General features: G+C 71.8%; 107 protein-coding genes, 1 tRNA gene and 1 pseudogene (1 of these 109 only partly in view). 67 read left to right on the forward strand and 42 right to left on the reverse strand.

All coding sequences use genetic code 11. The annotated features are described in order from the left end of the window. Positions 1–86: 86 nt before the first annotated feature. Together J7F03_RS08480 and J7F03_RS08485 are read left to right on the forward strand one after the other, a co-directional pair. Positions 87–392 carry a YiaA/YiaB family inner membrane protein gene (locus J7F03_RS08480; RefSeq protein WP_214948034.1) on the forward strand — a complete coding sequence of 102 codons (306 nt, stop codon included), beginning with the start codon at positions 87–89 and terminating at the stop codon, positions 390–392. A 118-nt stretch (positions 393–510) separates the two neighbouring features. Next, a complete protein-coding gene (locus tag J7F03_RS08485) occupies positions 511–1170 on the forward strand; it encodes a TetR/AcrR family transcriptional regulator (RefSeq protein WP_214948035.1) in 660 nt (219 codons plus the stop codon). Here J7F03_RS08485 and J7F03_RS08490 read toward each other — a convergent pair. Continuing rightward, on the reverse strand, positions 1161–1622 hold the full coding sequence (locus J7F03_RS08490) for a MaoC family dehydratase (RefSeq protein ID WP_214948036.1): 462 nt from the start codon (positions 1620–1622) through the stop codon (positions 1161–1163). The genes J7F03_RS08485 and J7F03_RS08490 overlap by 10 nt on opposite strands. A 192-nt stretch (positions 1623–1814) precedes the next feature. Here J7F03_RS08490 and soxR point away from each other — a divergent pair, with 192 nt between their 5' ends. Beyond that, positions 1815–2258, forward strand: a complete 444-nt coding sequence (gene soxR / locus J7F03_RS08495; RefSeq protein ID WP_308379240.1) for a redox-sensitive transcriptional activator SoxR — start codon at positions 1815–1817, stop codon at positions 2256–2258. Here the strand turns inward: soxR and J7F03_RS08500 are convergent. From J7F03_RS08500 to J7F03_RS08515, 4 genes are all read right to left on the reverse strand, one after another. Beyond that, positions 2239–3114: a 3-keto-5-aminohexanoate cleavage protein gene (locus J7F03_RS08500; protein ID WP_214948038.1), complete on the reverse strand. Its 876-nt coding sequence runs from the start codon at positions 3112–3114 to the stop codon at positions 2239–2241. The two genes, soxR and J7F03_RS08500, sit on opposite strands and share 20 nt — an antisense overlap. Then, a complete protein-coding gene (locus tag J7F03_RS08505; protein ID WP_214948328.1) occupies positions 3111–3698 on the reverse strand; it encodes a hypothetical protein in 588 nt (195 codons plus the stop codon). The genes J7F03_RS08500 and J7F03_RS08505 overlap by 4 nt, the downstream gene beginning before the upstream one ends. Before the next feature lie 136 nt (positions 3699–3834). Beyond that, positions 3835–5220, reverse strand: a complete 1386-nt coding sequence (locus J7F03_RS08510) for a serine-threonine protein kinase (protein WP_214948039.1) — start codon at positions 5218–5220, stop codon at positions 3835–3837. An 80-nt stretch (positions 5221–5300) separates the two neighbouring features. Beyond that, positions 5301–6683 (reverse strand): exo-beta-N-acetylmuramidase NamZ domain-containing protein, encoded by a 1383-nt coding sequence (locus J7F03_RS08515; RefSeq protein ID WP_214948040.1) that lies wholly within the window; start codon positions 6681–6683, stop codon positions 5301–5303. A gap of 118 nt (positions 6684–6801) precedes the next feature. Here J7F03_RS08515 and J7F03_RS08520 point away from each other — a divergent pair, with 118 nt between their 5' ends. The 3 genes from J7F03_RS08520 (at position 6802) to J7F03_RS08530 (ending at position 9952) form a co-directional block, all read left to right on the forward strand. Next, positions 6802–7566, forward strand: a complete 765-nt coding sequence (locus J7F03_RS08520; protein ID WP_214948041.1) for an SDR family oxidoreductase — start codon at positions 6802–6804, stop codon at positions 7564–7566. After that, on the forward strand, positions 7563–9239 hold the full coding sequence (locus J7F03_RS08525) for a class I adenylate-forming enzyme family protein (protein ID WP_214948042.1): 1677 nt from the start codon (positions 7563–7565) through the stop codon (positions 9237–9239). The genes J7F03_RS08520 and J7F03_RS08525 overlap by 4 nt, the downstream gene beginning before the upstream one ends. A gap of 104 nt (positions 9240–9343) precedes the next feature. Next, positions 9344–9952, forward strand: a complete 609-nt coding sequence (locus J7F03_RS08530; RefSeq protein WP_214948043.1) for a TetR/AcrR family transcriptional regulator — start codon at positions 9344–9346, stop codon at positions 9950–9952. Between the two features lie 8 nt (positions 9953–9960). Here J7F03_RS08530 and J7F03_RS08535 read toward each other — a convergent pair whose 3' ends face one another. After that, the gene (locus J7F03_RS08535) at positions 9961–11070 is read right to left on the reverse strand and encodes an alkene reductase (RefSeq protein ID WP_214948044.1); all 1110 of its coding nucleotides are present in this window, start codon (positions 11068–11070) and stop codon (positions 9961–9963) included. A gap of 61 nt (positions 11071–11131) precedes the next feature. On the opposite strand from J7F03_RS08535, the gene J7F03_RS08540 reads away from it, so the two are divergent. Continuing rightward, the gene (locus J7F03_RS08540) at positions 11132–11524 is read left to right on the forward strand and encodes a MerR family transcriptional regulator (RefSeq protein ID WP_214948045.1); all 393 of its coding nucleotides are present in this window, start codon (positions 11132–11134) and stop codon (positions 11522–11524) included. Here J7F03_RS08540 and J7F03_RS08545 read toward each other — a convergent pair. The 8 genes from J7F03_RS08545 to J7F03_RS08580 all read right to left on the reverse strand — a co-directional run bounded on the left by J7F03_RS08545 (position 11521) and on the right by J7F03_RS08580 (position 17114). After that, positions 11521–11916 (reverse strand): acetate uptake transporter, encoded by a 396-nt coding sequence (locus tag J7F03_RS08545; RefSeq protein WP_308379241.1) that lies wholly within the window; start codon positions 11914–11916, stop codon positions 11521–11523. The two genes, J7F03_RS08540 and J7F03_RS08545, sit on opposite strands and share 4 nt — an antisense overlap. A gap of 43 nt (positions 11917–11959) precedes the next feature. Next, positions 11960–13201 (reverse strand): acyl-CoA dehydrogenase family protein, encoded by a 1242-nt coding sequence (locus tag J7F03_RS08550; protein ID WP_214948046.1) that lies wholly within the window; start codon positions 13199–13201, stop codon positions 11960–11962. Positions 13202–13210: 9 nt separating this feature from the next. Further along, positions 13211–14254, reverse strand: a complete 1044-nt coding sequence (locus J7F03_RS08555; RefSeq protein WP_214948047.1) for a phosphotransferase family protein — start codon at positions 14252–14254, stop codon at positions 13211–13213. A gap of 159 nt (positions 14255–14413) precedes the next feature. Continuing rightward, a complete protein-coding gene (locus tag J7F03_RS08560; protein WP_214948048.1) occupies positions 14414–15325 on the reverse strand; it encodes an MBL fold metallo-hydrolase in 912 nt (303 codons plus the stop codon). 88 nt (positions 15326–15413) lie between these two features. Next, positions 15414–15716: a hypothetical protein gene (locus J7F03_RS08565; RefSeq protein WP_214948049.1), complete on the reverse strand. Its 303-nt coding sequence runs from the start codon at positions 15714–15716 to the stop codon at positions 15414–15416. Between the two features lie 92 nt (positions 15717–15808). Continuing rightward, positions 15809–16093 carry a DUF202 domain-containing protein gene (locus tag J7F03_RS08570; RefSeq protein WP_251071635.1) on the reverse strand — a complete coding sequence of 95 codons (285 nt, stop codon included), beginning with the start codon at positions 16091–16093 and terminating at the stop codon, positions 15809–15811. Positions 16094–16167: 74 nt separating this feature from the next. Further along, entirely contained in the window at positions 16168–16566 is a 399-nt protein-coding gene (locus J7F03_RS08575) for a DUF202 domain-containing protein (protein ID WP_214948051.1), read from the reverse strand. Next, on the reverse strand, positions 16563–17114 hold the full coding sequence (locus J7F03_RS08580) for an NUDIX hydrolase (protein WP_214948052.1): 552 nt from the start codon (positions 17112–17114) through the stop codon (positions 16563–16565). The genes J7F03_RS08575 and J7F03_RS08580 overlap by 4 nt, the downstream gene beginning before the upstream one ends. 82 nt (positions 17115–17196) lie before the next feature. On the opposite strand from J7F03_RS08580, the gene J7F03_RS08585 reads away from it, so the two are divergent. The 3 genes from J7F03_RS08585 to J7F03_RS08595 all read left to right on the forward strand — a co-directional run bounded on the left by J7F03_RS08585 (position 17197) and on the right by J7F03_RS08595 (position 21960). Continuing rightward, positions 17197–18852 carry an FAD-binding dehydrogenase gene (locus tag J7F03_RS08585; RefSeq protein ID WP_214948053.1) on the forward strand — a complete coding sequence of 552 codons (1656 nt, stop codon included), beginning with the start codon at positions 17197–17199 and terminating at the stop codon, positions 18850–18852. Positions 18853–19366: 514 nt separating this feature from the next. Continuing rightward, positions 19367–20314, forward strand: a complete 948-nt coding sequence (locus J7F03_RS08590; protein WP_214948054.1) for a hypothetical protein — start codon at positions 19367–19369, stop codon at positions 20312–20314. Positions 20315–20403: 89 nt separating this feature from the next. Beyond that, on the forward strand, positions 20404–21960 hold the full coding sequence (locus J7F03_RS08595; RefSeq protein WP_214948055.1) for an APC family permease: 1557 nt from the start codon (positions 20404–20406) through the stop codon (positions 21958–21960). Positions 21961–22026: 66 nt separating this feature from the next. Here J7F03_RS08595 and J7F03_RS08600 read toward each other — a convergent pair whose 3' ends face one another. Both J7F03_RS08600 and J7F03_RS08605 read right to left on the reverse strand, forming a co-directional pair. Beyond that, a complete protein-coding gene (locus tag J7F03_RS08600) occupies positions 22027–22386 on the reverse strand; it encodes a zinc ribbon domain-containing protein YjdM (RefSeq protein ID WP_214948056.1) in 360 nt (119 codons plus the stop codon). Between the two features lie 88 nt (positions 22387–22474). Further along, a tRNA-Leu gene (locus J7F03_RS08605) sits at positions 22475–22562 on the reverse strand. A gap of 168 nt (positions 22563–22730) precedes the next feature. Between J7F03_RS08605 and J7F03_RS08610 the strand changes: the two genes are divergently transcribed. The 3 genes from J7F03_RS08610 to J7F03_RS08620 all read left to right on the forward strand — a co-directional run bounded on the left by J7F03_RS08610 (position 22731) and on the right by J7F03_RS08620 (position 25365). Beyond that, on the forward strand, positions 22731–24056 hold the full coding sequence (locus J7F03_RS08610) for a M20/M25/M40 family metallo-hydrolase (protein WP_214948057.1): 1326 nt from the start codon (positions 22731–22733) through the stop codon (positions 24054–24056). 169 nt (positions 24057–24225) lie between these two features. After that, positions 24226–24459: a chaplin ChpH gene (gene chpH / locus J7F03_RS08615; RefSeq protein ID WP_030963738.1), complete on the forward strand. Its 234-nt coding sequence runs from the start codon at positions 24226–24228 to the stop codon at positions 24457–24459. Positions 24460–24627: 168 nt separating this feature from the next. Continuing rightward, positions 24628–25365 (forward strand): chaplin, encoded by a 738-nt coding sequence (locus tag J7F03_RS08620; protein ID WP_251071600.1) that lies wholly within the window; start codon positions 24628–24630, stop codon positions 25363–25365. Between the two features lie 54 nt (positions 25366–25419). On the opposite strand, the gene J7F03_RS08625 is transcribed toward J7F03_RS08620, so the two are convergent. After that, entirely contained in the window at positions 25420–25608 is a 189-nt protein-coding gene (locus J7F03_RS08625; protein ID WP_190185296.1) for a DUF5703 family protein, read from the reverse strand. A gap of 47 nt (positions 25609–25655) precedes the next feature. Between J7F03_RS08625 and J7F03_RS08630 the strand changes: the two genes are divergently transcribed. After that, positions 25656–26309, forward strand: a complete 654-nt coding sequence (locus J7F03_RS08630) for a hypothetical protein (RefSeq protein WP_214948058.1) — start codon at positions 25656–25658, stop codon at positions 26307–26309. Positions 26310–26398: 89 nt separating this feature from the next. On the opposite strand, the gene J7F03_RS08635 is transcribed toward J7F03_RS08630, so the two are convergent. Together J7F03_RS08635 and J7F03_RS08640 are read right to left on the reverse strand one after the other, a co-directional pair. Next, positions 26399–28816: an ATP-dependent RecD-like DNA helicase gene (locus tag J7F03_RS08635; protein ID WP_251071637.1), complete on the reverse strand. Its 2418-nt coding sequence runs from the start codon at positions 28814–28816 to the stop codon at positions 26399–26401. Continuing rightward, on the reverse strand, positions 28801–29790 hold the full coding sequence (locus J7F03_RS08640; RefSeq protein WP_214948060.1) for an aldo/keto reductase: 990 nt from the start codon (positions 29788–29790) through the stop codon (positions 28801–28803). Before J7F03_RS08640 ends, J7F03_RS08635 begins: the two co-directional genes overlap by 16 nt. 100 nt (positions 29791–29890) lie before the next feature. Here J7F03_RS08640 and J7F03_RS08645 point away from each other — a divergent pair, with 100 nt between their 5' ends. After that, positions 29891–30940 (forward strand): LLM class F420-dependent oxidoreductase, encoded by a 1050-nt coding sequence (locus tag J7F03_RS08645; RefSeq protein ID WP_214948061.1) that lies wholly within the window; start codon positions 29891–29893, stop codon positions 30938–30940. A 221-nt stretch (positions 30941–31161) separates the two neighbouring features. Further along, a complete protein-coding gene (locus tag J7F03_RS08650) occupies positions 31162–31950 on the forward strand; it encodes a ferritin-like domain-containing protein (protein WP_214948062.1) in 789 nt (262 codons plus the stop codon). 75 nt (positions 31951–32025) lie between these two features. Here J7F03_RS08650 and corA read toward each other — a convergent pair whose 3' ends face one another. After that, positions 32026–32991 (reverse strand): magnesium/cobalt transporter CorA, encoded by a 966-nt coding sequence (corA, locus tag J7F03_RS08655; RefSeq protein WP_251071601.1) that lies wholly within the window; start codon positions 32989–32991, stop codon positions 32026–32028. 80 nt (positions 32992–33071) lie between these two features. Between corA and J7F03_RS08660 the strand changes: the two genes are divergently transcribed. From J7F03_RS08660 to mshC, 4 genes are all read left to right on the forward strand, one after another. Continuing rightward, complete coding sequence (locus J7F03_RS08660; protein ID WP_214948064.1) at positions 33072–33779, forward strand: histidine phosphatase family protein; 708 nt, start codon at positions 33072–33074, stop codon at positions 33777–33779. A gap of 77 nt (positions 33780–33856) precedes the next feature. Further along, complete coding sequence (locus J7F03_RS08665) at positions 33857–34447, forward strand: DUF3090 domain-containing protein (protein WP_214948065.1); 591 nt, start codon at positions 33857–33859, stop codon at positions 34445–34447. Next, positions 34411–35247, forward strand: coding sequence for an SCO1664 family protein (locus tag J7F03_RS08670; protein WP_214948331.1), 837 nt, complete (start codon positions 34411–34413; stop codon positions 35245–35247). The genes J7F03_RS08665 and J7F03_RS08670 overlap by 37 nt, the downstream gene beginning before the upstream one ends. A 110-nt stretch (positions 35248–35357) precedes the next feature. Then, positions 35358–36587, forward strand: a complete 1230-nt coding sequence (mshC, locus tag J7F03_RS08675) for a cysteine--1-D-myo-inosityl 2-amino-2-deoxy-alpha-D-glucopyranoside ligase (protein ID WP_214948066.1) — start codon at positions 35358–35360, stop codon at positions 36585–36587. A gap of 107 nt (positions 36588–36694) precedes the next feature. Here mshC and J7F03_RS08680 read toward each other — a convergent pair whose 3' ends face one another. The 5 genes from J7F03_RS08680 to J7F03_RS08700 all read right to left on the reverse strand — a co-directional run bounded on the left by J7F03_RS08680 (position 36695) and on the right by J7F03_RS08700 (position 42949). Further along, on the reverse strand, positions 36695–37687 hold the full coding sequence (locus tag J7F03_RS08680) for a PAC2 family protein (RefSeq protein WP_214948067.1): 993 nt from the start codon (positions 37685–37687) through the stop codon (positions 36695–36697). A gap of 127 nt (positions 37688–37814) precedes the next feature. Beyond that, complete coding sequence (locus tag J7F03_RS08685; protein WP_214948068.1) at positions 37815–39422, reverse strand: glycerol-3-phosphate dehydrogenase/oxidase; 1608 nt, start codon at positions 39420–39422, stop codon at positions 37815–37817. A 44-nt stretch (positions 39423–39466) separates the two neighbouring features. Further along, a complete protein-coding gene (glpK, locus tag J7F03_RS08690; RefSeq protein ID WP_214948069.1) occupies positions 39467–40993 on the reverse strand; it encodes a glycerol kinase GlpK in 1527 nt (508 codons plus the stop codon). A 77-nt stretch (positions 40994–41070) separates the two neighbouring features. Further along, the gene (locus J7F03_RS08695) at positions 41071–41853 is read right to left on the reverse strand and encodes an MIP/aquaporin family protein (RefSeq protein ID WP_214948070.1); all 783 of its coding nucleotides are present in this window, start codon (positions 41851–41853) and stop codon (positions 41071–41073) included. A gap of 328 nt (positions 41854–42181) precedes the next feature. Further along, complete coding sequence (locus J7F03_RS08700) at positions 42182–42949, reverse strand: IclR family transcriptional regulator (RefSeq protein WP_214948071.1); 768 nt, start codon at positions 42947–42949, stop codon at positions 42182–42184. A 261-nt stretch (positions 42950–43210) separates the two neighbouring features. Between J7F03_RS08700 and metH the strand changes: the two genes are divergently transcribed. The 4 genes from metH (at position 43211) to J7F03_RS08720 (ending at position 51297) form a co-directional block, all read left to right on the forward strand. Next, on the forward strand, positions 43211–46720 hold the full coding sequence (gene metH, locus J7F03_RS08705) for a methionine synthase (RefSeq protein ID WP_214948072.1): 3510 nt from the start codon (positions 43211–43213) through the stop codon (positions 46718–46720). 122 nt (positions 46721–46842) lie between these two features. Then, positions 46843–47544, forward strand: coding sequence for an HAD family phosphatase (locus J7F03_RS08710; protein ID WP_214948073.1), 702 nt, complete (start codon positions 46843–46845; stop codon positions 47542–47544). Between the two features lie 482 nt (positions 47545–48026). Beyond that, the gene (locus J7F03_RS08715; protein WP_214948074.1) at positions 48027–49631 is read left to right on the forward strand and encodes an ABC transporter substrate-binding protein; all 1605 of its coding nucleotides are present in this window, start codon (positions 48027–48029) and stop codon (positions 49629–49631) included. A gap of 88 nt (positions 49632–49719) precedes the next feature. Beyond that, positions 49720–51297, forward strand: coding sequence for an ABC transporter substrate-binding protein (locus J7F03_RS08720; RefSeq protein ID WP_214948075.1), 1578 nt, complete (start codon positions 49720–49722; stop codon positions 51295–51297). Positions 51298–51376: 79 nt separating this feature from the next. Here the strand turns inward: J7F03_RS08720 and J7F03_RS08725 are convergent, their stop codons facing one another. Together J7F03_RS08725 and J7F03_RS08730 are read right to left on the reverse strand one after the other, a co-directional pair. Next, positions 51377–52051 carry a response regulator transcription factor gene (locus tag J7F03_RS08725; protein ID WP_214948076.1) on the reverse strand — a complete coding sequence of 225 codons (675 nt, stop codon included), beginning with the start codon at positions 52049–52051 and terminating at the stop codon, positions 51377–51379. An 88-nt stretch (positions 52052–52139) separates the two neighbouring features. Continuing rightward, positions 52140–53045 (reverse strand): RecB family exonuclease, encoded by a 906-nt coding sequence (locus J7F03_RS08730; protein ID WP_214948077.1) that lies wholly within the window; start codon positions 53043–53045, stop codon positions 52140–52142. Between the two features lie 243 nt (positions 53046–53288). Between J7F03_RS08730 and J7F03_RS08735 the strand changes: the two genes are divergently transcribed. The 3 genes from J7F03_RS08735 to J7F03_RS08745 all read left to right on the forward strand — a co-directional run bounded on the left by J7F03_RS08735 (position 53289) and on the right by J7F03_RS08745 (position 56180). After that, positions 53289–54422, forward strand: coding sequence for a site-2 protease family protein (locus tag J7F03_RS08735; RefSeq protein ID WP_214948332.1), 1134 nt, complete (start codon positions 53289–53291; stop codon positions 54420–54422). 18 nt (positions 54423–54440) lie between these two features. Further along, positions 54441–55352, forward strand: coding sequence for a tRNA (adenine-N1)-methyltransferase (locus J7F03_RS08740; RefSeq protein WP_214948078.1), 912 nt, complete (start codon positions 54441–54443; stop codon positions 55350–55352). Positions 55353–55544: 192 nt separating this feature from the next. Then, positions 55545–56180, forward strand: a complete 636-nt coding sequence (locus J7F03_RS08745) for a hypothetical protein (RefSeq protein ID WP_214948079.1) — start codon at positions 55545–55547, stop codon at positions 56178–56180. A gap of 4 nt (positions 56181–56184) precedes the next feature. On the opposite strand, the gene J7F03_RS08750 is transcribed toward J7F03_RS08745, so the two are convergent. Further along, positions 56185–56505 (reverse strand): ferredoxin, encoded by a 321-nt coding sequence (locus J7F03_RS08750; RefSeq protein WP_214948080.1) that lies wholly within the window; start codon positions 56503–56505, stop codon positions 56185–56187. A 264-nt stretch (positions 56506–56769) separates the two neighbouring features. Here J7F03_RS08750 and arc point away from each other — a divergent pair, with 264 nt between their 5' ends. The 6 genes from arc to prcA all read left to right on the forward strand — a co-directional run bounded on the left by arc (position 56770) and on the right by prcA (position 62931). Continuing rightward, positions 56770–58536 (forward strand): proteasome ATPase, encoded by a 1767-nt coding sequence (gene arc, locus J7F03_RS08755; protein ID WP_214948081.1) that lies wholly within the window; start codon positions 56770–56772, stop codon positions 58534–58536. Positions 58537–58786: 250 nt separating this feature from the next. After that, the gene (gene dop / locus J7F03_RS08760) at positions 58787–60298 is read left to right on the forward strand and encodes a depupylase/deamidase Dop (protein WP_214948082.1); all 1512 of its coding nucleotides are present in this window, start codon (positions 58787–58789) and stop codon (positions 60296–60298) included. A 188-nt stretch (positions 60299–60486) separates the two neighbouring features. Then, a complete protein-coding gene (locus J7F03_RS08765; protein ID WP_030294332.1) occupies positions 60487–60699 on the forward strand; it encodes a ubiquitin-like protein Pup in 213 nt (70 codons plus the stop codon). A gap of 117 nt (positions 60700–60816) precedes the next feature. Beyond that, positions 60817–61329, forward strand: a complete 513-nt coding sequence (locus J7F03_RS08770; RefSeq protein WP_214948083.1) for an endonuclease VII domain-containing protein — start codon at positions 60817–60819, stop codon at positions 61327–61329. Next, entirely contained in the window at positions 61281–62120 is an 840-nt protein-coding gene (gene prcB / locus J7F03_RS08775; RefSeq protein WP_214948084.1) for a proteasome subunit beta, read from the forward strand. Before J7F03_RS08770 ends, prcB begins: the two co-directional genes overlap by 49 nt. A 46-nt stretch (positions 62121–62166) precedes the next feature. After that, entirely contained in the window at positions 62167–62931 is a 765-nt protein-coding gene (prcA, locus tag J7F03_RS08780) for a proteasome subunit alpha (RefSeq protein WP_214948085.1), read from the forward strand. A 68-nt stretch (positions 62932–62999) separates the two neighbouring features. On the opposite strand, the gene J7F03_RS08785 is transcribed toward prcA, so the two are convergent. After that, entirely contained in the window at positions 63000–63995 is a 996-nt protein-coding gene (locus J7F03_RS08785) for a LacI family DNA-binding transcriptional regulator (protein WP_308379248.1), read from the reverse strand. A 145-nt stretch (positions 63996–64140) separates the two neighbouring features. On the opposite strand from J7F03_RS08785, the gene J7F03_RS08790 reads away from it, so the two are divergent. From J7F03_RS08790 to J7F03_RS08850, 13 genes and pseudogenes are all read left to right on the forward strand, one after another. Beyond that, entirely contained in the window at positions 64141–65439 is a 1299-nt protein-coding gene (locus tag J7F03_RS08790; RefSeq protein ID WP_214948087.1) for an MFS transporter, read from the forward strand. Between the two features lie 9 nt (positions 65440–65448). Beyond that, the gene (pafA, locus tag J7F03_RS08795; RefSeq protein ID WP_214948088.1) at positions 65449–66810 is read left to right on the forward strand and encodes a Pup--protein ligase; all 1362 of its coding nucleotides are present in this window, start codon (positions 65449–65451) and stop codon (positions 66808–66810) included. Between the two features lie 126 nt (positions 66811–66936). Then, positions 66937–67875, forward strand: a complete 939-nt coding sequence (locus J7F03_RS08800; RefSeq protein WP_214948089.1) for an FKBP-type peptidyl-prolyl cis-trans isomerase — start codon at positions 66937–66939, stop codon at positions 67873–67875. 51 nt (positions 67876–67926) lie between these two features. After that, complete coding sequence (locus J7F03_RS08805) at positions 67927–68304, forward strand: FKBP-type peptidyl-prolyl cis-trans isomerase (protein WP_214948090.1); 378 nt, start codon at positions 67927–67929, stop codon at positions 68302–68304. Positions 68305–68447: 143 nt separating this feature from the next. After that, a complete protein-coding gene (locus J7F03_RS08810) occupies positions 68448–69410 on the forward strand; it encodes a YafY family protein (RefSeq protein WP_214948091.1) in 963 nt (320 codons plus the stop codon). Between the two features lie 117 nt (positions 69411–69527). Beyond that, on the forward strand, positions 69528–70511 hold the full coding sequence (locus J7F03_RS08815; protein ID WP_214948092.1) for a YafY family protein: 984 nt from the start codon (positions 69528–69530) through the stop codon (positions 70509–70511). A gap of 14 nt (positions 70512–70525) precedes the next feature. Continuing rightward, positions 70526–70789 carry a CpXC domain-containing protein gene (locus J7F03_RS08820; RefSeq protein ID WP_214948093.1) on the forward strand — a complete coding sequence of 88 codons (264 nt, stop codon included), beginning with the start codon at positions 70526–70528 and terminating at the stop codon, positions 70787–70789. A gap of 26 nt (positions 70790–70815) precedes the next feature. Further along, complete coding sequence (locus J7F03_RS08825; protein ID WP_214948094.1) at positions 70816–71016, forward strand: hypothetical protein; 201 nt, start codon at positions 70816–70818, stop codon at positions 71014–71016. A 195-nt stretch (positions 71017–71211) separates the two neighbouring features. Next, positions 71212–71514, forward strand: coding sequence for a Sec-independent protein translocase subunit TatA (tatA, locus tag J7F03_RS08830; protein ID WP_214948095.1), 303 nt, complete (start codon positions 71212–71214; stop codon positions 71512–71514). A gap of 53 nt (positions 71515–71567) precedes the next feature. Further along, positions 71568–72533, forward strand: coding sequence for a twin-arginine translocase subunit TatC (gene tatC / locus J7F03_RS08835; RefSeq protein WP_214948096.1), 966 nt, complete (start codon positions 71568–71570; stop codon positions 72531–72533). Positions 72534–72556: 23 nt separating this feature from the next. Continuing rightward, positions 72557–73446 (forward strand): annotated as a pseudogene (locus tag J7F03_RS08840) (diacylglycerol kinase). 122 nt (positions 73447–73568) lie between these two features. Then, positions 73569–76421 carry an RNA helicase gene (locus J7F03_RS08845; RefSeq protein WP_214948097.1) on the forward strand — a complete coding sequence of 951 codons (2853 nt, stop codon included), beginning with the start codon at positions 73569–73571 and terminating at the stop codon, positions 76419–76421. Positions 76422–76511: 90 nt separating this feature from the next. Continuing rightward, positions 76512–77171, forward strand: coding sequence for a TetR/AcrR family transcriptional regulator (locus tag J7F03_RS08850; protein ID WP_214948098.1), 660 nt, complete (start codon positions 76512–76514; stop codon positions 77169–77171). Here the strand turns inward: J7F03_RS08850 and J7F03_RS08855 are convergent. The 4 genes from J7F03_RS08855 to J7F03_RS08870 all read right to left on the reverse strand — a co-directional run bounded on the left by J7F03_RS08855 (position 77168) and on the right by J7F03_RS08870 (position 81712). Next, positions 77168–78166, reverse strand: coding sequence for an RluA family pseudouridine synthase (locus J7F03_RS08855; RefSeq protein WP_214948099.1), 999 nt, complete (start codon positions 78164–78166; stop codon positions 77168–77170). The two genes, J7F03_RS08850 and J7F03_RS08855, sit on opposite strands and share 4 nt — an antisense overlap. A gap of 30 nt (positions 78167–78196) precedes the next feature. Further along, a complete protein-coding gene (locus J7F03_RS08860; protein WP_214948100.1) occupies positions 78197–79735 on the reverse strand; it encodes a serine hydrolase in 1539 nt (512 codons plus the stop codon). A gap of 166 nt (positions 79736–79901) precedes the next feature. Then, positions 79902–80744 (reverse strand): siderophore-interacting protein, encoded by an 843-nt coding sequence (locus tag J7F03_RS08865; protein ID WP_214948101.1) that lies wholly within the window; start codon positions 80742–80744, stop codon positions 79902–79904. Between the two features lie 62 nt (positions 80745–80806). After that, entirely contained in the window at positions 80807–81712 is a 906-nt protein-coding gene (locus J7F03_RS08870) for a 5'-3' exonuclease (RefSeq protein WP_214948333.1), read from the reverse strand. A gap of 347 nt (positions 81713–82059) precedes the next feature. On the opposite strand from J7F03_RS08870, the gene J7F03_RS08875 reads away from it, so the two are divergent. Both J7F03_RS08875 and J7F03_RS08880 read left to right on the forward strand, forming a co-directional pair. Continuing rightward, positions 82060–82608 (forward strand): helix-turn-helix domain-containing protein, encoded by a 549-nt coding sequence (locus tag J7F03_RS08875; protein WP_214948334.1) that lies wholly within the window; start codon positions 82060–82062, stop codon positions 82606–82608. A 16-nt stretch (positions 82609–82624) separates the two neighbouring features. Beyond that, positions 82625–83353: a helical backbone metal receptor gene (locus tag J7F03_RS08880; protein WP_214948102.1), complete on the forward strand. Its 729-nt coding sequence runs from the start codon at positions 82625–82627 to the stop codon at positions 83351–83353. Between the two features lie 34 nt (positions 83354–83387). Here J7F03_RS08880 and J7F03_RS08885 read toward each other — a convergent pair whose 3' ends face one another. After that, positions 83388–84512 carry a TDT family transporter gene (locus J7F03_RS08885; protein WP_214948103.1) on the reverse strand — a complete coding sequence of 375 codons (1125 nt, stop codon included), beginning with the start codon at positions 84510–84512 and terminating at the stop codon, positions 83388–83390. Positions 84513–84582: 70 nt separating this feature from the next. Here J7F03_RS08885 and J7F03_RS08890 point away from each other — a divergent pair, with 70 nt between their 5' ends. Next, positions 84583–85524, forward strand: a complete 942-nt coding sequence (locus J7F03_RS08890; protein ID WP_214948104.1) for a LysR family transcriptional regulator — start codon at positions 84583–84585, stop codon at positions 85522–85524. 111 nt (positions 85525–85635) lie between these two features. On the opposite strand, the gene J7F03_RS08895 is transcribed toward J7F03_RS08890, so the two are convergent. The 3 genes from J7F03_RS08895 to J7F03_RS08905 form a co-directional block, all read right to left on the reverse strand. Continuing rightward, positions 85636–86322, reverse strand: coding sequence for a gamma-glutamyl-gamma-aminobutyrate hydrolase family protein (locus J7F03_RS08895; RefSeq protein WP_214948105.1), 687 nt, complete (start codon positions 86320–86322; stop codon positions 85636–85638). Between the two features lie 39 nt (positions 86323–86361). Then, a complete protein-coding gene (gene eat / locus J7F03_RS08900; RefSeq protein ID WP_251071605.1) occupies positions 86362–87834 on the reverse strand; it encodes an ethanolamine permease in 1473 nt (490 codons plus the stop codon). Positions 87835–88012: 178 nt separating this feature from the next. Continuing rightward, a complete protein-coding gene (locus J7F03_RS08905) occupies positions 88013–88759 on the reverse strand; it encodes a FadR/GntR family transcriptional regulator (protein WP_214948106.1) in 747 nt (248 codons plus the stop codon). A gap of 77 nt (positions 88760–88836) precedes the next feature. Here J7F03_RS08905 and J7F03_RS08910 point away from each other — a divergent pair, with 77 nt between their 5' ends. From J7F03_RS08910 to J7F03_RS08925, 4 genes are all read left to right on the forward strand, one after another. Next, on the forward strand, positions 88837–90216 hold the full coding sequence (locus tag J7F03_RS08910; protein ID WP_214948107.1) for a glutamine synthetase family protein: 1380 nt from the start codon (positions 88837–88839) through the stop codon (positions 90214–90216). 76 nt (positions 90217–90292) lie between these two features. After that, on the forward strand, positions 90293–91672 hold the full coding sequence (locus J7F03_RS08915; RefSeq protein ID WP_214948108.1) for an aldehyde dehydrogenase: 1380 nt from the start codon (positions 90293–90295) through the stop codon (positions 91670–91672). 4 nt (positions 91673–91676) lie between these two features. Beyond that, on the forward strand, positions 91677–92462 hold the full coding sequence (locus J7F03_RS08920) for a 3-oxoacyl-ACP reductase (RefSeq protein ID WP_214948109.1): 786 nt from the start codon (positions 91677–91679) through the stop codon (positions 92460–92462). Between the two features lie 79 nt (positions 92463–92541). Then, positions 92542–93819, forward strand: coding sequence for a haloacid dehalogenase-like hydrolase (locus tag J7F03_RS08925; RefSeq protein WP_214948110.1), 1278 nt, complete (start codon positions 92542–92544; stop codon positions 93817–93819). Positions 93820–93822: 3 nt separating this feature from the next. Here the strand turns inward: J7F03_RS08925 and J7F03_RS08930 are convergent, their stop codons facing one another. Further along, positions 93823–95025, reverse strand: a complete 1203-nt coding sequence (locus J7F03_RS08930; RefSeq protein ID WP_214948111.1) for an amino acid deaminase/aldolase — start codon at positions 95023–95025, stop codon at positions 93823–93825. Positions 95026–95170: 145 nt separating this feature from the next. Here J7F03_RS08930 and J7F03_RS08935 point away from each other — a divergent pair, with 145 nt between their 5' ends. Genes J7F03_RS08935 through J7F03_RS08945 form a run of 3 tightly spaced genes read left to right on the forward strand, consistent with a single transcriptional unit; the run spans position 95171 to position 97862 of the window. After that, positions 95171–95944: a hypothetical protein gene (locus tag J7F03_RS08935; RefSeq protein WP_214948112.1), complete on the forward strand. Its 774-nt coding sequence runs from the start codon at positions 95171–95173 to the stop codon at positions 95942–95944. Beyond that, the gene (mycP, locus tag J7F03_RS08940) at positions 95941–97119 is read left to right on the forward strand and encodes a type VII secretion-associated serine protease mycosin (RefSeq protein WP_214948113.1); all 1179 of its coding nucleotides are present in this window, start codon (positions 95941–95943) and stop codon (positions 97117–97119) included. Before J7F03_RS08935 ends, mycP begins: the two co-directional genes overlap by 4 nt. A gap of 2 nt (positions 97120–97121) precedes the next feature. Continuing rightward, on the forward strand, positions 97122–97862 hold the full coding sequence (locus J7F03_RS08945; RefSeq protein WP_214948114.1) for an SseB family protein: 741 nt from the start codon (positions 97122–97124) through the stop codon (positions 97860–97862). A gap of 87 nt (positions 97863–97949) precedes the next feature. Here J7F03_RS08945 and J7F03_RS08950 read toward each other — a convergent pair whose 3' ends face one another. Continuing rightward, the gene (locus J7F03_RS08950; protein WP_214948115.1) at positions 97950–98321 is read right to left on the reverse strand and encodes a DUF1844 domain-containing protein; all 372 of its coding nucleotides are present in this window, start codon (positions 98319–98321) and stop codon (positions 97950–97952) included. A gap of 323 nt (positions 98322–98644) precedes the next feature. Here J7F03_RS08950 and infC point away from each other — a divergent pair, with 323 nt between their 5' ends. From infC to J7F03_RS08995, 9 genes are all read left to right on the forward strand, one after another. Continuing rightward, positions 98645–99412, forward strand: a complete 768-nt coding sequence (gene infC, locus J7F03_RS08955) for a translation initiation factor IF-3 (protein ID WP_214948336.1) — start codon at positions 98645–98647, stop codon at positions 99410–99412. 104 nt (positions 99413–99516) lie between these two features. Further along, positions 99517–99711, forward strand: a complete 195-nt coding sequence (gene rpmI, locus J7F03_RS08960; RefSeq protein WP_030157249.1) for a 50S ribosomal protein L35 — start codon at positions 99517–99519, stop codon at positions 99709–99711. 100 nt (positions 99712–99811) lie between these two features. Further along, positions 99812–100198 (forward strand): 50S ribosomal protein L20, encoded by a 387-nt coding sequence (gene rplT / locus J7F03_RS08965; protein ID WP_214948116.1) that lies wholly within the window; start codon positions 99812–99814, stop codon positions 100196–100198. 117 nt (positions 100199–100315) lie between these two features. Next, positions 100316–101176, forward strand: a complete 861-nt coding sequence (locus tag J7F03_RS08970; RefSeq protein ID WP_214948117.1) for an RNA methyltransferase — start codon at positions 100316–100318, stop codon at positions 101174–101176. A 55-nt stretch (positions 101177–101231) separates the two neighbouring features. Next, entirely contained in the window at positions 101232–102509 is a 1278-nt protein-coding gene (locus J7F03_RS08975) for an ATP-binding protein (protein ID WP_214948118.1), read from the forward strand. A gap of 152 nt (positions 102510–102661) precedes the next feature. Beyond that, entirely contained in the window at positions 102662–103789 is a 1128-nt protein-coding gene (pheS, locus tag J7F03_RS08980; RefSeq protein WP_214948119.1) for a phenylalanine--tRNA ligase subunit alpha, read from the forward strand. Continuing rightward, positions 103789–106317, forward strand: coding sequence for a phenylalanine--tRNA ligase subunit beta (gene pheT / locus J7F03_RS08985; protein ID WP_214948120.1), 2529 nt, complete (start codon positions 103789–103791; stop codon positions 106315–106317). The genes pheS and pheT overlap by 1 nt, the downstream gene beginning before the upstream one ends. 524 nt (positions 106318–106841) lie before the next feature. Next, positions 106842–108179, forward strand: a complete 1338-nt coding sequence (locus tag J7F03_RS08990; RefSeq protein ID WP_214948121.1) for a transcriptional regulator — start codon at positions 106842–106844, stop codon at positions 108177–108179. Positions 108180–108232: 53 nt separating this feature from the next. After that, entirely contained in the window at positions 108233–108769 is a 537-nt protein-coding gene (locus J7F03_RS08995) for an NUDIX hydrolase (protein ID WP_214948122.1), read from the forward strand. Positions 108770–108822: 53 nt separating this feature from the next. On the opposite strand, the gene J7F03_RS09000 is transcribed toward J7F03_RS08995, so the two are convergent. Further along, complete coding sequence (locus J7F03_RS09000) at positions 108823–109716, reverse strand: 3-hydroxybutyryl-CoA dehydrogenase (protein WP_214948123.1); 894 nt, start codon at positions 109714–109716, stop codon at positions 108823–108825. Positions 109717–109871: 155 nt separating this feature from the next. On the opposite strand from J7F03_RS09000, the gene J7F03_RS09005 reads away from it, so the two are divergent. After that, positions 109872–111101, forward strand: coding sequence for a glycoside hydrolase family 10 protein (locus J7F03_RS09005; protein ID WP_214948124.1), 1230 nt, complete (start codon positions 109872–109874; stop codon positions 111099–111101). A gap of 22 nt (positions 111102–111123) precedes the next feature. On the opposite strand, the gene J7F03_RS09010 is transcribed toward J7F03_RS09005, so the two are convergent. After that, positions 111124–111321: a DUF1918 domain-containing protein gene (locus J7F03_RS09010; RefSeq protein ID WP_214948125.1), complete on the reverse strand. Its 198-nt coding sequence runs from the start codon at positions 111319–111321 to the stop codon at positions 111124–111126. 57 nt (positions 111322–111378) lie between these two features. Then, a complete protein-coding gene (locus J7F03_RS09015; RefSeq protein ID WP_374104288.1) occupies positions 111379–112293 on the reverse strand; it encodes a DMT family transporter in 915 nt (304 codons plus the stop codon). Here J7F03_RS09015 and J7F03_RS09020 point away from each other — a divergent pair. After that, positions 112217–112485, forward strand: the 5' portion of a protein-coding gene (locus tag J7F03_RS09020; protein WP_374104289.1) for a PLP-dependent aminotransferase family protein. The gene runs 1327 nt beyond the window's last position; 269 of the gene's 1596 nt are visible here — the first part of the coding sequence; its start codon is at positions 112217–112219; its stop codon lies beyond the right edge, outside the window. The two genes, J7F03_RS09015 and J7F03_RS09020, sit on opposite strands and share 77 nt — an antisense overlap.

Below are 112485 nucleotides of genomic sequence, written 5' to 3' on the forward strand. Positions count from 1 at the left end.
GCCGCACCCGCCCGCGTGCGCGCCTGAGTACGTGCGTGAGTACGAGCGCGGATGTGCCGCGGCCCGTCCCGTCCGAAGCTGGACCCATGAACGAGACACCGGTCAAGCAGCAGAACACGGGGGCGTACTACGGCCAGGCCGTCGCCTCCTTCGGCATCGCCATGGCCGCCGTGGCCCTGGGGATCTACAACCTGGACGCCAACGGCTGGGTGCGCGCCTTCCTCGGCATCGCGGTCCTGTACCTGACCACGTCGGCCTTCACTCTCGCCAAGGTGATCCGCGACCGGCAGGAGGTCACGCAGATCGTCACCCGCGTCGACCAGGCCCGCATGGAGAAGATGATGGTGGACTACGACCCCTTCGCGCCGAAGCAGCACGTACAGGGCAGCTGAGCGCCTGGGTCTCGGCGCTGACGGCTGGGCCATCACAGCTAAGCGCTTGCTCACCCTCCGGTAAGCTGTTCCTTCCCACCAGGGCACGACAGGGCAGCGCGAAGAAGGTGAGCCGGCGATGGAGAGCGCGCAGGAGGCGGTCGGCGGTTACCGGCCGTGGTCGGAAGTCACTCCCGACGCGGCGCGGCGGCTGCTCGTCGCCGCCGTCGAGGCCTTCGCGGAGCGCGGGTACCACGCCACCACCACGCGTGACATCGCGGGCCGGGCCGGGATGAGCCCGGCCGCGCTCTACATCCACTACAAGACCAAGGAAGAGCTGCTCCACCGGATCAGCCGGATCGGCCACGACAAGGCCCTCGAAATCCTGGACACGGCCGCCTCCGGTCCCGGTACCGCCGCCGAGCGGCTCGACGAGGCCGTACGGTCCTTCGTGCGCTGGCACGCGGCACACCACACCACCGCGCGCGTGGTGCAGTACGAGCTCGATGCTCTCGCTTCGGAGCACCGCTCCGAAATCGTGGCACTGCGCCGGCAGAGCGACGCCGCCATCCGCCGCATCCTCGCCGAGGGCGTCGCGGCGGGCGAGTTCCACGTCCCGGACGTGCCCGGCACCACCCTCGCGGTCCTGTCGCTCTGCATCGACGTCGCCCGCTGGTTCAGCACGGACGGCCGCCGCACGCCGGACGAGGTCGGCGCGCTCTACGCCGACCTCGTGCTCCGGATGGTGGGGGCCCGCCCCGAGGGCGCCGCCGCGGCCGCAACCGCCGCTCAGAAGTAGTAGCGGGACACCGACTCCGCGACACACACCGGCTTCTCGCCGCCCTCGCGCTCGACCGTGACGGTCGCCGAGACCTGTACGCCGCCGCCCGCTTCCACGACCTCCGTGATCAGCGCGGTCGCGCGCAGTCGCGAGCCGACCGGCACCGGCGCCGGAAAACGCACCTTGTTCACGCCGTAGTTGATGCCCATCTTCATGCCCTCGACCCGCATGATCTGCGGCACCAGGCTCGGCAGCAGGGACAGCGTGAGGTATCCGTGCGCGATGGTCGAGCCGAAGGGTCCGCCGGCCGCACGCTCCGGGTCCACGTGGATCCACTGGTGGTCGCCGGTGGCGTCGGCGAAGAGATCGATCCGCTTCTGGTCCACCTCCAGCCAGTCGCTGGGGCCGAGCGGCTCGCCGACCCCGGCGGTCAGCTCCTCGGCGGACGTGAAGATCCTCGGCTCGGCCATCCTCGTACCCTTGCCTCTCCCTGGCGAATAAGCGCTTGCTCAGCATGCTGGGGCCGTATGTATCTGTCAACGACAGGCCGATCAACGGATGCCGGCCGGACCCGACATCGACGGATGCCGCGGACCCGGCATCGACGGATGCCGCGGGACCGACACCAACGGATGTCGGTCCGGCCGACTACCCTCGGCGGTGTGCCGCAGATTCCCGAGAAAGTCCACGAGCTCACCGTCGGCCAGCTGTCCGCCCGCAGCGGCGCGGCCGTCTCCGCGCTGCACTTCTACGAGACCAAGGGCCTGATCACCAGCCGCCGCACCTCGGGCAACCAGCGCCGCTACACCCGTGACGCGCTGCGCCGCGTGGCCTTCGTGCGCGCCGCCCAGCGCGTCGGGATTCCGCTCGCCAGCATCCGCGACGCACTCGCCCAGCTCCCCGAAGGCCGTACCCCCAACCGCGCGGACTGGGCCCGGCTCTCCGAGAGCTGGCGGGCCGAGCTCGACCACCGCATCGCCCAACTCGGCCGCCTGCGCGACCATTTGACCGACTGCATCGGCTGCGGCTGCCTCTCGCTGGAGAACTGTGCGCTGTCCAACCCGGACGACGTCTTCGGCGAACGCCTCACCGGCTCCCGGCTGTAGCCCCCGGGGCCTCCCGGAAGCGGGCCGCCGCCGCGACCAGGTCGGCGTTCGAACGCGCCGGCCGCCCGTCCGGTAGGCGCAGCACGTCCCCGAGGCCGATCCGCGTGCCCGCACCGCACCGCGCGGCCAGCCGCAGCACCGGCCAGGCGGCAGCGTCCCGCCCGAACAGCAGCACCGGTACGGAGGGCAGCCCGCGCAGCGTCCGCGTCACCAACGCAGGGTCCGCGCGCGGCAGTTCGGCTTCGAGCCGGACCCGCGCGGGGACCCGTACCGGCCAGGCCAGGAACCGTGCCAGCGGCTCGGGCGGCCCGTCCACCGGTACCTCCGCGTCCACCGCGACCCCGCGCTCCAGCAGCGCCTCGGCGAGCTCCCGGGCCCCCGGCTCCGCGAACCGCACCACCGCCCGGTCCGGCAGCACCGTCCAGGCCCGCACCCGTGCGAGCCGCCCGGCCGGATCGGGTTCGGCGCCGACGCTCGCGAGCACGGACAGCGGTACGCCGCCGCCGGCGGCCCCGCCTCGGGCCCCGGCCCCGGCTCCGGCCCCGGCTCCGGCCCCGGCTCCGGCCCCGGCTCCGGCCCCGGCTCCGGTCCCGGTCCCGGCCCCGGATCCAGCGCCACCCCCGAGGCCCGCCTCCCGCAAGGCCTCCAGCAGCGGCCCCACCACCCGGGGCGAGAGGCTCTCGCGCCCGCACGGGGTGCGCGGATGTACCAGCACCTCCCCGGCCCCGGCGGCCACGGCCGCCAGCGCCGACTCCACCAGGTCCCCGGGAGACAGCGGAACGGCCGCCCCGTCGGCGGCGCCCCGCGAGCCGTTGAGCGACACCAGCAGCGGAGGCACCGTTGGCGCGGTTCTCACGCCGCCCCCGCCAGGCCGCCCCCGGCCAGTGCCGAATCCGCGAGCGCCGGTCTGGGCACCACGATCCCGCAGCCCGCGCACACCGGCCCGTCCCACGCCCACACGGCGCCCGCGGACGCCGCCGCCGGCCAGTGCAGCTCCCGCGCCCCGCACACCGGACACACCGTCCCCGGCTGCGACTCCAGCGCCGCCACCAGCCGCCGCAGCACCTCGCCCAGCGCCCCCTGCGGCCGCACCCCCGGATCGGCGCACCGCACCACCGCGTCCCCGCTGCCGCCCCAGGCCCACTCCGGCCGCCGCAGCCCGTCGTGCTTCTCGCGCCGGCGCCGGGCCGCGAACTGCCGCTCGTACTCCAGCCAGACGGCCCGCGCGTCCTCCAGCTCCTCCAGCGCGGCCACCAGCCGCAAGGGGTCGGCCGCCCGGTCCTCGGGGCCGATCCCGTGCCGGTCGCACAGGTGCCACCACGTCGCGCGGTGCCCGTACGGGGCGAACCGCTCCAGGCAGCGGCGCAGCGAATGACGCCGCAGGGCTCGGTCGTTGCGCGCGTCGCGCACCTGGTAGGCCAGACTCCGGAATCCCGCCATCATGCCTTCACCTCCGTCGAGCGCCCAGCGCCGAGCGCCGCGCCCGCCGCGCACCGCGCTGTGAGCCCAACATGCCCTGCCCGGTGTGGGTGCATGCGGGGGCGGTCGAGGCGTGCGGGTGGCACATGGCCGGAACTCAGCGCCCCATGCGCCCCGCCACGACCACCAGCCGGGCCAGCTCCTCGTGGCAGATGTCGCTGTGCGCCCCCGAGGGGGCCCCGCCGCGCCGGACCACGGAACCGGCGTCCACGCTGACGCAGCCCGTCGCCGGCAGGCCGTCGCGCAGGGCCGCGTCGAGGGTCAGCCGGGGCGTCCCCGGCACCGCCCGCACCCCGTCGTGCCCGATCGCGCCCCACCGTTCGTCCAAACCCAGCAGACCGGCCGAATCGCCCGCCATCCGGGAGGCCAGCGGATAGAAGACCTTGAGGGAGGAGTCGTAGGGGGAATGGCAGGCCGTCACCGGTCCGTCGACGCGGCTCTGCAGCCCGCGCAGGGCGCCGCCGCGGCCCGGATCGTGCGGCAGGCTCTCGGCGAACGCGTAGTGGGAGAAGGCGCCTTGGAGGAGGGTCAGGGATTTCACGTTCCGCGCCCCGGTCGGCAGCGCACGCAGGGTGAAGGACACCACCCGGCCGCCGAAGCTGTGGCCGATGAGGTGGACCCGCAGGGCCGGCCGCCGGTAGGCCAGTTCCGCCAGCACCGGTCCGAGACCGTACTGGCCGACCACTCCGGCCCGTGCCTTCATCTGGTAGTACGTGGCCTGCCGCAGCACCTCCTTGGCGCCGTTCCACAGCGTCCGCATCCCCCCGCCGACGGAGAAGCCGGGACCGGGGGAGCCGGGACCCGGGGAGCCGGGGCCGGGGGAGTCCTCGGGGAGAGCGGCGCCCACCTCGGCCAGTGCCTCGGTGAACTCCCGGCACACCCGCAGGACGTCCTCGGTGAGGAAGGCCGGGACCTCGCGCGTGGTGAAGGCCGCCGCCAGATCGTCGCCCGCGCCCACCCCGTCCACCCCGGCGAGCTCCCGCACCAGGGCGCCGAACTCGGTGAAGGCGCCCTCCCGCGCCGGCCGTTCCTCCAGCAGTTCGGCGATCCGGTCCAGCTCCGCCGCCCGGCCCGGCCAGAACGCGCCGAGCGCCTGCCGGGTGTCGGGTGCCAGGGCCGTCCCGTAGCCCGGATCGGCGAGCCCGCCGCCGGCCCCCGCCCCGCCCCGCGCGCCGTGGGCGTCGAAGTCGGGTATCGGCTCGTCCGAGAACCGGATCGAGGGCCACACGACCCCCACGTACCCCAGCCGCACCCCGGTCCCCACCAGATCCGCGAAGGGCGCGTAGAACCGGTCGAAGAGCCGGGTCGCTGTCGACCGGTCGGAGTTCCACCCGTGGGCGAAGACCAGCAGGTCGGTGGCCTCGATTCCGAAGACCGCCTCCCGCGCGCCGGGGGCCGCGTCGCCCTCGGCGTCGAATGTCAGCTCCACGTACGGCCCGGCCCCGATCCCCGCAGCAGCCGCCGTCGTACCGATGTGCACCATGACGTCCCCCTCCACGCCGTGTCCCTGGCGACAGCATCCTGCGGGCATCCCCACCCGACCAGCCTTCGCGCAGCACGGGCTCACGGATAGAGCAGGTACGCCTCCCGCACCGCGGCGAACCGCGCCAGCCCCGCCGCCCAGTCGCCCGCGATCTCCTCCACGCCCGCACCCGCGTCGACCATCAGCCGGACCCGGTCGGAGCCCGTCAGCCGGTCGATCCAGTGGTCCGCGCGCCACGCGAACCCGCTCCACGTCCGTCGCGCGGTGACCAGCAGCCCGATCCCGGCCCGTACCGGATCGAAGGCCTCCCGGTCGTGCACGATCAGCCGGACCCCGCCGCAGAGCTTCCCGGAGTGTTTGGAGAAGGAAGGCGTGAAATACGCCTCCCGGAACCACACCCCGGGCAGCTCCAGCGCGTTCGCCGCCTCCGCCCACCGCCGGTCGGCGCCCTCCGCCCCGACCAGCTCGAAGGGAGTGGTCGTACCGCGCCCCTCGGACAGGTTCGTCCCCTCGAAAAGGCAGGTGCCGGCGTACGCGAGGGCCGTGCCCGGTGTCGGCATGTTCGGGCTCGGCGGCACCCAGGGCAGGCCCGTCGCGTCGAAGAAGGACTCCCGCCGCCACCCGTCCATCCGCACCACCCGCAGCCGGACGCCCTGCGGGGCGGGGCCGCTCCCCTGAAGGAACTCGCCCGCGAAGAGCCCGGCCAGCTCGCCGGCCGTCATGCCGTGCGCGAGCGCGATCGGCTCCCGGCCCACGAAGCTCGCGTACGGGCGCTGCAGGACGGGCCCGGCGGCCCGCCGGCCGCCGACCGGGTTGGGCCGGTCCAGCACCACCACCGCCTTGCCGGCGAGCGAGGCCGCGCGCATGCAGTCGTAGAGGGTCCAGATGTAGGTGTAGAAGCGGGCGCCGACGTCCTGGATGTCGAAGACGACGGTGTCGACGCCGGCCGCCGTGAAGACGTCCGCGAGGCGCTGCCCGCTCTTGTCGTACGTGTCGTACACGGGCAGGCCGGTCGCCGGATCCCGCCCGGCCCCCTCCGAACCGCCCGCCTGGGCCGTGCCCCGGAAGCCGTGCTCGGGGCCGAACACCGCGACCAGGTCGACGCGTTCGTCGGCGTGCAGTACGTCGACCAGGTGGCGGGCGTCCGCGGTGATCCCGGTGGGGTTGGTCACCACCCCGACGCGCTGCCCGGCCAGTACGGCGTACCCGTCCGCGGCGAGCCGCTCGAACCCGGTCCGCACCCGGTCGGCGGCGGCCGGGGCGAGGCCGGGGGCGAGGCCGGGGGCGAGGCCCGGACCGGCCCCCCGGGCCGCGAGCGGGCCCACGACCGGGGCAGCGCCCGGGACGGCACCCGGAGCAGGCGCGGCGACGGCCTGCGCCGCCGCCCGGCCCCCCGCCCCCCAGCTCCCCGCGGCCCCCGCCGCCCCGGCCAGACCCAGCAACCCGCGTCGCGACAGCGTCATCGCGCCAAAGTAGGGCGCCGCACCCTTCCGCACGGACATACCGACTGGTTAGTCTGCCGTGGAAGCAGTCGGAAGCCGAGCATCCGGCACCAGGCAGCAGGCCACGAAGGGTGGACCCGTGAACGCGTTCCAGGACCAGCGAGTCGTCGTCACAGGCGCGGGCGGCGGCATCGGCGCGGCCCTCGCCCACCGCTTCGCCGCCGAAGGGGCCACGGTCGTGGTCAACGACCTCGACCCCGCCAAGGCCGCCTCCGTCGCGGGCGCGATCGGCGCTAGCGCCATCGCCGTGCCCGGCGACGCCTCATCCGTCGTCGAGGAGGCCCGCGAGGCCCTCGGCGGCACGGTCGACGTCTACTGCGCCAACGCCGGACTCGCCTCCGGCGGCGACGCCTTCGCGCAGGAGGCCGTCTGGGAGGCCGCCTGGGACACCAACGTCATGGCCCACGTCCGGGCGGCCAGGCTGCTGCTGCCCGACTGGCTGGAGCGCGAGAGCGGCCGCTTCGTGTCCACCGTCTCGGCCGCCGGGCTGCTCACCATGATCGGGGCGGCCCCGTACAGTGTCACCAAGCACGGCGCGCTCGCCTTCGCGGAATGGCTCTCGCTGACCTACCGCCACCGCGGGCTCCAGGTCCACGCCATCTGCCCGCAGGGGGTCCGGACCGACATGCTCACCGCCGCCGGGTCGGCGGGCGAGCTGGTCCTCGCGCCGACCGCGATCGAGCCGGAAGCGGTCGTGGACGCCACGTTCGACGGCATGGAGAAGGGCCGGTTCTTGATCCTCCCGCACCCCGAGGTCGCGGACTTCTACGCGGCCCGCGCCACCGAACCGGACCGCTGGCTCAGCGGCATGAACCGGCTCCAGCGCACCTGGGAGGCCCGATGACCGCGTCCACCGGCGACGCCCCCGCCTCCCCCTACGGGACGAAGCCCTGGCTCGCCCGGCTCAGCCCCGCGCAGCGGGCGCCCGTCACGCCCCCGCCCAGTGTGCTGCACGCCTTCCGGGCCGCGGTCGCCCGCGCCCCCGAGCGCACCGCGCTCGCCTACTTCGACGGCCGCGTCGGCTACGCCGAGGCCGACGCGCTCTCCGACTCCCTCGCCGGCCACCTCGCGGAGCAGGGCGTAGGCCGCGGGGACCGGGTCGCCGTCATGCTCCAGAACACCCCGCACTTCGTGCTCGCCGTCCTGGCCGCCTGGAAGGCCGGGGCGGTCGTGGTCCCGCTCAACCCGATGTACAAGTCCGCCGAGGCCGCCCACATCCTGCGCGACTCCGGGGCCGCGGCCCTCGTATGCGACGCCCGCGCCTGGCCGGCGTACCTGCGCGAAGCCGTGGACGGGACCGGCGTACGGACCGTCCTGACGGCGTCCGACCTGGACTTCCAGACCCGCGACGACGTACGGGTCCTCGGGCCGGGCCGTCCCGAGCAGGCGGCCGGCACCGCCGACCTCGCCACCGTGGCCCGCCACGGCCGCCCCGCCCCGCCCGACCCGTGCCTGACGGCCGCCGACACCGCGCTCATCAGCTACACCTCCGGCACCAGCGGCACCCCCAAGGGCGCCATGAACCTCCACGGCGCGCTCACCCACAACGCCGTGCGCCAGGTCATCGGCCACCCCCTCGCCGAGGGCGCCGCCTACTTCGCCCTCGCCCCGCTCTTCCACATCACCGGCATGGTCTGCGAGCTCGCCGCCTGCTTCACCAACGCGGGCACCCTCGTCCTCGCGAACCGCTTCGACGCCGGCGTGGTCCTCGACGCCTTCCTCGAGCACCGCCCCGCCTACACCGTCGGCCCGGCCACCGCCTTCATGGCCCTCGCCGCCCACCCCGGCGTCACCCCCGACCACTTCGCCTCGTTCCAGGTGGTCTCCTCCGGCGGCGCCCCGCTCCCGCCCGCCCTCGTCGAACGCCTCCGCGCCGCCTTCGGCTTCTACCTGCGCAACGGCTACGGCCTCACCGAGTGCACCGCCCCCTGCGCCTCGGTCCCCGCGCACCTCGAAGCCCCCGTCGACCCCGCCTCCGGCACCCTCTCGGTGGGCGTGCCCGGAGCCGACACCCTCGTGCGGATCCTCGACGAGAGCGGAGCCGAGGTGCCCTTCGGCGAGACCGGCGAGATAGCCGTGCGCGGCCCGCAGGTGGTCCCCGGCTACTGGGGCCTGCCGGCCGACACCGCCAAGGCCTTCCCGGACGGCGAACTGCGCACCGGGGACGTCGGGTTCATGGACGCGGACGGCTGGCTCTACGTCGTCGACCGCAAGAAGGACATGATCTGCGCGTCCGGCTTCAAGGTCTGGCCGCGCGAGGTCGAGGACGTGCTCTACACCCACCCCGCCGTGCGCGAGGCAGCCGTCGTCGGCATCCCCGACCCCTACCGGGGGGAGAGCGTGAAGGCCTACGTCAGCCTGCGCCCCGGGGCCGCGGCCGACCCCGGGGAACTGTCCGCGTACTGCGCCGCGCGCATCGCCGCGTACAAATACCCGCGCCAGGTGGAGATCCTGCCTGTCCTTCCGAAGACGACCAGTGGCAAGATCCTGCGACGGGAACTGCGCGACCGCGGCTGAAAACGGCCGGAGGGCCGGAGGGCCGGACAGCAGGACGGCAGGACGGCCGCGCGGAGCCCCACAGGCGAGGACCGGTCGAGGATCAGGAAAGGAAGGCGAGCGCCATGGCCGCCAAGACCACGACGGAGCCCGTCGCTACGCACGAGGCCCCGGTACCGCAGCGGCTGCTGGCCGTCGCGACCAGGCTGTTCGCCGAGCGCGGCTACGACCGGACATCGGTCCAGGAGATCGTCGAGGCGGCCGGGGTGACCAAGGGCGCGCTCTACCACTACTTCGGCTCCAAGGACGATCTGCTGCACGAGGTGTACGCGCGCATGCTGCGCCTCCAGCAGCAGAGGCTCGACGCGGTGGCCGATTCCGACGCGCCCGTCGAGGAGCGGCTGCGCGCCGCCGCCGCCGACGTGGTGGTCACCACCATCGAGAACCTCGACGACGCGGCGATCTTCTTCCGGTCGATGCACCAGCTGAGCCCGGAGAAGTTCAAGCAGGTCCGGGCGGAGCGCCGGCGCTACCACGAGCGGTTCCGGGCGCTGGTCGAGGAGGGCCAGCGCTCCGGGGTCTTCTCCACCGCGACCCCGGCCGACCTGGTGGTGGACTACCACTTCGGCTCCGTCCACCACCTGTCGACCTGGTACCGCGAGGACGGCCCGCTCACCCCCCAGCAAGTGGCCGACCACCTCGCGGACCTGCTGCTGCGCGCGCTGCGCCCGTAGCGGGCCGGTCACACCGCGGCCAGCGCCGGGTAGTCCGTGTACCCCTCCGCCCCCTGTACGTGCATCAGGAACTCGGGGCGGAGCTCGTTGAGGGGTGCGTCCGCGCGCAGCCGCGCCACGAGGTCGGGGTTGGCGAGGAAGCCCCGGCCCAGGGAGACCAGGTCGGCGCCCCCGGCCAGCAGCCGTTCGGCGGCGCCCTTGCCGGCGTCGGCCGCGAACTGCTCGCGGGAGAGCTTCGGGTTGGCGATCAGCGTGCCGGGCCAGGCCTTGCGGAGCTCCTGGAAGAGGGGCTGGTCCGGGTCCGCGTACACAACGTGGACATAGACCGGGTCGATGTCCGCCAGGGCCGCCAGCAGCGCCGGGTAGATGTCCTCGGTGTCGCCCTCCTCGACGCCGTTCACGGCGACTCCGGGCGAGAGGCGTACGCCGACCCGCTCCGGACCGATGGCCTCGGCGACGGCCTGGACCACCTCGACGGTCAACCGGATCCGGTTCGCCACCGAGCCGCCCCACTCGTCGGTCCGGAGGTTGGTGCCCTTCGCCAGGAACTGGTGGAGCAGGTAGCCGTTGGCGGAGTGGACCTCCACACCCGCGAACCCGGCCTCGACGGCATTGCGGGCGGCGGCGGCGAAATCGGCGATGGCGGACCGGATGTCCTCGGCCGTCATCGCGCGGGGCGTGACGGCGTCGCGCGGTCCTCCCGGAGTGTGCAGCTGCTCGGGGAAGCGTACGGCGGACGGCGCGAGCGGAACGTGCCCGCTGGTGTCGGGGTGGCCGACCCGGCCGCCGTGCTGGAGCTGGACGAACATCCGGCCGCCGGCGGCGCGCACCGCGTCGGTGACCCCGCGCCAGCCTGCGATCTGGGCCGCGGTGTGCAGGGCGGGGATGTTCGGGTAGGTCCGGCCCACGGCGTTCGGAGTGGTGGCCTCGGCGATGATCAGACCGGCGGAGGCCCGCTGGGCGTAGTAGGTGGCCATGAGCTGCCCCGGGACCCCGTCGGCGTCCGCCCGGTTGCGCGTCAGCGGCGCCATGACCAGGCGGTTGGGGAGTTCCAGGCCGCCGAGGCCGGCGGGCTCGAAGAGGCGGGAAGTACCGGGTACCTGCGATGAGTTCGTCATGTAAGTAACCTAAAACCTGACACCAATGTCAGATGCAAGTCCTGAAGTGACGGGGTGGGGCATGAGAATCGGTGAACTGGCGGCGCGCACCGGAGTCGGCGAGCGTTCGCTCCGGTACTACGAAGAGCAGGGACTGCTGGTCTGCGACCGGACTCCCGGCGGCCACCGCGACTACACGGAGCGTGCGGTGGACCGGGTCATCCGGATCCAGGAGCTCTACGCGGCGGGCCTGCACAGCGCGAAGATCCGCCGGATCCTTCCCTGCATGCGCGATGCGGACGGCGGGCCGAACGTACGAGCCACCCCCGCGCTCGTCGCCGAGCTGAAGACGGAACGGGACCGGATCGACCGGCTGATCGCCGACCTGCTCCGGTCCCGGGAGGTGCTGGACGAGGTCATCGACACGGCGGCGGGTCGCACCACCGCCGGACCGACGGCCGTCGCCGCGTCCTAGCCGAGCGGGGCCACTTCGCGGCCCCAGGTCTCCTTGGCCACCACGGCGAAGGAGATGTACCAGGCGACGCCCGCGGTGAAGAGGCCGAGGAAGCCGCCGGTGTGGCCGAGCGCCGTGCTCCGCGCCAGGTCGCCGAGCGCCAGGAAGAGGAAGGTCAGCGCCAGCGAGACGAAGAGCACCCGGTGCGCGACGTCCAGTTTCATGGCGGCGATCGACATGTACGCGGTGAAGATGAACCAGGCCACGAGGAACCAGCCGGTCGCCACGTGGGCCTGGTCGGCCGGCAGCGTCGGGGCGACGAACTTCACGTACGCCGCGAAGGACATCCAGAACGCGCCGTACGAGACGAACGCCGTGGTCCCGAAGGTGTTGCCGCGGCGGAACTCCAGCACGCCCGCGACGAACTGCGCGAGGCCGCCGTAGAACAGCGCCAGGCTAGCCGCGGTACTTCTTGAGTTCCCGGTGTGCCAGCGAGCGCTGGTGCACCTCGTCCGGCCCGTCCGCCAGCCGCAGCGTCCGCGCCGCCGCCCACAGCTCGGCGAGGGGGAAGTCCTGGCTCACCCCGCCCGCGCCGTGCAGCTGCACCGCGTCGTCCAGGATCCGCAGGACCGCCCGCGGGGTCGCGATCTTGATGGCCTGGATCTCGGTGTGCGCACCCCGGTTGCCGACCGTGTCCATCAGCCAGGCCGTCTTCAGCACCAGCAGCCGCAGCTGCTCCACCGTGACCCGGGCGTCCGCGATCCAGTTCTGCACGACGCCCTGCGCGGCCAGCTCCTTGCCGAAGGCGGTACGTCCCACCGCGCGCCGGCACATCAGCTCGATGGCCCGCTCCGCCATGCCGATGAGCCGCATGCAGTGGTGGATCCGGCCCGGCCCGAGGCGGGCCTGGGCGATGGCGAAGCCGCCGCCCTCCTCGCCGATCAGGTTCGCCGCAGGGACCCGGGCCCCGTCGAAGACGACCTCCGCGTGGCCGCCGTGGTCGTGGTCCTCGTACCCGTACACCGTCATCGCGCGCCGGATCTCGACGCCCGGGGTGTCCCGGGGGACCAGGATCATGGACTGCTGGCGCCGAGGGTCGGCCCCGTCGGGGTCGGTCTTGCCCATGACGATGAAGATCTTGCAGTCCGGGTTCATGGCGCCGGAGATGAACCACTTGCGGCCCGTCACGACGAACTCGTCGCCGCCGGCCGAGCGCTCGATCCGTGTCTCGATGTTCGTCGCGTCCGAGGAGGCGACGTCGGGCTCGGTCATCGCGAAGGCCGACCGGATCTCACCGGCCAGCAGCGGCTCCAGCCACTGCTTCTTCTGCTCCTCGTCGCCGAACTGCGCGAGCAGCTCCATGTTCCCGGTGTCAGGGGCCGCGCAGTTCGTCGCCATCGGAGCCAGGTGCGGGCTGCGGCCGGTGATCTCGGCGAGCGGGGCGTACTGGAGGTTGGTCAGCCCGGCGCCGTGCCCGCCGCCGGGCGCGCCGTGCCCGTCGACGAAGAAGAGGTTCCACAGGCCCTGACGGCGCGCCTCGGCCTTCAGTTCACCGAAGACGGCCGGAGTGTCCCAGGGCGAGGCCAGCCGCGCGCGCTGCCCGGCGGCGACGGGTTCCGCCGGGTAGACGTACTCCTCCATGAACGCGAGCAGCCGCCCGCGCAGTTCCTCGGTCCGGGCGTCGAATGCGAAATCCATCGTGGCTCCTCAGCCTTCCTGGAGGGTGGTCAGACCGTGCTCGATGAAGACCGGGACCAGCTCGCCGATCCGGTCGAAGCCCGCGCCGACGGTCTGCCCGAGCGTGAAGCGGTAGTGGATGCCTTCGAGGATCACCGCGAGCTTGAACCAGGCGAAGGCCGTGTACCAGGCGACCTGTGAGGTGTCCCGGCCCGAGCGGGCCGCGTACCGCTCGATCAGCTCGGCGGGCGACGGATGGCCGGGGGCGCTGCTGGTCGTGCTCACCGGGGAGTCCGTCAGGCCCAGGTCGGAGCTGTACATCACGAGCAGCCCGAGGTCGGTCAGCGGATCGCCGAGCGTGGACATCTCCCAGTCCAGCACCGCCCGGATCGTGTCGTCGGGGCCGCCGATCAGCACGTTGTCCAGCCGGAAGTCCCCGTGCACCACGGTGGGCGCCGGGGAGTCGGGCAGTGCCCGGCCCAGCGCGCCGTGCAGTTCGTCGATCCCGGCGAGCTCCCGCCCCCGGGAGGCCGCGAGCTGCTTGCCCCACCGGCGCAGCTGCCGGTCCAGGAAGCCCTCGGGCCGGCCGAAGTCGCCCAGGCCCACCGCGTCCGGGTTCACCGCGTGCAGTTCGACCAGGGTGTCCACGAGGCCCAGTACCGCCCGCCGGGTCCGCTCGGGGCCGAGCGCGGCCAGCTGGCCCGCCGTGCGGAACGGCACCCCGTCCACGAACTCCATCACGTAGAACGGCGCGCCCAGCACCGCCTCGTCCTCGCACAGCAGCAACGGCTCGGGCACCGGCACCGCCGTGCCGTGCAGCGCGGCGATGACCCGGTACTCGCGCCGCATGTCGTGCGCGGTGGCCAGTACGTGCCCCAGCGGCGGCCGGCGCACCACCCAGCGGGAGTGCCCGTCGCTCACCTCGTACGTGAGGTTCGAGCGGCCGCCTTCGATCAGCCGGCCGGTCAGCGGCCCGGCCACGAGTCCCGGCCGCGCCCGGTCGAGATGACCGCGCAGCCGCTCCGGATCGAGTCCTCGCGGGCCGGCCGGGGCCGGGCCTTGGGCTGAGGTCATGGTGCGCGCCTCCGTACGGAGTTGACGACGACGAAACGAACGCCCCCCATCATGCCGACCAGTCGGTATGTCGTCCAGTAGGCGGGAGGAACGGAAGGGAAAAGAGACGGCGGGGGAGGAGGAGCGCGGGCCGGGGGGCCCCCCTCCGGCCCGCCGGCATCAGGCGTGGCAGAGGATCGGCGTCCCGCCGTTCATCACCGTCATGTCCCGCAGCACCGCCAGGATGTCCAGCGGGACGCCCTCGGGCTCCCCGGCCAGCTCCGCGTACGCCCGGTGCAGGTTCGCCACCAGCCGCTCGCTCTCCCGCCAGGCGGCGAACTCGCCGAGATCGGCCTGCCGGGCCGCCTCCAGCGGGGTCAGCCCCTTCTCCCTGCCCTCCCGGGCGAGCTCCGCGACGTACCGCAGATAGCGCTCGGTGGCCCCGTACGCCTCGGGGCCGGTCAGCGGCCCGTGTCCCGGTACGACCGTCTCCGCGCCCAGCGAACGCAGCAGCTCCAGGGCCCGCAGCGACCCGGCCAGGGAGCCCATCGCCAGGAACGGCGTGCCCTCCGCGAAGACCAGGTCCCCGGTGAACACGATCCGCTGCCGGGGCAGCCACACGATCGAGTCGCCCGTGGTGTGCGCGGCACCGGGGTGGATGACCTGCACCTCGCTCTCCCCGACGTGCAGCGTCATCCGGTCGCTGTACGTCAGGTCGGGCGCGGTGATGTCTATCGCGCCGAAGTCGGTCGCCGGCCAGATCGTCTCCAGCTGGTGCCCGGCGGCGAGCTGCTCGGACCGCGCGTTGTCGTGCCCCAGGATCAGCGCCTCGGGGGCGAACACGCCGTTGCCGTAGGTGTGGTCCCCGTGGTGGTGGGTGTTGACCACGGTGCGGGGGAGCGGCGCCCCGGCGGCCAGCACGGCCGCGCGCAGGGCCAGCGCCCGCCGCTCGGTGGCGGCCGTGTCGACGAGCAGGGTCCGGCCGCCGCCGGTGACGAAGCCGGCGTTGTTCAGGCACCAGCCGCCGTCGGGCTGCACGTAGGCGTACACCCCGTCGGCGGGCTGGACGAGATACGGCTCTTCTACGGGCATCTGCGCGCTCCCCGGGTCGCTGTGACGGGCTGTCGGCATCCTGCCAGTCGTGGCGGCCCGGGGGGAGGGGGGTTGTCCGTGCGGCCGGTCAGTGGTCGTCGTAGTGCCCGTCGTGCGCGGCGTGCCGGTGTCCGTCGTGCAAGTAGTCGAGGTGGTCGCCGTGCCGGACGGAGCCGTGCCCGCAGTCCGCTCCGTGCGCGTGCTCGTGGGCCCCGTGCGCGGTGTGCGTCGCGGGCTCGCATTCGTCCCAGTGCCCGGAGTGCTCGCGGTGCAGATGGCCGTCGTGCGCGTAGTCGAGGTGGTCGCCGTGATCGACCGCCGTGTGCCCGCAGTCGGGGCCGTGGGCGTGCGCGTGCTCGTGCGCGGGGTGCTCTTGGTGCAGGGTCGTCATGCCGCCGAGGCTAGTGCGGATCGACCCGGATGACCCGTTGTGTCCCGGTGCGCGCCGGGGTGGCGCGTAAGGCGGACCATCGTCTCGTCGGATCAGACGATGACCGCCATCGCGAAGACGGCCAGGGCCACCGTGCACGCCGTCACCGCCAGCGCCGCACGCGGTGCCAGCCCGGCCGGCCGGGCCGCCGCCAGCTCCCCCATCCGCCGGTGCGAGACCCACAGGAACGCCGACCAGACCAGCGCGATCACCGCGATCCCGGTGACCTCCACCAGGGAGCCCGACCCGTGCAGCGCCTGGCGCAGCGCCAGTACCGCCGTCACCGCGCACGACAGCGTCGTACGCCGCCACGCGAGCCGGGTCCGCTCCGGCTGCAGCCCCGCGTCGCGGAGGTCGTCACGGTCACCGCCACCGCCGAGGCCACCGGCGTCGGCGCCCGCTCCCGGGGTGCTCACCGTCCCTTCGTCCAGCCCAGCAGCACGACCACGAGCATCGCCACCGCGACCAGCCCCACCCCCAGGCTCAGCACCACCGGGAACCGGGACAGCGGCAGGTCCTCGCCGCGTCGCATCGCCCGCTCGCACCGCACCCAGTGGTTCACCGCCCGCAACGCGCAGGCCGCGCCCACCGCGAGCAGCGCGAAGGCCATCCCGACCCGCACCGCCCACCGCAGGTCGGGCAGGAACTGGTCCACGGCGAAACCGCCGCCGACCAGGGCCAGCGCGGTCCGGATCCAGGCCAGGAAGGTCCGTTCGTTGGCCAGCGAGAAGCGGTAGTCGGGGGTCTCGCCCTCGTCCCGCACCCGCGCCGGTGCGAACCACAGCCGTACGTCCTTGACGAAGTCGATCACCCGCCCAATCTACTGGCGGCCCGGCCTACCGGCCCCCCCGGCCGGAACTCCCGCAGCCTCCGGTAGGCCTCCAGGCCGTCCGGCACCCAGGGCCAGGAGCCGTCCGCGACCCGCCGCGCCACCTCCTCCTCCGGGAGCCACGCGTGCCAGGCCACCTCCGAGGCCTGCGGCCGGACCGGAAGTTCGCAGCGGACCTCGTGCACGAAGGACCACCATGCCCCGCCCGGACCCTCGTACAGGAACTTGAACAGAGGCTCGGGCGCCGCCAGTCCGGCCACCCCCAGCTCCTCTTCCGCTTCCCGCAGGGCGGCCTGCGCGTAGCTCTCGCCGGCGCTGACCACCCCGCCCACGAACATGTCGTAGTACGAGGGGAAGACCAGCTTCGACGCGGTCCGCCGGTGCGTGAAGATCCGCCCCCGCGCGTCCCTGGCCAGTACGAACACGCACCGGTGGACGAGCCCGGCCGCGTACACGTCCCCGCGCCGCGCCCGCCCCGTCACCCGGTCGTCCCGGTCCACCACGTCCAGTACCTCGTCGGCCGCGCTCATGCCTTGGTCCCTCCGCTCCTGTTGACTGGTTACCGCTCCGTAGCAAAGGATCGCCTCCACCACCGACGGAGGACGGGTTCGCATGACGTACGACGCAGACGTGATCGTGATCGGGGCGGGGCTCGCGGGCCTCGTGGCCACCGCGGAGCTCGTCGACGCCGGCCGCAAGGTCATCCTGCTCGACCAGGAGCCCGAACAGTCCATCGGAGGCCAGGCCCACTGGTCCTTCGGCGGCCTGTTCTTCGTCGACTCGCCCGAGCAGCGCCGCATGCGGATCAAGGACACCCGCGAGCTGGCCCTCCAGGACTGGTTCGGCACGGCGGGCTTCGACCGCGAGGAGGACGCCTGGCCGCGCCGCTGGGCCGAGGCCTACGTGGACTTCGCGGCCGGCGAGAAGCGCCCCTGGCTGCACGCCCAGGGCGTCCGCTTCTTCCCCGTCGTCGGCTGGGCGGAGCGCGGCGGCTACGACGCGAACGGCCACGGCAACTCCGTTCCCCGCTTCCACATCACCTGGGGCACCGGCCCCGGCCTGGTGGAGCCCTTCGAGCGCCGCGTACGGGCCGGAGTGGCCCGGGGGCTGGTCCAGCTGAAGTTCCGCCACCGGGTCACCGGGCTGACCCGCACGGCGGGCACGCTCGACACCGTCACCGGCGAGGTGCTGGCCCCCTCCGACGCCGTACGCGGCACGGCGAGCGGCCGCGAGGCCGCAGGGGAGTTCTCCCTGCGGGCCCAGGCCGTGATCGTGACCAGCGGCGGCATCGGCGGCAACCACGACCTCGTGCGCGCGCAGTGGCCGGCCCGCCTCGGCACCCCGCCGGAGCGGATGCTCTCCGGGGTCCCGGCGCACGTGGACGGCCTGATGCTCGGCATCGCGGAGCAGGCGGGCGCGAGCCACATCAACAAGGACCGGATGTGGCACTACACCGAGGGCATCGAGAACTGGAACCCGATCTGGGCCAGGCACGGCATCCGCATCCTCCCGGGCCCCTCCTCGCTCTGGCTGGACGCGACCGGCAAGCGGCTGCCCGTACCGCTCTTCCCGGGCTTCGACACCCTCGGCACGCTCGACCACATCATGAAGACCGGCCACGACCACACGTGGTTCGTCCTCAACCAGCGCATCATCGGCAAGGAGTTCGGGCTCTCGGGCTCCGAGCAGAACCCGGACCTGACGGGCAAGTCGGTCCGGGGCGTCATCGACCGGGCGCGGCAGGCCGTCCCCGGCCCCGTGCGGGCCTTCATGGACAAGGGTGTCGACTTCGTCGTCGAGAAGGACCTGTCCTCGCTCGTGCGCGGCATGAACGCGATCACGAAGGAAGGACTGCTGGACGAGGAGACGGTCCGCCGCGAGGTCGTCGCCAGGGACCGCGAGATGGCCAACCCCTTCACCAAGGACCTCCAGGTCATGTCGATCCACGGGGCGCGCAAGTACCTCGGCGACAAGCTGATCCGCACCGCCGCCCCGCACCGGATCCTGGATCCCGCGGCGGGCCCGCTGGTGGCCGTCCGGCTCTCGATCCTGACCCGCAAGTCCCTCGGCGGACTGGAGACCGACCTCTCCTCCCGCGTGCTCACCGCCGCGGGCGAACCCCTGCCGGGCCTCTACGCGGCGGGCGAGGCGGCCGGCTTCGGCGGCGGCGGCGTCCACGGCTACCGGGCCCTGGAGGGCACCTTCCTCGGCGGCTGCGTCTTCTCGGGCCGCGCGGCGGGCCGCGCCGCGGCCGCGGCCGTCGGCTAGGCCTTCCCCAGCCGGGGGCGGGGGCGGGGCGCCGACAGGGCCTCGGCCGGGCCGTCGGCCAGGAACTCCTGCCGATCCTGCCGATCCTGCCGAGGGGCCCGATTCCGACCCCGGCGGAAGGCGGGGCGGGCAGGGGCGAGATCCGGCCAGTGGGCGCACGGGCCTCGTCTCCGCCCGGCCTTCCCGTACGGGCGGCGCCCACCGGCGGGGACGCCCGTACGGCCGGGCGCGGGCCCGCCCGGGACCACGGCTCGGCGCGGCCGCTCAGTGGTGCCCCGTCCGCGGGCGCCCGGTGGACGTTGGCCGGTGCACGCCCCCGGGCGCTCTCTCGGGGGCGCCGCCGCGGGCCCCGCCGCGAAGCGGAATTACCACCTCAACTCGGCAATTTTCCACACCAGTTGAAACACGCCACCCAGTGGACTGGACCTTGACGCGGAGCTGTGCGTACCGCTTTGCTGTGCGTGATCATCCGGCAACACAGCCCGACCGCCCGCGTCTTGGAGGGAAACCGCGGATGTCTCCGCCTCCGCCGCCCCTCGGCCGCGCCCGCAAGCGGGACGCCCAACTCTTCGACTCCGCACTCTGCGACCTGGAACTCGTCGACGTACGCGCCCAGTTCACCCAGGGCCGCTGGGCCAAGGCGCGCTCCCTCCTGGTCGCCACCGGCGACGACTGGGACCGCCGCGGCCACCGCCTCGTCGTCCTCGCCGAAACCCCCGCCGCCACCGCCTGGGCCCGCGAATGGCTCCTCGCCGAACCGGAGAGCGCCGACGCCGTCACCCTCCTCGCCTGCGCGGCCGTCTTCACCGCCCTGCGCCGCAAGGGCACCCCCGAGGCCGCCGAGGAAGCCTGCCGGCGGGCCGCCGCCCTCTTCCCGGCCGACCCCACCCCCTGGCTCGGCCTGCTGCTCCTGACCCGCGCCTTCGGCACCGAGGAGCAGTTCAGCCGCCACTTCGACCAGGTCCGGGCCCGCCACCGGGAACACCACCACGCCCACCACCTGATGGTCTCCCGGCTGGCCGAGCGCGCCCCCGCTTCCGGCCACGACCCGCTCCACGAGGTCTACGACTTCGCCGCCTGGGCCGCCGAGGAGTCCCCGGCCGACTCCCCGCTCGCCGTGCTCCCCGTCATCGCCCACGCCGAGCGCTACCGCGTACTCGCCGCCGCGCACGGCCACAGCCGCCAGGCCATGGCCGAGCACTGGTCCGGCCGCCGCGCCCGCCAGGTGCTGCGCTCCGCCTTCGACTGGTGGCTGGAGTGGGAGCGCGAGGACCACCCCCGCAACCGCGTGGACCTCAACTTCCTGGCCCACGCCAAACTCTGGGAAGGCCGCCCCGCCGAGGCCGCCGCCCTCTTCCACCGGATCGGAAGCCACGCCACCCGCGCCCCGTGGTCCTACCCGGACCTCGACCCGCACAAGGCCTTCCTCGCCGCGCGCAGCGCCGCGCTCGGCACGGCCTGACCTCCGCACGGCCCGACCTCCGCACCGCCTGACCAGTACCGCCCCCGCTCAGTCCCCGCTCAGTCCCCGCCCCGAAAGGACACCTCGCCATGCCGACGGGCAGATCCAACACGCTCACCGAGCCGGCCGGACCGGCCGAGATCCGTACCTACAAGGGCCAGGACCGCGCCCTGCGCGCCGACCGCCTCGGCACCGCCGGCCTGCTGCTCTCCGTACTCGCCGCGAGCGCCCCCCTGATGGTCGTCGCCGGCGTCATGCCCACCACCTTCGGGGTCATGGGCATCGTCGGCCAGCCGCTGCTGTTCGTCATCCTCGGCGCCGTCCTCGCGCTCTTCAGCATCGGCTACGCCGAGATGAGCCGGCACGTCCACAACGCCGGAGCCTTCTACGCCTACATCGCGCGCGGACTCGGCCCGACCGCCGGCGCCGGCGCCTCGCTCGTCGCCCTCGTCGCGTACAGCGCCATGCAGGTCGGCGTCTACGGCATCCTCGGCTTCGAGATCTCCGGCCTCTTCGCCACCTACCTCGACACCGAACTCGCCTGGTGGATACCGGCCCTGGCCGCCATCGCCCTCACCGGCGCGCTCGGCTGGCTGAAGATCGACCTCAACGCCAAGGTCCTCGGCGTCCTGCTGATCATCGAGGTCGTCCTCGTCGTCGTCTTCGACCTCGCCGCCCTCGGCGAGCCCGGCCCCGAAGGCCTCTCGCTGCACGCCTTCAACCCCGAGACCCTCACCGGCGCGGGCCTCGGCACCGCCCTGTGCTTCTGCATCGCCGCCTTCGTCGGCTTCGAGCAGTCCCCGGTGTACGCCGAGGAGACCAGCAAGCCGCACATCGTCGTCTCCCGGGTGATGTTCCTCGCCGTCGGCTTCGTCGCGCTCTTCTTCGCCTTCAGCGCCTGGGCCCTCACCGTCGCCACCGGCCCCGGCGAAGTGGTCAAGGCCTCCGCCGAGGCCGGCCCCGGACTGCTCTTCCAGCTCACCGAGAGCCGCCTGGGCACCACCTTCACCGACGCCCTGCACGTCCTGTTCGTGTCCGGCATGTTCGCGGCGATGCTCAGCTTCCACAACGTCGTCGCCCGCTACGCCTTCGCGATGGGCCGCGAGGGCCTGCTCCCCGCCGCCTTCGGCCGCACCAACGCCGGCACCGGCGCCCCCGCCACCGGCTCGCTCCTGCAGACCGTCGTCTCCGTCGTCGTCGTCCTGGCCTTCGCCTTCACCGACGACATGCCGACCGGCGACCCGACCGCGCCCGTCCTGCACCTGTTCACCTGGATGGGCAGCGTCGGCGCCCTGGGCGTCACCCTCCTCATGGCCGCCGCGTCCTTCGCGGTCATCGCCTTCTTCGTGCGCCGCGGCACCGCCGGCGCCCAGGTCTGGCGCCTCGTAGCGGCCGGCCTCGCCGGCGTCGCGCTGCTCGCCATCGCCGTCTACACCGTCAGGGACTTCGGCGTCCTGGTCGGCGCCGAGGAGGGCTCCGCGCTCAGCTGGGCCCTGCCCGGCATCATCGCCGCCGCCGTGGTCGTCGGCCTGGTGTACGGACTGGTCCTGCGCTCCACCCGTCCCGAGGTCCACGCCCGCATCGGCCTCGGCAATGAGGCCTTCCGCCTCGACCAGGCAGCGGCCGAGGCCACCCCGCACGACTGACCGGGAGCGGATACGACGAGAGGGACCCCGCCACGGCGGGGTCCCTCTTCGCGTCGGGTCGGCCGGTCAGGCCTTCTTGACCACGCTGGACTTCAGCTGCATGGCGCCGAAGCCGTCGATCTTGCAGTCGATGTCGTGCCCGTCGACGCCGTCGATGAGCCGGATGTTGCGCACCTTGGTACCGGCCTTGATCCCCGAGGGGCTGCCCTTGACCTTGAGCGCCTTGGTGACGGTCACGGTGTCGCCGTCGGTCAGTACGTTGCCCACGGCGTCCTTGACGACCCGTTCCCCGGTGCTCTGCTCGTCCTGCGCGCCGCCCTCGGCGGGCACCCACTCGTGCCCGCACTCGGGGCACACCACGAGCGCGTTCATCGCGTAGGTGTACTCGCAGGAGCATTTGGGACAGGGGGGAAGGTTCTCGTTCACCGCCCCAGAATATCCCGGCCGGGTCCGCGCGGTCCGCCGCGGCCCGGCCCTCAAACGCAGAAAACCCCACGTGAAGTGGGGTTCTCGCTGGTGTCCGAGGGGGGACTTGAACCCCCACGCCCGATAAAGGGCACTAGCACCTCAAGCTAGCGCGTCTGCCATTCCGCCACCCGGACAAGGTGTCTGTCTCGCGTCCCTCGCGGGCCGTTCCGACGTGGAAAACATTACCAAACATTCCGGGGTCCTCGATCACACCCCCCGACGGCCGGGGATCGCCCTTGGGGAGAGCGGCCCGGAGCGGGAGGATGGAGGCAGTTCGGTACTGATCAGTGGGAGGAAGCAGCGTGAGCGAATCGGGCGCGGGCAGGACCGTCTCCGGCGAGGACGAGGTCGTCGACCTCTGCCGGGACCTCATCCGGATCGACACCAGCAACTACGGGGACCACTCGGGGCCGGGCGAGCGCAAGGCGGCCGAGTGGGTCGCCGAGCAGCTCGCCGAGGTCGGGCTGGAGCCGCAGATCTTCGAATCGCACAAGGGGCGCGCCTCGACCGTCGCGCGGATCGAGGGCGAGGACCCCTCGCGGCCCGCGCTGCTGATCCACGGGCACACCGACGTGGTCCCGGCCAACGCCGCCGACTGGACGTACGACCCCTTCGCCGGTGAGATCGCCGACGGCTGCGTGTGGGGCCGCGGCGCGGTCGACATGAAGGACATGGACGCGATGACGCTGGCCGTCGTACGCGACCGCATGCGCAGCGGCCGCAAGCCCCCGCGCGACATCGTGCTCGCCTTCCTCGCCGACGAGGAGGCCGGCGGCATCTACGGCGCCCGCCACCTCGTCGACAAGCACCCCGGGCTCTTCGAGGGCGTCACCGAGGCGATCGGCGAGGTCGGCGGCTTCTCCTTCACCGTCAACGAGAACCTGCGGCTGTACCTGGTGGAGACCGCGCAGAAGGGCATGCACTGGATGCGGCTCACGGTCGAGGGCACCGCCGGCCACGGGTCCATGACCAACAACGACAACGCCATCACGGAGCTGTGCGAAGCCGTGGGGCGCCTGGGCCGCCACAAGTGGCCGGTACGGGTCACCAAGACCGTGCGGAGCTTCCTGGACGAGCTCTCGGACGCGCTGGGCACCCCGCTCGACCCGGACGACATGGAGGCCACGCTCGCCAAGCTCGGCGGCATCGCCAAGATGGTCGGGGCGACACTGCGCAACTCCGCCGCCCCGACCATGCTCGGCGCCGGCTACAAGGTCAACGTCATTCCCGGCCAGGCCACCGCCCACGTGGACGGCCGCTTCCTGCCGGGCTACGAGGACGAGTTCTTCGCCGACCTCGACCGCATTCTCGGCCCGCGCGTGAAGCGGGAGGACGTCCACGCGGACAAGGCGCTGGAGACGGACTTCGACGGGAAGCTCGTGGACGCCATGCAGACCGCCCTCAAGGCCCACGACCCGATCGCGCACGCGGTCCCGTACATGCTCTCCGGCGGCACGGACGCCAAGTCCTTCGACGACCTCGGCATCCGCTGCTTCGGCTTCGCGCCGCTGCAGCTGCCGCCGGAGCTGGACTTCGCCGGGATGTTCCACGGAGTGGACGAGCGGGTGCCGGTGGAGGGTCTGAAGTTCGGCGTGCGGGTGCTCGACCGGTTCATCGACGAGTCCTGAGGCGAGCCGTGGGAAGAGCGGGGCGAAGCTAACGCCAGGGAATCGGGAAGGTGTGCGGATTCCACTGAGAAGAGTGAATGCGCTCATACGCTCGTAGCCCCGGTGATCCCTCCTCGTTACAGGTGGTGCGGTCCGCGGCTGGGACCGCACTTGCCTACTAGGAGGAACAATGCTCAAGAAGGTTGTCGCCGCTGCGGCTGCCACCGGTGGTCTGGTTCTCGCGGGAGCGGGCCTGGCTGTCGCCGACGCGGGTGCACAGGGTGCGGCCATCGGCTCGCCCGGTGTCCTGTCCGGCAATGTCGTCCAGGTTCCCGTTCACATCCCCGTGAACGTCTGCGGCAACACGGTCTCCGTGATCGGCCTGCTGAACCCGGCTTTCGGCAACACCTGCGTCAACGCCTGACGCTTCTGAAGTTCTGGGGCCCCGGAGCGCATTCCAGCGCTCCGGGGCCGCTGGGCTTTACGGCCCGACGTTGATCTTTTCGGCGTACCAGGCGGGGGAGCCCCGTGCGGCCGGTACGCCGACCGAGCGTGCACGTGCACCGAGCACACACCAGGGGACGAAGTACAGATGCGACGACAGGTACAGGTCACCGGCAGGAAGACCTTGATCACCATGGCGGCCGCGGGGGGTCTGCTCGCGGTCGGAGGGGGTTACGCACACGCGGACTCCGGCGCCTCAGGCCATGCCGCGCACTCACCGGGCCTGCTGTCCGGAAACGCCCTCCAGGCACCCGTGGACGCACCGGTGAACGCCTGCGGGAACACGGTGACGGTGGTGGGGGCCCTCAACCCGGCCTTCGGCAACCGCTGCGCCAACCTCTCGGCCCGACCGGGACACCAGCAGCACCCGGGGCATCCCGAGCACCCGGGCAACCCCGAGCACCCGGGCAACCCCGAGCACCCGGGCAACCCCGAGCACCCGGGCAACCCCGAGCACCCGGGCAACCCCGAGCACCCGGGCAACCCCGGCCACCCGGACGAGCCGTGCGACGACGATGACGGGCCGAACCACCCCGGCCACCCGGAACACCCGGGCGGGCCAGGGGACCACGGGAACCCCGGTACGCCCGGCACCGGGAACCCCGGAACGCCCACCGGTCCCGGCACGGGCCCCGGCGCCGGATCGGTGACCCCGGTGACGCACCCCGCGCAGGGGACCGGTACGGGTACCGGTTCGACCCCCGGCCCGGGGCCGGTCCTCGCCTCCACCGGCGGCGGCAACACCCTCACCGCCGGGGTACCCCTGGCCGCGGGCATGTTGCTGGCCGGATCCGTGCTCTACCGCCGGGCGCGCAACGCCGCCTGACGGACCTTCACGCGCACGTCCCGCGTGACGCGGCCCCCGCTCCGGGGAGCCGCGTCACCAGGTCGCGCGGACCTGGCGGATGATCCGGCGGCGCAGTCGCACGCGGCGGCTGCCGTCCCGAAGCAGCGTCAGCCGGTCGAGCTCCCAATGCCCGTACTCGGCGTGATCGGTCAACATGCGGGTCGTTTCCTGGCGTGGAACCCCGCGAGGCACGTACAAGTCGACGAATTCGTATTCCGGCATCGCATCTATTGTGCGGGCAGAGGCCTGCTACGGATAGCGTCTGCACTATGTCTGATGCCGCTCTGCCCACTGTTGCCGAGGTACGCGCCGCCGCCGAGGCGGTCAAGGCCGCGCTCGACCGTCACCTCGCCGCGGTCGAGAGCAGGATCGGGGACGATGACCCGGACGTCTACGCGGCGTTCAACGAACTCGCCGCCGCCGCCGAGGTCTACGACGAGTTCCTGTACGACCGCTACGACGAGGTCACCCCCTTCGAGATCCCCACTCCCGAGGACGGGCTCCCGTACACCGGGCCCGCCGAGCCCGCCGCGTTCAGCGTGCTCATCCGCCGCGACTACGCGGTCGTCGAGCCGGCCCGCCTGATCGCCCAGGCCGAGCGCGTCGTCGCGCACGACCGCGAAGCCGAACTCGGCCACGACGGGGGCACCGCCGACGCGCTCGGCGTGCTCTTCGGCGAGTACGAGCCGGACGAGATCGCCTCCCGCGCCAAGGACTTCGGTCTGGAGGAGGGCGACTCCACGCTCTGGATCGCGGCCTCGGAGGACGTCGCGGAACCGGGGGAGTGGCTGGGTTCGCCCTTCGCCCACATCGATCCGCAGGACGTGATGCACCGGTTCGACGTCAGCTCGGTCTTCGACGAGGACCTGGACGAGGACTCCGACGAGGAAGAGGCGGCGGAGCCGGGTCTGACCCCGGCCTGACCACCGGGCCGGCCCCGCCGGCCCTGTCCCCCCGCGTGAAGTGCCGCGGCCCCCGTCCCACCCGGGACGGGGGCCGCGGCGCGTACGGCTCAGGCCTGCTCCGGCCCCCGCGCCGACGCCACGAGCGTCCGCAGCAGGCCCGCCAGCCGGGTCGTACGGGGCTTCGCGGGCACCTCCGCGACCGCGCGCGGCAGCGCCTGGTCCACCCCGTGCACCACCGAGAGGTGCCGCTCGGCCCGCCCGAAGGCGGTGTACACCCAGTCCCGCGACAGGGCCTGCGCCGCGTCCCCGGGCAGGACGACGACCACCGCGGGCCAGCGCGCCCCGACGGCCTGGTGCGCCGTCACGGCCCAGCCGTGCCGCACCTGAGACTCCACCCGCTCCTTGGGTACGACGATCCGCGCGCCCGCCGCTCCGGCCAGGTGCAGCCCCTGCGCGTCGGCCGACACCACCCGGGCCGGCAGGGCCCGCCCGGGGAAGGGCACGTGGACCACGCGGTCACCGGGGTCGAAGCCGCCGAAACGGCCCGGGCCCGGGTTCAGCCGCTCCTTGAGGGCCGCGTTGAGCGCGCGGGTGCCCGCCGAGCCGCCGTGGCCCGGGGTGATCACCTGGACCGCGTCCGCCGGGATACCGAAAGCGCGGGGCACGGACTCGGCCACCAGTTGCACGGTGCGGTGCACGGCCTCCCCGGCGTCGCGGACCGGGACGATGACGACCTCCTTGCCGGGGGCGTCGACCTGGTTCAACTCCCCGACGCCGACTCCGGAGACCAGCTCGCCGATCGGGCCGGGGTCCGGGACGCGGGAGACGAGCTGGGGGCAGGCACGGGCCGAGAGCACGTCGGCGAAGACCCGGCCGGGGCCGGCGGAACCGAGCACGGCCGGGTCGCCGGACAGCACCAGGCGGGCTCCGTCGGGGACGGACTCCACGAGGGCGGCGGCCGTCTCCACGTCCAGCTGCGGGGCGTCGAGGACGATGAGCAGGTCGAGCGCGAACTGCCCGTCCGCGTCCCGGCCCGGGCCCTCGGTGCCGCCGAGCAGCCCGGCCACGGTGACGGCGTCGTCGGCCGGCGCGTGCGCGGCCAGGCAGGCCCGCAGGCCGAACTCCCGGGCGGCCGCGAGGAGCGCGCGGGGTTCGGCGCGGGCGGACTCGCCGCCGGTGTGGGTGACCAGGCCGTGCCCGGCGACGGCGCGGATCAGCTCGGCGCCGGGGCCGGCGGTTGCCTTGTCCCAGTCGGCGGGGTCCGTGAAGGTGCCGGCGAGGCGGGCCAGGCCCTCGGCGAGGCTCTCCTCGGCCATGGCGGAGCCCTCCAGGCCCACGAGGACGCGTACGGGCTGCTCCTCGTCCTCGCCGACGGGCGGACCGACCGGTTCCTCGAAGGCCAGCGCGGCTCCGTCGCCGACGGCCGCCTCCAGTGCCTCGGCGGGGTCCGGTACGCCGTACTGGGCGAGGGCGGACTCCAGGGTCGGGGCTTCGAGCACGGTGTGCCCCTTGGCGGCGGCCTGGGCCAGCAGCCAGCCCACCAGGGCGGCGGCCCGCCGCTCGTCCCCGGGTCCGGTCGCCCCGGCGCCGAGCAGGGCGCGGGCGAAACCGTCGGCCTGGGCCGGGCGGACCCCGGCGACGGCCAGCAGCCGCCAGGGGGAGCGCGCCAGCTCCTCGGCGGCGTCGTCGCCGAGGGCGGCGGCGGCCTGCGGAGCGAGGGTCTCGGGGGCACCGCCCCGGGCGAGGACCTCGCGGACGGCCTGGACGGCGTCGGCGGACGGTGCGGCCGGAGTCGCGGTCATGGGCGCGGCCGCAGGTGCGACCGAGGGCGCCGACGGGGCGGGTGCGGACGCGGTCTCCGGGGTGACCCCGGGGGTGCGCTCCGGCGCGGGCGCCGGGACGGTCCTGCGCGGCGCCGGGGGTGCGTCGAACTCGGCGGGCGGCGTGCCCCCGCTCTCGACGGCCCGTACGGCGGCCAGCAGATCGGCGGCCTTCCCGCTGAGCTTGGCCCCGGCCTCGACGGGTCCTTCGCGCTCGGCCTTGCGGCGCGCGATGCGCTCCCGCTCGATCTTCTGCGCGGCCAGCTCCGCGGCGGCCTCGCTGAGCGCGGGCTTGGCCTCGGCGGCCCCTTCCGCGCCCGCGTCCCCGGCGTCGCCGTCGGCCGGTGCCGGGGCGGCCTCTGCGTCCGTGCCGTCGGTCTCGCCGTCGGTGGTGGGCCCTGCGGGGCTTTCCCCCACCCCGCCCGTTCCCGAAACCGGGGGCTCCGCCTCCGGACCCCCGTCACCGGCTTCGCCGGACGGTGCGGCATCCGCCTCCGGACCCCCGACCCCGGTCCCGGCTTCGGCTTCGTCGTTCCCCGCTTCGCGGGAGGGGGCCGCCACGGCTTCGCCGGAAGCGTCCCCGTCGGCCGGGGCCGCGTCCGGGCCGGTGGGGTCCGGTGCCGTCCCGGCTTCCCCGGCGGGGGCGGCCGGGTCCTCCGCGGCAGTGGCGTCGGCGGCAGCGGTGTCGCTCACAGCGTGCTCCAGTCCTGATCGGGATAGCGGTGGACGGGCGCCGAAACGTCGTCCAGCGCCCGGCGGATCTCCTCCGGAAGACTAAGCGTCTCCACCGACAGAGCCGCCCCGAGCTGCGCCGACGTGCGCGCGCCGAGGATCGGGGCGGCCACTCCCGGGCGGTCGCGGACCCAGGCCAGGGCCACCTGGAGCGGGGTCACGGCCAGGCCGTGGGCGGCCGTCGCCACCGCGTCCACGATCCGGCTCGCCGCCTCGTCCAGGTACGGGTCCACGAAGGCGGCCAGGGTCTGCGAGGCGCCCCGGGAGTCCGCCGGGGTACCGGAACGGTACTTGCCCGTCAGGACGCCCCGGCCCAGGGGGGAGGAGGGCAGCAGGGCCACCCCGAGGTCCAGCGCGGCCGGCAGGACCTCCCGCTCCACGCCCCGCTGGAGCAGGGAGTACTCCATCTGCGTCGATGCCAGCCGGGTCCGTACCCCCGGCGCCGCGAGCTGCCAGGTCGCCGCCTTCGCCAGCTGCCAGCCGCTGAAGTTCGACACGCCGGCGTACCGCGCCCGCCCGCTGCTCACCGCGATGTCCAGCGCCTGGAGGGTCTCCTCCATCGGGGTCCGGGGATCGAAGGCGTGGACCTGCCAGAGGTCGACGTAATCCGTGTCCAGGCGGGCCAGCGAGTCGTCGAGGGCGGCCAGCAGGTGGCCGCGCGAACCGTCGAAGCGGCGGTCCGGGTCCGCGACCCCGCCGGCTTTGGTGGCGATCACCAGATCCCGCCGCGGTACGGATCCGATCAACTGTCCGAGGAGGTACTCCGCCTCACCGCCGCCGTACACGTCGGCGGTGTCGACGAGCGTGCCGCCCGCGTTCCAGAACGTCTTCAACTGCGCGGCCGCTTCCGCCTCGTCCGGTCCGTCCGCCGACCGGCCCCAGGTCAGTGTGCCGAGACCGATCCGGGAGACGCGCAGTCCGGTGCGGCCGAGATGCCTCTGCTCCATGAGGGCTGAGACTACTGCGGCACTGACGCGGGGCACCCGGGCGCGCTACAGTCCCCGCAGACCTACGTTACTGATCGGTAAACCGGTAAGGGGACGACACATGCGGCTCGGCATCAATCTCGGCTACTGGGGCGCTGGCATGGACGCCGACAACCTCGCCGTCGCGCAGGAGGCCGACCGTCTCGGCTACGACGTCTGCTGGGCCGCGGAGGCCTACGGCTCGGACGCCCCGACCGTCCTGGCCTGGGTCGCCGCCCAGACCGAGCGGATCGACGTCGGCTCGGCGATCCTCCAGATCCCGGCCCGCCAGCCGGCGATGACGGCCATGACGGCCGCCACCCTCGACTCCCTGACCAAGGGCCGCTTCCGGCTCGGCCTCGGCGTCTCCGGACCGCAGGTCTCCGAGGGCTGGTACGGCGTCAAGTTCGACAAGCCGCTGGCCCGGACCCGCGAGTACGTGGAGATCGTCCGCAAGGCCATGACCCGCGAGCGGCTGTCCTACCAGGGCGAGCACTGGACCCTGCCGCTGCCCGACGGCCCGGGCAAGCCGCTGAAGCTGACCGTGCATCCCGAGCGCGAGCACATCCCGCTCTACATCGCCGCCATCGGGCCCAAGAACCTTGAGCAGACCGGCGAGATCGCCGACGGCGCGCTGCTGATCTTCCCGGCCGCCGAGCACCTGGAGGCCACCGCGCTCACGCACATCCGGGCGGGCCGCGAGAAGGCCGGGCTGACCATGGACGGCTTCGACGTCTGCCCGACCGTGCCGCTGGCCCTCGGCGACGACGTGAGCGCGCTCGCGGACATGTTCCGTCCGTACACCGCCCTGTACGTGGGCGGCATGGGCAGCCGGAAGCAGAACTTCTACAACCAGCTCGCCCGGCGCATGGGCTACGAGAAGGAAGCCGTCGAGGTCCAGGACAAGTACCTGGCGGGCGACAAGCAGGGCGCGGCCGCCGCGGTCCCGCACTCGCTGATCGACTCCACCACCCTGCTGGGACCGGTCGAGCGCATCGCGGACGGGATGCGGGCCTACGCCGAGGCCGGGGTCACCACCCTGACGCTCGCCCCCGCCGGCTTCACCCTCGACGAGCGGATCGCCGCCCTGCGGGCCGGCACCGAGGCCATGGAGCTCGCGGGTCTCGCCTGACCGGCCCAGCGGCGCACGCTCGGGGGCGCACCCTCGCAGGTACACGCTCTGCGGCCGTGGTGGGGGCTCGGGGGGTCTTCCCCGCCACGGCCGACACAGCCAACAACGCGCGCGGTGCCCGCGGGGTTACGCCCCCGGGTCCACCGGTCGCGGTCGTTCATTCGGCCGAGTCACGGACCCACCCGGTTGCCCGGCCCGCCGATCGGCTTTTGACTCGACGCATGCTCTCTGCACACAGCCTGTTCCGGGAGATCGTCGACCACGACGACTCCTTCCAGCTGTTCTGCTCCATCGCCGCCGGCGGCGAGGCCCAGGGCGGCTGGGAGAACGCCCGCATCGCGGCCCTCGTCCCCGACTCCATGCGCGACCTGGCGCCCAAGATCACCAGGCACGGCGCCGACGAGGACAAACACGGCCGGATCTTCAACGCGCTGCTGCGCAAGCGCGGCCTGGCCCCCGTCCCCGTACCGCCCGAGACCGACTACACGATGCTGCTGGAGCGGCGCGGCATCGGTCTGAGCCACGAGAAGCTGCGCGGCGAGCGGTCTCTGACCGAGGAGGACATCGTCGTCTACCTCGCGCACAGCCGGGTCACCGAACAGCGCGCCGCCGACCAGATGGACATGCTGGTCCGGCACTTCGGCGACCATCCCGAGCTCGGCAATGCCATCCGCATGATCGGCGCGGACGAGGACAACCACCTGGCCTACTGCCACGAGGAACTGCTCCGCCTCGCCCGCGCCGGCCACGGCCGCACCATCCACCGGGTGCTGCGCGAGTGCGCGCTCGCCGAGATCGCCGTCTACCGGGACGTGAGCCTCGCCGTCATGGGCCACATGGGACGGCTGCTGCACTGGCCCGCGCCGAAGGCGGCAGCGCTCGCCGCAGGGATCCGCGGGATGTACGCGTACGAGCGGTTCAGCGGCTGGCACCGGATGGTGGACCTGCGCCGGCCCGAGCGGAGCGACCCGCTGGGCGGCGCGGCGACGACGGCGCCGGAGTTCGCCTGAGCCGGAGTTCGCCCGAGCCGGAGTTCGCCTGAGCCGGAGTTCGCCCGAGCCGGCCGTCCCGGGCCGCCGCCCGGATCAGAGCCAGCCGCGCCGCTTGAACATCCGGTACAGCCCCAGGCACAGGGCCGCCATCACCACGACCACCGCTGGATAGCCCCAGCGGTGGGTGAGCTCCGGCATGTGCTTGAAGTTCATGCCGTAGATCCCCGCCACCATGGTCGGGACCGCCGCCATGGCCGCCCAGGCCGAGATCTTGCGCATGTCGTCGTTCTGCCGGACGCCCATCTGCGCCAGGTGCGCGGCCAGGGCGTCCGAGAGCAGCCGGTCCAGGCCCTCGATGTACTCGTTCGCCTTGGTCAGGTGGTCGGCGACGTCGCGGAAGAACGGCTGGGAGTGCTCGTGCACGAAGGGCACGTTCCCGAAGGCGAGCCGGTCCATCGGCTGCAGCAGCGGGCTCGTGGCCCGGCGGAACTCCAGGACCTGCCGCTTGAAGGCGTAGATCCGGGCGGCGGTGTTCTTGGTGTCCGCGGAATTCGGCGCGAAGACCTCCGCCTCCAGCTCCTCCAGGTCGCCCTGGAGCTCGGCGGCCACCTCGATGTAGTGGTCCACCACCGCGTCCGAGACCGCGTACAGCACCGCGGTCGGACCGTGCCGGAGCACCTCGGGATCCTGCTCCAGCCGGTGCCGTACGGCGGCCAGCGCGGCCCCCTCGCCGTGCCGGACCGTGACCACGAAGGAGTCGCCGATGAACACCATCAGCTCGCCCGTGGTCACCCGGTCCGCGTCGTCGTCGTACATCACCGGCTTGAGGACCACGAACAGCGAATCGTCGTAGACCTCCAGCTTGGGCCGCTGGTGTGCGGTCAGCGCGTCCTCCACCGCCAGCGGGTGCAGCCCGAACTCCTGGCTGACGTGCTCGAATTCCTTCTCCGTCGGCTCGTGCATGCCGACCCAGAGGAACGCGTCGCCGGTGGCCCGCGCCTCGTCGAGGGCGTCCGAGAGGTCCTCGGGCGCCCGGGAGCGGAGGCCGTTGCGGTACATCGCGCAGTCCACTATCACCCGGGCATTGTTCCCTGCCCACGCCCCGCCCGCACACCGGCACGACCGCATAGGCTGACCGCATGGCCACGCTGATCCTCGTACGACACGGGCGGTCCACCGCCAACACCGCAGGGCTGCTCGCCGGCTGGACCCCGGGAGTGACCCTCGACGAGCACGGCGCCGCGCAGGCCGCGGCGCTGCCCGGGCGGCTCGCCGGGGTCCCGCTCGCCGCCGCCGTCACCAGCCCGCTGCAGCGGTGCGCCGAGACCCTGGCCCCGCTGCTGGCCGAGCGGCCCGGGCTCCCCCTGCACACCGACGAGCGGATCGGCGAGTGCCACTACGGCGACTGGTCGGGCCGCAAACTCTCCGAGCTCTCCGAAGAACCGCTGATGCGCGTCGTCCAGCAGCACCCCTCGGCCGCCGCCTTCCCCGGCGGCGAGTCCATGCGGGCCATGCAGACCCGCGCCGTGGACTGCGTACGCGACTGGAACGCGCGGATCGAGGAGGAGCACGGCAGCGACGCCGTCTTCCTGATGTGCTCGCACGGGGACATCATCAAGTCCGTCGTCGCGGACGCCCTCGGCATGCACCTCGACCTCTTCCAGCGGATCCACGTGGACCCCTGCTCGGTCACCGCGATCCGCTACACGCCGACCCGGCCGTTCCTGCTCCGGCTCGGCGACACCGGGGACTTCGCCTCGTTCGCGCCCCGCGCGATGCCGGCCGAGGACAAAGCGGCCGAAGAAGGCGGCAACGCCGTCGTGGGGGGCGGCGCGGGCGCGGTGTGATCGAACGGCGCAGTAGGGTGGACGGGCCAACACATGGGCGCAGTCCTGCCCCTGCCGCCGACACTTGGAGACTGGACGTGCCCCGTCAGGTGTTCCTCTACGACCCGCCGGACCGCTTCGTGGCCGGCACGGTCGGTCTGCCTGGACGCCGTACGTTCTTCCTGCAGGCCTCCACCGGCCCCCGGGTCACCAGCGTCTCCCTGGAGAAGACCCAGGTCGCGGCGCTCGCCGAGCGGATGGACGAACTGCTGGACGAGGTCGTACGGCGTACCGGCGGCAATGCCCCGGTCCCGGCCGTCGCCCCCGCCGAGGCGACCGACACCGCCCCCCTGGACGTCCCCGTCGACGAGGAGTTCCGCGTCGGCACCATGGCCCTGGCCTGGGACGGCGAGGACCAGCGCATGATCGTCGAAGCGCAGGCCCTGGTGGAACTGGACGCCGACTCCGAAGAGGACCTCGCCGAGGCGGAGGAGCGGCTGCTCCAGGACGAGGAGAACGGCCCGCCGATGCTGCGCGTGCGGCTCACCGGCGCCCAGGCCCGGGCCTTCGCCAAGCGGGCCCTGGACGTGGTCAACGCCGGCCGCCCGCCCTGCCCGCTGTGCAGCCTGCCGCTGGACCCCGAGGGACACGTCTGCCCGCGCCAGAACGGCTACCGGCGCCAGGCGTGAAGGCCACGGGGGAGCTCGAACAGCTGTTGGCCCACGGGGAGCTCACCGTCGTCGGCCGGATCCGCGAGGCGTCCAACGCCGTCCTGCGGTGCACGGTCTCGCGCGGCGGCGTCAGCGCCGACTGCGTCTACAAGCCGGTCAAGGGCGAGCGCCCGCTGTGGGACTTCCCCGACGGGAACCTCGCCCAGCGCGAGGTCGCCACCTACCTGGTCTCCGAGGCCACCGGCTGGGGGCTGGTGCCCCCGACCGTGCTGCGCGACGGCCCGTACGGCGAGGGCATGGTCCAGCAGTGGATCGAGACGGGGGAGTCCCCCGAGGCTGGACTGCTCGCGCTCGTGGAGGGCGAGGAAGCCGGCGAGGGCTGGCGGCCCGTCGCCTTCGCCGAGGTCGGCGAGGGCCGCACCGCGCTCCTCGTCCACGCCGACGACGAGCGGCTGCGCCGGCTCTCCGTCCTCGATGCCGTGATCAACAACGGCGACCGCAAGGGCGGCCACCTGCTGCCCGCGCCCGACGGGCGGCTCTACGGCATCGACCACGGAGTGACCTTCCACACCGAGGACAAGCTCCGGACCCTGCTGTGGGGCTGGGCGGGGGAGCCGCTGACCGAGGAAGCGCGGTCCGTGCTGGCCGCCCTGGAGGCCGCACTGGCCACAGGAGAGCCCCTCGCCACCCGGCTGGCGGAACTGGTCACCACCGCCGAGCTGGCCGCCGTACGGGCCCGGGTGGCCCTGCTGCTGCGCACCGGGACGCACCCGCTGCCGTCGGGGCAGTGGCCCGCGATCCCTTGGCCGCCCGTCTGAGACGGCGCGGTGCCGCAGGCATAGAACCGGCCACGGCGCAAGAGTGCCGATCAAGACAACAGTGCAGGTCCGGTTCGTTTTCGGAACACCCGTCCGGTTACGCTCGACGCATGCATGCCTGGCCCGCTTCTGAGGTCCCCGCCCTGCCTGGCAAGGGCCGCGACCTCCAGATCCACGACACCGCGACCCAAGGGACGATCACCCTCGCCCCCGGTCCCGTCGCCCGAATCTACGTCTGCGGGATCACCCCGTACGACGCGACCCACATCGGTCACGCGGCGACCTACAACGCGTTCGACCTCGTACAGCGCGTGTGGCTCGACACCAAGCGGCAGGTTCTGTACGTCCAGAACGTCACGGACGTGGACGACCCGCTGCTCGAGCGGGCACTGCGCGACAACAAGGACTGGACCGAGCTCGCCGAAAGCGAGACCGCGCTCTTCCGCGAGGACATGACCGCCCTGCGGATGCTGCCGCCGCAGCACTACATCGGCGCCGTCGAGGCCATACCCGGCATCGTGCCGCTGGTCGAGCGGCTGCGGGACGCGGGCGCCGCCTACGAGCTCGACGGCGACGTCTACTTCTCGGTCGAGTCCGACCCGAACTTCGGCAAGGTCTCCAACCTGGACGCCGAGGCCATGCGGCTTCTCTCCGCCGAGCGGGGCGGCGACCCCGACCGCGCGGGCAAGAAGAACCCCCTCGACCCGATGCTGTGGATGGCCGCGCGTCCGGGCGAGCCCAGCTGGGACGGAGCCTCGCTGGGCCGCGGCCGGCCCGGCTGGCACATCGAGTGCGTCGCCATCGCCCTCGACCACCTGGGGATGACCTTCGACATCCAGGGCGGCGGCTCCGACCTCGCCTTCCCGCACCACGAGATGGGCGCCTCGCACGCGCAGGTACTGACGGGCGAGTTCCCGATGGCCAAGGCGTACGTACACGCCGGCATGGTCGCGCTGCACGGCGAGAAGATGTCGAAGTCCAAGGGCAACCTGGTCTTCGTATCCGCCCTGCGGCGGGCCGGGGTGGACCCGGCGGCGATCCGCCTGGCCCTGCTCTCCCACCACTACCGCGCCGACTGGGAGTGGACGGACGACGTCCTCGCCGAGGCGGTGGCCCGCCTGGAGCGCTGGCGCGCGGCCGTCTCCCGCCCGGACGGCATCGCGGCCGACGCCCTGGTCGAAGAGGTCCGAGAGGCCCTCGCCAACGACCTGGACGCCCCCGCCGCACTGGCGGCCGTGGACCGCTGGGTCGAGCTCCAGATCGCCACCGACGGCGACGACGAGTCCGCCCCCGGCCTGGTCTCCCGCACGGTCGACGCCCTCCTGGGCGTGGCCCTGTAGCCCCCGGCGGACCGGTAGCCCGGCGGCACCGCAGCCGCCACCCGCGTACGGCGACGCCCCCCGGCCCTCGGGCCGGGGGGCGTCGCCGTACGCGCGGCAGGGCCGCTCTACGCCTCCGGGGCGTCGTCCCCCTCCGGAGCCGCCGGCCCGTCCGCGGACGGGGGCTCCGGCTCCGGCTTGCGCTTCGGCGGGCGGGTCAGGCCGCTGGAAGTGTCCCGCAGGTACGAACCGTCGCCCGGCTCGGGCGCAGGCCCCGCCGCCGGATCCCGGCGCCGCAAGTAGCGCTCGAACTCCCGGGCGATGGCGTCGCCCGAGGCCTCCGGCAGGTCGGCCGTGTCGCGGGCTTCCTCCAGCGTCTGGACGTACTCCGCCACCTCGCTGTCCTCGGCCGCCAGTTGGTCCACGCCCAGCTGCCACGCCCGCGCGTCCTCGGGGAGTTCGCCCAGCGGGATCCGGATGTCGATCAGATCCTCCAGACGGTTGAGCAGCGCCAGCGTCGCCTTCGGGTTCGGCGGCTGGGAGACGTAGTGCGGCACCGCCGCCCACAGGGACACCGCCGGCACCCCGGCATGGGTGCAGGCCTCCTGCAGGATGCCCACGATCCCCGTCGGACCCTCGTACTTCGTCTCCTCCAGGTCCATCGTCCGCGCCAGATCCGCGTCCGACGTCACCCCGCTGACCGGCACGGGGCGCGTGTGCGGGGTGTCACCGAGCAGCGCCCCCAGGATGACGACCATCTCCACGCCCAGCTCATGGGCGAAGCCGAGGATCTCGTTGCAGAACGACCGCCACCGCATGGACGGTTCGATCCCCCGCACCAGCACCAGGTCGCGCGGCTTGGCGCCGCCGATCCGGACCACCGACAGCCGGGTCGTCGGCCACGTGATCTTCCGTACCCCGTTGTCCAGCCACACCGTCGGCCGGTTGACCTGGAAGTCGTAGTAGTCCTCGGCGTCCAGAGCCGCGAAGACCTCGCCCTTCCACTCCCGGTCCAGGTGCGCGACCGCACCGGAGGCCGCGTCACCCGCGTCGTTCCAGCCCTCGAACGCGGCCACCATGACCGGGTCGATCAGCTCGGGCATGCCCTCAAGCTCGATCACCCAGGTCTCCTTCCGAAGTTCCCTTGCGTACGTGGGTCAGCCTAAGCCTTGATACGACGCCAACCACAGCCCACGACAGAGGGGCGGTTCCCCTCGGAACCGCCCCTCTGCCCGCCTGCACGACCGGTTATGCCTTGTCGGCCAGCATCTCCTCGACCCGGCCGCGCACTTCCGCGCTGTCCAGACCGCGAACCGTGACCGTCGTACGGCGCCGCAGCACGTCGTCGGCCGTCTCGGCCCACTCGTTGTCCCGGGCGTAGGCGACCTGCGCCCAGATCTCCGGACCGTCCGGGTGGATGCGCTCGGCCAGCGCCGGGTTCTCGTTCGCGAGCCGCGCGATGTCGAAGGCAAGCGAGCCGTAGTGCGAAGCCAGGTGGCGCGCGGTCAGCGGGTCCATCCGGGAGCCCGGCTCGCGGTCCACGAGCAGCCGGTGCGCCACCGCGTTCGGGTTGGCGACGCCGGGCAGCGCGATCCGGCGTACGAGGGACTTCACCGGCTCCATGTCCTCGGTCAGCGGGCTGCCCGGGAGCTTGGCCAGCTTGTCCATGACCACGCGGCCGATGTGCCGGTACGTCGTCCACTTGCCGCCGGCCACCGACAGCATGCCGCCCGCGCCCTCGGAGACGACCGTCTCGCGCTTGGCCTTCTCGACCCCGCCGGGACCGCCCGGCAGCACCCGAAGGCCCGCGAAGGCGTACGTCATCAGCGAGCGGTCCAGATCGGCGTCCTTCACCGAGAAGGCCGCCTCGTCCAGGATCTGCTGGATGTCGGCCTCGGTGGCGCGCACGTCCGCCGGGTCGCCCTCGTACGCCTCGTCGGTGGTGCCCAGCAGCAGCTGGTCCTCCCACGGCAGGGCGAAGGTGATGCGGTACTTGTCGATCGGGGTGGCCATGGCCGCCTTCCACGGCGACTTGCGCTTCATCACGATGTGCGCGCCCTTGGACAGCCGGATGGACGGCATCGAGTGCTTGTCCTCCATGCGCCGCAGGTGGTCCACCCACGGGCCGGTGGCGTTGAGCACGACGCGCGCGTCCACACCGAACTCGGTGCCGTCGAGACGGTCCTTGAGCTCGGCGCCGGAGACCCGGCCGCGCGTCATGCGCAGACCGGTGACCTCGGCGTGGTTCAGGACGACCGCGCCGGACTCGACGGCCGCGCGGACCGTCATGACGGCGACGCGCGAGTCGTTCATCTGGTGGTCGTAGTAGACGGCGACGGCCTTGAGGTTGTCCGTCTTCAGACCCGGGTTGTCGGCGGCGGCACGGGCCGGAGAAATGATCTTGCCTATGCCGTCGCCGAAGGCGGAGAGCGCCGAGTACGCGAACACGCCCGCGCCCAGCTTCGCGGCGCCGACCGGGCCGCCCTTGTACACCGGGAGGTAGAAGGTGAGCGGGTTGACCAGGTGCGGGGCCACGTCCTTGGCCAGCACCCGGCGCTCGTGGTGGTTCTCGGCGACCAGCTTGACCGAACCGGTCTGCAGGTAGCGCAGACCGCCGTGGACGAGCTTGGAGGAAGCGGAGGAAGTGGCGCCGGCGAAGTCGCCGGCGTCCACCATCGCGACCCGCAGCCCCGACTGCGCGGCGTGCCAGGCCACCGAGGTGCCCAGGATTCCACCGCCGATGACCAGCAGGTCGTACGTGGCCTTCGCCAGCTGCTCACGGGTCTCGGCGCGGCTCGCGTTCGAACCGGCGGTCGGGTGCGTACCCAGGGTGGGAACGCGCTGCAGGGTGCTCATATCCGTTGACTCCTACTTACTCGTCGATTGCGCCGGCCGTGCGGTCAGCTGGCGTCTTCGTCGTCGATCCAGCCCATCGACCGCTCCACGGCCTTGAGCCAGCTCTTGTACTCGCGCTCCCGCTGCTCGGCGGGCATCCGCGGGGTCCACTCCGCCGCGCGGCGCCAGTTGGCGCGCAGGGCGTCGGTGTCGGGCCAGAAGCCGACGGCCAGGCCGGCGGCGTAGGCGGCGCCGAGGCAGGTGGTCTCGGCGACCATCGGGCGCACCACGGGGGCGTCCAGGAAGTCCGAGAGCGTCTGCATCAGCAGGTTGTTGGAGGTCATGCCGCCGTCGACCTTGAGGGCGGCGAGCTCGACGCCCGAGTCCTTGGTCATGGCGTCGGTGATCTCGCGGGTCTGCCAGGCGGTGGCCTCCAGGACGGCACGGGCGATGTGCGCCTTGGTGACGTACCGGGTGAGGCCGGTGATCACACCGCGGGCGTCGGAGCGCCAGTACGGGGCGAACAGGCCGGAGAAGGCCGGCACGAAGTACGCGCCGCCGTTGTCCTCGACGGAGGAGGCCAGCGTCTCGATCTCGGCCGCGGACTTGATCAGGCCCATCTGGTCGCGCATCCACTGGACGAGCGAGCCGGTGACGGCGATGGAGCCCTCCAGCGCGTAGACCGGCTGCTGGTCGCCGATCTGGTAGCCGACCGTGGTCAGCAGGCCGCTGTAGGAGTTGATGATCTTGTCGCCGGTGTTCATCAGCATGAACGTGCCGGTGCCGTACGTGGACTTCGCCTCGCCCTCGGCGAAACAGGTCTGCCCGAACAGCGCGGCCTGCTGGTCGCCGAGCGCCGAGGCGACCGGGACACCGGCGAGGACGCCCTCCTTGACGTGGCCGTAGACCTCGGCGGAGGACTTGATCTCCGGGAGGACGTTGAGCGGCACGTCCATGGACTCGGCGATCTTGTCGTCCCAGGCCAGGGTGTGCAGGTTCATCAGCATGGTGCGCGAGGCGTTGGTGACGTCGGTGACGTGCACACCGCCCTGGGCGCCGCCGGTGAGGTTCCAGATGACCCAGGAGTCCATGGTGCCGAAGAGGATGTCCCCGGCCTCGGCGCGCTCGCGCAGGCCCTCGACGTTGTCGAGCAGCCAGCGGACCTTGGGGCCGGCGAAGTAGCTCGCCAGCGGCAGGCCGGTCTCGCGGCGGAAGCGGTCCTGGCCGACGTTGCGGCCGAGCTCCTTGCACAGGGCGTCGGTGCGGGTGTCCTGCCAGACCAGCGCGTTGTGGACCGGCTCGCCGGTGTTCTTGTCCCACAGCAGGGTGGTCTCGCGCTGGTTGGTGATGCCGACGGCCTTGACGTCCGCGGCGGTGATCTCCGCCTTGGCGATGGCTCCGGCGACGACCTCCTGGACGTTGGTCCAGATCTCGGCGGCGTCGTGCTCGACCCAGCCCGGCTTCGGGAAGATCTGCTCGTGCTCCTTCTGGTCGACGGCGACGATGCGGCCGTCGCGGTCGAAGACGATGCAGCGGGAGGAGGTGGTGCCCTGGTCGATCGCGGCGATGAAGGGGCCGGTGCTGCTGGTCATGGTGGCTGCTCCTGGCAGGTGTCGTGGTAGGCGGAATCAGAATGGCGGTGCGGGTGGTGCCGTGGTGCCGATGCTGATCAGGCGAACGCGATGTTGTACAGACCGCCGGCGAGCGCGGCACCCGCGAGGGGGCCGAGCACCGGGATCCAGGAGTAGCTCCAGTCCGAGCCGCCCTTGTTGGGCAGCGGCAGCAGGGAGTGGACGATGCGCGGGCCGAGGTCGCGGACCGGGTTGATGGCGTAGCCGGTCGGGCCGCCGAGCGACAGGCCGATGCCGACGACCACGAACGAGGTGATCAGGACGCCGATGACACCGAGGCCCTTGCCGTCGTCCTGGAGGCCCTGGGTCAGGATGGCCAGGACCAGGACGGCGGTGCCGATGATCTCGGTGGTGAGGTTCTGGACCACGTTGCGGATCTCGGGGCCGGTGGAGAAGATCCCGAGCACCGGGCCGGCCACGTCGTGCGGGTGCGGGTCCTCGGGACCGAGCTTGGCGTCACGGATGTGCTCGGGGTCGGCCAGGTGAGCCCGGAACTGACCGTAGTAGGTGATCCACATCAGGACCGAGCCGATCATCGCGCCGAGGAGCTGGCCGGCGAAGTAGACCGGTACGTCGCTCCAGTCGCCGCTCTTGATCGCGAGGCCGACCGTGACGGCCGGGTTGAGGTGCGCACCGGAGAGCGGTGCGGACACGTAGGCGGCGATCAGGACGGCGAAACCCCAGCCGAAGGTGATCGCGAGCCAGCCAGCGCCGCGGGCCTTGGAGCTCTTGAGCGTCAGTGCGGCGCAGACGCCGCCGCCGAGGAGTGTGAGCAGGGCGGTACCGATGGTCTCGCCGATGAAGATGTCGGAGCTGGACACCCGCGACTCCTTTGTCGTTCAGGGGTGGTGGGCCACCGGGTCCCTCCGGCGGTCCACACACTCGGTGAGTGCTGCACCGGTCCTTGGCCTTGCCACACCCTAACGCGTATTGCCGGTAGGTGTTCGGCAATGCCGACCGATGAACGGCAGTTTTCCGCCAGGTGAAGCGGGCGTCAAGGGCTGGCCGGGCCAAGGGGCCGGATTGTTACCACTCGGTGCGATCGACCAAATCGGGCCATTGAGTGATCATAAAACGCCAAAAACCACCCAGATGCCACATTGGGGCGGCGTCTGGGTGGTCAGGGGAAAGCGATGGGGGTCGGCCGGATCAGAACCGGCCCGCCCCGAGGTCGCGCGAAACAGCCCGCGCGCAGTCCCGTACGGACGCCACGAGGGACGCCCGGGGCTCCCCCGAGTCCCCGCACACCCGCTCCACAGCCCCCGCGACGGCCACCGCGCCGACCGGCATCCTGCGCCGGTCGTGGATGGGGGCCGCCACCGAGGCGAGCCCGTCCCAGGTCTCCTCGATATCGCTGGCCCAGCCGCGCGCCCGGGTCAGCTCCAGGACCTCTTCGAAGGCGGCCCCGTCGGTGACCGTGCGGGGGGTGAACGCGTCCCGCTCCACCTCCAGGACCTGTGTGTGCGCCACCGGGTCGTACGCCGACAAGACCTTGCCCAGGGCCGTGGAGTGCAGCGGCTGCATGGCCCCGACCTCCAGGACCTGCCGGCTGTCGTCCGGCCTGAACACGTGGTGCATGATCAGCACCCCGCTCTTGTGGAGCACCCCCACGTAGACGCTCTCCCCGCTCGCGCGGGCCAGATCGTCCGTCCAGACGAGGGCGCGGGCCCGCAGCTCGTGGACGTCCAGATAGCTGTTGCCCAGGCGCAGCAGCTCCGCGCCGAGCTGGTAGCGGCCGGAGGCCGGGTCCTGCTCCACGAAACCCTCGGCCTGCAGCGTGCGCAGGATCCCGTGCGCCGTCCCCTTGGCCAGGCCCAGGGAAGAGGCCACGTCCGAGAGCCCCAGCCGGCGCTCGCCGCCCGCCAGGAGCCGCAGCATCGCAGCGGCTCGTTCGAGCGACTGGATGTTCCGTGCCATCGCGCAGCCTCCTGCTGACGTAGTTCGACAATGCTGAACACTATCGGTCGATGCCGACATCTTGCATACGGGAAGGGTCCTGGTAAACGGGTCGGCCTGGATACCCCCGGCCGAAAGCCGCCACTCCCCGCGCACAGAATGCAGTCCGCCACGTGGGACAGCCTCACCGAGGCCGGTTCCACGCGGTTACCCTGACCGCGTGCACCCTTGACACAGAGGGGGTGCAAAGCCGACAGCCGTCGCATCCCAGGGAGCACAGTCATGGCCTCGTTGCCGAACCCGCCCGCAGACACCCAGACCCGGGCCGATGCCCTCCGCCAGGCACTGGCGACCCGTGTGGTCGTGGCCGACGGGGCGATGGGGACGATGCTGCAGGCGCAGGACCCGAGCATGGAGGACTTCGAGCAGCTGGAGGGCTGTAACGAGGTCTTGAACGTGACGCGTCCGGACATCGTGGCGAACGTGCACCGGGAGTATTTCGCGGCGGGCGTGGACTGTGTGGAGACCAACACGTTCGGTACGAACTACGCGGCGCTGGCCGAGTACGACATCGCGGAGCGCAACCACGAGCTGTCGGTGGCGGGTGCCCGCATCGCCCGCGAGGTCGCGGACGAGTTCACCGCCTCGACGGGGCAGCAGAGGTGGGTCCTGGGCTCCATGGGCCCCGGGACGAAGCTCCCCACCCTCGGCCACATCGATTACGGGACGATCCGCGACGCGTACCAGGTCAACGCCGAGGGCCTGATCGCCGGCGGCGCGGACGCGCTGCTGGTGGAAACCAGTCAGGACCTGCTGCAGACCAAGTCCTCCATCGTGGGTGCCCGCCGCGCCATGGAGGCGCTGGGTGTCTCCGTTCCGCTGATCTGCTCGGTGACGGTCGAGACGACCGGCACGATGCTCCTCGGTTCGGAGATCGGTGCGGCTTTGACGGCGTTGGAGCCGTTGGGCATCGACATGATCGGTTTGAACTGTGCGACCGGTCCGGCGGAGATGAGTGAGCACCTGCGCTACCTCGCGCGGAATTCCCGTATCCCGCTGTCGTGCATGCCGAATGCGGGCCTGCCGGTGTTGGGGAAGAACGGCGCGCACTATCCGCTGTCGGCGGGTGAGCTGGCGGATGCGCAGGAGACGTTCGTCCGTGAGTACGGGCTGTCGCTGGTCGGCGGTTGCTGTGGGACGACGCCGGAGCATTTGCGTCAGGTCGTCGAGCGGGTGCGTGGGCTGAGCCCGGCGGTCCGTGATCCGCGTCCGGAGCCGGGTGCGTCTTCGCTGTATCAGACGGTGCCGTTCCGGCAGGACATCTCGTATATGGCGATCGGTGAGCGGACGAACGCGAACGGGTCGAAGAAGTTCCGCGAGGCCATGTTGGAGGCTCGTTGGGATGACTGTGTGGAGATGGTCCGGGACCAGATCCGCGAGGGCGCGCACATGCTGGACTTGTGTGTGGACTATGTCGGGCGTGATGGTGTCGCCGACATGCGGGAGCTGGCCGGTCGCTTCGCGACGGCTTCGACTCTGCCGATCGTTTTGGACTCCACGGAGGTTCCGGTCCTGCGGGCGGGTCTGGAGAAGCTGGGCGGGCGTGCGGTCATCAACTCGGTGAATTACGAGGATGGTGACGGTCCGGAGTCGCGTTTCGCGAAGGTGACCCGTCTTGCTCAGGAGCATGGTGCGGCGCTGATCGCGTTGACGATCGACGAGGAGGGTCAGGCTCGCACGGTCGAGCACAAGGTCGCGATCGCGGAGCGGCTGATCGTGGATCTGACGGGGAACTGGGGGATCCACGAGTCGGACATCCTCATCGACACGTTGACGTTCACGATCTGCACGGGTCAGGAGGAGTCCCGTAAGGACGGTATCGCGACGATCGAGTCGATCCGTGAGCTGAAGCGCCGCCACCCGGACGTGCAGACGACCCTGGGCTTGTCGAATATTTCCTTCGGTCTCAATCCGGCGGCCCGTGTGCTGCTGAACTCGGTCTTCCTCCACGAGTGCGTGAAGGCGGGCCTGGATTCGGCGATCGTCCACGCGAGCAAGATCCTGCCGATCGCGCGGTTCGATGACGAGCAGGTGACCACCGCCCTCGATCTGATCTATGACCGGCGGGCGGAGGGTTACGACCCGCTGCAGAAGCTGATGGCTCTCTTCGAGGGCGTCAACACGAAGTCGATGAAGGACGGCCGTGCCGAGGAGCTCCTCGCGTTGCCGTTGGACGAGCGTTTGCAGCGTCGGATCATCGATGGTGAGAAGAACGGTTTGGAGGCTGACCTCGACGAGGCCCTGCAGACCCGGCCCGCGCTGGAGATCGTCAACGACACCCTGCTTGAGGGTATGAAGGTCGTCGGTGAGCTGTTCGGGTCCGGGCAGATGCAGTTGCCGTTCGTGCTGCAGTCCGCCGAGGTGATGAAGACGGCGGTCGCCCATCTGGAACCGCATATGGAGAAGACCGACGACGACGGCAAGGGCACCATCGTCCTGGCGACCGTCCGCGGTGATGTCCACGACATCGGCAAGAACCTCGTCGACATCATCTTGACCAACAACGGCTACAACGTGGTCAACATCGGTATCAAGCAGCCGGTCTCCGCGATCCTCGAGGCCGCGCAGGAGCACAAGGCCGACGTCATCGGCATGTCGGGCCTGCTGGTCAAGTCGACGGTGATCATGAAGGAGAACCTGGAGGAGCTCAACCAGCGCAAGCTGGCAGCCGACTACCCGGTCATCCTCGGCGGCGCCGCCCTGACCCGCGCCTACGTCGAACAGGACCTCCACGAGATCTACGAGGGAGAGGTCCGCTACGCCCGCGACGCCTTCGAAGGCCTGCGCCTCATGGACGCCCTCATCGCCGTGAAGCGCGGAGTTCCCGGCGCCACCCTGCCCGAGCTCAAGCAGCGCCGCGTCGCCAAGCGGGACACGCCGGTCCTGGTCGAGGAGGCGGAGGAGCCCGGCGGCCGTTCCGACACCTCCACCGACAACCCGGTCCCGACCCCGCCGTTCTGGGGCACCCGGGTGGTCAAGGGCATCCCGCTCAAGGACTACGCCTCCTGGCTGGACGAGGGCGCCCTCTTCAAGGGCCAGTGGGGGCTGAAGCAGGCCCGCGCCGGCGGAGCCACGTACGAGGAGCTCGTCGAGAGCGAGGGCCGGCCGCGCCTGCGCGGCCTCCTGGACAAGCTGCACACCGAGAACCTGCTGGAAGCGGCCGTGGTCTACGGGTACTTCCCCTGCGTCTCCAAGGGCGAGGACCTGATCATCCTCGACGAGGCCGGCAACGAGCGGACCCGCTTCACCTTCCCGCGCCAGCGCCGCGGGCGCCGGCTCTGCCTGGCCGACTTCTTCCGTCCCGAGGAGTCCGGGGAGACCGATGTCGTCGGCCTCCAGGTCGTCACCGTCGGCTCGAAGATCGGCGAGGCCACGGCCAAGCTCTTCGAGTCCGACTCCTACCGCGACTACCTCGAGCTGCACGGCCTGTCGGTCCAGCTCGCCGAGGCCATGGCCGAGTACTGGCACGCCCGCGTCCGCGCCGAGCTCGGCTTCGGCGGCGAGGACCCGGCCAAGGTCGAGGACATGTTCGACCTCAAGTACCGCGGGGCCCGCTTCTCCCTCGGGTACGGGGCCTGCCCCGACCTGGAGGACCGCGCCAAGATCGCCGACCTCCTGCAGCCGGAGCGGATCGGCGTCCACCTCTCCGAGGAGTTCCAGCTCCACCCGGAGCAGTCCACCGACGCCATCGTGATCCACCACCCCCAGGCGAAATATTTCAACGCACGCTGAGACGGACCGGCGTACACTAGTCGGTCCCATACAGGCCGGTCACCTGTCGCCCCGGGGCGTGCCCCGAGCGGCGAGGTGACCGGCCTCGTCGTCCTCCGAGGACCCTGCAGAGAGGTGCGCGCATGACGAGCACAGTTCCCGCCCCCGTCGCCCGTACGGCCGACGGGCATGCCCTGCAGGCGGTGCTGCTCGACATGGACGGCACCCTCGTGGACACCGAGGGCTTTTGGTGGGAGATCGAGGTCGACGTCTTCGGCGAGCTCGGCCACCGCCTCGACGAAGGCTGGCGGGACGTCGTCGTCGGGGGCCCCATGACCCGCAGCGCCGGCTTCCTCATCGAATCCACCGGCGCCGCCATCGGCCTCGCCGAGCTCACCGTCCTGCTCAACGAGCGCTTCGAAGCCCGCATCGCCGACCGCGTGCCCCTCATGCCGGGTGCCGAGCGGCTGCTGAGCGAGCTGGCCCGGCACAACGTGCCCACCGCCCTCGTCTCCGCCTCCCACCGCCGCGTCATCGACCAGGTCCTGCTCACCCTCGGCCGTGACCGCTTCACCATGACGGTCGCCGGCGACGAGGTCACGCGCACCAAGCCGCACCCCGATCCGTACCTCCTCGCCGCCCGCACCCTCGGCGCGCACCCCTCGCGCTGCGCCGTCATCGAGGACACCGCCACCGGTGTGGCCGCCGCCGAGGCCGCAGGCTGCCGGGTCGTCGCCATCCCCTCGGTCGGCCTGATCGCCCCCGCGCCGGGTCGCACGATCATGGGTTCCCTCGAAGACGTGGACCTGCCGTTCCTGCGCTCCCTCATCACTCCGATGAACTGACCGCGCACACTCCGTACGGGACGATCCGCCCCCGGGACCCAGGTTCCGGGGGCGGATCTTTCGCGCCCTCCCCCGGAGGCCGAAATTCCATCCTTCCCGGGGGAGTTGTCCCAGGTGACCTTTGTCACCGGCAAAGCCCCCTTCGCACCACTCCGCGCCCTCCTGTGCCATCCCTTGTGTCCGCATTGATCAGTACCTGACCGAATCTGCGAACGCCCCCGCGCACACCCCCGGTCCACTCGCGCAACGGAGCGACTACGCCCCCGATCCGGCCGGTTCAAGCCACCCCCCTCCAGGCCACTAATGTCGATCCGGGCACTGCGCCGTACCTCAGCCGTCCCGGAAACACACCCCCTGTTGCCGGAACCGCGTGGACCGATCGTCACAACACCGGCCCGATCGTTCCGCCCAGAACGGGCGACCGTCGCGATGCCCTCCACGCCAGCTTTGAACAAGTGCCGGGTCGAGGGAGTACTTCCAGCATGAACCGCAAGACCATGGTGCTGACGGCAGCCGCCGGACTGCTCACCCCCGTGCTGACCGCCTGCGGCAGCACCAGCGGCGGTGGAGCGGGATCCGGGGCGATCGTCGTCGGGACCACCGACCGGTTCGAGGCAGCCGACTACGCTCCCGCCCCGCTCGACCCCGCGTACGCCTACGACGCCGGCACCTGGAACATCCTGCGCCAGACCGTCCAGACGCTGATGCACACCCCGCGCGGCGGCGGCCAGCCCGTCCCCGAAGCGGCCTCCGACTGCCGCTTCACCGACACCGGCAACCAGAGCTACCGCTGCACCCTGCGCCCCGGCCTCAAGTTCGCCGGCGGAGACCCGCTCACCGCCCAGGACGTCAAGTTCTCCATCGAGCGCGTCCTCGCCATCAAGGACGAGAACGGCCCCTCCTCGCTGCTCTCGACCATCGACACCGTCGAAGCCAAGAGCGCCGACACGGTCGTCTTCCACCTGAAGAGCTCCGACGCGACCTTCCCGTACAAGCTCTCCACCCCCGCGGCCGGCATCGTCAGCGCCAAGAAGTACGACGCCAAGAAGCTCCGCGAAGGCTTCACGGTCGACGGGTCCGGCCCGTACACGATGAAGGCCGAGGTCAAGGACAACCGCCTCGTCCGCGCCGTCTTCAGCAAGAACCCGAACTACAAGGGTGACCTGAAGCTCCAGAACGACAAGGCCGAACTGCGCGCCTTCGACGACTCCGAGGCCATGGGCAAGGCCCTGGAGCGCGGCACCGTCCACGTGGTCTCCCGCACCCTGTCGCCCGCCCAGATCACCGAGCTGTCCGCCAAGCCTCCCAAGGGCATCAAGCTCGTCCCCATGCCCGGCCTGGAGATCCGCTACCTCGGCTTCAACACCGACGCCCCCACCGTCAAGGACAAGGCCGTACGCCAGGCCCTCGCGGCCGCCGTCGACCGGGGCGCCCTCGTCTCCCAGGTGTACGGAAAGTCCGCGCAGCCCCTGTACTCGCTGGTCCCCACCACCGTGACCGGCCACGTGAACTCCTTCTTCAACAAGTACGGCGAGGGCAACACCGCCAAGGCCGCCGACCTGCTGAAGGCCGCCGGGATCAAAACCCCGGTCAAGCTCACCCTCAACTACACCAACGACCACTACGGCGACGGCACCGCGGCCGAGTTCGAAGCCCTCAAGACCCAGCTGAACGCCACCCAGCTCTTCGACGTCACCGTCCAGGGCGCCGACTGGGCGGAATTCCGCCCCGCGCAGAAGAAGGGCGAGTACGCCGCCTACGGGCTCGGCTGGTTCCCCGACTTCCCCGACGCCGACAACTTCCTCGCCCCGTTCCTGGAGCAGGACAACTTCCTGGGCACGCCGTACGCCAACACCGCGGTGCGCACCAAGCTCATCCCCGAATCCCGGCGCGCGGTCGACCGCGGCGTCGCCGTCCCCGCGATCACGGAGATGCAGGACATCGTCGCCGAGGACGTACCCGTCCTGCCCCTGTGGCAGGGCAAGCAGTACGTCGCGGCGCGCGACGGGATCACCGGAGTGGAGTGGTCGGTCAACGCCATCTCCGACCTCCAGCTGTGGGAACTCGGCCGCGGCGTCAGCGGCTGAACAGCACGACCCCCGGCCCGCGCGCACACCGGCGGACCGGAACAGACAAGTCAGATGAGTCAGTGAGACTGAGAAGGACGTTCGCGTGATGAGACGTAACCAGTGGTTGGCAGCCCCGCTCGGCGCTGCCACCGCCGCCGCGCTGCTCAGCGGTTGCGGGTCGACGGATGGCTCGAACGCCGGCAGCGGCAAGGGCGTCGTCATGGGCATATCCGACAAGGTGAAGGCCACCGACCCCGCCTCGGGCTACGACCCCGGCTCCTGGCTGCTCTTCAACAACGTCTTCCAGTCCCTGGTCAGCTTCCCCAAGGGCGGCACCACGCCCGAACCCGACGCCGCGCAGTCCTGCGGCTTCAAGGGCAGCGACAGCAAGGTGTACGAGTGCACCCTGCGCGGCGGCCTGAAGTTCAGCAACGGCAACAGCCTCACCGCGAAGGACGTCAAGTACTCCTTCGAGCGCACCCTGAAGATCAACGACGAGAACGGCCCGGCCGTCATGCTGGCCTCGATCGGCTCCATCGAGACCCCCGATGACAAGACCGTCGTCTTCAACCTCAAGACCTCCGACGCCACCTTCCCGAGCAAGATCGCCTCGGGCGCCGGCTCCATCGTCGACCACACCGAGTACCCCGCGGACAAACTCCGCGCGGACGGCAAGGCCACGGGCTCCGGCGTCTACAAACTGGACTCGATCAACGACAAGAGCGCCAGTTTCTCCGTCAACGGCTCCTACAGCGGCAAGGCCAAGGCGAAGAACAGCGGCGTCACCATGAAGTTCTTCAACGAGGACCAGGCCGCCCTCAAGAAGGTCCTCGAAAGCGGCGACGTCGACTTCGCCTTCCGCGGCATCGCCGCCAAGGACATCGCCGGCCTCGCCTCCCAGAGCGGCGACCAGAAGGTCGAGGTCGTCCAGGGCGCCGGCGCCGAAGTCGAACACCTCGTCTTCAACGTGAACGACCCGGTCGCCGGAAAGCTCCCCGTCCGCAAGGCCTTCGCCTACCTCATCGACCGCGACGCGCTCGTCAAGCAGGTCTACGACGGCACGGCCACCCCGCTGTACTCCATCGTCCCGGCCGGCATCGCCTCGCACACCACCTCCTTCTTCGACCGCTACGGCGGCAGCCCCCAGCTGGAGAAGGCCAAGGCCGTCCTGCGCACGGCCGGCATCAAGGACAAGGTGAAGATCACCCTGTACTCGACGCCCAGCCGCTACGGCCCCTCGACCGACCAGGAATTCCAGCTCATCGCCAAGCAGCTGAACGACAGCGGCCTCTTCGAAGCCGACGTCAAGTCCGTCGAGTTCGAGCAGTACGAGAAGGACGTCCAGGACGGCAAGTACGGCGTCTACGTGAAGGGCTGGGTACCCGACTACCCCGACGCCGACAACTTCACGCAGCCGTTCTTCGGTCCGGACAACGTCCTGCACAACAACTACGACAACAAGGAGATCACCGGGACGATCATCCCGGCGACCTCCGCCAAGGCGGACCGGGGCGCCACCGCCAACGACTACAGCCGCCTCCAGGACATCGTCGCCGACGAGATCCCGCTCCTCCCGCTCTGGCAGAGCAAGCAGTACGCGGTCACCCGCCAGAACGTCACCGGCCTGCAGTGGTCCCTGGACGCCTCGACCGTCTTCCGCTTCTGGGAGATCAGCAAGGGCTGAACCGGCCACCACGAGAACGGGCCCGCCTCCGCGTCACGCGGAAGCGGGCCCGTCCCCGTACGGCGGCCGGCCGCACCGGCTACTGCCCGGCGCCCGGCCGCACCAGACCGCTCTCGTACGCGTACACCGCGGCCTGCACCCGGTCCCGCAGCCCCAGCTTCGTCAGCACGTGACCCACATGCGTCTTCACCGTGGTCTCGCTCACGAACAGGTCCGCCGCGATCTCCGCGTTCGACAGGCCCCGGGCCACCAGCTTGAGCACCTCGACCTCGCGCTCCGTCAGCGTGCCCAGCATGTCCGGCACACTGTCCTCGCCCGACGGTAGATGACCCGCGTACTTGTCCAGCAGCCGCCGCGTGATGCTCGGCGCGAGCATCGCCTCGCCGCCCGCCACCACCCGGATCGCCTGCACCAGCTCCTGCGCGGGAGCATCCTTCAGCAGGAACCCGCTGGCCCCCGCCCGCAGCGCCTCCACCACGTACTCGTCCAGATCGAACGTGGTCAGCACGAGCACCTTCGCCGGACCGTCCCGGCCCGGACCCGTGATCTGCCGGGTCGCCTCCACCCCGTCCATCCGCGGCATCCGGATGTCCATCAGCACCACATCGGGCTGCAGCGCCCGCACCTGGTCCAGCGCCTGCAGCCCGTCCCCGGCCTCGCCGACCACCGCCAGATCGCCTTCGGCCTCCAGGATCATCCGGAAACCGGTGCGCAGGAGCGGCTGGTCGTCGACCAGCAGTACGCGGATCGCCACAGGGTCTACCTCGTGTTCGTCGGACGGCATCGGGGGACGCCGCCCATTCTGCCCTGATCCGAAGATCACAATTGCTCCCCGGCCCTCCCTACGGCCCGGACGGACCCTCCGCGCCACCACGGGGAAGGATGGTCAGAGGGTAGGCCGGGGGAGTCCCGCCGAACTCCGGACACACCGCCTGATGATCACACCAACCGCACAGCTTCGTCCGCCGCGGCCGCCAGTCACCCGTTTCCGTCGCCTCCCGGATCGCCTCCCACAGAGCCAGCAGCTTGCGCTCCATCCGCTCCAGATCCTCGACCACCGGGTCGTACGTCAACACGTCCCCACTGCCCAGATACACCAGCTGAAGCCGCCGCGGCACCACACGCTTGAGCCGCCACACCACCAGCGCGTAGAACTTCATCTGGAACAGCGCACCCTCCGCGTACTCCGGCCGCGGCGCCTTGCCCGTCTTGTAGTCGACGATCCGCACCTCACCCGTCGGCGCCACGTCCACCCGGTCGATGATCCCGCGCAGCCGCAGCCCCGACTCCAGCTCCGTCTCCACGAAGAACTCCCGCTCCACCGGCTCCAGCCGGGTCGGATCCTCCAATGTGAACCACCGGTCCACCAGCGCCTCGGCCTCCGTCAGCCAACGCGCCAGCTCCACCCCCTCGTCACCCTCGGCGAACAACTCCGTCAGCTCCGGCTTCGACTCCAGCAGCCGGTCCCACTGCCCCGGAATCAAAGCCTTCGCCCGCGGCGCCGTCCGCTCCACCGCCGGATGGTCGAAGAGCCGCTCCAGCACCGCGTGCACCAGCGTCCCCCGCGTCGCCGCCGCACTCGGCTTCTCCGGCAGCTTGTCGATCACCCGAAACCGGTACAGCAGCGGACACCGCATGAAGTCGCTCGCCCGCGAAGGCGACAGCGAAGAAGGCGCCACAGCCATCCCCTGGCCGGACACGGAACTGCTCACTGCGTCGTCCGGACCGCTGCCGGGGCTCGTCGTCATACGGAAAACCCTACGACCCGCCACCGACAGCACGCGCATACCATCGACTCAAAGCCCCCTCGCACTGCATGATCGGAGCATCACACCGCGCTACGGCGCACCCGGACACCACCGGGAAAAAGCAGAAGAACCGCCGACGCGCACACAGCGCCGGACAGCAGCGAACGAAGGACAACCGTGGCAGACACCGACGAGACCGGCGAGCGCGCGGGCCGGCGCTCACGACCGGGCGGCGGACTCCTCATGGGCCGCCCCTTCGGCGTACCCGTCTACGTCTCGCCCAGCTGGTTCCTCGTCGCCGCCCTCATCACCTGGGTCTTCGGCGACCAGCTCGACCGGATCCTCCCCGACCTCGGCCCGGCCCGCTACCTCGTCGCCCTCTTCTTCGCCGTCGCCTTCTACGCCTCCGTGCTCGTCCACGAACTCGCCCACACCATCGCCGCCCTGCGCTTCAAACTCCCCGTACGCCGCATCCAGCTCCAGTTCTTCGGCGGCGTCTCCGAGATCGAGAAGGAATCCGAGACCCCCGGCCGCGAATTCGTCCTCGCCTTCGTCGGCCCCCTGCTCTCCCTCCTCCTCGCCGGCGCCTTCTACCTCGGCATGAAGACCGTCGAACCCGCCAGCGTCCCCGGCGTCCTCCTCGCCGGCCTGATGATCTCCAACCTCCTCGTCGCCGCCTTCAACCTCCTCCCGGGCCTCCCCCTCGACGGCGGCCGCATGCTCCGCGCCGTCATCTGGGGCATCACCGGCAAACCCATGACCGGCACCATCGCCGCCGCCTGGGTCGGCCGCGCCCTCGCCGTCGCCGTCCTCCTCGGCCTGCCCCTCCTGAACTACACCGGGACCCTCGGCAACCGCGCCGACGAGATCGGCGGCATGGACACCGTCATGGACGCCCTGCTCGCCGCGATCCTCGCCGCGATCATCTGGACCGGAGCCGGCAACAGCCTGCGCATGGCCCGCCTGCGCGAACACCTCCCGGAACTCCAAGCCCGCAAACTCACCCGCCGGGCCATCCCCGTCGAGAACGCCACCCCGCTCTCCGAAGCCCTGCGCCGCGCCAACGAAGCCGGCGCCCGCGCCCTCGTCGTCGTCGACGGACTCGGCGACCCCACCGGCATCGTCCGCGAGAGCGCCATCGCCGCCGTCCCCGAACACCGCCGCCCCTGGGTCGCCGTCAGCACCCTCTCCCAAGACCTCACCGACGGCATGAAGGTTTCCGCGGACCTCACCGGCGAAGAACTCCTCGACCACCTCCGCACCACCCCCGCCAGCGAGTACCTCGTCCTCGAACAGGACGGCGCGATCTACGGCGTGCTGTCCACCCTCGACGTCGAGAAGGCCTTCGTGAAGGCCATGGCGCGGCCCCAGTCCTGAAGCCAATACACTGGTCACATGTCCGAACCGACCGGTGCCGCCCGCCGACGCGGGCCCTTCGAGGTCGGGGACCAGGTTCAGCTCACCGACCCCAAGGGCCGCCACTACACGTTCACGCTCGAAGCCGGGAAGAATTTCCACACCCACAAGGGTTCCTTCCCGCACGACGAGCTGATCGGCTCCCCCGAGGGCAGTGTTGTCCGTACCACGGGCAACGTCGCGTACCTCGCGCTGCGTCCCCTGCTCCCCGACTATGTCCTGTCCATGCCCCGCGGTGCCGCCGTGGTCTACCCCAAGGACGCGGGCCAGATCCTGGCCTTCGCCGACATCTTCCCCGGCGCCCGAGTCGTGGAAGCAGGTGTGGGCTCCGGCTCCCTGAGCAGCTTCCTGCTGCGCGCCATCGGCGACCAGGGCATGCTCCACAGCTACGAGCGCCGCGCGGACTTCGCCGAGATCGCCACCTCCAACGTCGAGCGCTACTTCGGCGGCCCGCACCCCGCGTGGCAGCTGACCGTGGGCGACCTCCAGGACAACCTGTCCGACACGGACGTCGACCGCGTGATCCTCGACATGCTCGCCCCCTGGGAATGCCTGGAAGCCGTCTCCAAGGCGCTGGTCCCCGGCGGCATCCTCTGCTGCTACGTGGCCACCACCACCCAGCTCGCCCGGACCGTCGAATCCATCCGCGAGTTCGGCTGCTACGCCGAACCGCAGCCCTGGGAATCGATGATCCGCAACTGGCACGTCGAAGGCCTGGCCGTCCGCCCGGACCACCGGATGATCGGCCACACCGGCTTCCTCGTCACCGCCCGCCGGCTCGCGGACGGCGTCGAGCCGCCCATGCGCCGCCGCCGCCCCGCCAAGGGCGCCTACGGCGAGGACTACGACGGCCCCGGCAGCCAGTCCGGCTCCTCGGGCGACCGCGGCTGACCCACGGCCGACCGCCCGCCCAACACACAGACGCTGCGGCGCAGTTCCCCCCACGATCCGGGAACTGCGCCACAGCGTCTTTTCGTTGTCCCGGAAACCGGCCCCGCCGGTGCGGACCCACCCGTTCCACCCCGATGTGAGGTGTGGCACGATGCTGGCTCCCCGTCACCCTTCGCACAGGAGACATCCCGAGTGACGCACAGCCCCGCCGAGCCGGCGCCGGATTCGCAAACCCTGGCGCACCACCGCGCGCGGCCCGTCCACTGGCTCGCGACCGCCTCGGCCATGGCCGCCGTCATAGCCGGCGCGGGATTCCTCCAGCCCGACCCGGCAACCGGGGCCCCCACCGCGCCGGCGGGCCCGTCGAGCCCGACGAGCCCCGCGACTCCCGCGAGCCCCCAGAAGGGCCCCGAGGCGGCCGCCCCCGACCCGCACGCGCTCACGTACCCCCTGGACTGCCGGGGCGCCCCCCAGGCCGTCACGGCCGCCGCCGAAGGCGATCTGGACGGCGACGGCCGCCCCGAAACCGTGGCGGCCGTCCGCTGCGACGCCGGCTCCGGAACCCCGCCGCACGCCATCTACGTACTCACCCGGGACACCGGCGGGAGCGCGAGCCCCCGGGTCGTCGCCACCCTCCTCGAAGCCGGCCGCCGACAGGCCGTGACCGACCTCACCGTGCGCGACGGAATCGTCACCGCCACGCTCCTCGGCTACTCCTCGCCCGAAATCCCCCGCTACAGCCCCGACACCAAGCAGCTCGCCAAGTGGCGCTGGACCGGCGGAAAATTCCGCCAGGAGCTTACGGACTCGACTGCCACGGGTGTTTGAACCGTCACTCCGCGTCGGGACCGAAGACCTCGACCCTGTCCGAAACGCGCCGTACATGGATGCAGTCCCCGGGACATTCCTTCGCCGAGTCCACCACGTCCTGGAGCAGCACCAGCGGAACCGGAGTGGTCGCCCCCGCCTCCACGAGCAGCTCGTCGGCAGGGCTCTTCACATACGCCAGACCGTCGATGTCCAGCTCGAACACCTCCGGCGCGTACTGCACACAGATGCCGTCGCCGGTGCAGAGGTCCTGGTCGATCCAGACCTCGAGCGGCTCTCCGGCCTCGCCGACGCCGCCCGCGGGAGCCTCCTGCTGCACGGTCATATCTCCTGCCGTTCCCTGCGATGAGTGATCCATCCCGGACACAACTCGCGGCAAGTCGCACGAGCTCTGACGGGTGTTGAACAGTTCGACCTTACAACCGGCCGCTTCCCGAGTTTGATGGGTGGGTATTTCCTTGGCGTGAGGGAGTACGCAAGGGTGAAGATCGGACACACCCCTACCGTCTTTGTGATCTAGGGGTTTCAATCACCACCAGCCCAGGTAGGGTCAGAAAGCGTCCAGCTCCCCTTGGAGGAGGTGAGGACCGTGGCAGCCCACGACGACGACATCAACCGCGGCATCCGGCCCGGGCGAGGGTCTGAGGACCCCGCCGGCCAGGTTGCCTATCTCGAGCAGGAAATCGCCGTCCTGCGACGTAAGCTCGCCGACTCTCCGCGACACACGAGGATTCTCGAAGAGCGGATCGTCGAGCTCCAGACAAACCTGGCAGGCGTCTCCGCCCAGAACGAGCGTCTGGCCAATACCCTGCGCGAGGCCCGCGACCAGATCGTGGCCCTCAAGGAAGAAGTCGACCGGCTCGCACAGCCGCCGGCCGGCTTCGGAGTCTTCCTGCAGGCGAACGAAGACGGCACTGTCGACATCTTCACCGGCGGCCGAAAGCTCCGCGTGAACGTGAGCCCCAGCGTCGAACCGGAAGACCTCCGGCGCGGCCAGGAGGTCATGCTCAACGAAGCCCTCAACGTGGTCGAAGCCATGGAATACGAGCGGGCCGGGGACATCGTCACCCTCAAGGAAATCCTCGAGGACGGCGAGCGCGCCCTGGTGGTCGGGCACACCGACGAGGAAAGGGTGGTGAGGCTCGCCGAGCCGCTCCTGGACATCACCATCCGCCCCGGCGACGCCCTCCTGCTCGAACCCCGCTCCGGCTACGTCTACGAAGTGGTCCCCAAGAGCGAGGTCGAAGACCTCGTCCTCGAAGAGGTCCCGGACATCGACTACGACAAGATCGGCGGCCTGGGCGACCAGATCGAACTGATCCGAGACGCGGTCGAGCTCCCCTACCTCTACCCGGACCTCTTCAAGGAACACGAACTGCGGCCCCCCAAGGGCATCCTGCTCTACGGCCCCCCCGGCTGCGGCAAGACGCTCATCGCCAAGGCCGTGGCCAACTCCCTTGCCAAGAAGGTCGCCGAGGTGACCGGCCAGCCCACCGGGAAGTCCTATTTCCTGAACATCAAGGGCCCCGAGCTCCTCAACAAGTACGTCGGCGAGACCGAGCGGCACATCCGCCTCGTCTTCCAGCGTGCCAGGGAGAAGGCGAGCGAGGGCACCCCCGTCATCGTCTTCTTCGACGAGATGGAATCCCTCTTCCGCACCCGCGGATCCGGAGTCAGCTCGGACGTGGAGAACACCATCGTCCCCCAGCTGCTCGCCGAGATCGACGGCGTGGAAGGCCTGGAGAACGTCATCGTCATCGGCGCCTCCAACCGCGAGGACATGATCGACCCGGCCATCCTGCGCCCCGGCCGCCTCGACGTGAAGATCAAGATCGAGCGCCCCGGAGCCGAGGCCGCGAAGGACATCTTCGCGAAGTACCTCAAGGCCTCGCTGCCCCTGCACACGGACGACCTGTCCGAACACCAGGGATCCACGGACGAAACCGTCCACAGCATGATCCAGACCGTCGTCGAGCAGATGTACGCCGAAACCGAGGAAAACCGCTTCCTCGAGGTCACGTACGCCAACGGCGACAAGGAAGTCCTCTACTTCAAGGACTTCAACTCGGGCGCGATGATCCAGAACATCGTGGACCGTGCGAAGAAGATGGCCATCAAGGCTTTCCTCGAGCACAACCAGAAGGGCCTTCGCGTCGCCCATCTCCTCCAGGCTTGCGTGGACGAGTTCAAGGAGAACGAAGACCTCCCCAACACCACCAACCCCGACGACTGGGCCCGAATCTCCGGAAAGAAGGGCGAGCGGATCGTATTCATCCGCACCCTCGTCACCGGAAAGCAAGGCGCGGACACCGGACGCTCCATCGACACGGTGGCCAACACCGGTCAGTACCTCTGACAAACCGGGCCGGCTGCGGGCGCCCGGCAGGGCACCCGCAGCCGACTGCTTTACCAACTGCTCTTTTCAGCCGGTGACAGGGCAAAGTCAATGACTGAAATGATCTCCCCACCAGCGCGGAGTGGTTCTAGGCTCTTCCGTACCGCAGGTCGCGCAGTGCGGGGACGGGCACCGCACACGACGCACAGGAGCACCAGCGGTACTTGAGCGCCGCTCCCGAACAGGAGCGCCGCCGGGCAAGGAGGGCCGCATGACCGTACGGCGAGTAATGGGGATCGAGACGGAGTACGGGATCTCCGTCCCGGGGCACCCGAACGCCAATGCCATGCTCACCTCGTCCCAGATCGTCAACGCCTACGCGGCGGCGATGCACCGGGCGCGACGCGCCCGCTGGGACTTCGAGGAAGAGAACCCGCTGCGGGACGCCCGCGGCTTCGACCTCGCCCGCGAGGCCGCCGACAACAGCCAGCTCACCGACGAGGACATCGGCCTCGCCAATGTCATCCTCACCAACGGCGCACGGCTCTACGTCGACCACGCGCACCCCGAATACAGCTCTCCGGAGATCACCAACCCGCTCGACGCCGTGCTCTGGGACAAGGCCGGCGAGCGGATCATGGCCGAGGCGGCCGTCAGGGCCGCACAGCTTCCCGGGGCCCAGCCCATCCACCTCTACAAGAACAACACCGACAACAAGGGCGCCTCCTACGGCACGCACGAGAACTACCTGATGAAGCGGGAGACCCCCTTCTCGGACATCGTGCGCCACCTCACCCCCTTCTTCGTCTCCCGCCAGGTCGTCACCGGCGCGGGCCGTATCGGCATCGGCCAGGACGGCCGCGAACACGGCTTCCAGATCAGCCAGCGCGCGGACTACTTCGAGGTCGAGGTCGGCCTGGAGACCACCCTCAAGCGCCCCATCATCAACACCCGCGACGAACCGCACTCCGACGCGGAGAAGTACCGCCGGCTGCACGTGATCATCGGCGACGCCAACCTCTCCGAGATCTCCACCTACCTCAAGCTCGGCACCACCGCGCTCGTCCTCTCCATGATCGAAGACGGCTACATCAACGTCGACCTCGCCGTGGACCAGCCGGTGCGCACCCTGCACCAGGTCTCCCACGACCCCGACCTGCAACACCTGATCACGCTGCGCAGCGGGCGGACACTGACCGCCGTACAACTCCAGATGGAGTACTACGAGCTGGCCAGGAAGTACGTGGAGGAGCGTTTCGGCTCCGACGCGGACGAGCAGACCAAGGACGTGCTGGCCCGCTGGGAGGACGTACTGGGGCGGCTGGAGACCGACCCGATGAGTCTGTCGGGAGAGCTGGACTGGATCGCGAAGCGGGAGATCCTGGAGGGCTACCGGCGCCGCGACGGCCTCGAGTGGGACGCCGCCCGCCTCCACCTCGTGGACCTGCAGTACTCCGACGTACGGCCCGAGAAGGGGCTGTACAACCGCCTGGTGGCCCGCGGCAAGATGAAGCGGCTCGTGGACGAGACGGCCGTCGAGCGGGCGCAGAGCAAGCCGCCGGAGGACACCCGGGCCTACTTCCGGGGCCGGTGCCTGGAGCAGTACGCGGACGACGTGGCCGCGGCCTCGTGGGACTCGGTGATCTTCGACCTGCCGGGCCACGACTCGCTCCAGCGGGTCCCGACGCTGGAACCCCTGCGGGGCACCCGGGCCCACGTGAAGGAGCTTCTGGACCGCTGCCGGACGGCGGAGGACCTGGTGCGGGTGCTTTCGGGGCGCTGAGCGGGGCTGAAAGACCTCCGGTCCGGGAATCATGAAGACACCCGGACGTTGGGCCGGATCTTTTCGACAACTGCGGGGACGAATGTCGGAGCCTCCTTGTAGGGTCCGACGTAGGGTCTGATCTTGAGGGATCCCAAATCCCGGGGTCTTTCGACGTGAGCGTGCGAACCGAGCGGGGTGAGGTAGACATGGCGACCAAGGACACCGGCGGCGGACAGCAGAAGGCGCAGCGCTCGACCGAGGAGGTCGAGGAGGCGGCGGTCGAGGAATCGACCGACCTCAAGGAGCGACAGGAAAAGCTCTCCGACGACGTCGACTCCGTACTTGACGAAATCGATGATGTGCTCGAGGAGAACGCCGAGGACTTCGTGCGGTCCTTCGTTCAGAAGGGTGGAGAGTGATTTCACCTTCGAATCGAAGGTGACACTCTTCGGGGAGGGTGAGTGTCGGAGGTCGGTAAACGGTGTGCCCGGTGCGGCGAAACGAAGCCGCACGAGGACTTTGCGTCGAACCGGGGCATGCGTGACGGCCTGCAGTGTTACTGCAGGCCGTGCGCAGCCGAGTATCACCAGCAGCGCCAGAAATCCAAGGGCAAGAACGTGCGCCCACGGGTTATCGCACCAGAGGGACACAAATACTGTCGGCGATGCCGGGAGATCAAGCCGCACTCCGAATGGGACAAGAACAAGGCGGCGTCGGACGGCCTCTCCACGCGGTGCAAGGCCTGCCGCGCCATCGAAGGCCGGGCGAATCACCTCAAGCGTGCGTATGGCATGACCGAGGCCGATCGTGACGAAATGATCGCGGCTCAGGGCGGGGTCTGCTGTATCTGCCTGAAGGCTCCGGCCGTGCATGTGGATCATTGCCACGCGACGGGTAAGGTCCGTGGCGTACTTTGCTTCAACTGCAACACGGCCATCGGCAAGTTGGGGGACGATCCCGACGCCGCTCGTCGGGTCGTTTCATACTTGGAGGGACACGCGTGGAAGCCAACAATCGTGGCACAGGGCGTCTACCGGCAGCCTTCCTGACGCCGGGGTCCTCGTCCTTCATGGACTTCTTGGGCGCGCACCAGCCCGAGATGCTGCCGGGCAATCGCAAGCTGCCTGACGGGGTCATCGAGGCGCCGCACGGGACGACCATCGTGGCCGCCACCTTCCCCGGAGGGGTCGTGCTCGCCGGTGACCGGCGGGCGACCATGGGGAACATGATCGCGCAGCGGGACATCGAGAAGGTGTTCCCGGCGGACGAGTACTCCGCCGTCGGCATCGCCGGCACCGCGGGTCTGGCCGTGGAGATGGTGAAGCTGTTCCAGCTGGAGCTGGAGCACTTCGAGAAGGTGGAGGGGGCGACCCTGAGCCTTGAGGGCAAGGCGAACCGCCTGTCGACCATGATCCGGAGCAATCTGGGCATGGCCATGCAGGGGCTGGCCGTCGTACCGCTCTTCGCCGGGTGGGACGAGGGCAAGGAGAGGGGCCGGATCTTCTCCTACGACGTGACCGGCGGCCGCTCCGAGGAGCACGGCTTCGCCGCCACCGGATCGGGCTCGATCTTCGCCCGCGGCTCGATGAAAAAGCTGTTCCAGCCGGATCTGACGGAGGAGCAGGCCACCACGCTCGTCGTGCAGGCGCTGTACGACGCCGCCGACGACGACTCGGCGACGGGTGGGCCGGACCTCTACCGCCACATCTATCCCATCGTTACCGTCATGACCGAAGAGGGCTTCCGCAGGCTGAGCGACGCCGAGTCCTCGGAGCTGGCCCGCAAGATCACGAATCGTCGGCTGGAGCAGCCCGACGGCCCGCGCGCCGCCCTGCTCTGACCATCCGTCGCCCCGTAGGAGCCCAGAAGAAAGGGACGGACAGCCGGTGTCGACTCCGTTCTACGTCTCACCCCAGCAGGCCATGGCCGACCGGGCGGAATACGCCCGCAAGGGCATCGCCCGGGGCCGCAGCCTCGTTGTGATCCAGTACGCCGACGGCATCGTGTTCGTCGGCGAGAACCCGTCCCGCGCGCTGCACAAGTTCAGCGAGATCTACGACCGGATCGGCTTCGCGGCCGCCGGCAAGTACAACGAGTACGAGAACCTGCGGATCGGCGGCGTGCGCTATGCCGATCTGCGCGGATACACCTATGACCGTGACGATGTGACGGCCCGTGGGCTGGCGAACGTGTACGCGCAGACGCTGGGCACCATCTTTTCCTCGGCCGGCGAGAAGCCGTACGAGGTGGAGCTGGTCGTTGCCGAGGTCGGTGCGACGGCGGCGGGCGACCAGATCTACCGGCTGCCGCACGACGGTTCGATCGTGGACGAGCACGGTTCGGTGGCGGTCGGCGGCAACGCCGAGCAGATCAGTACCTTCCTCGATCAGCGGCACCAGGACGGGATGACCCTGTCCGAGGCGTTGAAGCTGGCGGTGCAGGCGCTGTCCAGTCAGGCGAACGGTGCGGACAAGTCGATTCCGGCGGAGCGGCTGGAGGTGGCGGTGCTGGACCGTACGCGGGCCCAGCAGCGCAAGTTCAAGCGGATCCGGGGCCGGCAGCTGTCGCGGTTGCTGGAGGCGGACGTTCCGGCGGCGGCTCAGGCGGATGCCGTGTCGAACGACGAGGCTCCCGACGAGGAAGCCGAGTAGTCGAGCGGTCGCACAGTCGACGAGAGCGCCCCTGGCCTTTGGCCGGGGGCGCTTTCGCGTTTCCCGGTTCAGGTGGTCGGTGCGGGGCCGGTGGAGTCGCGGACGACGAGTTCGACGGGGATGTCCTCGGCGGTCCACGGGGTGCCTTCGAGGACGGCGAGGAGGGCGGTCATGCCCTGTTCGCCGACGCGTTCGGCGGGGAGGCGGACGGTGGTGAGTTCCGGTTCGACGGCGAGGGCGAGGGCGAGGTCGTCGAAGCCCGTGACGGAGAGGTCGTCGGGGACGCGCAGGCCGAGGCGGCGGGCGGCCTTGCAGGCTCCGGCGGCGAGGACGTCGTCGTCGCAGACGATGGCGGTGGGGCGGGCTCCGGGGGCCCTGAGGGCGGCTTCGGTGGCCGTACGGGCGCCGTCGACGCTGAGGGGGGCCCGTACGGTGCGCAGCTCGGCGGAGGGTGCCAGGAGGGCGGCCAGGGCGTCGGCGCGGACGGTGAAGGTCCAGGAGCCGACGGCGGAGGCGAGGTGGAGGATGCGGCGGTGGCGGTGGGTCAGGAGGTGCTCGGTGACTTGGCGCATTCCGTCGGCGATGGCGAGGTTGACGTGGGCGGCGGCGTGGGCGGTGGGGTCGCTGTCGAGCATGACGAGGGGGAGTCCGTCGCCGCCGAGGGCTTCGAGGGCGTTCGCCGCCATGGAGGAGGCGATGACTCCGTCGAGGGCGGCGCGGGCGGAGGCGAAGGGGTCGCGGGCGGGGCCGGTGCCGTCGGGGGAGGGGTAGAGGACGACGCCGAAGCCGTGTTCGGCGGCGACGCGGGCGGCGCCGGTGTAGACGCGGGCGAAGAATTCGTTGGTGAGGGCGGGGACGACGAGGAGGGCGGTGCGGGTGGAGCCGAGGCGGAGGTTGCGGGCGGCGAGGTTGGGGCGGTAGCCGAGGTCGGTGGCGGTTTTGCGGACGGTGTCGGCGGTGCGTTCGGAGACGCGGCCGCGCCATTTGTCGCCGAGTACGAGGGAGACGGTGGCCTGGGAGACTCCGGCGGCGGTGGCCACGTCGCGGCTGGTGGGTCTCGTCACACGGTGCTCCTGTAGTGCGAGGTCACGGGGGTTCGGGGGGTGTGGGGGGTGTTGTGGTGTGGACCGTCGGGTTGTGGCCATGGTACGTATGACCCGTCACGTTATACGTATTACCCCGGCTGGATCCGGGCAGAAGGGGGCGGACATGGCCGCGGGTTACGCGGAGCTGCTCAGGACCCGGCATGCCGCGAGGCTGCTGGTGGGCACGCTCATAGGCCGGCTGCCGAACGGCACCGGACCGATCGCGATCGTGCTGTTCACCCGGGCCGGGGGCGGCAGCTACAGCCTCGCCGGGGCGCTGGCGGCGGCGTACGGGCTGGCCAACGCGGTGGGGCAGCCGCTGCTGGGCCGGGCGGTGGACCTCTACGGGCAGCCGCGGGTGCAGCTGCCGGCGGCGGTGGTCTCGGCGCTGGGGATGGTGTGGCTGGCGCTGGCCGGCACGGGTTCGGTGGCGGTGGCGTACGGGGCGGTCGTGGTCGCGGGGCTGTTCACACCGCCGCTGGAGGGCGGGCTGCGCGCGCTGTGGCCGGGGGTGCTGGGGCACAAGGAGGAGCGGGTGCACGCGGCGTACGCGATGGACGCGGTGGCCCAGGAGGTCATGTTCACGGTCGGTCCGCTGCTGGTGACGCTCTTCGTCGCGCTGTGGGATCCGGCGGCGGCGCTGCTGGTGATCAATGCGATCGGTGTGCTGGGGGCGCTGTCGGTCGTGGTGTCCGAGCCGTCCCGTACGTGGCGTTCGGCGCCGCGCGAGGCGCACTGGCTGGGGGCGTTGCGCTCGCGCGGGCTGCTGGCGCTGCTGGGTGCCTTCTTCTTCGTGGGGACGGCGCTCGGGTCGATCACGGTGGCGGGTGTGGCGTATGCCGACGAGCACGGCGGCCAGGCGGTCTACGGCTGGCTGATGGCGGCGCTGGGCCTGGGTGCGCTGGCGGGCGGTGTGGTCTACGGCGCCCGGCAGTGGCCGGGAGCTCCGGAGCGGCGGCTGCGGCTGCTGGTGGCGTTGCTGGCGGTGTGTTACCTGCCGCTGATGCTGGTGCCGGGTCCGGTGGTGATGACGGCGTTCGCGGCGCTCGCGGGGGTGTTCCTGGCTCCGGCGCTTGCCTGTGCGTTCATCGTGGTGGACCGGCACGCGCCGGCGGGGACGGTGACGGAGGCGTTCTCCTGGCTGGTGACCTTCTTCGGGGTGGGTGCGGCGATCGGTACGGCGGCGGCGGGTCCGTCGGTGGAGGCGGGTGGCACGGCGACTGGTTTCGCGGTGGCGTGTGTGGCCGGGGCGGCCGCGCTGCTGGTGCTGATGGTCACTCAGCAAGTGCTGGCGCGGCGGGTCGGGGCGCCTCCGGTGGCGGGCTCCGGGGCGGGCTCCGCGGGAGGCTCTTCGGAGGGCTCTCGGGAAAATGATCGAAACGACGCTCGCGAACTCGGTTTCAGAACAGAGCAGAAGGCGTAATGTTCAGTCATGGACCGCCGCATTTTCGGGCTGGAGAACGAGTACGGCGTCACGTGCACGTTCAGGGGACAGCGCCGACTGTCTCCTGACGAAGTGGCGCGCTACCTCTTCCGCCGTGTTGTGTCATGGGGCCGCAGCAGCAATGTCTTCCTGCGGAACGGCGCCCGCCTCTACCTCGACGTGGGTTCGCATCCGGAGTATGCAACTCCCGAATGCGACAACCTGATCGAACTGGTCACCCACGACAAGGCCGGCGAGCGCATTCTCGAAGGCCTGCTCGTCGATGCCGAACGCCGCCTGCACGAGGAGGGAATCGCGGGCGACGTCTATCTGTTCAAGAACAACACCGACTCGGCGGGCAACTCGTACGGCTGCCACGAGAACTATCTGGTGGCGCGGCACGGGGAATTCTCCCGGCTGGCGGACATTCTCATCCCGTTCCTCGTGACGCGGCAGCTGATCTGCGGCGCGGGCAAGGTGCTGCAGACGCCCCGGGGCGCGGTCTACTGCGTCAGCCAGCGGGCCGAGCACATCTGGGAGGGCGTCAGCTCGGCCACGACGCGCTCGCGGCCGATCATCAACACGCGCGACGAGCCGCACGCGGACGCCGAGCGCTACCGGCGCCTGCACGTCATCGTGGGCGACTCGAACATGTCCGAGACGACCATGCTGCTGAAGGTCGGGGCGACCGATCTGGTGCTGCGCATGATCGAGGCGGGCACGGTGATGCGGGACCTGACGCTGGAGAACCCGATCCGGGCGATCCGCGAGGTCAGCCACGACATCACGGGTCAGCGCAAGGTGCGTCTGGCGAGCGGCCGGGAGGCATCCGCGCTGGAGATCCAGCGGGAGTACTACGACAAGGCGGTGGACTTCGCCGAGCGCCGGGGGATCCGTACCGGTGTCGTGGACCAGGTGCTGGAGCTGTGGGGCCGTACCCTCGACGCGATCGAGGCGGAGGACCTGGACCGGATCGGGACCGAGATCGACTGGGTGATGAAGTACCAGCTGATCGAGCGGTACCGGGCCAAGCACAACATGACGATGTCGAATCCGCGGGTGGCTCAGATAGACCTCGCCTATCACGACATCCACCGCCGGCGCGGGCTGTACTACCTGCTGGAGCGCAAGGGGCAGGCGGCGCGGATCTGCAACGACCTGAAGATCTTCGAGGGCAAGTCGGTGCCTCCGCAGACGACGAGGGCGCGGCTGCGGGGCGACTTCATCCGCCGGGCGCAGGAGCAGCGGCGGGACTTCACGGTCGACTGGGTGCATCTGAAGCTCAACGACCAGGCGCAGCGGACCGTGCTGTGCAAGGACCCGTTCCGGTCGGTGGACGACCGGGTGGAGAAGCTGATCGCGGGGATGTAGGGCGCCTTCTGGCGTGGTGTGACATCGCACTGATCTTGGGCAGGGCCTCGTACGGATCTCGTACGGGGCCCTGTGCACGGCTTAGAGTGGCGACGACCGCCCAGCCGTCTGAGATCTGAGGAACACGTGCGCCGACTTGCCGGCCTGCTTGTCGTACCCCTTCTGCTGCTGTCGACAGCAGCGTGTGGCGACAGCGGCTCCGACTCCGCCCAGATGAAGAACGGGGCGCCCGCGATCACGAAGGGCGCCAAGTTCGGGGAAGCACCCACCCTGTCGCAGGGGAAGGGCACCCCGCCGAAGGAACTGAAGGTCGTGACCATCAGCGAGGGCGACGGCCCGGCGTTGAAGAAGGGCGATGTCGCCCAGGTCAACTACCTCGGCCAGGTGTGGGACGGCAAGGAGCCGTTCGACCAGAGCTTCGGCAAGGACAAGCCGTTCGATGTCACCATCGGTGCCGGCCAGGTCATCAAGGGCTGGGACCAGGGCCTTGAGGGCAAGAAGGTCGGCAGCCGCCTGGAGCTCGTGATTCCGCCGGACCTCGGCTACGGCGAGCAGGGCTCGGGCGACAAGATCAAGCCGAACGCGACGCTGGTCTTCGTCGTGGACATCGTCAAGGGCACCTCCATCCCGGCCTCGGCCAAGGGCAAGGAGGTCGCGCAGGACGACAAGGACCTGCCCAAGGTCGGTACGAACACGGACGGCAAGGAAGTCTCCGTGGCCGTCCCGAAGGACGTCACGCCGCCGGCCAAGCTCGTCTCGAACTACGTCCTGGAGGGCGACGGCGCCGCGGTCAAGGACACCGACAACGTCGTGGTCAAGTTCAACGGCAAGACGTGGAAGGACGACAAGACCTTCGAAAGCACGTACGCCACGGACCAGTCCGTGACGTGGCCGATGAGCCAGCTTTCGGTCAAGGGTCTCAAGGAAGGCCTGACCGGCAAGAAGATCGGCAGCCGCATCCTGCTGGTCATCCCGCCGGACGTGGGCTTCGGCGACAAGGACCAGGGCACCATCCCGGCGAACTCGACGCTGGTCTTCAGCCTCGACATCCTCGCCGTGATGTAAGACTGTCCCGGTTGTCCCCTTTCTGTTCGTAAGTTTTTGAGGAGCAGTTCCGTGAGCGACAAGCTCGAGAAGCCCGAGATCGACTTCCCCGAGGGCCCGGTCCCCACCGACCTCGTCATCGAGGACATCTGGGTCGGCGACGGCGCCGAGGCCAAGGCGGGTTCCCGCGTTTCCGTCCACTACGTGGGCGTGGCCTTCTCCACCGGTGAGGAGTTCGACGCCTCCTGGGGTCGCGGCGCCCCGCTGCAGTTCCAGCTCGGTGTCGGCCAGGTCATCTCCGGATGGGACCAGGGCGTCCAGGGCATGAAGGTCGGCGGCCGTCGCAAGCTGACGATCCCGGCCCACCTCGCGTACGGCGACCGTGGTGCCGGCGGCGCCATCGCGCCGGGCGAGACGCTGATCTTCGTGTGCGACCTCATGGGCGCCTGATCAGTCCGTCGTGAAGCCGTGGGGCCCCTGCCGTGAGGCGGGGGCCCTCGCTTTTGCCCTGGACCACCGGGGCGGTACGGTCAGCGGTCACGAGGGTGTACGCGGGGCACGACTCGAAGGTCTAGAAGGGCGGATGGGCGTCGATGGCGATTGCCAAGGCCGAGCGGCTGATGAATCTGGCGCTGTGTCTGCTGGGGACGCGCCGGCCGCTCAGCAAGCGCGAACTGCGCGGTTCCATCGAGGCGTACATGGAAGCCGGGAACGACGAGTCCTTCAACCGGATGTTCGAGCGGGACAAGGACGATCTGCGGGAGCTCGGCCTCGTCATCGAGACCGTCGAGAACCTGGACGGCGAGACCGGATACCTGGCCCGCCGCGACTCCAACAGGCTGCCGCCCGTCGCGCTCGACGCCGAGGAGGCCGCGGCCCTCGGGCTCGCGGCCAAGGTCTGGCAGCAGGCGCGCCTCGCCGGGGCCGCCAGCGGCGCCCTGCAGAAGCTGCGCGCCGGCGGCATGCCGGAGGCCTCCGACCCGTACGAGGGCCAGCACAGTGCCATCGAGCCCCGGATCCCGGTCCACGAGGCGGCCTTCGAGCCGCTGATGCTGGCCTGCCGCGACCGGCGCCCGGTGGTCTTCGACTACCGCAAGTCCACCGCCGCCCGCCCCGAAACCCGCCAGGTCGAGCCGTGGGCCCTGGAGTGCTGGCGCGGCCACTGGTACCTGGCGGGCTTCGACCGCGACCGGGGGGCGGAACGCGTGTTCCGGCTCTCGCGCATCACGGGCAAGGTCCGCTCGCGGGCCGCCGCGTACACCGCCGAGGTCCCGGACGTGGTGACCGTACGGGAGACCGTGGCGAGCTGGGCCGGGGAGAGCGCGGACCGCTCCGCGCGGATCCGGCTGCGCGCCGGGGCCGGCTACCCGCTGCGGGCCAAGGCCACCGCCGTGAGCGAGAGCGCGGGCGGGGAGGGCTGGGACGAGCTGGAGATCCCGTACGGGCACGGGCTGGACGCGTGGCTGGTGGAGTTCGGCCCCGATGTCGTCGTGCTGGAGCCGGCCGACCTGCGGGCCGACGTCGTGGACCGGCTGCGTGCCGTGGCCAAGGGCTGAGCGGACCGGGCAGGACCGCGGACGGCGCGCGAGAGCGTGCGGCCGCGGCGAACCGCGCGGGACGTGCACGGCCGCGCAAGACCAGTGAGCAACGCCCTGAGGGGGAGACGTACCAGCATGGCTGCCAACGCCATCGACCAGACGCGCCGGATGCTGTCCCTGGTGACCTACCTGCGCGAGCGCCCGGGGGCGCACGTCGCCGACGTGGCCCGCGCCTTCGGGATCACCGAGGACGAGCTGATCTCGGACCTCGACGTGCTCCCCATGTGCGGGACCAGCTTCCGGGGCGGGGACCTGCTCGACATCGACACCGACGGGGAGCGCATCTGGTGGCGCAATCCCGACGCCTCGGGGGAGTCGACCGCCGAGCCGCTGCGCCTGGCCGCCGACGAGGCGACCGCGCTGCTGGTGGCCGCCCGCGCGGTGGCCACCTTGCCCGGGCTGCGCGAGAGCGACCGCGACGCCCTGCTGCGGGCCACCGCCAAGCTGGAGGCGGCGGCCGGCGAGGCGGCCGGGGCCAGCTCCCGGCTGTCGGTGACCTTCGAGTCCGAGGGCGGGGTCTTCGCCGATGTGGACCGGGCCATCGCGGAGCGGCGCCGGGTGTGGCTGCGCTACTACTCGCCGGCGCGCGACGAGCTGACCGAGCGGATCGTCGACCCGATCCGGCTGTTCGCGGTCGGGCACACCTACATGGAGGGGTGGTGCCACCTCTCGGAGGCGCGGCGCACCTTCCGGCTGGACCGGGTCGCGGAGATCCGGCTGCTCGACGAGCGCTCCGACCCGCCGGCGATCGAGCCCCGGGACCTGTCGGTGGGGCTGGTGCAGCCGGCCGCAGAGGACCCGGAGGTCGTGGTCGAGGTCGGCCCGGGCGGGCGCTGGGTCGCCGAGTACTACCCGCACGACAGTGCCGAGGAGCTGCCCGAGGGCGGCCTGCGGATCACCCTGCGCAGCCCCGACCCCGCCTCGCTGCGCCGCCTCGCGCTGCGCCTGGGCCGCGAGGGGCGCATCGTGGCCCCCGTGGAGCTGGCGGACAGCGCGCGGCAGGCGGCCCGGGAGGCGCTCGCCGCGTACGAGAACACGGCGGCCGGGGAACAGGGCTGAGGGGGCCGCGGGTGATGTCGCCGACGTCGGGGCCGCCGGAAGTGCCCGCCGAGTCCGGTCCCGGGGCGCCGGTCGCTTTCAAGGCGGCCTGTCCGGACTGCTGCGCCCGCTTCGAGCTGGACGCGGGCGCCCTGCGCCTGGCCATCGGCGGCAGCCGGCGGGCCACCTTCTACTCCTTCACCTGCCCCGAGTGCGGTGTCCAGGTCCGCAAGCCCGCCGGCGAGCGGATCGTGGAGCTGCTGACGGGTGGAGGCGTGAGCACCCTGCGCAGCGTCTGAGGCGGGCGGTGGCCTAGGCTCTTCCCATGCTGTGGCCGATGCTCGCAATCGCTCTGGGTTTCCTGGGGCTCGCCGTCCTCGCCGTCCTCGCGGTACGGGTCTTCGTGGAGGTGCGCAGGCTGTCCGGGCAGGTCGCGGACGCGGGCCGCCGGATCGCGGACGCCTCCGGTGACCTGGAGCGGGCCGCGGCCGATCTGGCCAGGTCCGGGCGGTCCGCGCGGCCCTAGGGCGGGGCCGCGGGCCGGGGCCATAGCCATGGTGGGACAACCGCCGTACTGTCGGTCCACGCAAGCGGTGATACCCCGGGGGATTGCCCGGCGTTAACCCCCGGGGGTTACGATCCATGTCAGAGCGGCTCACGGATCTAGGTCCCGGCCGCCTCGCCACCACAACCAGCCGTTTCGGTGAGAAGGAAGACACACATGATCGGCAACCTGAAGCCCCTCGAGATCCTCCTGATCGTCGCCGTGATCTTCCTGCTGTTCGGTGCCAAGAAGCTTCCCGACATGGCCCGCTCGCTCGGCAAGTCCGCCCGCATCCTCAAGAGCGAGGCGAAGGCGATGAAGAAGGAGGGCGAGGCGGAGGACGCTTCCGCCGCCTCCACCGCTTCCTCCGTCGCCGACCAGGCCCCGCAGCAGGCGGCCCCGCGCACCATCCAGGCCTCGCCCGGTGACGTCACCAGCGCGCGGCCGGTCAGCGAGCCCAACCACACCACCCAGAGCTGACTCCGGCCGCCCTAGGTCGCGCCAGTCATCTGCATCGAGACAAGGGACGTGGGTTGCTCAAGTCTGCCCGCAAGCAGGAGAAGACGGACCAGAAGGCAAAGGACGCCGAAGGGCGCATGCCTCTTGTCGAGCACCTGCGTGAGCTGAGAAACCGGCTGATGAAGGCGGTCCTTGCGGTCCTCGTGATCACCGCCGTGGCCGCGTTCTTCTACAAGGACCTCATCGACTTCATGATGAAGCCGATCCTGGACTCCGTCGGCTGCACCAACGGCGTGGTCGAGCAGCGCAACGGCCATCCCTGTGCCGACATGACGGTCAACGGCCTCATCGCGCCGTTCTCCATCGCCCTGAAGGTCTCGCTCACCGCCGGTGTGGTGCTCTCCGCGCCGGTGTGGCTCTACCAGCTGTGGGCCTTCGTGGCCCCGGGTCTGCACAGTCACGAGAAGAAGTACGCCGTGGGCTTCGTGGCGGTCGGCGCTCCGCTGTTCGGCGCGGGCGCGGTCCTCGCGTACAAGGTCCTGCCGCAGACCGCGGTGATCCTTCTGGAGTTCACCCCCGAGAACGCGCGCAACCTGCTGCCGGTCGACGACTACCTCGACCTGATCACGCGCATGGTCCTCGTCTTCGGCCTGGCCTTCGAGCTGCCGCTGCTGCTGATCCTGCTCAACTTCACCGGGGTGCTGACCGCGAAGCGGCTCGGGGGCTGGTGGCGCGCCATGGTGCTGGGCATCACGGTCTTCGCCGCCTTCGCGACGCCCACCGGTGACCCGCTGACCATGCTGGCGCTGGCCGCGCCGATCGTCACCCTGTACTTCATCGCGCTGGGCATCTGCCTGGTCAACGACCGCCGGCGGGCGCGCGGCAACCCCGACGCGGACCTCGACGACGACGAGGCCGCCGAGCTGGACCTGACCCCGGCGGCCCTCGGCGAGATCGAGCCCGTGGCGGCTTCGGGCGCCCTGCCCGGGCAGGACGACGGCGGCCGTCAGCGGATCAACGGCTACGACGACGCCACCTGACCCGGCGGGGTAGATTCCCGTGCGTGAGTGCTGAGATCACCCTCTTCGTCAATCCCACCGCCGGACGCGGCCGGGGCGCGCACGCCGCGCAGCCGGCCGCTTCCGCGCTCCGGGACGCGGGTTTTTCCGTACGGACCGTCGTGGGCGCGGATGCCCCCGACGCGCTGGAGCGGCTGCGCGGAGCCGTCCGGGGCGGCACCGGCGCGGTCGTCGCGCTCGGCGGCGACGGCATGGTCTCCCTGGCGCTGCAGGCGCTCGCCGGGACCCTGGTACCCCTCGGGGTGGTCGCGGTGGGCACCGGGAACGACTTCGCACGGGCCATGGGGCTGCCCGTGGGGGATCCCGCGCGCGCGGGGCGGCTGGCCGCCGAGGTGCTCAAGGAGGGCGGGGTCCGCGAGATCGACCTCGGCCGGGTCGGCGGGGGCACCTGGTACGGGACCGTGCTGTGCTCGGGCTTCGACTCGCGGGTCAACGACCGGGGCAACCGGATGCGGCTGCCGTTGGGGAAGTTCAAGTACGACCTGGCCATCGCGCTGGAGCTCGCCGCCTTCCGGCCCTTCCCGTACCGGATCACCCTCGACGACGGCCCGCCATCGAGACCGAGGCCACGCTGGTGGCCGTCGGCAACGGCTCCTCCTACGGCGGCGGTATGCGCATCTGCGCGGACGCGCGGCCGGACGACGGCCTGTTCGACGTCACCGTCGTCGGGGACTGCAGCCGGACGACTCTGCTGAAGGTCTTCCCGCAGGTCTACAAGGGGACCCATCTCGGCCACCCGAAGGTCACCGTCCACCGGGCCGCGAAGGTGACCCTGGAGGCGGCCGGCAGCACGGCCTACGCGGACGGCGAGCCGCTGGGACCACTGCCGGTGACCGCCCACTGCGTCCCCGGGGCCTTGCGGCTCCTGGCGTAGGACGACTGAGCGGGGCGGGAGCACGGTCCTTCGGGGGATGCCGAAGAACGGCGTAGGACGGTCGGAGCTCGTCATAAAGATCGCGACTGTTGTCAGAGGCGGCGGGTAGGCTCGAAGACAAGATGACCGAAGAACTCTCTCCCGCCGAGCGGTACGCCGCTGCCCGGATCCGCGCCGCCGAAGAGGCCACCGCCCTGGCCCCCTTCCGCGAGATGTACGAATTCGATCTGGATCCGTACCAGATCGAGGCCTGCAAGGCACTGGAGGCCGGCAAGGGCGTCCTGGTGGCCGCCCCGACCGGCTCGGGCAAGACGATCGTCGGCGAGTTCGCCGTGCACCTGGCCCTGCAGCAGGGCCGCAAGTGCTTCTACACGACGCCCATCAAGGCCCTGTCGAACCAGAAGTACGCCGATCTCGCCAAGCGCTACGGGGCCGACAAGGTCGGCCTGCTCACCGGTGACAACAGCGTCAACTCCGAGGCTCCCGTGGTCGTCATGACCACCGAGGTGCTCCGCAACATGCTGTACGCGGGCTCGCAGTCGCTGACCGGCCTCGGCTACGTCGTGATGGACGAGGTCCACTACCTTTCCGACCGGTTCCGCGGAGCCGTCTGGGAGGAAGTGATCATCCACCTTCCGGAGTCGGTGACCCTGGTCTCGCTCTCCGCCACCGTCTCCAACGCCGAGGAGTTCGGCGACTGGCTCGACACCGTGCGCGGCGACACCGAGGTGATCGTCTCCGAGGAGCGGCCCGTACCGCTGTGGCAGCACGTCATGGCCGGCCGGCGCATCTACGACCTCTTCGAGGAGGAGTCCGACCACGGCGGCCGCGGCTCCGCGCGCCGCGAGGTCAACCCCGACCTGCTGCGGATGGCGCGCGAGGAGAACACCAGCCGGTACAACCCGAAGGACCGGCGGCGCGGAAAGATGGTCCGCGAGGCCGACCGCGAGCGCGAGCGGCGCTTGCGCGGCCGGATCTGGACGCCCTCGCGGCCCGAGGTCATCGCCCGCCTGGAGGGTGACGGGCTGCTGCCCGCCATCAACTTCATCTTCAGCCGGGCCGGCTGCGAGGCCGCCGTCCAGCAGTGCCTGTACGCGGGCCTGCGGCTCAACGACGACGCCGCGCGCCTGAAGGTGCGCGAGATCGTCGAGGAGCGGACCGCGTCCATCCCCACCGAGGACCTGCACGTCCTGGGGTACTACGAATGGCTCGAAGGCCTGGAGCGGGGCATCGCCGCGCACCACGCGGGCATGCTGCCCACCTTCAAGGAGGTCGTCGAGGAGCTGTTCGTCCGGGGCCTGGTGAAGGCCGTCTTCGCCACCGAGACCCTGGCGCTCGGCATCAACATGCCGGCGCGCACGGTGATCCTGGAGAAGCTCGTCAAGTGGAACGGCGAGCAGCACGCCGACATCACCCCCGGTGAGTACACGCAGCTCACCGGGCGGGCCGGGCGGCGCGGCATCGACGTCGAGGGCCACGCGGTGGTGCTGTGGCAGCGGGGCATGGACCCGGCGGCCCTGGCCGGGCTCGCGGGTACCCGTACGTATCCGCTGCGCTCCAGCTTCAAGCCCTCGTACAACATGGCCGTCAACCTGGTCCAGCAGTTCGGGCGGCACCGCTCGCGCGAACTGCTGGAGACCTCCTTCGCGCAGTTCCAGGCCGACCGCTCGGTCGTCGGGATCTCGCGGCAGGTGCAGCGCAACGAGGAGGGCCTGGAGGGCTACCGGGAGGGCATGACCTGCCACCTCGGCGACTTCGAGGAGTACGCGCGGCTGCGCCGCGACCTCAAGGACCGTGAGACCGACCTGGCCAAGCAGGGCGCGGCCCAGCGCCGGGTGCAGGCGGCCAGTTCGCTGGAGAAGCTCAAGCCGGGCGACGTCATCCACGTGCCGACCGGGAAGTTCGCCGGGCTCGCCCTGGTCCTGGACCCGGGCATGCCGGCCGGGCGGGCCAACGGGCACCGCGGGTACGAGTACGCCGAGGGCCCGCGTCCGCTGGTGCTCACCGTGGAGCGGCAGGTCAAGCGGCTCGCCGCGATCGACTTCCCGGTGCCGGTCGAGGCCATCGAGCGGATGCGGATCCCCAAGACGTTCAACGCGAAGTCCCCGCAGTCCCGTCGGGACCTGGCGTCCCAGCTGCGGACCAAGGCAGGGCACCTCACGGTCGAGCGCAAGGGGCGGGGCCGGGCGGCCGCGGCCGACGACCGGGAGATCGCGCGGCTGCGCACCGAGCTGCGGGCGCATCCGTGCCACGGCTGCGACGAGCGCGAGGACCACGCCCGCTGGGCGGAGCGCTACCACCGGCTCCAGCGGGACACGCAGCAGCTGGAGCGGCGCATCGAGGGCCGGACGAACACCATCGCCCGTACCTTCGACCGGATCCACTCGCTGCTCACGGAGCTGGACTACCTGCGCGAGGGAGAGGTCACCCCGCACGGCCGGCGGCTCGCCCGGCTCTACGGAGAGCTCGACCTGCTGGCGTCCGAATGCCTGCGGGCCGGTGTCTGGGAGGGCCTGAGCCCGGCCGAACTGGCCGCCTGCGTCTCGGCGCTGGTCTTCGAGGCGCGGCAGTCCGACGACGCGGTGGCGCCGAAGGTGCCGGGCGGCGCGGCGAAGGTCGCGCTGGGCGAGATGGTCCGGATCTGGGGCCGGCTCGACGCGCTGGAGGAGGAGCACGGCATCAACCAGGCGGAGGGCGTGGGCCAGCGCGAGCCGGACCTCGGCTTCGCGTGGGCGGCCTACCAGTGGGCCTCCGACAGGAGCCTGGACGAGGTGCTGCGCGAGGCGGAGATGCCGGCCGGCGACTTCGTGCGCTGGTGCAAGCAGGTCATCGACGTGCTGGGGCAGGTGGCCGCCGCGGCGCCCTCCTCCTCCGCGCCGCCGTCCTCGGAGGGCGGCAGCACCGTGGCCCGCAACGCGCGCAAGGCGGTCGACGCGCTCCTTCGGGGTGTGGTGGCCTACAGCTCCGTCGGCTAATCGGATTTGGTGGTTCCTCCAAAAGCAGCCATGGCCGGATCTCATCTCTTGCCATGATCGATTCGACCTGTCCTGTGCGACGATCGGGCCATGACTGCGGGAACGGACGAAGGGCCGAGACGGGTCGGTCGGCCACGCGCCGATCAACTGCGACCGGCCAGCGGCCGGCCGCCGCGCGAGGAACTCCTCTACGCGGCGGCCGAGCTGTTCACGGTGAAGGGGTACGCGGCCACCACCACGCGGGCGGTGGCCGAACGGGCCGGAATGCGCCAGGCCACGATGTACCACTACTTCGGCGGCAAGGAGGAACTCCTCGCCGAGCTCCTGGAGTCCACGGTCGCCCCCTCCCTGGTGCTGGCCCGCCGGCTGCTCCTCGAAACGGACCGGCCCGCCACCCGCCGGCTGTGGGAACTGTGCCGCTCCGACGTGCTCCTGCTGTGCGGGGGGCCGTACAACCTCGGCGCGCTCTACCTGTTGCCCGAGGTCGGCGGGGCCCGGTTCGCCCACTTCCGCCTGATGCGCCTCGAACTCAAGGACGCCTACCGGGAGTTGCTCGACGGAACCTGCGTCGCAGCGGAACTCGCAGGAGACCGGGCCGGTTTGGCGCTCCGCAACGACCTGGTCTTCGGACTCATCGAAGGCGTCATGCTCATTCACCGCTCCGATCCGGCCCGCCCCGTGGCCGCCTTCGCGGAGGCCACCGCCGACGCGGCGCTGCGGATCGCGGGGATCGCGGAGACGGCGGGTTAGCCGGTCTCCGTCTCCGTCCCGGCCCGGGCCCCGGGCCGGGGGCCGGGGCCCGTCTCCCAGCCGGCCCGGTCGCTCCAGGCCCGCAGGGTCAGAGCGCTCTCCATCCGGTGCGCGATCCCGGTGACGGGGTCGGTGAACTCCAGCGTGCGGGCCAGAAGCTGCAGCGGGCGGCGGTAGTCGTCCGGCGCCGGATCGCCGACCACCGGATAGACGGGGTCGCCCAGGATCGGCAGGCCGAGGCTGTTCATGTGCACCCGCAGCTGGTGCGTGCGACCGGTGTGCGGAGTCAGCCGGTAGCGCCCCAGACCGTCCTTGACGCCGACGAGTTCGGCCAGCGTCTCGGCATTGGGCTCGGCGCCCTCGACCTCCACCGCCGCCATCACCCCGCGCACCTTCTCGATGTGGCTGCGCAGTGTGCGGGGGAACTCCACCGCCGGGTCGTGGGGCGCCAGCGCCTCGTACTCCTTGCGGATCCGCCGCTCCTGGAAGAGCAGCTGGTAGGCGCCCCGGTCCTCGGGGCGGATGCTGAACAGCACCAGCCCGGCGGTCATCCGGTCCAGCCGGTGCGCCGGGCTCAGCGCGGGCAGGCCGAGCTCCACCCGGAGCCGGGCCAGGGCCGTCTGGAAGACGTGGCTGCCGCGCGGGGTGGTGGCCAGGAAATGCGGTTTGTCGACCACCAGCAGATGCTCGTCGCGGTACACGACCCCGATCGGGAAGGGCACCACCGGCTCGACGGGCATGTCCCGGTGGAACCACAGGAAGGCGCCCGGCTCGTACGGGTCCCCGGCGCCCAGCACCCGCCCGCCGGCGCCCAGCACCCGGCCCTCCCGCAGCAGGCGGGCCATCGACTCGGCGCCGCGCGTGCCCTCGTAGCGCGCGGCGAGGTAGGAGCCGAGATCCGACCACGCACCCACCGGGTCGGGGGGCAGCCGCATGCGGACCGGATCGATGCCGGAGACCTGGGGCAGGGGCGCGGGAGGGATGTTGCGTTTCATCGGGGTCCACCCTAGGCGGCCGCGGCCGGACTACTGCCGGGTGAAGGTCCCCATGTGCCCGCCGTCCAGGTACTCGACGCGCAGGGTGTCGTCGGCGAAGGTCACCCCGGTGCGGCCGACGGCGTTCTCGCCGGCCGTCTCGAAGCTGAAGACGTCGCCGTCGTAGTGGGTGAGCGGGTAGGGCTCGGGCTTGGGCCCGAGGGAGAGGGTGAGGCCGCCGCCGTCGGGGTTCGCGGTGACGGTGGCTTTGCCGTAGTACGGGTTGTCGTACGTCCCCGTGTACGCGCTGTCGGCCTTGGCCGCCTTCGCGGCGGCCGGCGGGTGCGCGTAGTCGGTGGGGGAGCGGCCCGCTTCGTCGAGCTGGGCATAGAGGGCGGCGACCAGCGGGAGCCAGTCGGCGGTGGTCTTGCCGTGCTCGGCGAAGTCGAAGAAGTCGAGGGCCACGGCGTCGGCCACGCCGACGGGGGCGCCGTTGGTGAGGACGACGATGCCGAGCTCCTCCAGGGGGAGCATGGTGACGTTGGTGTTGGCGCCGAGTTCGAAGGCCCCGGAGTGGCTCAGGCGGACCCGGCCCGCGTCGTCGTAGGAGACGTTCCAGCCGAGAGCGTAGAAGCCGGTCTTGCCCGTGGCGTTCGCCGGCTGCGACACGATCTCGGGGAGGTGGGTCCGCGCGAGGGTGTCGGCCGGGATGATCCGCTTCCCGTCGAGCGTGCCGTCGCCCAGCTGGAGCCGCATCCAGCGGGCCATGTCGCGGGCGGTGGAACTGACCCCGCCGGCCGGTGCCTGGGCGTCCGGGTCGCGGACGAAGCGGGGGCTCCAGGTGCCGTCAGGGTTGCGGACGTGGGTGGCGGCGTGGTCGGGCGCCTCGTCGAAGGCGCTGAACTCGGTGCTGGTGTGCGTCATGCCGGCCGGCTTGAAGAGGGTGTCGTCGGCGAGCTTCTGCCAGCTGGTGCCCCGGGCCTTCGCGATGGCCTCGGCGGCGGCGGTGAAACCGAAGTTGGTGTAGGCGTAGCTCGCGCGGAACGCCGTGAGGGGCTCCAGGCGCAGGTGGTCCAGGACGTACGTCTGGTCGTAGCCGAGGTCTTCGAGGAGGTCACCGGCGTGGTCGGGGAGGCCGCTGCGGTGGGACAGGAGGTCGGCGGTGGAGACGTGGTCGGTGACCCACGGGTCCTTCAGCGCGAAGCCGGGAAGTTCCGCGCGCCGGTCGAAGTCGGCGGGTTCCTTGAGGACGCCCGCGACGACGGTGGAGGAGACCGGTTTGGAGAGGGAGGCGACCTGGAAGACGGTGTCCGGGCCGACGCTCTCCTTCTCGCCGACGCGGCGCAGGCCGAAGCCCTTGACGTAGACCACCTTGTCGTCGTGGACGACGGCGACGGAGACACCGGGGACACCGGTGGTGCGCATCATGTCGGTGACGGTCCGGTCGAGGCGGCGCACCGCCGCGTCGACCTGCTGGTCGCTGATCAGGGGTTTTGGCGTGGGCGGCGGGCTCGGTGCGGCCGTGGCCGTCCCGGCGGTCGCCAGGAGGGCGGCGACTCCGGCCGCCGTGAGGGCGCGGAGCTTACGCATGCCCTCATTGTGCCGCCGACCGGGTGACCCCGCTCGCGGGCCGCGGCCGCCGCCGGGGCCCCGCTCACGCCGCGTGGGGCCGCAAGGGCCCGGCCCCCTGCGGGCTCGGCGGCGCGTTCGAGCGGTGGGCCTGGCAGCGGGCTCGGCGGCGGGCCCGGCAGCGGGCTCAGTGGGAGGCGCCGACCGGTTCCTGCTCGGCTTCGACCTCCGCGTTCCAGTCGCGCTTGATCGCGCGCCAGCCCTCGTCCGTCTGGCCCAGGCGCCAGTAGCCGGAGATCGAGAGGCGCTCGCGCGGGATGTCCCGCTCGACGCGCAGGTAGCGGCGGAGGTTCTTGATGAAGCCGGCCTCGCCGTGGACGAAGGCGTGGACGTCCAAGGAGGGGAAGGCCAGTGCCCGGACGGCCTCGGTCAGGGCCTCGCCGATCGGGCGGGAGCCGCGGTGGACCCAGACCGGGACGATGCCGTCCGGCGTGGCGATCCGCAGCTCGTCCTGCGGGCCCTCGACCTCCACGAACGCGTGGACCTTCGCGCCGTAGGGCATCCGCTCCATCGCGGCGCCGATCGCCGGCAGGGCGCTCTCGTCGCCGACCAGGAGGTGCCAGCCGGCGAGCGGGTCCGGGGCGTAGGCGCCGCCCGGCCCGAGGAAGCGCACGAGTTCACCAGGTTGGACGCGGGCAGCCCAGGGGCCGGCCAGGCCCTCGTCGCCGTGGACCACGAAATCGAGGGTCAGCTCCAGGCGCGCCGGGTCCCAGGAGCGCACGGTGTACGCCCGCTGGCGCGGCCATTCCTCACGGGGATGGGCCGCCCGGATCTGCTCCAGGTCCCACGGGGAGGCGTAGTCGACGCCGTCCGGCGCGAACAGGATCTTCACGTAGTGGTCGGTGTACGCGCCCGCGCCGAATCCGGCCAGCCCGTCACCGCCCAGCACGATCCGCACCATGTGCGGGGTCAAGCGCTCGGTGCGCACGACGACCGCGGTGCCGACCTTGCGGGCGCGTCCTTCTGCCACGACGTCTCCCTGACTTTCCGACCCTGACTTCCGTGAAGCTTAGGATTACCTAAGTTAGCACCTCAGGGTCGTAGCGCGCTGCTCAGGCGTTCAACTGCTCCCCCCAGACCCCACCGGCGGGCGAGTGCCGCCACCAGGTCGGGCTGGGCCGCGGTGGCCGGGAGCGTCGCGTCGAAGTGCGGCAGTTGGACATCGGAGGCGACCTGGACGACCTTGGGGGCCACCGCCAGATACGGCCGGGACTCGTCCAGCCGCTTGCGCTGGGTGGGGGTCAGCTTCGACTTCGGGTCGTCGATCGCCGCGATGATCCCGGCCAGGTCCCCGTAGGCATGGAGCAGCTTCGCCGCGGTCTTCTCGCCGATGCCCGGCACGCCCGGCAGGCCGTCGCTCGGGTCGCCGCGCAGCAGGGCCAGCTCCGCGTATCCGGGGCCGTCGACCCCGTACTTCTCCAGCAGCCACACCTCGTCGGTCACCTGGAGGCTGCCGACCCCCTTCAGTGGGTACAGCACGCGCCGCCGCTTCGAGTCGTCGACCAGCTGGTAGAGGTCCCGGTCGCCGGTGACGATGTCCACCGGGCCCGTGGCGCGGGTGGTCAGCGTGCCGATCACGTCGTCCGCCTCGTAGCCGGCGACGCCCACCCGGGCGATCCCGAAGGCGTCCAGGGCCGCCTCGATGATCGGCACCTGCGGGGCCAGCGTGTCCGGGGTCTCCTCCAGGTCCGGGCCGGTCGCCGACTCCACCGCGACTCGATGGGCCTTGTAGGAGGGGATCAGCTCCACCCGCCAGTGCGGCCGCCAGTCGGCGTCCATGCACGCCACGAGATCGTCGGGCCGGTGGTCCTGCACGAGGCGGCCGATGAAGTCGAGCAGGCCGCGCACGGCGTTGACCGGCGTGCCGTCGGGTGCTTTCACGGATTCCGGCACGCCGAAGTACGCGCGGTAGTAGAGGGAGGCGGTGTCCAGGAGCATCAGGCGTCGTGTCGTCGTCACGATCACGATGATGCCCTGGCCTCCCGGGCAAAGTGGCGTCGGTGCGGCCTCCTCGGCTCTTGAGCGCGAAACCGGGGCCGGTTGCTGCGTAAGGTGCTTACAGCACACCGATGCGCGATGGACCAGGACAAGGGGAGGGCAGCCCCGCCATGGACGACAGGGATGGCACCGACGGCACGGACGGCACGGACGGCACGAAGAGCGTGAGCGCCGCGAGCGGCAGGGACCGTGTGAGCGCTGGGAGCGGCGCGAGCGCCACGAACGGCGCGAGCGGCGCGGACGACAAGGACCGGGACCGGGACAAGGACTCCAAGGAACCGCTCCGGGTGGGCGTGGCCGTGCGCAAGAGACGCCGGGCCCTGCACCTCACGCTCGCCGCCGTGTCGGCGCGCAGCGGACTGTCGGTTCCCTTCCTCAGCCAGATAGAGAACGAACGGGCCCGGCCCAGCATGCGGTCCCTGGAGCGGGTCGCCGACGCGCTGGAGACCACGGCCGTCGACCTGCTGGCCGCCTCCGACACCGCGCGCACCGTGGACCTCGTACGGGCCGGCGACGACTCGGGGCTCACCCCGGTTCCCGGCGTACGGCCCCTCGTGCGGGGGCACCACCAGCTGCACGCGCTGGAGTTCACCGGGGACCAGGACGCCGGCCGCGAGTACCAGCACCGCAACGACGAGCTGATGTACGTGGTCTCGGGCGCCTGCCAGGTGGAGGCCGAGGGCCGGGCGTACCGGCTGGAGAGCGGGGACGCGCTGTTCCTGTCCGGCGGCGTGCGCCACCGCTGGCGGGCGGTCACCGAGGACACCCGGATCCTGATCGTCGCGGTCGGCGAGCACATCCACGCGACCTCCGAACCGCCCTCGCCGGGCCACTGAAGCGCCGGGCCGCCGGATGCTCACCTCGAAGCGCGTCGTCTCGCTGGTGCCGTCCCTGACCGAGGCGGTGGCCGTGAGCGCGCCCGGAGCGCTGGTCGGGGCGACCGACTGGTGCACGCACCCGGCCGATCTCGGGGACGTGGCGCGCGTCGGGGGCACGAAGAACCCCGACGTCGCGGCGATCGCGGAGCTGCGCCCGGATCTGGTCATCGCCAACGAGGAGGAGAACCGGGCCCCGGACCTGGCCGCGCTGCGGGCCGCGGGTCTGGAGGTGCTGGTCACCGAGGTACGGGACCTCCCGCAGGCACTGAGCGAACTGGAACGGGTACTGGTGGGGACGCTGGGGCTGAAGCGGCCCGGGTGGCTGGCGGACGCCGAGGCCGCGTGGGCCCGGGCGGAGCCCCTCCCGCCGGCCCTGGCCTTCGTACCGATCTGGCGCCGGCCCTGGATGGTGCTCGGCCGGGACACCTTCGCGGGGGACCTGCTGGCCCGCCTCGGCGTGCGCAACGCGTACGCCGGCCACGCGGAGCGCTACCCGCGGATCCCGGCGGCCGAGCTGGCCGCCGCGGGCTGCGACCTCGTCGTACTCCCGGACGAGCCGTACCGCTTCACCGCCGGGGACGGGCCCGAGGCCTTCCCCGGTATCCCGGCCGCGCTCGTCAGCGGCCGCCACCTGACCTGGTACGGCCCCTCACTGGCCGAGGCCCCGGCGGTGCTGTCGCGTGCCCTGCGGGCGGCGGACTGACGCTCCGGGTGGGCCGGCGCCGGGAGCCCCCGACCTAGCGGGGTGCGGCCGGCAGGCGGCCGGTGAGCAGGCCGCGCAGGGTGTTCGCGGCGGCCAGGAGCCAGGCGGTCAGCAGGGCCAGGAAGAGGGCCGCGGCCAGCCAGGAGAAGGCGGAGAGGCCGGTGTGGCGGGCCAGGCCGGCGGCGCCGGTGACACAGGTGCCGACGGGGAAGGTCAGGGCCCACCAGGTCATGGCGAAGCCCATGCCGCCCCGTGCGGCCCGGACCAGCATCGCCGCGGCCAGCGCCAGCCAGAGGAGGGCGAACCCCATCACGGGGACCCCGTAGACGACCGCGAAGGCGGCGAACGCGCCGGAGTACGCGGGGGATATCGACTGGGGGGCCATGTCGGCGAGGGAGTTCACGGCGGTGGTGGACTGGCCGAGGGGGCCGAGGACCAGGAACAGGGTCGGGGTGAGCGCCAGGGGGAGGGGGCCGCTCACGATCAGCCGGCCGAAGACCAGGGGGAGCATCAGCAGGGTGGCGAGCAGGCTGATGCCGAACATCGCGTAACAGGCGAGCAGCATGGCCTCGCGGGCCTGGCCGGCGGCCAGGTGGGGGATCAGCAGGGGGCCCAGCGCGGCGGAGACCATCGGGGCGACCAGGGGGAGCAGCCAGACGGGGGAGGCCTGGTGGGCCTCGACCTTGTGGCGGACCACCATCAGGTAGGGGACGGCGACGGCGGCGAGCAGGCCGATCGCGGTGCCGACGGTGAACAGGACCGTGTCGGCGGCGACGGCGGCCCGGATCCCGATGAGGTCCTTGCCGACGATGAGGGTGCCGCCGCCGACGGCCAGCAGGGCCATCGAGAGGCAGCCGTAGAACGGTGCCACGCCGGGGTCGAGGAGGTGGGCGCGGGCCTGGTCGCGGTGGTGGAGCCAGTGGCCGGCGCGGGCGGTCAGCAGCACGGCGAGGGCGGTGGCGGCCAGCACCCAGAAGACCTGGCAGACCACGCGCTGGCCGGGGACCTGGTACGGGAGGGTCGCGCCGGCGTTGGCGATGATCGCCGTGCCCATGACGGAGGCGTACCAGTTGGGGCCGAGGTGGCGCAGTGCGGGGGCCTTGTGGGGCCGCTGGATCCCAGGGGTGGCGGGACGGGGTCGTACGAGGGTGGTGGCCATGGGTCCAGCGTCCCGCCGGGCGGGGCCGGACGGCAGGGGGCAGTGTCCTATGAGGGCATAAACTGAAGTTATGGGTAATGGGTATGGCAATGACGAGTGGGCCGAAGCACAGGTTCCGCTGGCGCACCGGGTCCCCGACCTGGGCGCCATGGAACTGCTGCTCGCGGTCGCGCGCGTCGGCAGCCTGAGCGGTGCGGCTCGGCGGCTCGGGATCACCCAGCCCGCCGCCAGCAGCCGGATCCGGGCGATGGAGACCCGGCTCGGGGTCGCGCTGGTGGACCGGTCCCCGCGCGGGTCGACGCTGACGGCGGAAGGCGCGCTGGTCACGGACTGGGCGCGGCGGGTGGTGGAGGCGGCCGAGGCCTTCGACGCGGGCGCGCAGGCGCTACGGGGCCGCCGCGACTCCCGGCTGCGGGTCGCTGCGAGCATGACCATCGCGGAGTACCTGCTGCCCGGCTGGCTGATCGCGCTGCGCGGGCAGCGCCCCGGGACGGCGGTGTCGCTGCACGCCGGGAACTCGGCCGTCGTCGCCGAGCGGGTCCTCGCGCACGAGGCGGACCTCGGCTTCGTGGAGGGGCTGAGCGTGCCGGAGGGGCTCGACTCGGTGGAGATCGCGCAGGACCGGCTCGTGGTGGCGGTGGCTCCCGGACACCCGTGGGCGCGGCGCTCGCGCGGGGTGGAGCCGGCGGAACTGGCGGCGACCCCGCTGATCCTGCGGGAGCGGGGGTCGGGCACCCGGCAGGTCCTGGACGCGGCGCTGGCCGGCTGCGGGGGGCTGGCGGAGCCGTTGCTGGAGCTGGCCTCGACGACCGCGGTGAAGGCGGCGGCGGTGAGCGGGGCGGGGCCGTGCGTGCTGTCGGAACTGGCGGTCGGGGACGAACTGGCGGGCCGGCGGCTGGTGTCCGTGCCGGTCGTCGGGGCGCCGCTCGACCGGGCCCTGCGGGCGGTGTGGCCCGCGGGGTCCCGGCCGGCGGGTCCGGCGCGGGACCTGCTGTCGCTGACCCGCCACTGACCCCGCTTCGCGGGGCCTCGGGCGCTCGGGCTCCGGACCCGGGGCGGGCCGGGCCCGCGGTGCGGTGGTCGGGGGCGGCCCGGCCGGCGGGGCCGGCTTCGGTCAGGGTGGTCAGGTGGAGGCCGCTGTGATCAGGGCCGACATCACTCGGGTGTCCTTGTCGCGTTCCGGGTGCCATTGGACGCCCAGGACCCAGTGGGCGGGGTCGGACAGTTCGATCGACTCCACCGTGCCGTCGGCGGCGTGGGACGAGGCGATCAGGCCGCGGCCCAGGCGGTCCGTGGCCTGGTGGTGGTAGGTCGGGACCTCCGACTCCTCCGGGACCAGCGCCGCGTACCGGGTGCCGGGGACCGGGCGGACCGGGTGCCAGGACATGAGCCCCTCGGTCAGCACGTGGCCGTCGATGTGCTGGACGAGCGTCCCGCCCAGGGCCACGTTCAGCGCCTGCATGCCCCGGCAGATCCCGAGCAGGGGCTTGCGGGCGGACAGGGCCGCGGAGATGAGCGAAAGCTCCCACTCGTCGCGCAGGGTCGCGGGCGGTCCCGTACGGGGATCGCGCGGGGCCCCGTACCGGACCGGGTCCACGTCCGGGCCGCCCGCGACGACCAGGCCGTCCAGCCGGGCCAGCACCTCCCGCGCCGCCGCCGGGTCGTCCGGCGGGAGCAGCACGGCCGTGCCGCCCGAGGCCTGGACGAGTTCGTAGTACCCGGTGGGGACGAGGGCCGTCGGGACGTCCCACACGCCGTAGCGGGTGGACTCCTCGACGTAGGTGGTGATGCCGATGAGCGGCCTGGGCACGGTGGCTACCTCCAGGGGGGTCTTCAACGGGGCGGGGGATCAGTCGCGGGAGAGCTCTGCCTCGGCTTCCGCCAGCGCCGCGAACTCCTCCTCCGGTGCGGAGGCCACCAGGTGGTGGCGACTGTAGAACGCGAAGTAGGCGAGGGCGACGGCGTACACGGCCAGCGCCATGAACGCCGCGTCCTTGTCCACCAGGAAGGTGGCGACCAGGGCCGAGAGGGCGAGCACGAAGGCCACCGTAGAGGTCGCGATGCCGCCGGGGGTGCGGTACGGGCGCTCCAGGCCCGGTTCGCGGCGCCGCAGCACGATGTGGGAGAGGGCCATCAGGGCGTAGCTGATGGTCGCGCCGAAGACCGCGATGTTCAGCATGCGCGGGCCGTTGCCGGTGGCGGCGGCGAGCGCGAAGCCGATCGCGCCGGGGATGAGCAGGCCGAGGTACGGGGCCTTGCGCCGGGAGGTCAGGGACAGGAAGCGGGGGAGGTAGCCCGCCCGGGAGAGGGCGAACAGCTGGCGCGAGCCGGCGTAGATGAGGGAGAAGAAGGAGGCCACCAGCCCGGCCAGGCCCGCGTAGTTGACGAAGGTCTTCAGCCAGGAGAGGCCGGGGTTGCCCTCCAGGGCGACGACCAGCGGGTTCCCGGCGTCTTTGATGGCGTCGGCGCCGCGCGCTCCGGTCGAGGCCAGGAAGGTGACCAGCGCGAGCAGGACCAGGATGCCCATGGAGATCGACAGGGCGCGCGGCACGGAGCGGACCGGGTCCTTGGCCTCCTCGGCGGCCAGCGGCACGCCCTCGACGCCGAGGAAGAACCACATGCCGAAGGGGAAGGCGGCCCAGATGCCGAGGAAGCCCAGCGGCAGCCACGAACTCGCGCCCGCGGCCGTGGTGTCGACGGCGATGTCGTCGAGGTTGGCCGCGTCGAACTGGGTGAACGCGCCGACGGCGAAGACGATCAGCGCGATCACGGCGATGGCGGTGACGACGAGGGAGAAGCTGAGGGCCTCGCCGACGCCCCACAGGTGGATGCCGATGAAGACCGCGAAGCAGGCGAGGTAGACCGGCCAGCCGGAGGTGAGGCCGAAGAGGTTGAGGGACTCGACGTAGTCGCCGATGAAGATGGCGATGGCGGCCGGGGCGAGGATGTACTCGATGAGGATCGCGGTGCCGGTGAGGAAGCCGCCCCAGGTGCCGAGCGCCCGGCGGGCGAAGCCGTAGCCGCCGCCGGCGGTCGGCAGGATCGCGGACAGTTCGGCGAGGGAGAAGACCAGGCACGCGTACATCGCGCCCATCAGGACGGTGGCGATGGCGAGGCCGCCGAAACCGCCCTGGGCGAGGCCGACGTTCCAGCCGGAGAAGTCGCCGGAGACGACGTACGCGACGCCGAGGCCGGTCAGCAGCAGCCAGCCGGCGCTGCCGCGGCGCAGGGTGCGGCGCTCGAGGTAGCCGTCGCCGCCGTTCTCGGGGGATGAGGTGGGTTCGGGCACGGCTGCCAGCCGTGCGCCGGTGTCGTCGGCCATGTGCGCTCCTGCCTAGGGCAATGGTTGTGGGGCGTACCTTTGCTCCTCGGGCGTGGCGGGCGCAAGACCCCTGCGTTAAACGGGGGTTACGAAAAGCTCTCGACCTCCCGCCGCCCGCCCCCGCGGCCGCCCGCACCCGCCCGCATCCCACGGTCCCGCGCCCCGCCGCCGTCCCCGCTCAGGCCAGGAACCCCCGCAGCAGCGCCGCCGTCCCGCAGCAGTGCTCGCGCATCACCTCGCGCGCCGCGTCCGCGTCCCGCTCCAGCACCGCCTCCACCAGGGTGCTGTGCTGCTGCTGGGAGTGCTCCAGGTTGCGCACGAGCAGCGGGATGCAGTCCAGCAGGTCGTTCACGGTCGCGCGGACGGCCGCGTACTGGGCCGTCAGGGTGGCGGATCCGGCGAGTTCGCACAGGGTGAGGTGGAAGAGGGTGTCCTGGCGCCGGTAGTCGGGGAGCGGGGCGTCGTGGGTGGCGGCCAGTGCGCCGAGCAGCCGGTCGGTGTCCGGCTCCGACAGCCCCTGGGAGGCGCACAGTCCGGCCGCGCCCACCTCCAGGACCTCGCGGAAGCGCAGCACGTCCTCGATGTCCACGCCCGCGACGCGCCGCCGCAGCTCCTCCTCGGCGCCCCCGGCCGGCGTGTCGGGGCGGGCCAGTACGAACGTTCCGCCGTACCGTCCGCGCCGGGCCTCCACCAGGCCCTGGTCCTGGAGTACCTTCAGCACCTCGCGGAGCGTCACCCGGCTGATCCCCATCCGCTCCGCCAACTCGCGCTCGGGCGGCAGTCGTTCCCCGCCCGGCACCAGTCCGAGCCGGACCACCTGGAGGATCTGCTCCAGCGCCTCCTCGAAACCGTTGCCCGCCCGCACCTGTCGCAGTACGGGATTGAGCCGTGCGACGGCGTCACCCTCGCTCGCCGTATCGGTCATCTCGCCTCCTCCCCTTCCCAAGCAATGGTTCTATTCAATACCTTAGGCGCACTCGGCTCACCGAAGGAGATATTCCCGTGGTAGACCGCAAGCCGCCGCTTTCGGCCGAAGAGCTCCGTGCTCTCGTCGCCAGCGGTGAGATCGACACAGTGGTCCTGGCCTTCCCCGACATGCAGGGGCGGCTCCAGGGCAAGCGGTTCGCCGCACAGTTCTTCCTCGACGAGGTCCTCGCGCACGGCACCGAGGGCTGCAACTACCTGCTCGCCGTCGACACCGACATGAACACCGTCGACGGATACGAGATGTCCTCCTGGGACCGGGGCTACGGCGACTTCGCCATGCACCCCGACCTCGCCACCCTGCGCCGGATCCCCTGGAACCCGGGCAGCGCCTTCATCCTGGCCGACCTCGCCTGGAACGACGGCTCGCCCGTCGTCGCCGCGCCCCGGCAGATCCTGCGCCGCCAGCTGGAGCGCCTCGCCGCGCACGGCTACTCCGCCATGGTGGGCACCGAGCTGGAGTTCATGGTCTTCCAGGACACCTACGAGCAGGCCTGGAACCGCGACTACCGCGGCCTGACCCCCGCCAACCAGTACAACATCGACTACTCCGTCCTCGGAACCGGCCGCATCGAACCGCTGCTGCGCCGCATCCGCAACGAGATGCAGGCCGCGGGCCTGGTCGTCGAGTCGGCCAAGGGCGAGTGCAACCTCGGCCAGCACGAGATCGTCTTCCGCTACGACGAGGCGCTGACCACCTGCGACCAGCACGCGCTCTACAAGACCGGTGCGAAGGAGATCGCCGCCCAGGAAGGCGTCTCGCTCACCTTCATGGCCAAGTACGACGAGCGCGAGGGCAACTCCTGTCACATCCACCTCTCGCTCACTGACGGCGACGGACGCAACGCGATGGCCGGGGAGGGCTCGGACGCGGACGCCCACGGCGGTATGTCACCGGTGATGCGTCACTTCCTGGCCGGCCAGCTCGCCGCGCTGCGCGACTTCTCCCTTCTTTACGCCCCCAACATCAACTCGTACAAGCGTTTCCGGCCCGGATCCTTCGCGCCGACCGCCGTCGCCTGGGGCGTCGACAACCGGACCTGCGCGCTCCGCGTGGTCGGCCACGGCCGCTCCATGCGCTTCGAGAACCGCCTCCCCGGCGGCGACGTCAACCCCCACCTCGCCGTCGCGGGCCTGGTCGCGGCCGGGATCTACGGCATCGAGAACCGCCTGGAACTGCCCGAGCCCTGCACCGGCAACGCCTACACCGCCGACTTCGCGCACGTCCCCACCACCCTGCGCGAGGCCGCCGAGCTCTGGGAGAACAGCGAGATCGCCAAGGCCGCCTTCGGCCCCGAGGTCGTCGCCCACTACCGGAACATGGCCCGTGTCGAACTGGACGCCTACGACTCCGCGGTGACCGACTGGGAGCTGCGCCGCTCCTTCGAACGCCTGTAGAGCCGTCGGCTGCACGGCTGCACGGCCCCACCGCACGAACCGCACCCACCGCACCCGAACGTCTGAGAGGCACCACGTGTCCGACGCGCAGGCCCCCTTCGATCTGAGCGTTTTGAATCCGGCCACCGAGGAGGTCGTCGCCGTCGTCCCGGCCGCCACACGGGACGACGTCGACGCCGCCGTCGTACGGGCCGCCGCGGCCCAGCGGACCTGGGCGGCCGCCGCGCCCGCCGACCGGGCCAGACTGCTGCGCCGCTTCGCCGCCGTCGTCGACGGGCACATCGAGGAACTCGCGCAGCTGGAGGTCCGCGAGGCGGGCCACACCATCGGCAACGCCCGCTGGGAAGCCGGCAACGTGCGCGACGTGCTCGACTTCGCCGCCGGCGGAGTGGAGCGGCTCTCCGGCCGCCAGATCCCCGTCGCCGGCGGCATCGACGTCACCTTCCTCGAACCCCTCGGCGTCATCGGGGTGATCGCCCCGTGGAACTTCCCCATGCCGATCGCCGCCTGGGGCCTGGCCCCGGCACTGGCCGCCGGCAACGCGGTCATCCTCAAGCCCGCCGAGACCACCCCGCTCACCGCGCTGCGCCTGGCCGAGCTCGCCCTGGAGGCCGGACTCCCCGAGCACCTCCTTCAGGTGCTGCCCGGCCACGGAGCGGTCGCGGGCGACGCGCTGGTCGAGCACCCTGGCGTGGCCAAGATCGTCTTCACGGGTTCCACCCGGGTCGGCAAGCAGATCATGGCCAAGTGCGCCGACCGGGTGAAGCGGGTCACCCTCGAACTCGGCGGCAAGAACCCCAACATCGTCTTCGCGGACGCGGACCTGGAGGCGGCCGCGGCCGCGGCGCCGATGTCCTTCCTGGACAACACCGGCCAGGACTGCTGCGCCCGCACCCGGATCCTCGTCCAGCGATCGGCCTACGACCGGTTCATGGAGCTGCTGGCCCCCGCGATCGAGAGCGTGGTCGTCGGCGACCCGAACGACGAGAAGACGCAGATGGGGCCGCTGATCTCGCGGGTCCAACTGGACCGCGTACGGTCCTACGTCACCGACGACCTCACCGTGATCCGCGGCACCGCCCCCGAGGGCCCCGGCTTCTGGTACCCCGCGACCCTCGTCACCGGCGTCGGCCCCACCGCGCCCGTGGCCGCCGAGGAGGTCTTCGGACCCGTCGCCGTCGTCCTGCCCTTCGAGGACGAGGAGGACGCCGTACGCCTGGCCAACGCCACCGAGTACGGCCTCGCCGGATCCCTCTGGACCCGAGACGTGGGCCGCGCCCTGCGCGTCTCGCGCGCCGTCGCCGCGGGCAACCTGTCGGTCAACTCCCACAGCAGCGTCCGCTACTGGACCCCCTTCGGCGGCTACAAGCAGTCCGGGCTCGGCCGCGAGCTCGGCCCCGACTCCCTCTCCGCTTTCACCGAGACCAAGAACGTCTTCATCAGCACGGAGGCCTGAAAACATGTCCACTGAAGAGATCGTCTGCCGCCGCCTGGTCGGCCGTACCGCCGTCATCACCGGAGCCGGCAGCGGCATCGGCCTGGCCACCGCCCGCCGCCTCGCCTCCGAAGGCGCCAACGTCGTCTGCGCCGACATCGACGAGACCGCCGGCAAGGCCGCGGCCGAAGAGGTCGGCGGCACCTTCGTGAAGGTCGACGTCACCAGCCCGGAGGAGGTGGAGGCGCTCTTCAAGACCGCCTTCGACACCTACGGCTCCGTGGACATCGCCTTCAACAACGCCGGCATCTCGCCCCCGGACGACGACTCGATCCTCACCACCGGACTGGAGGCCTGGAAGCGCGTCCAGGACGTCAACCTCACCTCCGTCTACCTGTGCTGCAAGGCCGCACTGCCCTACATGCAGCGCCAGGGCCGCGGCTCCATCATCAACACCGCCTCCTTCGTGGCCATCATGGGCGCCGCCACCTCGCAGATCTCCTACACCGCCTCCAAGGGCGGCGTCCTCGCCATGTCCCGCGAGCTCGGCGTGCAGTTCGCCCGCGAGGGCATCCGCGTCAACGCGCTGTGCCCGGGGCCCGTCAACACCCCGCTCCTGCAGGAGCTGTTCGCCAAGGACCCGGAGCGCGCCGCCCGCCGGCTCGTGCACATCCCGCTGGGCCGGTTCGCCGAGCCCACCGAGATCGCCGCGGCCGTCGCCTTCCTCGCGAGCGACGACTCCTCCTTCGTCAACGCCAGCGACTTCCTGGTCGACGGCGGCATCTCCGGGGCGTACGTCACCCCCCTGTAGACCGCGCCGGTCAGCCGACTCCAGCCGGGCGCCGCGAGGTGCCCGGCTGTTTCCTTTCCCGATCTCATCGAGGAGCAGCATGCACAGAAGATGGGCGGCCCCCCTCGCCCTCATAGCGGTCACCGGCTCCGGACTCCTGCTGGCACCGCCGGCCCAGGCGGGTCCGGCCCACTGCGCCCGGGTGACGGTCGCCGCGGGCTGGTACGGGGACAACCAGGCCCGGCTCCAGCGGCTGATCGACGAATACGGCACGTGCAACCCGTACCGGCCCAGCCGCGCCAAGCCCGTCGCCGTCTTCGACTGGGACAACACCGTCGTCAAGAACGACGTCGGCGACGCGCAGATGTTCTGGCTGCTGCGCAACGGCAGGATCCGCCAGCCGGCCGGGGGCGACTGGACCACCACCAGCCGCTACCTCACCCCGGCCGCCGCCACGACCCTGGCCGACGCCTGCGGCGCCCTCGCGGCGCCCGGCGCCCCGCTGCCCACCGGCACTCCCGAGGGCGCCGGCTGCGCCGACGAGCTGAACGCCGTCTACGGCACCGCCGCCACCCGCTCGGCCGCCCCCGCCTTCGCCGGCTGGGACCACCGTACGATCGAGCCCGCCTACGCCTGGCTGCCGCAGCTCATGCAGGGCTGGACCGCGCGCGAGGTACGCGGCTTCGCGGCCGCCGCGCGCGCCGAGAACCTGGCCGCGCCCATCGGCGCCAAGCAGCAGGTCGGCAGCACCACCGCCACCGGCTGGGTGCGCTACTACGACCAGCAGAAGGACCTCGTCGGCAGCCTGCGCGAGGCCGGCTTCGACGTCTGGATCAGCTCGGCCTCGCCGCAGCCGGTCGTCGAGGTGTGGGCCAAGGGCGTCGGCATCGACGCGGACCACGTCATCGGCATCCGCAACACCACCACCCGCGGCGGGAAGTTCACCACCCACCTGCAGGGCTGCGGATCCGTCCGGGACGGCGCCGACACGATGATCACCTACATCGACGGCAAGCGGTGCTGGATCAACAAGGAGATCTTCGGGGTCCGCGGCGCCGCGGCCGAGAAGGTCCAGCCGGCCGCCCGCCGCCAGGTGTTCGCCGCGGGCGACTCCGACACCGACATCTCGTTCCTGCGGGACGCGACCGCACTGCGGCTCGTCGTCAACCGCAACAAGAACGAGCTGATGTGCCGCGCCTACGACAACAGCGACGGCAAGTGGATCGTGAACCCGATGTTCATCGAGCCGAAGAAGCAGAAGGCCGCGCCCTACCCGTGCGCGACCACCGGCTTCACCGGCCGCGACGGCACGCCAGGGCCCGTCCTGCGGGGTGACACCAGCGTCATCCCCGACCAGACGGACTCCGTCTTCCAGTAGGCGTCACAGGAAGGTGCGGCCCTCGCCCCGGTAGGTCGGGGCGGTGGCCGTCACCCGGTCGCCCTCCACGAGGTGCAGCTCGTCGAAGCGCTCGCACAGCTCGCCGGCCTTCGCGTGCCGGAACCACACCCGGTCGCCGATCAGCAGGTCGTCGGCCGGGCTGCCGAGCAGCGGCGTCTGCACCTCGCCGGCCCCCTCCTGCGGGTCGTAGCGCAGCCCCTGGGGCAGATACGGCACCGGCAGCCGGTCCGGGCCGGGCGCCCCCGAGGCCGGGTACCCGCCGCCGAGCACCGTGACGACCCCGACGCCGGGCCGGCGGACCACCGGCTGGGCGAAGAGCGCGGCCGGACGCCCGCTGAACGAGGTGTAGTTGTCGAACAGGCGCGGTACGTAGAGCCCCGAACCGGCGGCGATCTCCGTGACCGCGTCCTCGGCCGCGGTCTGCTGGACGCTGCCCGTGCCGCCTCCGTTGACGAACTCCAGGTCCGGAACCACGCCGCGCACGGCCCGTACGGCCTCGGCCCGGCGGGCGGCCAGCTCCTTGCGGGCGGCGCCCTGCATCAGCCGGATGGCGCGCGAGCGCAGCGGACGCCCGGCGAGCGCGTCGCCGACACCGGCCACGTGGCCCTCGTACCCCATCAGCCCGACGACGCGGACGCCCGGCCGGGCGCTCACCGCGCGGGCGAGGCGCGCGAGTTCGGCCGGCTCGCGCAGCGGGGAGCGGCGGGCGCCGACGCGGACCCTGCCGCCGAACAGGTGCAGGGCGGTGTCCAGTTCCAGGCAGACCCGGATCTCCTGGTCTCCGCCGTCGCGGGCCCGGTCGATGAGCTCCAGCTGCGCGACGTCGTCGACCATGACCGTCACCGCGCCGGCCAGCTTCGCGTCGCCGGCGAGCTCGGCGAAGCCGGCCCGGTCGGCGGACGGGTAGGCGAGCAGTACGTCCTCGAAGCCGGAGCGGGCCAGCCAGATCGACTCACCGAGGGTGTACGACATGATCCCGGCGAATCCGGGCCGGGCGAGGACCCGTTCGAGCAGCACGCGGCACCGTACGGACTTGCTCGCCACCCGGATCGGCTTCCCGCCGGCCCGGCGCACGAGATCGTCGGCGTTGGCGTCGAACGCCTCGAGATCCACGAGGGCGAGCGGGGCGTCGAGATGGGCGGTGGCCCGGTCGTATCGGGCCCGGTCGGCGGCGGGGGAGTTCATGGGCGGCAGCCTGCCAGATGGGTGTACCCGTGGGTAGGGGGTTCCGGGGCATCGCCCTCCCGGCCGGGCCGTGACCCCGGGGCCCGCCCGCGGACGCGTAAAGTATGGGCAGGCAGCCGGACGGAACGGGGGGCGGAGCCGCCGGATGAGCACGTCCACACCGCACAGCGAGGTCCTGACCGCGCCCGACCGGCCTCCGGCCCCGCCACGGCGGCAGCCCGGACGGGTCTTCGGCGCCGTCCTCTGCGCACTCCTCGGGCTCGGCCTCACCGGCGCCGCCGGCTACACGACGGTCGCCGAACACCGCGCCGCGCAGCGGCCCGTGGCCGCCGAAGCCGCCTACCGCAAGGCCGCCTCGCTCTGGCGGTCCACCCCCGTCGACACCCTCTTCCCGCCCGTCGTCGAGGGCGCGGGCGCCGGGCCCGGCGGCGCCGACCGCACGTGGACCCGGATCGCGCTGGCCCCCGACGCCGAGTGCTCCGCCGCGCTCGCCGCCGACTGGCAGGCCCTGCTCGCCGAGGCCGGCTGCACCCGCGTGCTCCGCGCCACCTACACCGACGCCACCCGCAGTTCGCTCGTCACCGTCGGCATGGTCTTCGCCCCCGCCGACGCCCCGGCACTGAGCGCCCTGCGCGGCCGGCTGACCACCCCGCCCGGCTACGGCTTCCCCGACGACCGGCGCGCGGCCTGGACCGCCTCCGTGCTCCCCGAGGCCCCCGTCGTCGTCTACGCCGTCTCCGCCTTCACCGACGGCCGCGCCGTGGACGCCCCCAGCCCCGCCGACGAGGCCATGCGCAAGGACGCCACCGGACCCGCGGCCCAGGCGGGCCTGGGCCACGAGGCCAAGGGCATCGCCGACCGCGTCGAACGCGCCGTACGGGCCCTCGCGGCCCCGCCCGCCCCGGAGCCCGCCCGATGAGCCGCCGCCGCTTCCTCCCCGTCCTCGCCCTCGGCGCCGTGCTCGTCCCCGCCCTCGCGTCCCCGGCCGCCGCCGACGCCGTCCGCGACCGCCAGTGGGGCCTGACCGCCCTGCGCGCCGAAGAGGCCTGGGGCACCACCCGGGGCGACGGGGTCACCGTCGCCGTCCTGGACACCGGGGTCGACTCGGCCCACCCCGACCTGGCCGGCCAGGTACTCGAAGGCACCGACCTCGTCGGCATGGGCGCCGGCCGGGGCGAGCGCACCTGGGCCCGGCACGGCACCGCCATGGCCGGGATCATCGCCGGGCACGGCCACGGCGCGGACCGCCGCCAGGGCGTCCTGGGCGTCGCGCCCCAGGCGAAGATCCTCCCGATCCGGGTGATCCTGGAGGAGGGCGACCCCGGCCGGACCAAGGCCCGCGACAGCAAGGGCGGCGCCCTCGCCGAGGGCATCCGCTGGGCCGCCGACCACGGCGCCGACGTGATCAACCTCTCCCTCGGCGACGACAGCAGCTCCGCGCACCACGAGGCCGCCGAGGACGAGGCCGTCCAGTACGCCCTGGCCAAGGGAGTAGTCGTCGTCGCCTCCGCGGGCAACGGCGGCGAACAGGGCGACCGCGCCTCCTACCCGGCCGCCTACCCCGGGGTCATCGCCGTCACGGCCGTGGACCGCAAGGGGAAGAAGGCCGTCTTCTCCACCCGCAACTGGTACGCCACCGTCAGCGCCCCCGGCGTCGACATCGTCATCGCCGACCCGGACCGCGCCTACTACGAGGGCTGGGGCACGAGCGCGGCCTCCGCCTTCGTCTCGGGCGCGGTCGCCCTGGTCAAGTCCGCCCACCCCGGCCTGTCCCCGGCACAGATCAAGAAGCTGCTGGAGGACACCGCCTCCGACGCTCCGTCCGGCGGCCGCGACGACTCCCGCGGCTTCGGCCTGGTGGACCCGGCCGCCGCCCTGCAGGCCTCCGACGCGATGACCGCCGAGCCGGCGCTGCCCTCGCCCGCCGCCGCCCGGGGCGAGTACTTCGGCCCCGGCCCCGAGCCGGTACGCGGCCCCGAGCGCCGGGCCCGCCTCGGCGCCCCGGCGGGCGCGGCCGCGGGTCTGGCGCTCCTCGCGCTGGCCGGCGTACTGGCGCGGCGGCCCAGGGGCCCGCGGCCCGATAGGGTCGGGTAACTGTGGCGAACAAGAACATTCCCGACCCCGGTTTCTCCGACGACGACGGCTCCGCCGACCCCCGGCTGAGCGCGGCCCTGGCCGCCTGGGCCGAGGACAGAGGCAAGGAGCCGGAGGTGCTGGCCGCCCTCAAGGACGCCCGCCTGCTGGTGCCCGTCGTCGCCGTCCTCGGCGAGGTCGAGACCGACCCCGAGACCGGCCTCAAGCGCGAGAAGACCAGCGACATGGCCGTCCCCACCCTGCGGGCGGGGGACCGGAGGGCCCTGCCCGCCTTCACCTCGACCGCCTCGCTGGCCCTGTGGGACCCGGCCGCCCGCCCGGTGGCGGTCCCGCTGCACCAGGCCCTGGCCGCCGCCGCGCACGAGAAGGCCGACACGGTCGTCCTCGACCTGTCCGGCCCGGTCACCTACCAGCTCACCGGCCCCGCCCTGCGCGCACTGGCCGAGGGCCGCACCGACGCCGGCCCGCTCGCCGACCCCGCCGTCCGCGAGGCCGTACGGGCCGTCGTGGCCGCCGAGCCCGCCGTACTCGGGGCCCACCTGGGCCCGGGCGGCGCGGACGCCGACGGCACCCTGGCGATCGTGCTGGCCGCCGGCCCGCAGGCCGCGGCGGCGGCCCGCCGGGTGGCCGAGGCCCTGGCGGCCGACGAGACCCTGCGCGCACGCCTCGTAGGCGGACTGGACCTGGCGCTGCTCCCGGAGGGGGCCCCGGCCCCGCCCGGCGAGCCGCTCTTCACGCGCTGAGGCGCGGGAGGGCAGGCAGCGGGAGGACGTACAGAAGGGGAGGGCCGGGGCAGTCGCCCCGGCCCTCCCCTTCTCCACGCTTCGCGATTACGCGTAGACGGGACCCGTGAACTTCTCGCCCGGGCCCTGGCCCGGCTCGTCCTGCACCAGCGAGGCCTCGCGGAAGGCGAGCTGGAGGGACTTCAGGCCGTCGCGCAGGGGGGCGGCGTGGAAGGAGCTGATCTCGGTGGCGCTCGCGGTGACCAGGCCGGCGAGGGCGGTGATCAGCTTGCGGGCCTCGTCGAGGTCCTTGTGCTCGGAGTCGGGCTTGTCCAGGCCCAGGTTGACCGCCGCCGCACTGAGCAGGTGGACGGCCACCGTGGTGATGACCTCGACGGCCGGCACGTCCGCGATGTCGCGGGTCATGTCGTCGTAGTCGGGGGATTCGGGAGTGGAACCGGAGGGCGTCGCGTCAGTCATGTGCCACACGATATGCCGTGCGGCGGGCTTGCAACGCGGGTGCTAGTATGTACATCGACCGGTCGGACACTTATGTGCCCGACCACAAGTGGAGGCTCCGATTCTCCCACCCAGCCACCCTCACGGGAGGCGGGTCACCGGTCAGGCGGTATCCATCGTTCCGTACGGACGATGGAAAGCTGCCCGAGTCTGCGCCCCGCGGTTCGCACGCGACGGTGCTCCGGTTGTTTTGGAGCCTCCGCCTGTGCCCGGCGGGGCTTTTTTCATTCTCCGCCGCGGTCGGTCTGACGGAAAAAACGTCAGCGGCTGTCCTCCAGGCAGTCGTGTGGTGCTACCGAGGAGGATCCATCAGCACCGAGCCCCGCATCAACGACCGGATTCGCGTTCCCGAGGTACGACTCGTCGGTCCCAGCGGCGAGCAGGTCGGCATCGTGCCGCTTGCGAAGGCGCTTGAACTCGCGCAGGAGTACGACCTCGACCTGGTCGAGGTCGCGGCGTCCGCACGCCCGCCGGTCTGCAAGCTCATGGACTACGGCAAGTTCAAGTACGAGTCGGCCATGAAGGCCCGTGAGGCGCGCAAGAACCAGGCGCACACGGTCATCAAGGAAATGAAGCTCCGGCCGAAGATCGACCCGCACGACTATGACACCAAGAAGGGTCACGTCGTTCGGTTCCTCAAGCAGGGCGACAAGGTCAAGATCACGATCATGTTCCGTGGTCGCGAGCAGTCCAGGCCGGAACTCGGCTACCGACTGCTGCAGCGCCTCGCTTCGGACGTCGAGGACCTCGGGTTCATCGAGTCGAACCCGAAGCAGGACGGCCGAAACATGATCATGGTTCTCGGTCCGCACAAGAAGAAGACCGAGGCGATGGCCGAAGCCCGCGAGGCGCAGGCTGCCCGCAAGGCCGAGCGCCAGGGTCTCGCCAGCACCGACGACGAGGCCCTCGCTGAGGACGCCGAGTTCGAGGCCGAGGACGCCGACATCATGGCCGCCGAGGTCGCGGAGGACGCTTCCGACGAGGCGGCCGAAGCAGCCGAGGCTGCCCCCGCAGCGGCGGACGCCTCTCCCGAGGCTCCTGCCGAGGCCTGATCCCGAGGCAGCCCGTCTCGGATCACCGACACAACATGACGCTCCGGTGAGCCGGCCCCCGACAGGGCCGGTGGGGGCGCCACCGACGAGGAGATAACGGCGCTATGCCGAAGAACAAGACGCACAGCGGGACCAAGAAGCGCTTCAAGATCACCGGCTCCGGCAAGGTGCTCCGCGAGCGCGCTGGCAAGCGCCACCTGCTCGAGCACAAGTCGTCCCGTGTCACCCGCCGCCTCACCGGCACCGCGGAGATGGCCCCCGGCGACGCCGCGAAGATCAAGAAGCTTCTCGGCAAGTGACGTCCTCCGCTCCCCTTCCGGGAGCGGGACGTCAAGACCGGGACCCCATCGAATTCGGGCCGTGTGAAGACAACCACGGCCCCGCTACAAGGAGTTAAAAGTGGCACGCGTCAAGCGGGCAGTAAACGCCCACAAGAAGCGCCGGGCAATCCTCGAGGCTGCCAAGGGTTACCGCGGTCAGCGTTCGCGCCTGTACCGCAAGGCCAAGGAGCAGGTCACCCACTCGCTGGTCTACAACTTCAACGACCGCAAGAAGCGCAAGGGCGACTTCCGTCGGCTGTGGATCCAGCGCATCAACGCCGCTGCCCGCCAGAACGGCATGACGTACAACCGCCTCATCCAGGGTCTGAACGCCGCCAACATCGAGGTGGACCGCAAGATCCTCGCCGAGCTGGCCGTCAACGACGCCAACGCGTTCGCCGCGCTGGTCGAGGTCGCGCAGAAGGCCCTCCCGGCCGACGTCAACGCCCCGAAGGTCGCTGCCTAAGCAGTACGCCCTCAAGGCTGCAGTAATTTGCCCGGACCCGCAGGCCTCGCGCCTGCGGGTCCGGTGCGTTGACCAACGAGTTCCACCCGCTGTACGTACGGAAGCGAGCCGACCGCCATGGGCACCCCCGCCGAGCTGATCTCCCCCCGGTCCACGCGGGTGGCCGCCGCCAAGCGACTGGCGCGCCGCAACTTCCGCACCAAGGAGCGCCGGTTCATCGCCGAGGGGCCGCAGGCCGTGCGCGAGGCCGTCGAGCACCGCGGTGCCGCGGGCGAGCCGACCCTGATCGAGCTCTTCGCGACCGTCGAGGCCGCCGAGCGCTACGCCGACATCGTCGACGCCGCCTACGCCGCCGGAGCCCGCGTCCACTACGCCTGCGACGAGGTGCTCGCCGAGGTCTCGCAGACGGTCACCCCGCAGGGCCTGGTCGGCGTCTGCCACTTCCTCGACTCGCCCTTCGAGGAGATCCTGGCCGCCCGGCCCAAGCTGGTCGCCGTCCTCGCCCACGTCCGCGACCCCGGCAACGCCGGTACGGTGCTGCGCTGCGCTGACGCCGCCGGAGCCGACGCCGTGGTGCTGACCGACGCCTCCGTGGACCTGTACAACCCCAAGTCGGTACGGGCCTCCGTGGGCTCCCTCTTCCACCTCCCGGTGGCCGTCGGCGTGCCCGTCGAGCAGGCCGTCGAGGGGCTGCGGGCAGCGGGCGTACGGATCCTCGCGGCCGACGGGGCCGGAGAGGACGACCTCGATGCCGAGCTGGACGCGGGCACCATGGGCACCCCCTCGGCCTGGATCTTCGGCAACGAGGCCTGGGGCCTGCCCGAGGAGACCAGGGCGCTCGCGGACGCCGTGGTGCGGGTCCCGATCCACGGAAAGGCCGAATCCCTGAACCTCGCGACGGCGGCCGCCGTGTGTCTCTACGCCTCCGCGCGTGCACAGCGGGCGCCCGGAGGGTGCCGCTCCGTGACCCCCAGCTAGTAATGTGGCGGCCCGGGGGCCCACTGCGCTACTCGGAGATGTGGGGTACGGGGACATGACCGTCGGTACGAACAGCTCGCCGGCGGCCGCCGAGGCGGCCGGCGCACCCATCCCGGCGACCGTGCCCCAGCGGGCCGAGGCCGCCAAGGTGCCCGCGCAGCCCGCGCCCGCCCAGAGCGTGCCCGCCCGGGCCCCCCACGCCCGGCCCGCGCACGCGAGCCCCGTAGGACCGGGGACCGCGGCCGACCCGCACGCGGAATTCGCCGGGCTCGGGATCGACCCCGACGACCTGCCCGACGGGCTCGTGATCGCCGACGACACCGGCCGGGTCATCTGCTTCAACTCCGCCGCCGCCAGGATCACCGCCCGCGTGGCGGGCGAGGCGCTGGGCGAGGGGATCGAGCGCGCGCTTCCGCTGGAGGACCTCGAAGGCCGCCGCTGGTGGGCGCTGACCGACCCCTACGGCGGCCTCGCCACCCGGCGCGGACAGCCCGAGCGCAACCTGCTGCTCCCCGGGGGCCGCGAGGTGCTCGTCTCCGCCCGGTACGTGCGCACCCACCCCACCGGCCCGCTGCGCCGCCTCGTGGTCACCCTGCGCGGCACCGAGGCGCGGCGGCGCACCGAGCGCAGCCACGCCGAGCTGATCGCCACCGTCGCGCACGAACTGCGCTCGCCGCTGACCTCCGTCAAGGGGTTCACGGCGACCCTGCTCGCCAAGTGGGAGCGGTTCACCGACGACCAGAAGCGGCTGATGCTGGAGACCGTCGACGCCGACGCCAACCGCGTCACCCGGCTCATCGCCGAGCTCCTCGACATCTCGCGCATCGACTCGGGCCGCCTGGAGGTGCGCCGCCAGCCGGTCGACATCTCCACCGCCGTGGGCCGCCACGTCCAGGCGCTCACGGCGAACGGCCAGGCCCCCGAGCGCTTCCTCGTCAGCGTGAGCCGGCCGCTGCCCGACTTGTGGGCAGATCCGGACAAAATTGACCAGATCCTCGGCAATCTGCTCGAAAATGCGGTGCGGCACGGCGAAGGAACGGTCACCATCGACGTAACGCCGACCAGCTTCGCGAACGCCGCGGGGAAGACCGAGAAGGGAACCGCCGTCACCGTGACCGACGAGGGCCCCGGGATCCCCGAAGAGTCGATGGGCCGCGTCTTCACCCGCTTCTGGCGGGGCAGCAAGCGCGGCGGCACCGGCCTGGGCCTCTACATCGTCAAGGGCATCGTGGAAGCCCACGGCGGCACCATCACGGTCGGCCGCGGCCCCGGCGGCGGCGCCGAGTTCCGATTCATCCTGCCCGTCGCCGCCCCGGCGTACCTCACGCAGTAGCCCTGCGGAGCGTCTCGCCAGGCGGCCCACGGGCCCCTTCACCCCCAGCGACCTTTAGACTCGACCTTTGGCACCTTTGTGTCCTTGTGCCGAGCGCGCCCTGCGTGTCGCGCGGGGGACCCACCAGCCAGCCATCGGAAGTACGGGAAGAGATGTCGGCACCGAACAAGTCGTACGACCCTGTTGAGGTCGAGGCACTGAAACCGGATGAGATCGAGCGCATGCGGGACGAGGCGCTCGCCGCCTTCGCCGCCGCCGGCGACCTCGACGAACTTCGCGAGGCGAAGACCGCGCACATGGGCGACCGCTCGCCCCTGGCGCTCGCCAACCGCGAGATCGGCGCGCTGCCCCCGCAGGCCAAGGCCGAGGCGGGCAAGCGCGTGGGCCAGGCCCGCGGCGCCGTGAACAAGGCCTTCGGGGCCCGCACGGTCGCGCTCGAAGCCGAGCGCGACGAGCGGGTGCTGGTCGAGGAGGCGGTGGACGTCACGCTGCCCTACGACCGGGTTCCCGCCGGCGCCCGGCACCCCCTGACCACGCTGATGGACCGCATCGCGGACATCTTCGTGGCCATGGGGTACGAGGTCGCGGAGGGCCCCGAGGTCGAGGCGGAGTGGTTCAACTTCGACGCCCTCAACTTCACGCCCGACCACCCGGCGCGCCAGATGCAGGACACCTTCTTCGTCCGGGGGCCGGAAGGCACCGAGGGTGACGAGTCCGGTGTCGTGCTGCGCACCCACACCTCCCCGGTGCAGGCGCGCTCGCTGCTGGAGCGCAAGCCCCCCGTCTACATCGTGTGCCCGGGCCGCGTGTACCGGACCGACGAGCTCGACGCCACGCACACCCCGGTCTTCCACCAGGTCGAGCTGCTCGCCGTGGACGAGGGCCTGACCATGGCGGACCTCAAGGGCACCATGGACCACATGGTCCAGGAGCTGTTCGGCGAGGGCACCACCACGCGCCTGCGCCCGCACTTCTTCCCCTTCACCGAGCCGTCCGCCGAGATGGACATGCAGTGCTACGTGTGCCGCGGCGAGTCGGTGGGCAACCCCGACCGCCCGTGCCGTACCTGCTCCAGCGAGGGCTGGATCGAGCTCGGCGGCTGCGGCATGGTCAACCCCAAGGTGCTCGTCGCCTGCGGTGTGGACCCGGAGAAGTACAGCGGGTTCGCCTTCGGGTTCGGCATCGAGCGGATGCTGATGTTCCGCCACAACGTAGAAGACATGCGAGACATGGTCGAGGGTGACGTCCGTTTCACCCGGCCGTTCGGGATGGAGATCTGATGCGGGTCCCGCTTTCTTGGCTGCGGGAGTACGTCGACCTCCCCGCCGGTGAAACCGGTCGCGACGTCGCGGCCAAGCTCGTCGACGCCGGCCTCGAGGTCGAGACCGTCGAGCAGCTCGGCGGCGGGCTCAAGGGTCCGCTCGTCGTCGGCCAGGTGCTGACGATCGAGGAGCTCGAGGGCTTCCGCAAGCCGATCCGGTTCTGCACCGTCGACGTCGGCGCCGCCAACGGCACCGGCGAGCCGCAGGAGATCGTCTGCGGCGCCCGGAACTTCTCCGTCGGCGACAAGGTCGTCGTGGTCCTGCCCGGCGCGGTGCTGCCCGGCGACTTCGCGATCGCCTCGCGCAAGACGTACGGCCGGACCTCGCACGGCATGATCTGCTCCGGCGACGAGCTGGGCATGGGCGACGACGGCACGCACGGCATCATCGTGCTGCCGCACGAGTACGAGGTCGGCACCGACGCGATCGCGCTCCTGGAGCTCGTCGACGAGGTCCTCGACATCGACATCACCCCGGACCGCGGCTACTGCATGTCCATGCGCGGTGTGGCCCGCGAGGCCGCCACCGCCTACGGCCTGCCGCTGCGCGACCCGGCGCTGCTCGACGTGCCCGCGCCGAACTCGTACGGCTACGCGGTCAAGATCGACGACCCGCAGGGCTGCGACCGCTTCACCGCCCGCACGGTGACCGGCCTCGACCCCGAGGCGCGCTCCCCGATCTGGCTCACCCGGCGCCTGCAGAAGGCGGGCATGCGCCCGATCTCGCTCGCCGTCGACATCACCAACTACGTGATGCTCGAACTCGGCCAGCCGCTGCACGCCTACGACCGCTCGCGCGTCGACGGCGCCATCGGCGTCCGCCGTGCCGAGCAGGGCGAGAAGTTCACCACCCTCGACGGGGTCAAGCGCACGCTCGACGCCGAGGACCTGGTGATCACCGACAACAGCGGCCCGATCGGGATCGCCGGTGTCATGGGCGGCGCCAACACCGAGATCGCCGACTCCGTCACGGACCCGGCGACCGGCGCGGTCACCGGCACCACCGACGTGGTCGTCGAGGCCGCGCACTTCGACGCCGTGTCGATCTCGCGCACCGCCCGCCGGCTCAAGCTGTCCTCCGAGGCGTCCAAGCGCTTCGAGCGCGGCGTCGACCCGCAGGCCGCCGCCGCGGCCGCGCAGCGGACCGTGGACCTGCTGGTGCTGCTCGCCGGCGGAACCGCCGAGGCCGGCGTCACCGAGCTCACCGCCCCCGGTGCCCCGCGCACCATCGCGATGAGCGCGGACCACCCCGACAAGGTCGCGGGCATGGACTACGGCCGCGAGACCGTCGTACGCCGCCTCCAGGAGGTCGGCTGCGACGTCTACGGCCAGGACGAGCTCGTCGTCACCGTCCCCTCGTGGCGGCCCGACCTCGCCGCGCCCAACGACCTCGCCGAAGAGGTCATCCGGCTGGAGGGCTACGGGAACCTTCCCTCCACCCTCCCGCAGGTGCCGTCCGGCCGCGGTCTGACCGCCCGGCAGCAGCTGCACCGCCGGGTCGGCCGTGCGCTGGCCGGCGCGGGCTACGTCGAGGCGCTCAGCTACCCGTTCCTGGGCGAGGGCGTCTTCGACCAGCTCCAGCTGCCCGCGCACGACGCCTCCCGCCAGGTCGTCAAGCTGGTCAACCCGATCTCCGACGAGGAGCCGGCGCTGCGCACCACGCTGCTGCCGGGTCTGCTGGGCGCGCTGCGCCGCAACGACAGCCGGGGCAGCCACGACCTCGCGCTCTTCGAGACCGGCTCGGTCTTCCGGGCCGCCGCCCAGCCGGGTGTCGCCGTACGGCTGCCGGCCGACCGGCGTCCCACGGACGAGGAGATCGCCACCCTGAACGCGGCCCTGCCCGCACAGCCGCGCTACGCCGCGGTCGTGCTGGCCGGCGCCCGCGAGCAGGCCGGCTGGTGGGGCAAGGGCCGTCCGGCCGACTGGGCCGACGCGGTCCAGGCCGCCCGCTCGCTGGCCGTCGAGGCCGGCGCGGAGCTGGCCGTGCGCCAGGGCCAGTACGGTCCCTGGCACCCGGGCCGCTGCGCCGAGCTGCTCGTCACCCTCGACGGGGTGGAGACGGTCATCGGCCACGCCGGTGAGCTGCACCCGCGCGTGGTCAAGGCGATGGGCCTGCCGGCCCGCACCAGCGCGATGGAGATCGACCTCGACCGCCTCGCGGCGGCCGGCGGCGAAGCGCTCCAGGCGCCCCGGATCTCCTCCTTCCCGGTGGCGACCCAGGACGTCGCGCTGATCGTCGACGCGTCCGTCCCGGCGCTGTCCCTTGAGGACGCGCTGCGCAAGGGCGCGGGCGAACTGCTCGAGTCCCTGCGGCTGTTCGACGTCTTCGAGGGCGAGCAGGTGGGCGAGGGCAAGAAGTCCCTGGCGTACGCGCTGCGCTTCCGGGCGGCCGACCGGACGCTGACCGCCGAGGAGTCCACGGCGGCCCGCGACGCGGCGGTCGCCCTGGCCGGGGAGCGTACGGGGGCGGTGCTGCGGGGCGCGTAGCCGCTGCCGCAGCCGTTCGCCACGGAGGGGGTGCATCCCGGACACGGGGTGCACCCCCTCACCCGTACCCCCGGGCTTGCCCTGAGGTTCGGGGAGAGGTGCGGTGGGTGTGGTGGGGGCGGACGTCCGCGCGGCTGGGTCGCGGGCGTCCGCGCCCGGAGGACCACGCGGGCCGGGCCCGGTGGGTGGGCCCGGCGCGCGTTCGGTCCGGCCCGGCCGGGGCCCGGCGACCAACCAGGCCCCGGCGGAGCCGAAGCGCGCCGCCCGCCTGCCGTGGAGTGTCGGGCAGACAACAGGACGGGCGGCGCGGTTGACGGGTCGTCGCACTGTACGAGGGGGAGCCGACGACCCGAGCCACCTCTTGGCGAGGCCCTTAAGTGAAGCGCCCGCAGGGCTCCCGACGGCAGGGTGCGTATCGCATTTATGCGCGTACTGGGTTCACACCCTGTGTGAATCGGGCGCACTGCACCCCGCGTGAACCGCGCACCCACTAGCCTGGGTCCGACGAGCCCTTGGAGCGGTCCATGCAGCCCAATGCCCTGCTCGACGCCCTCCTCGCCGAGGCGGGCATGTCCCACGCAGGACTCGCCGCGCACGTGAACCAGGCGGGCCGCAGCCGCGGACTCGCCCTGCGCTACGAACACACCGCCGTCGCCCGGTGGTTGAAGGGTCAGCGCCCCCGCGGTCAGGTCCCGGACCTGATCTGCGAGGTGATCGGGGGCCGGCTGCGGCGCCCGCTGTCACTCGACGACGTGGGCTTCGGTGTGCCGGGACAGTCCGCCGACCCCCACGGGTCCCCGCTCAGCGGCTTCGTCGACCGCGCCGCCGCCCTGTGGCGTTCCGACGGCAACGGCCGCCAGTGCCTCGCCGCCGACGCCCTCACCGGTACGCCCGCCGTGATCCCGGTGTGGGAGTGGGAGAACCCGCCGGAGGACGCGGACGTGTCCCGCGAGGGCCCGACCCGGGTGGGCCCCGAGCACATCGAGATCCTGCGGGCCGCCCGCGCGCACTACGAGCTGATGTACCGCCGGGCAGGCGGCGTCGCCACCCGCGACCGGATCGTGCGTTTCCTCGGTACCGAGACCGCCCCTCTGCTGCGCGGGAGTTACTCCGACGGCCTTGGCCGCAGCCTGTACCGGGCCGGCGGCTCCCTGGTGGCGGTGGCGGGGATCTGCGCGTACGACTCGGACGCGCACGGGCTGGCCCAGCGCTACTTCCACCAGGCCCTGCGCCTCGCGAAGGCCAGCGGCGACCGTGGGCTCGGCGCCTATGTCATCGCGCTCATCGTCAACCAGTGCCTGCACCTGCGGGAGTTCCGCCAGGCCGTCGCCTTCGCCGAGGCCGCCCTGCGCACGGCGGGCCGGCACACGACCCCGGCGCTGGCCGCCGACCTGTACGCCATGCAGGCCAAGGCCTACGCCCAACTCGGCGATACGACAGCCGCGTTGGCTTGCATCCGCAACGCCGAGGCGGCCGCCGAGCGGATCCGGCCCGGCACGGAGCCGGACGAGACGGGGTACGTACAGCCCGGGCTGGTCAACGTCCAGGTGGCCGAGGCGCTGCTCGGCCTGGGAGATCTGCGGGCGGCTCACGAGCAGGCGGCGGCCGCCGTGGGGACCCCCGCGCACGACCGGGGCCGGGTGCACCGCCTCGCGATGCTGTGCGAGATCCAGCTGCGCCAGGGAGAGGCCGACCAGGCGGTGGCGGCGGCGGCCGAAATGGCCGAGCGGGCCAGGGGGATGGAGTCTCTGCGGCTGCGCGACCGGCTGCGCGCGGTCCGCGTACAGCTTCTGACCAGCGGTTGTTCGGGGGCGGAAGAGACGGCAGAGCTCATCGACGGAGCGTTGCGCGTTCCCCTGTGACGGGGTGAACTGCTGCCATGTTGCCACCTACTCGATCGGAAGGTGGCACAACCGTGCAGTGGACGAACTTGAGTGAGCAGACCGTGTACGCGAACCGCTGGTTCGATGTGAATCTCGCCGACGTGGAACTCCCCGACGGCCGGCACCTGGATCACTTCGTCATCCGGCTGCGCCCGGTCGCCGTCGCCACGGCCGTCAACGAGGCCAACGAGGTGCTGCTGCTGTGGCGCCACCGCTTCATCACCGACAGCTGGGGCTGGGAACTGCCCGCCGGGGTCGTGGAGGACGGGGAATCCGTGGAGAGCGCCGCCGCCCGGGAGATGGAGGAGGAGTCGGGCTGGCGGCCCGGACCCCTGCACCACCTGATGACCGTCGAGCCGTCCAACGGGCTGACCGACGCCCGCCACCACCTCTACTGGGCGGACGGGGCCACCTACACGGGGCACCCCGAGGACGATTTCGAATCCTCGCGCCGCGAGTGGGTGCCCCTCAAGCTGGTGCCGGACATGATCGCGCGCGGCGAGATCCCGGCCGCCAACATGGCGGCCGGGCTGCTGCTCCTGCACCATCTCAGGCTGGGCAGGCCCTAGGGCCGGCTGTGGGCGTCGGCCGTGCGGGCCGCCCGTAGGGCCGCCCGCAGGGGTCAGCCGTACGGGTAGAAGCCCGAGCCCGTCTTGCGGCCGAGGCGGCCGGCGTCGACCATCCGCTGGAGCAGCGGGGGAGCCGCGTACAGGGGCTCCTTGAACTCCGCGTACATCGAGTCGGCCACCGAGGCCACCGTGTCCAGACCGATGAGGTCCGCGAGCTTCAGCGGGCCCATCGGGTGGGCGCAGCCCAGCTCCATGCCGTTGTCGATGTCCTCGCGGCTCGCGATGCCCGATTCGAACATCCGGATCGCGGACAGCAGGTACGGGATGAGGAGCGCGTTCACGACGAAGCCGGAACGGTCCTGGGCGCGGATCGCGTGCTTGCCCAGCACGCCCCCGACCAGGGCCTCGGCCCGCTTGACCGTCTCGTCGCTCGTCGTCAGCGCCGGGATCAGCTCGACGAGCTGCTGCACCGGGGCCGGGTTGAAGAAGTGGATGCCGATGACCTGGTCGGGCCGCGAGGTCGCGACGGCCAGCTTGACCAGCGGAATCGAGGAAGTGTTGGAGGCGAGGATCGCGTCCGGGCGGGTGATCACCTGGTCGAGGACCTGGAAGATCTCCGTCTTGACCTGCTCGTTCTCGACGACCGCCTCGATGACGAGGTCGCGGTCGGCGAACTCGCCGAGGTCGGTGGTGAACGACAGGCGGGCCAGGGTCGCGTCCCGCTCCTCCTCGCTGATCTTGCCGCGTTCGGCGGCCCTCGTCAGAGAGGTGTGCAGGCGGGTCCGCCCGAGTTCGAGGGCCTCGCCGGTGGTCTCGGCGACCATCACCTCAAGACCGCTGCGGGCGAACACCTCCGCGATGCCCGCGCCCATCTGGCCACAGCCCACTACGCCGACGCGTGCGATGTCGTCTGGGAGGTCCGTCACATCGTGCCTTTCGCTGCTCATCCATCGCGGGTCCCCCGTACTCGTGCAGTGGTAACTGCGTTCCGGCGCCCGCCACGCCCCCCGACGTTACCCCCGTCCTTCCCCGGCGTGGCGGGCCGGGGCGGGCATGCTGGGCGGACACCAGGCAATGTCACGGAGTGGAACGGAGTCGTCACATGGCGCACATCGGGAGGCGGGGAGTGCTGGCCGGCGCGGCGGGGGTGCTGGCCGCGGCGGTGACGGCGGCCCCCGCGAAGGCGGTCCGAGCACCGAAGGCGGCCGCGGCGGAATTCCGCGGGATGTGGACCGCCTCCGTACAGAACGTGGACTGGCCCTCCGAGAGCGGGCTGCCCGCCGCCGAGCAGCGAGCCGAGCTGCTCGAACTCCTCGACACCGCCGTCGCCCGCCGCCTCAACGCGGTGATCCTCCAGGTCAGGCCCACCGCCGACGCGATGTGGCCCTCCGCGCGCGAGCCGTGGTCCCAGTGGCTGACCGGAGAGCAGGGCGTCGACCCCGGCTGGGACCCGCTCGGCACCGCCGTCACCGAAGCGCACGCCCGGGGGCTGGAGCTGCACGCCTGGTTCAACCCGTACCGGGTGGCCAACCACACCGACCCGGGCCGGCTCGTCCCCGAGCACCCGGCCCGCCTCAACCGGGGCTGGACCGTCGCGTACGGCGGCAAGCTGTACTACAACCCCGGGCTGCCGCAGGTGCGGCGCTTCGTGCAGGAGGCCATGCTCGACGCCGTCGCCCGGTACCCCGTCGACGGCGTCCACTGGGACGACTACTTCTATCCGTATCCCGTCGAAGGCCGGGACTTCGACGACGACGCCGCCTACGAGAAGTACGGCCGCTCCTTCGCCACCCGCGCCGACTGGCGCCGCCACAACATCGACACCCTGGTCCACGAGATGTCGGGGCGGCTACGGGCGCTGCGCCCCGAGGTGCGCTTCGGCATCAGCCCCTTCGCGGTCTGGCGCAACTCCGACCGCGACCCGCTCGGTTCGCCGACACGGGCGGGCATCGCCACGTACGACGATCTGTACGCGGACACCCGCAAGTGGGTGCGCGAGGGCTGGATCGACTACATCGCGCCGCAGGCGTACTGGCAGATCGGCCACCCGACCGCCGACTACGCGGCCATCGTCCCCTGGTGGGCGAAGACCGTCGCCGGCACCGGCGTCCGCCTCTACGTGGGGGAGGCGCTCTACCGCTGCGACGCGGACAGCTCCACCGCTGCCTGGCGCGATCCGCGGGAGCTGTCGCGGCACGTGCGTTTCGCCCGCGGATACCCGGAGGTCCGCGGCCATGCCTACTTCTCGGCGAAGCAGGTGGCCGCGGACCCGAACGGGGCGATGGCCAGGGTGGTCGCCGACCACTACCCGGCGGTGGCGGCGCCGCGCTGAGCCGGCACGGTGCGCCGCGCTTTCAGTGTTCGTGCTCGGTCGGGTGCTTCACCACGCAGTCGGGGCCGGGGGACATGACGGCCTCGTGCCCGTCCGTGAAGCGGACGCGGTAGGGAGGGGTGCCGTTCTCTCCGAGCACCTGGGTGATCTCACCGACCTTGTCGTGCTGGCCCACGATCCTGCCGTGCTGAACCAGCTGGTCGCCCTCGGTCGCGCGCATAGCTGACCTCCTCGGTGGCGGTCCGATCCGGTGCTAGCAGTTTAGGTCGTTCCACCACTATTTGACCCGTTGGGTCACTGCGATGCAGACGAGCACCGCGCCGGCGGCGACGGGTGCGGCGGGGGAAAGGTGCTCGCCGAGCAGCGCCACCGACCACACCAGGGTCAGCATCGGCTGCGCGAGCTGGAGCTGGCTCGCGCGGGCCGCGCCGATCTCCGCCATGCCCCGGTACCAGACGTAGAGGCCGAGGAAGGTGGAGCCGACGGCCACCCAGACGAGCCCGGCCAGCCCGTGCGCGGTGAGGTGGACCGGCTCGTACGCGAGCCCGAGCACGGAGCCGGCCAGGCCGATCGGCAGGCACAGCACCAGCGCCCAGCCGATCACCTGCCAGCCGGGCAGCTCCCGGGCCAGGCGCCCGCCCTCGGTGTACCCCGCCGCGCACACCAGCAGGGCGGCGAAGAGCAGGGCGTCGCCGAAGGAGAGGGAGCCGCCGCTCTGGGCCAGGGTGAAGCCGAGGACGACCACGGCCCCGGCGACGGCCGCCGCCCAGAACCGCAGCGGCGGCCGGGCTCCGGTGCGCAGCGAGGACACGACGGCGGTGGTCAGCGGCAGCAGGCCGACCACGACGGCGGCGTGGGAGGTGGTGGAGGTGCGCAGCGCCAGGGTGGTGAGCAGCGGGAACCCGATGACCACACCGCCCGCGACGACCAGGAGGCCCGGCCAGTGCGCGCGGTCGGGGAGCGGTACGCGCCCGGCCAGCAGGCAGGCGCCGGCGGTCAGGCCCGCGAGGACGCAGCGCAGGGCGAACAGGGACCAGGGGCCGAAGCTCTCCAGGCCCCAGGCGGTGGCGGGGAAGGTCAGCGAGAAGGCGACGACGCCGGCGGAGGCGAGGGCGGTGCCGCCGCCGAACCGGCGCGCCCGCGCGCCGCTTCGTGCCGGGTCCGGCACCGAGGCGTGCGTCGAGTCCGGCACCGAGCCTTGCGCAGTGTCCCGAACTGCTATCGCGTCAGGGAGAGTAGCGCTATTCTTTGCTGTCATGTACGAGCGTAGCAGTGTGGCGGAACTGGCGGAATCCCTGCGGTCCGAGCTGAACCGCTACCCGCTGGGTGGAAAGCTGCCGTCCAGTCGGGCCCTGGTCGAGCGTTTCCGGGTCAGTCCCGTCAC

The sequence above is a fragment of the Streptomyces sp. ISL-43 genome (assembly GCF_018614195.1).
In the GTDB taxonomy this organism is placed as follows: domain Bacteria; phylum Actinomycetota; class Actinomycetes; order Streptomycetales; family Streptomycetaceae; genus Streptomyces.

What these genes read in the sequence shown, in the direction of transcription:
- J7F03_RS08480 (WP_214948034.1), top strand. Translation starts at nt 87, where the DNA reads ATGAACGAGACACCGGTCAAGCAGCAGAACACGGGGGCGTACTACGGC.
- J7F03_RS08485 (WP_214948035.1), top strand. Translation starts at nt 511, where the DNA reads ATGGAGAGCGCGCAGGAGGCGGTCGGCGGTTACCGGCCGTGGTCGGAA.
- J7F03_RS08490 (WP_214948036.1), bottom strand. Translation starts at nt 1,622, where the DNA reads ATGGCCGAGCCGAGGATCTTCACGTCCGCCGAGGAGCTGACCGCCGGG.
- J7F03_RS08505 (WP_214948328.1), bottom strand. Translation starts at nt 3,698, where the DNA reads ATGGCGGGATTCCGGAGTCTGGCCTACCAGGTGCGCGACGCGCGCAAC.
- J7F03_RS08510 (WP_214948039.1), bottom strand. Translation starts at nt 5,220, where the DNA reads ATGGTGCACATCGGTACGACGGCGGCTGCTGCGGGGATCGGGGCCGGG.
- J7F03_RS08515 (WP_214948040.1), bottom strand. Translation starts at nt 6,683, where the DNA reads ATGACGCTGTCGCGACGCGGGTTGCTGGGTCTGGCCGGGGCGGCGGGG.
- J7F03_RS08525 (WP_214948042.1), top strand. Translation starts at nt 7,563, where the DNA reads ATGACCGCGTCCACCGGCGACGCCCCCGCCTCCCCCTACGGGACGAAG.
- J7F03_RS08530 (WP_214948043.1), top strand. Translation starts at nt 9,344, where the DNA reads ATGGCCGCCAAGACCACGACGGAGCCCGTCGCTACGCACGAGGCCCCG.
- J7F03_RS08535 (WP_214948044.1), bottom strand. Translation starts at nt 11,070, where the DNA reads ATGACGAACTCATCGCAGGTACCCGGTACTTCCCGCCTCTTCGAGCCC.
- J7F03_RS08540 (WP_214948045.1), top strand. Translation starts at nt 11,132, where the DNA reads ATGAGAATCGGTGAACTGGCGGCGCGCACCGGAGTCGGCGAGCGTTCG.
- J7F03_RS08550 (WP_214948046.1), bottom strand. Translation starts at nt 13,201, where the DNA reads ATGGATTTCGCATTCGACGCCCGGACCGAGGAACTGCGCGGGCGGCTG.
- J7F03_RS08555 (WP_214948047.1), bottom strand. Translation starts at nt 14,254, where the DNA reads ATGACCTCAGCCCAAGGCCCGGCCCCGGCCGGCCCGCGAGGACTCGAT.
- J7F03_RS08560 (WP_214948048.1), bottom strand. Translation starts at nt 15,325, where the DNA reads ATGCCCGTAGAAGAGCCGTATCTCGTCCAGCCCGCCGACGGGGTGTAC.
- J7F03_RS08565 (WP_214948049.1), bottom strand. Translation starts at nt 15,716, where the DNA reads ATGACGACCCTGCACCAAGAGCACCCCGCGCACGAGCACGCGCACGCC.
- J7F03_RS08580 (WP_214948052.1), bottom strand. Translation starts at nt 17,114, where the DNA reads ATGAGCGCGGCCGACGAGGTACTGGACGTGGTGGACCGGGACGACCGG.
- J7F03_RS08585 (WP_214948053.1), top strand. Translation starts at nt 17,197, where the DNA reads ATGACGTACGACGCAGACGTGATCGTGATCGGGGCGGGGCTCGCGGGC.
- J7F03_RS08590 (WP_214948054.1), top strand. Translation starts at nt 19,367, where the DNA reads ATGTCTCCGCCTCCGCCGCCCCTCGGCCGCGCCCGCAAGCGGGACGCC.
- J7F03_RS08595 (WP_214948055.1), top strand. Translation starts at nt 20,404, where the DNA reads ATGCCGACGGGCAGATCCAACACGCTCACCGAGCCGGCCGGACCGGCC.
- chpH (WP_030963738.1), top strand. Translation starts at nt 24,226, where the DNA reads ATGCTCAAGAAGGTTGTCGCCGCTGCGGCTGCCACCGGTGGTCTGGTT.
- J7F03_RS08620 (WP_251071600.1), top strand. Translation starts at nt 24,628, where the DNA reads ATGCGACGACAGGTACAGGTCACCGGCAGGAAGACCTTGATCACCATG.
- J7F03_RS08625 (WP_190185296.1), bottom strand. Translation starts at nt 25,608, where the DNA reads ATGCCGGAATACGAATTCGTCGACTTGTACGTGCCTCGCGGGGTTCCA.
- J7F03_RS08630 (WP_214948058.1), top strand. Translation starts at nt 25,656, where the DNA reads ATGTCTGATGCCGCTCTGCCCACTGTTGCCGAGGTACGCGCCGCCGCC.
- J7F03_RS08640 (WP_214948060.1), bottom strand. Translation starts at nt 29,790, where the DNA reads ATGGAGCAGAGGCATCTCGGCCGCACCGGACTGCGCGTCTCCCGGATC.
- J7F03_RS08645 (WP_214948061.1), top strand. Translation starts at nt 29,891, where the DNA reads ATGCGGCTCGGCATCAATCTCGGCTACTGGGGCGCTGGCATGGACGCC.
- J7F03_RS08650 (WP_214948062.1), top strand. Translation starts at nt 31,162, where the DNA reads ATGCTCTCTGCACACAGCCTGTTCCGGGAGATCGTCGACCACGACGAC.
- corA (WP_251071601.1), bottom strand. Translation starts at nt 32,991, where the DNA reads ATGTACCGCAACGGCCTCCGCTCCCGGGCGCCCGAGGACCTCTCGGAC.
- J7F03_RS08660 (WP_214948064.1), top strand. Translation starts at nt 33,072, where the DNA reads ATGGCCACGCTGATCCTCGTACGACACGGGCGGTCCACCGCCAACACC.
- mshC (WP_214948066.1), top strand. Translation starts at nt 35,358, where the DNA reads ATGCATGCCTGGCCCGCTTCTGAGGTCCCCGCCCTGCCTGGCAAGGGC.
- J7F03_RS08685 (WP_214948068.1), bottom strand. Translation starts at nt 39,422, where the DNA reads ATGAGCACCCTGCAGCGCGTTCCCACCCTGGGTACGCACCCGACCGCC.
- glpK (WP_214948069.1), bottom strand. Translation starts at nt 40,993, where the DNA reads ATGACCAGCAGCACCGGCCCCTTCATCGCCGCGATCGACCAGGGCACC.
- J7F03_RS08700 (WP_214948071.1), bottom strand. Translation starts at nt 42,949, where the DNA reads ATGGCACGGAACATCCAGTCGCTCGAACGAGCCGCTGCGATGCTGCGG.
- metH (WP_214948072.1), top strand. Translation starts at nt 43,211, where the DNA reads ATGGCCTCGTTGCCGAACCCGCCCGCAGACACCCAGACCCGGGCCGAT.
- J7F03_RS08710 (WP_214948073.1), top strand. Translation starts at nt 46,843, where the DNA reads ATGACGAGCACAGTTCCCGCCCCCGTCGCCCGTACGGCCGACGGGCAT.
- J7F03_RS08715 (WP_214948074.1), top strand. Translation starts at nt 48,027, where the DNA reads ATGAACCGCAAGACCATGGTGCTGACGGCAGCCGCCGGACTGCTCACC.
- J7F03_RS08720 (WP_214948075.1), top strand. Translation starts at nt 49,720, where the DNA reads ATGAGACGTAACCAGTGGTTGGCAGCCCCGCTCGGCGCTGCCACCGCC.
- J7F03_RS08730 (WP_214948077.1), bottom strand. Translation starts at nt 53,045, where the DNA reads ATGACGACGAGCCCCGGCAGCGGTCCGGACGACGCAGTGAGCAGTTCC.
- J7F03_RS08735 (WP_214948332.1), top strand. Translation starts at nt 53,289, where the DNA reads ATGGGCCGCCCCTTCGGCGTACCCGTCTACGTCTCGCCCAGCTGGTTC.
- J7F03_RS08740 (WP_214948078.1), top strand. Translation starts at nt 54,441, where the DNA reads ATGTCCGAACCGACCGGTGCCGCCCGCCGACGCGGGCCCTTCGAGGTC.
- J7F03_RS08750 (WP_214948080.1), bottom strand. Translation starts at nt 56,505, where the DNA reads ATGACCGTGCAGCAGGAGGCTCCCGCGGGCGGCGTCGGCGAGGCCGGA.
- dop (WP_214948082.1), top strand. Translation starts at nt 58,787, where the DNA reads ATGACCGTACGGCGAGTAATGGGGATCGAGACGGAGTACGGGATCTCC.
- J7F03_RS08765 (WP_030294332.1), top strand. Translation starts at nt 60,487, where the DNA reads ATGGCGACCAAGGACACCGGCGGCGGACAGCAGAAGGCGCAGCGCTCG.
- J7F03_RS08770 (WP_214948083.1), top strand. Translation starts at nt 60,817, where the DNA reads ATGCGTGACGGCCTGCAGTGTTACTGCAGGCCGTGCGCAGCCGAGTAT.
- J7F03_RS08790 (WP_214948087.1), top strand. Translation starts at nt 64,141, where the DNA reads ATGGCCGCGGGTTACGCGGAGCTGCTCAGGACCCGGCATGCCGCGAGG.
- pafA (WP_214948088.1), top strand. Translation starts at nt 65,449, where the DNA reads ATGGACCGCCGCATTTTCGGGCTGGAGAACGAGTACGGCGTCACGTGC.
- J7F03_RS08810 (WP_214948091.1), top strand. Translation starts at nt 68,448, where the DNA reads ATGGCGATTGCCAAGGCCGAGCGGCTGATGAATCTGGCGCTGTGTCTG.
- J7F03_RS08815 (WP_214948092.1), top strand. Translation starts at nt 69,528, where the DNA reads ATGGCTGCCAACGCCATCGACCAGACGCGCCGGATGCTGTCCCTGGTG.
- J7F03_RS08820 (WP_214948093.1), top strand. Translation starts at nt 70,526, where the DNA reads ATGTCGCCGACGTCGGGGCCGCCGGAAGTGCCCGCCGAGTCCGGTCCC.
- J7F03_RS08825 (WP_214948094.1), top strand. Translation starts at nt 70,816, where the DNA reads ATGCTGTGGCCGATGCTCGCAATCGCTCTGGGTTTCCTGGGGCTCGCC.
- tatA (WP_214948095.1), top strand. Translation starts at nt 71,212, where the DNA reads ATGATCGGCAACCTGAAGCCCCTCGAGATCCTCCTGATCGTCGCCGTG.
- J7F03_RS08845 (WP_214948097.1), top strand. Translation starts at nt 73,569, where the DNA reads ATGACCGAAGAACTCTCTCCCGCCGAGCGGTACGCCGCTGCCCGGATC.
- J7F03_RS08850 (WP_214948098.1), top strand. Translation starts at nt 76,512, where the DNA reads ATGACTGCGGGAACGGACGAAGGGCCGAGACGGGTCGGTCGGCCACGC.
- J7F03_RS08855 (WP_214948099.1), bottom strand. Translation starts at nt 78,166, where the DNA reads ATGAAACGCAACATCCCTCCCGCGCCCCTGCCCCAGGTCTCCGGCATC.
- J7F03_RS08860 (WP_214948100.1), bottom strand. Translation starts at nt 79,735, where the DNA reads ATGCGTAAGCTCCGCGCCCTCACGGCGGCCGGAGTCGCCGCCCTCCTG.
- J7F03_RS08870 (WP_214948333.1), bottom strand. Translation starts at nt 81,712, where the DNA reads ATGCTCCTGGACACCGCCTCCCTCTACTACCGCGCGTACTTCGGCGTG.
- J7F03_RS08880 (WP_214948102.1), top strand. Translation starts at nt 82,625, where the DNA reads ATGCTCACCTCGAAGCGCGTCGTCTCGCTGGTGCCGTCCCTGACCGAG.
- J7F03_RS08885 (WP_214948103.1), bottom strand. Translation starts at nt 84,512, where the DNA reads ATGGCCACCACCCTCGTACGACCCCGTCCCGCCACCCCTGGGATCCAG.
- J7F03_RS08890 (WP_214948104.1), top strand. Translation starts at nt 84,583, where the DNA reads ATGGGTAATGGGTATGGCAATGACGAGTGGGCCGAAGCACAGGTTCCG.
- eat (WP_251071605.1), bottom strand. Translation starts at nt 87,834, where the DNA reads ATGGCCGACGACACCGGCGCACGGCTGGCAGCCGTGCCCGAACCCACC.
- J7F03_RS08905 (WP_214948106.1), bottom strand. Translation starts at nt 88,759, where the DNA reads ATGACCGATACGGCGAGCGAGGGTGACGCCGTCGCACGGCTCAATCCC.
- J7F03_RS08920 (WP_214948109.1), top strand. Translation starts at nt 91,677, where the DNA reads ATGTCCACTGAAGAGATCGTCTGCCGCCGCCTGGTCGGCCGTACCGCC.
- J7F03_RS08925 (WP_214948110.1), top strand. Translation starts at nt 92,542, where the DNA reads ATGCACAGAAGATGGGCGGCCCCCCTCGCCCTCATAGCGGTCACCGGC.
- J7F03_RS08930 (WP_214948111.1), bottom strand. Translation starts at nt 95,025, where the DNA reads ATGAACTCCCCCGCCGCCGACCGGGCCCGATACGACCGGGCCACCGCC.
- J7F03_RS08935 (WP_214948112.1), top strand. Translation starts at nt 95,171, where the DNA reads ATGAGCACGTCCACACCGCACAGCGAGGTCCTGACCGCGCCCGACCGG.
- mycP (WP_214948113.1), top strand. Translation starts at nt 95,941, where the DNA reads ATGAGCCGCCGCCGCTTCCTCCCCGTCCTCGCCCTCGGCGCCGTGCTC.
- J7F03_RS08950 (WP_214948115.1), bottom strand. Translation starts at nt 98,321, where the DNA reads ATGACTGACGCGACGCCCTCCGGTTCCACTCCCGAATCCCCCGACTAC.
- rpmI (WP_030157249.1), top strand. Translation starts at nt 99,517, where the DNA reads ATGCCGAAGAACAAGACGCACAGCGGGACCAAGAAGCGCTTCAAGATC.
- J7F03_RS08970 (WP_214948117.1), top strand. Translation starts at nt 100,316, where the DNA reads ATGGGCACCCCCGCCGAGCTGATCTCCCCCCGGTCCACGCGGGTGGCC.
- J7F03_RS08975 (WP_214948118.1), top strand. Translation starts at nt 101,232, where the DNA reads ATGACCGTCGGTACGAACAGCTCGCCGGCGGCCGCCGAGGCGGCCGGC.
- pheS (WP_214948119.1), top strand. Translation starts at nt 102,662, where the DNA reads ATGTCGGCACCGAACAAGTCGTACGACCCTGTTGAGGTCGAGGCACTG.
- pheT (WP_214948120.1), top strand. Translation starts at nt 103,789, where the DNA reads ATGCGGGTCCCGCTTTCTTGGCTGCGGGAGTACGTCGACCTCCCCGCC.
- J7F03_RS08990 (WP_214948121.1), top strand. Translation starts at nt 106,842, where the DNA reads ATGCAGCCCAATGCCCTGCTCGACGCCCTCCTCGCCGAGGCGGGCATG.
- J7F03_RS09000 (WP_214948123.1), bottom strand. Translation starts at nt 109,716, where the DNA reads ATGAGCAGCGAAAGGCACGATGTGACGGACCTCCCAGACGACATCGCA.
- J7F03_RS09005 (WP_214948124.1), top strand. Translation starts at nt 109,872, where the DNA reads ATGGCGCACATCGGGAGGCGGGGAGTGCTGGCCGGCGCGGCGGGGGTG.
- J7F03_RS09010 (WP_214948125.1), bottom strand. Translation starts at nt 111,321, where the DNA reads ATGCGCGCGACCGAGGGCGACCAGCTGGTTCAGCACGGCAGGATCGTG.